Here is a 102,600-nt window from a genome sequence, read left to right on the forward strand (position 1 = left end):
GACGGATTATCAGACAGCTGATCGGCTGCGAGAGCTGGTTGAGGACGGATTTCCTATTCTGAAGGTCGGGCCAGGGCTTACCTTCGCGTTGCGCGAAGCGCTCTACGGGCTCGATGCCATCGCCCTGGCGCTCGATTCGAGTTGGCGTGAACACACGCTAGCCGCCGCGATGGAGCACATCATGACCGCTGATCCAGGCTATTGGCGGGATTATTATCAAGGCGACGCCGCGACACAGCGTTGGCTTAGACATTACAGCTACAGCGATCGTATCCGGTATTACTGGACGAGCGAGGCAGCCGGAAAGGCCGTGGGAAGACTGTTGGCGCAACTGGGTGAGCAACGGCTGCCGGAGGTGCTGATCAGCCAGTATCTGGGCCGACTTTATCGGCCGGTCGTCACGGGTGAGGTGGCGCCCACGGCCGCGAGCCTCGTGCGGGCCGCGGTCGACGCGGTGCTTGAGGACTACGCGGCGGCGACACGGGGTTGAGCTGCCACAGATCGAGTTTCGTCGGCGCGCCGTCGCGCCCTAAGGACAGGACAAGGATATGAGACTGGAAGGTAAGGTCGCCATCGTTACGGGCGGGGCGGTTGGCATTGGCCGTGCGATCTGCGAGCGCTATGCCAAGGAGGGTGCGAAGGTGGTGGTGGCCGACATCCGCGAGGATCTGGCCAGGGAGGTGGCGGCCGCGATCGGCGGTTCGGCCATCGGCGTCGGTGCCGATGTCACCAAGCAGGCCTCGATCGACGGTCTCGTCGCGGCGACGATCGAGAAGTTCGGCCGGATCGACATCCTGGTCAACAATGCCGGCATCTTTACCGCGGCACCGCTCGAGGAGATCACGCACGAGCAATATGCTCGCGTCTTTGCCGTCAATGTCGAGGGCGTGCTCTTCACGGCCCAGGCGGTGGCCAAGCACATGATGGCCCGCAAGGGTGGTGGCAAGATCATCAACCTTGCTTCGCAGGCGGGCCGGCGCGGCGAGGCGTTGGTGGCCGTCTACTGTGCCTCGAAGGCGGCCGTGATCAGTCTGACCCAGAGCATCGCGCTTTATCTGGCGCCGCACGGGATCAACGTAAACGCCATCGCGCCAGGCGTCGTGGACACGCCCCAATGGGACGAGGTGGACGCGCATTTCGCCAAGTTTGAGGGACGTGCGATCGGCGAGAAGAAGGCCATGGTCGGCAAGGCCGTGCCGATCGGCAGGATGGGGGTGCCAGAGGACATGACCGGCATGGCGCTCTTCCTGGCCTCCTCTGACAGCGATTATGTCACCGCCCAGACCTATAATGTCGACGGTGGTAACTGGATGAACTGAACCGCTTGATCCGGCTGTCTGCCAAATGACGGCCGGAATCTGGTCTTTGAGTCAAAGCCGGCGCATAAGGTCGCAGTTTCGCTGGCTCCAGGATGACACGATTTGCGCCCGCTCAACCAAACGACGCTCTCCGGTTTAGGCGACCTTACGGCAGTGCCGACCTATGATCGAGACAATATCAGGGCCGGTATCGCGCATTTAAGCGTGGGTAATTTCCACCGCGCGCATCAGGCGGTCTTCATCGACCGCTGCCTGGCCCTGCCGGGCCAGGAGGGCTGGGGTATCCTCGGCATCGGCGTCCAGGAAACGCCGGCCGAGCGCGTCAAGGCCGACGGGCTGCGTCGCCAGGACGGCCTCTATACGCTTACCCTTTTTCCGCCCCGAGGCGCGCCTTCGACGGCGGTCATCGGCTCCATTGTTGGCTATCTCGTGGCACCGGACGATCCAGGCGCCGTGCTGGACAGGCTGACCGAGGCGGAAATCCGGATCGTTTCGCTGACGATCACGGAGGGTGGCTACAATATCGATGAGCGGACGGGCGATTTTCGCCTTGATGCGCCCGCCATCGTCCATGATCTCGCCCATCCCGAGACGCCGCGGACGGTCTTTGGCCTGATCACCGAGGCTCTCCGGCGCCGTAGGCGGGCGGGCACCCCGGCCTTCACCGTCCTTTCTTGCGACAATCTTCGCCATAATGGCGATGTCCTCCGCAAAGGCATCCTGGCCTTCGCTGGCGCTATTGACCCGACACTGGCGGCATGGATCGGCGCGGAAGCAAGCTTTCCCAACAGCATGGTCGACCGGATCACACCCGCCGTGACAGCCGCGGACCGCGAGCGGCTGAATGCGCAGACGGGTATCGACGACGCTGTGCCGATCTTTGCCGAGGACTTCATCCAATGGGTCATCGAGGACCGGTTCCCGACCGGTCGGCCCGCGCTCGAAAAAGCAGGCGTGATCTTTACGAGCGACGTTGCGGCTTACGAGCAGGTCAAGCTTCGGATGCTGAACGCCACCCACAGCATGCTGTCCTACCCGGGACTTCTCCTTGGCCATCGGCTCGTGCATGAGGCCATGGCCGATCCCCGCATTCTTAACTATCTGCGCTGCTTCCTCGACCACGACGTCATTCCGCTGCTCGAGGCGCCGCCCGGCATGTCGCTCGAAGCCTACCGCGACAGCGTGCTCGACCGGTTCGCCAATCCGGCGATCGCCGATCAGCTGGAACGCATAACCTCCGATGGTGCCGCCAAGATCCCGGTCTTTCTGGGTGATACGCTGGCGGCCATTCTCAAGCAGGACGGTGATTGCCGCCGGCTGGCGTTCCTCCTCGCGGCCTACGTCACTTATCTGGGCGGCCAGGACGAAAAAGGTCGACCTTTCCGGGCCGACGAGCCGCATTTAACGGCGGGAGACCGGGACCTCATTGCCGCGAGCGATCCCTGCCAGGCCCTACGTATCGATCCATTCAAGGGGCTGTACGTGACGCCGGTCCTAGAGGCCGCATTCAGGCTCTATCGCCAGCGTTTGCAAGAGGGCGCCGCCGATCGCTGTCTTCGCGAATTACTTCAACCAGCCTAGTTTCCATCAGCGCTGCGCCTCGAACCATCTGGTCTGATCCTGGTCTCGTAGACGACAAGAGTTGCCTAAATGCGCCGCATCCTGCCGTTTTCGCGCTGATGCGGCGCCCAGGGAGTTCAGCCTAGCGATTTCGCGATGTCGATAGCGCCGCGCACCAAGGCCTGCGTCGCTTCGGGCGTGCGGAAGGCCGCATGCGGCGACAGCGTGGCGTTCTCGAGGCTGGCCAGGGGATGGCCCGCTGGCAATGGCTCGGTCTCATAGACATCGAGGGCGGCGTGGAAAAGATGTCCGCTTTTGAGCGCCTCGACCATCGCCGCTTCGTCGATCACCGCACCGCGCGCCGTGTTCACCAGCAGGCAGCCTGGCTTGAGCTTGGCCAGCATGGCGGCGTCGACGAAGTGTCGGGTTTCGTCCGTCAGCAGTAGATGGACGGATAGGACGTCGCTCTCGGCTACGAGGGTTTCAAGTTCGACGAAGGTCACGTTCGGCACATCACGCTTGGTCCGGTTCCAGGCAATGACCTTCATGCCGACGCCAGCGCAGAGGCGCGCCATCTCAGTGCCGACGCCACCGACGCCTAGGAGACCCACGGTCTTGCCCGTGAGCTGAGGTCCCTCGACGCTGAGCCAGCCGCCTTTGCGCATGCCGCGGTCCATGGCGGCGATGCCGCGCGCGCCTGCCCACATCAGCGCGAAAGCATGTTCGGCCACGGCCGTGTCGCCATAGCCCTTGATGGTGTGGACCTTGATGCCGGCTGCTTCCAACTCATCGACATGCATGTAGCTGCGGGCACCCGTCCCTAGGAAGACGACGTTCTTGATCGTCTCGGCGGCAACCAATGCCGAGGTTGGTAGGAAGGTGTGATCGTCGATGATGTAGTCATAGCCCCGGCAGATCTTCGTGATTTCCCCGGCGGGCACATCGCTGATCTCGCGTAGGACGACTTCTGGATCGCCGTCCCGGCCGACCGAACGGTAGATGTCGGCGAGACCATCGCTCGCATCCAGAAACAAGCCTTTCATGAGATCCTACTCCTTTAGTTGATGAATAGTGCTACCGCCCCGGGTGCCCGGCGAGGCGCTGGATTAAGTGGCAAGCTTTTTGCTCTGATCGTGAAGACCGAGAGAACTCTCGGAAGTCATCTCGACTGCTGTGTTTTTCCATGTAACAGAGCAGGAATATAAAGTATAGAGAAACGAAAAGGCAGGGCTGGACTAGGTGGGACTTTAGGTAACCCTGACCAGAATCTGTATATTCGTCGTATTCGACTGGTATTCTCCCGATATCGATTTACCAAGGACTTAGGGATGCGACCGAAAAAACTGAGAAGCTGGGGTTACTCTACCGCCGCTGGCATTGTAGCGGGCGTCTTCTGCATGACGCTGGCACAACCCTTCGCGCATGCCGCCTCGCCGGTGGAAGATCCGATGGGAGTCATCCGAATTCCCAAAGGCGCGCCAGTGCAGATCGGCGCCTATTGGGTGATTTCCGGGCCTGACACGGCTCTGGGCGAGGATTCGGTGCGTGGCGCCAAGATCGCCATCGCGGACTTGGGCGACAAGGTTCTGGGCCACCCGGTCAAGCTGAACGTCGAGGACGACCAATGCACGCCCGAGGGCGGACAGACGGCCGCCACCAAGCTGGCCGCAAACCCGAACACGGTGATCGTTCTGGGCCCGGCCTGCTCCAGTGCCGCCACGGCCGGCGCGCCTATTCTCTGGAATGCCGGAATCAGCAGTATCGGCACCGCCTCGACGGCACCCTCGCTTACGGCCGCCGATCGCAAGCCCGAACTGGCGGGCTTCCTGCGAACCATCTACAGCGACGCCCAATCCGGCGCCAATGACGGCAAATGGCTCTATAAGGAGGCCGGCGCCAAGACGATCGTGACGATCAACGATGGCAGTCCCTACAGCTCTGAACTTGCCCGCGTTACCGGTGAGAGCTTCATCAAGGAAGGAGGTAAGGTTCTTTCCGCTGAGGCCATTCAGCCTACCGACGTCGATCTGAAGCCGCTGCTGACACACATCGCGACCCTCAAGCCCGACAAAATCTACGCGCCGCTTTTCGTGGCCGCGACGGCACAACTCTTGCGCCAGGTCAAAGAAACTCCCGGCCTTGAGAATGTCGAGGTCATCGGCGAAGGCGCTCAGGCGGCCGGCGCCTTGATCGAGGCCACCGGTCAGGCGATCGTCGGCTTCAAGCTCGCCTATCCGGATGTCTCGCCCGATGCCATGGGCAAGGGCTATCCGGGGTTCCTTGAGAAGTACAAGAAGATGTTCGGCGAGGCACCGATCAGCGGCTATCACGCCAACGCCTATGATGCGGCCGTGCTCGCGGTCAAGGCCATCGAGCAAGTGGCCAAGCAGGGTGACGACGGTGCGCTCTATATCGGCAAGAAGGCGCTCCATGACGCCCTCTTCACCATCAGCTTCGAGGGCATGGGCGGCACCGTGAAGTGCAATCAGTATGGTCAGTGCGCCCAGCTCAAGTCGGCGATCTACCAATATGTCTCGGCCGATCCCGCGACGTTCTCGATCGGTACCAATCCTAAAAAGATCTGGCCCTAAGCGATTTCCTCCTCGGGCGCTACCGACCACGGTCGCGCCCGGTTTTTCAGACATGCGGAGCGCGTAGCGGATGGCAGTCCAGATACCTGAAGACCGGCTCAAGATCGCGCGCTTGTCGCGGATCAGCATCGTCGATGTTCTGCTTTGGGCGCTCAGGATCGGCGTGCTCGGGGTCGTGATTGCCGGCACGATCGGTACGTTGATCAATGGCCGCTACGGCTGGACTCAATGGGTCGACTTCGTCGTCTTCGGCCTGACGCTGGGCAGCATCTACGCCCAGATCGCCCTGGGCTACACGATGGTCTATGGCGTTTTGCGTCTCATCAACTTCGCCCACGGCGATTTCATGATGAGCGGCGCCTTTTCCGCCTTCTTTGTCGCCAACGCGTTCTACCGCTCCGGCTTCCTCGAGAGCCATCCGGTGCCGGCCCTCCTTTGCATTCTCATAACGTCGATGATCGTCTCGACCGCGGTAGCCCTGCTGGCCGAGCGCTTTGCCTATCGTCCGTTCAGGCGGGTCGTGGGGCTGGCGCCGCTGATCTGCGCCATCGGCGTCTCCTTCTTCCTGCAGCAGACCTTCCGGGGCATGTTCGGCTCTTCCATCCGCGCCTATCCCGATCCTTCCTGGCAGCGTGCCACGATCTCGTTTCTGGGCATCGAAGTACAGGCGGTCGAATTATTGGTGATCGGTCTTGCCGTCCTCTTCATGATCGGCCTCTACCTGATCGTGCAATACACCAAGATGGGCAAGGCGATGCGCGCCGTGGCCGAGGATGGCGATGCCGCCGCCCTCATGGGTATCGACGTCGACAAGGTCGTGGTCTTCACCTTCATGTTGGGCGGTGCCATGGCCGGCATCGCCGGCGTCTTTTACTGCTTTGTCTACAAGCAGGTCTATTTCTACATGGGCTTCACGCCCGGCATCAAAGCGTTCGGTGCTGCTGTCCTGGGCGGCATTGGCAGCATCCCCGGCGCCGTGCTCGGCGGTTTCTTCCTGGGACTCGTCGAATCGGTCGGCCCCGCCCTGTTTCTGGACGGCCTGGGCATTCCCGGCCCCTACCAGTTGCGCGACGTGATCGCGTTCACCCTGCTCATCATGGTGCTCATTTTCCGTCCGAACGGGATCCTGGGTGAGCGCCTTGGAAAGAAGCGCGCATGAGCATTGCCATTCTCAAGGCCCCATCCGTATCGGTCGCCAGCGTCGACGTCGCCCGCACGCTGCGGATGGGTCTGTTGCTGGGCGGCGTTGGCGTCTACCTGGCCGCTGTGGGCATCCTCGCGATGTTCAATGAGCGCTGGATCATCGTCGGCCTGCTGACGCTGGGCTATGGCGTTCTCGGCCTCGTGTATCTCGTGGCCGGCATGATCAGTGCCAGACGTGGTGCCGGCCTGATGACGGCCCTGGCCTCGGGTATCCTGAGCGGCGCTATTGCCGGTCTGACGGTGTCCGTCCTTGGACTCGTCATTGGTCCCTTCAGCCTACAGAGCGTCTTCACCCAGCTCAACGGCAAGCTCGCCGACAGCCTGGCACTGGGTCTAGCACCGCTTTCGGGTCTGCTGGTCATGCTGGGGATCGGCGCTGTCTGCGGTGCTATCGGAGCGATCCTGCGCTTTACGCCCCTGACCGTACGCCGGCCGCTCGTCATCGCCGCCCTGGTGACCGTCACCGCCGGCCTCTTCCAGGAACTTATTCAGATCATGCTGCAGGACGGACCGCTAACCCCGGTGCAGGACCTGATCTACGAATGGGAGGGGCTGACGGCGCAGGGAGCGGCCATCGTCTTCGTCGTTGCCTTCATCCTAGCCTTGATTGGCGTGCAAATCAGCCGGCGCCGGGCGCGTGCTGCTGCCGCGAAGGCCAATGCCGACAGCGGTCAGTCGCTCACCAAGATGGGAATGATCTTCCTCGTGCTCGTTCTGCTGCCGCTAATGGGTGGCAATTATATCGGTCAGGTGCTCCTCCTGGTCGGCCTCTATATTCTCATGGGCATGGGGCTCAATCTGGAGGTGGGGCTGGCGGGCCTGCTTGACCTGGGCTTCGTCGGCTTCTTCGCTGTCGGCGCCTATGTCACGGCTCTCCTGACCGCCAATCACCCGATGGCGATCCTGCATCTCAATTTCTGGGTGGCAATGCCGATCGCGGTCTTGGCGTCGGTCGTCGTTGGCGTGCTCTTTGGTATTCCCGTGCTCGGCGTGCGCGGCGATTATCTTGCAGTGGCTACCATGGGCCTCGGCGAGATCGTCCGTGTGCTCGTCGTCTCCGATGCAGCAAAGCCCCTGCTGGGCGGTCCTCTCGGCATCACGCAGGTGCCAAAGCCGGCGATCTTCGGCTATGGCCTGACCACACCGATCCAGCTTTATTATCTGACTCTGGTAGCGTCCCTCGTCGCCGGCCTGATCGCTTGGCGTCTGGAAGGCTCGCGCCTTGGCCGTGCCTGGATGGCGCTGCGCGATGACGAGGACGTGGCAGCCGCTCTCGGCATTGATCGGATCGAATGCAAGCTGCTGGCCTATGGTCTGGGTGCCGCTTTCGCCGGCCTCGCCGGCTCGATTTTCGCGGTCATGCTGGCCTCCGTCTATCCAAGCAGCTTCCAGCTAGTCGTCTCGATCAACGTTCTGGCGCTCATCATCGTGGGCGGCATGGGCAGCCTGCCGGGCGTGGCGATCGGTTCTTTGGTCCTGATTGGTCTTCCCGAGTTGCTGCGCGAGTTCGGCGAGTATCGCTACCTCTTCTACGGCGTGGCATTGATCTTCATGATGCAATTCAGGCCGGAAGGGCTCATGCCATCGAAGGTCCGCAAGCGTGAACTTCATGCCGCCATGGGCGAGACGTCCGAGCCGGCGGTACCCACCGCGCGCGCGGCCTAAGGAGAAGCTCGATGGCGCACGATACCATTCTTCTCACCAACAAGGTCTGCTGCAATTTCGGCGGGTTGAAGGCGTTGAGTGATCTCGATCTCGAGATCATCGAAAACAGCATCCACAGCCTGATCGGCCCCAACGGGGCGGGCAAGACCACCGCCTTCAATGTCATCAGCCAGAACATCAAGCCAACGTCGGGCGAAATCTGGTTCAGAGGTGCCAGGATCGACGGGGTCAAGCCGCATCAGGTGGCCGAGATCGGCATGAGCCGGACCTATCAGAACATTCGCCTCTTTGCCAATGTCACCGCGATCGAGAACATCCTGGTAGGCATGCATCTTCATCTGCGCTCGACCTGGTGGGGCTCGATCTTCAACACGCCAGCGACGCGGGCAGACGAAAAGCGGGCGCATGACGAGGCGCTGCGTCTGCTGGAATTCGTCGACCTCAAGGGCCGTGGCGATATCATCGCCCGCAATCTGCCCTACGGCGATCAGCGTCGCCTCGAGATCGCCCGGGCACTTGCCGCGCAGCCCAAGCTCCTATTGCTGGACGAGCCGACCGCCGGCATGAACCCGCACGAGATCTCCGACATGATGGACTTCATCCGGAAGGTGCGGGACGAAGTCGGCGTGACCATCCTTCTGATCGAACATCAGATGCGCATCGTCATGGCGCTCTCCGACAAGGTGACAGTGCTCGATCACGGCCAGAAGATCGCCGAGGGACTGCCCAAGGAGGTGCAGGGCAATCCTGCGGTCATCGAGGCCTATCTCGGCAGCGGCAAGCTCGTGCCGAAGAAGGCGCGTGATGCGGCCCGTGCCACCCTGAACGCCTGAGAGCCGCCATGCCTTATCTCGAAGTCGATGATCTGCACGTGGGCTATGGGCAGATCGCGGCGCTCAAAGGTGTCTCCTTGAGCGTCGAGAAGGGCCAGCTCGTGACCCTCGTGGGTGCCAACGGCGCTGGCAAGACGACACTTCTTCGCACCATCAGCGGCCTGCTTCGACCCTCGAGGGGCAGCGTCAACTTCGATGGCCAGCGGATCGACGCGATGGAGGCGCATAAGATCGCGGGCACCGGCCTGGTCCAGGTGCCGGAGGGGCGGCGCATCTTTGGTCGGCTGACGGTGAGCGAGAATCTCGAGCTTGGCGCCTTCACGCGCAACGACAAGGCCGAGATCATGGCCGACAAGGAGCGCATGATGACGGTTTTTCCGCGTCTGAAGGAGCGCTTTCGCCAACTTGCGGGCACCCTCTCGGGCGGCGAGCAGCAGATGGTGGCAACGGCCCGGGCACTCATGGCAAGGCCCAAGGCGCTCCTCATGGACGAGCCAACCATGGGCCTCTCGCCCATCATGGTTGAGCAGGTCTTCGACACGATCCAGACCATCCATGCACAAGGCGTGACCATACTTTTGGTCGAGCAGAACGCGTTAATGGCGCTCTCCGTAGCCGATTACGGCTACGTCCTGGAGAGCGGTCACATTGTTCTCGAAGGGCAGGGGGATGCCCTGGTCGATGATGAACGCGTCCGGCATGCTTATCTGGGCTGAAGCCCCCATTCGTCTTTCTTGTGGCCATCCATTCATCGGATAAGGAATTGTCGACGCCATGAGCCGGCACATGCATCTCGTCGCTTATCTGTTTAGCGGTCCGACATCCCACCATCATGGCATGTGGCGGCATCCGTTCAGCACCAACAAGTTCCTCGAGCCCGAGTTCTACGAGCATTTGGCGCGTACGCTCGAGGAGGGCTTCTTCGATGCGTTGTTCTTCGCCGACGTGCAGGGCATCTACGACTATGTGAACGACAGCTACGACGCCATTCTTGGCAAGGGCGGCCAGATCGGGCTGCTCGATCCGATCCCCTTGATCTCCCAGATGGCGCGGGTCACGAGCCGCATCGGGCTTGGACTCACGCTCTCGACCACTTTCGTTCGCCCCTACATGCTGGCCCGGCTCCTGGGCACGCTCGATATCCTCTCCAAGGGGCGCATGGCCTGGAACGTGGTCACCTCGGCCGGTGCCATGGAATCCCGCAATTTCGACATCGAACTTCCCCCACGGGACGAGCGTTATGACCGGGCCGACGAGGTCGTCGAGGCCTGCATGAAGCTCTGGCATAGCTGGGAGGACGATGCGTTCATCATCGACAAGGATTCAGGTGAGTTCGTCGATACTAGCAAGGTTCATCGGGCCAATTACGAAGGCAAGTGGATCAAGACGCGCGGACCCTTGACGACACCGCGCAGCGAGCAGGGGTATCCGGTGATCATGCAGGCCGGCTCGTCGGAGCGTGGTCGCGAATTCGGTGCACGCTGGGGCGAACTTATCTTCACGCTCCAGCACGCCAAGGAGGACATGATCGCTTTCTACAACGACTTCAAAGGCCGCATGGAGAAGTATGGTCGCAGTCCGCGTGATTGTGCCATCCTGACCTCGGCCGATCCGATCGTCGGCGAGACGGAGAGTATTGCCAGGGAAAAGCAGGCCTTCATCAACGAGCGCATCGACCCGACGTTGGCGATTGCGCTGGTCTCTTCGCATACCGGCATCGATTTCACCAAGTTTCCACAGGACAGGCCGATCGAGGATATCCGGATCGAGGAAGGTTCGAGAGGATCCTTCGACGTCATCCTTCAGGGCTCTAAGGCCAAGGGCCTGACGCTGGCCGACGCTGCCAAGCAATTCGCCACGAGCGAGCTATGTCCGCAACTCGTCGGCACGCCCGAAAGCGTGGCCGATCAGATGCAGGACCTTTTCGAGAGTGGCGCCGTCGACGGTTTCGTTCTCACGCCTACGGAACTGCCGGGCACGTTCGAGACCTTCTCGCGCAGTGTCGTGCCGGTCCTGCAGAAGCGTGGCATCTTCCGGAAGTCCTATGCGGGCTCGACCTTGCGTCAGCATCTCCACGATTGAGATATTGCCGAGCGTGATTCCGTAATTGCCGGAATCACTCTATGCGGATCTCGTCGCTGCTTTGAGTGAGCCCGCCCATGCCTTCCGTCCGTCCCGTCATCGAGGCTATCCTGTTTGACAAGGACGGCACGCTGATCGACTTCCGTCAGAGTTGGATGCCGGCCTACAAGGCGGTGGCCCTGGAACTGGGGCGGCTTGCTGGCGGCGGATCGGCGCTGGCTGACCTTCTTCTTCGTCGACAGGGTTACGAACCCACCACCGATACCTTCACGGACCAGAGCCCGCTGCTCTGGGATACGAACGAGGCGATCGCGGCGCGTTGGGCGGCAATGCCGGAATTGGCGGCGGTGCCCGATGTCTCGGCCCGCACCCTGGCACATCTGGCCGACGAGGTGATCTATCCACCGGTTCCGGTGGGCGACGTCGCGGCGCTTTTCTCCCGGTTGCGCGAGCGTGGCCTCAAGCTGGGCATTGCCACGATGGACGATGAGGCCAAGGCCCGCCATCTGGCGGCATGCCACGATCTGGCACCTCATCTCGAACTTATTATCGGCTGTGACAGCGGTCACGGTATCAAGCCGGAACCCGGAATGGTCGAGGCGTTCTGCCGCGTTGTCGGGGTTCCGCCCGCCCGGACCCTCATGGTGGGCGATACGCATGCCGATCTTCAGATGGGGCGGCGCGCCGGCTGCGGCATGGTGGTGGGCGTGAGAACCGGTGGTACGCCGCTTGCCGTTCTGGAGGCCGGCGCCGATATCGTACTCTCGAGCGTCATGGAGATCGAGAGCATCCTTTGAATTCGATCCCTGGGCTCGCGGGGCACCAAGGGAGACGAAATGCGCAAGCCATCGGCAGGAAGCGTCAGGGTTGGCATCGGCGGCTGGATCTTCGAACCCTGGCGTGGCGTCTTCTACCCGGACGGCCTGCCGCAGAAGCGGGAGCTCGAATTCGCCAGTCGGAAGCTCAGCACGATCGAGATCAACGGTACTTATTACGGCTCGCAAAAGGCCGAGGCCTTTGCGCGTTGGCACGACGAGACACCTTCTAACTTCGTTTTCTCGTTGAAGGGGCCGCGGTTCGCTACAAATCGGCGCGTGCTGGCCGAGGCGGCTCCTTCCATCGAGCGCTTCATCGGCAGCGGTATTCTGGAGCTCAAGGACAAGCTCGGACCGATCAACTGGCAGTTCATGCCGACAAAGACATTCGACCCAGATGATTTTGCGGCCTTCCTTCGACTCCTGCCGGCAACGCACGAGGGCCGGAGCCTGCGCCACGCCGTCGAGGTACGGCATGAGAGCTTCAAGGAGCGGTCCTTTGTCGAACTTGCCCGCCAGCATAAGGTGGCGATCGTGCTAGCGGGTGATTCGCATTTCCCGCTGATCGCCGATCAGACGGCCGACTTCGTCTATGCACGAATCATGGGCACGAGCGCCGAGGAATTGCTCGGGTATGCGAGAAACTCGATTGAGCAGTGGGCTGGACGCGCAAACGTATGGCGCCAGGGCGGCTATCCCGACGATTTGGCGCTTCTCAGCGCGAAGAGACCGGTCGCTGGTCGCGATGTCTTCCTCAATGTCATCAGCGGCTTCAAGGAGCGCAACCCCGCGGCGGCCATGGCCATCATCGATCGACTAAGGCAGGCATGAGCGTGGCGCGACGCGCCAGCAATCGTATCCTCATATGTCTTTTGGTCTCGATTCCTGATGACGATTTAGCCAAAAAGGCTCTATGTTGCGGGATCAACTCAATCATAGATATAAGGCGAGGTGCGGATACTCGACGGTGGAGAGATGAACGGTCGTAGCTGCCTGATGAGCACTGCCATCTGACCGGGACCAGTCTTATCCCTCTCTTCGTCTCGGAAATGCACGATCGGCCGTTGTTGGAGGTCGGCTGTCATGGCGGAGTTTTGTCGTGGTCGATCGGCAGGCGGGTCTGCGCCGGGCTTACGAAGCCTGTGACCTCATTCGAGGCATCTGCTCAGCCGACTCCGATTCGCTCTACGCTAAGTCGGCAGAGTTGCTTCATGGGATAGCCATCACCGGTGGTGGAAATTTATCGCTGCTTATGCAGCCGGCAATGACGGTCTTCGCTACCATGGAGATGAAAATTGTGTGCGTATCTGAATATGCAAGCCTTTGTTTGTCGCGATCACTTTCCACTGGCGGGTTGAATTTCCGTCGACTCGTTATTGGCTTATAAGTCAAATGCGCCGGTCGTTTCCGGCTAATTCTTTGAACATGAACGGGCCCATTAGATGAGCAGTTTGTCAAATCAAGTCCGTGAGATTCTTGCCCAGGGGCAGTGGCTCAAGCGCGATCTCGAAACCTTGCGCGATGATGCCGATCTCTATGACGCGGGTCTTTCCTCGCACGACTCGGTCAACCTGATGCTGGCATTGGAAGAGGCGTTTGACGTCGAATTTCCCGATGCACTCCTTAAGCGTCGAACATTCGAATCGATTCAGGCAATCTCCAGTGCACTATCCCAGCTCAAGATTGATGCCCCTGTCCCATGAGCAATTTCGTCGAGCGCGCGCATCGAGTCGGCCGGGAAGTCGCTAGCAGACACGTGGATTCTGTCGATCGAGACGCCCGGTTCCCGCGCGAATCGTTCGATGCGCTGCGCGACGAGCGGCTGCTGGGGATGCTCATGCCGCGCGAACTCGGTGGCGAGAGCGCGACGATTGGCGATGCCGTGGCCGTGGCGCACGCGCTCGGCCAATATTGTTCCGCCACCGGCATGATCTTCGCGATGCATCAGATCCAGGCTGCGTGCCTGATGCGACATGGGCTGTCGAGCGAAGGTCTTCGGTCAGTGGCTTCGCGGGTGGCGCGAGATCAGCTCCTCCTGGCCTCGGCTACGACCGAGACCGGCGTTGGCGGCAATGTGCGCGAGAGCATCTGCGCCGTTCAGGCGAAGGATCATCGCTTCACCATTGAAAAACAGGCTTCCGTCATCTCCTATGGCAGCCATGCCGACGGTATTCTGGCGACGGCTCGCCGCTCGCCGGATGCTGCGGCGAGCGATCAGGCCTTAGCCGTGCTGCTGGCCGAAGACTATACGCTGGAGCAGACGAGCGGCTGGGATACGCTGGGTATGCGCGGCACTTGTAGCAATGGCTATGTGCTGCGGGCGGAAGCTCCGCTCGACCGACTTTTGCCGTTGCCCTACGCTGATATCTCGGCGCGAACCATGTTGCCTATCACCCATCTGACATGGGCCGGCACATGGGTGGGCATCGTCACGGACGCCGTGGCGCGTGCTCGGGCCTATGTTCGGGCCGAAGCGCGAAAGCGAGGCAGTGCGCCACCCGCTGCTATTCGGCTGGCCGCGCTCGTGGCGGGCCTGGAAGCAATGCAAGGTCATCTCGAAGCCGCTCTTGCTCGATTCGAGCGGGCGAGCGATTCCCCGGACAAGTTAACCGCGATGTCGTTTGCGGTTGCCATGAATGCCTTGAAGACCAGCACGTCAACGCGTGCGGTCGAGCTGATCAACGAGGCGATGTTAATCTGTGGTATCAATGGATATCGGAACACAGGGCCTTATAGTCTTTCGCGGCATCTGCGTGACGCCTATTCGGCGGCCATCATGGTTAATAATGATCGGATCATGGGCAATACCTCTAATTACCTTCTCGTCCTTAAGGACATACCGGAACTGAACGCGTGAACATGCAAGCAACAGAAACAATGGCCGGCCCTGAACATTATCTGTCTGAGTTGGTTCGTGCGGGACTGCTGATACCGGTTGGGGTCGACGGTCTTTATGGGCGTAGCGGTGACTTTGAGGACGTGATCGAGGCTTTCAACAATGTCATCACCCGTCTCGGGCGGGACGATGGCGCGGAGGTTATGCGTTTTCCCCCGGGTCTGAACCGTCTGCATTTCGAGCAGAGCGAGTACCTCAAGAGCTTTCCGCAACTTGCGGGCACCGTGCACAGTTTCATGGGCGGCGAGTGCGAGCATCACGAGTTGCTACGTCAGCTGGCCGAGGGCGAGGACTGGACGGGTGAACAGAAGCCCACCGATATTGTCATCACGCCGGCTGCCTGCTATCCGATCTACCCGGTCCTGGCGGCGCGCGGCGCTCTGCCGAGCGGCGGTAAGCTCGTCGACGTTTATTCCTATTGCTTCCGACACGAGCCGTCGAAGGATCCGGCCCGGATGCAGCTCTTCCGTATGCGCGAGCATGTGCGGATCGGCTCGCCCGAGGAAGTCGTTGCGTTTCGCGAGACATGGCTGGAACGGGGGCGCATGCTCGCAACCGAACTCGGCGTACCCTTCGAGGTCGATGTCGCCAACGATCCCTTCTTTGGCCGAGCGGGCCGGATGCTGGCCGCCAATCAGCGGGATCAGAATCTCAAGTTTGAGCTCCTCATCCCGATCACGAGCAAGGAGCGGCCGACCGCCTGCATGAGTTTCAATTATCACCAGGATCATTTTGGCGAGATCTGGCACATGCAGACTGCGGCGGGCACAGTGGCGCACACGGCCTGTGTCGGTTTCGGCATGGAGCGCGTGGCTCTGGCCCTCTTTCGGCATCATGGCTTCGATCTGAAGGCCTGGCCGGAAAGCGTGCGCAAACTGCTCTGGGGCTGAGGCGATGCACACTCCCTCGTTCCTGCCGAAGCCGGGCTTTATGCCGCACGCGCTTCATGGCTCCGAGCGGATCTGGCTAGAGACGAACTGCTACACTGATCTCTGGATTGAGGTCGTCCATGCCATGGACGCTCAGCCCGTAGCAATGCTGCCATTCGCCATTGACCAGGAATTCGAGGGCGATCAGTTCACCTTCTTCAAGCCGCCGCTCGAAGACCTTCGAACCCTGTTTGGCGTGAAAGTCCAAGAGCTGGCGATTTTCGACGACATTGTCGGTCATGTGATCGAGCAGGTGGAGCGGGATCGTCTGGTCATCGTCGAGCTCGACGCGTTTTATCTGCCCGACACGCAAGGCGCGTCCTATCACCAGGAGCATGTCAAGACGACGGTCGGCATCGCCGAGATCGATCCGGGCGAGCGACGTCTCGGCTATTTCCACAATGCTGGTTATTTTCATCTGGAAGGCGAGGATTTCACCCGGATCTTCCGGTTGGCTCCCGACCAACGGGACCAGCCTGAACTTCTCTTCCCTTATGTGGAGATGGTGAAGCGGGAGGTGCATCCATTGCGGGGCGCGGCATTGCGCGTGGCCTCGCTGTCCTTGCTTCGCCGTTATCTTCACAATCGTTCGAGAGCGAACCCCTTCGTTGCCTTTCGCGAGCGGTTCCTGGCCAATGAACCGGAGCTGCTCGAGCGGCCAATGCCTCGTTTTCATGCCTATGCGTTCAATAATCTTCGCCAGGCCGGTGCCAATGCGGAGCTTTTAGGCAGCTATCTCGAGTGGCTGGCGGGGCAGGGGGAATCGCGCCTGGAGCAGCCACGGGCGGATGCGTTGCGCATTGCCGAGATCATGAAGGTCATGCAGTTCCAGCTGGCGCGTGCCGTGCACCGGCGGCGGCCCATGGATGCGCGGCCTTTGCTGGCGGAGCTCGAAACGACGCACGATCGGCTGATCGGCGGCCTGATGGATTGCTATGGCTGAGGAAGTCTGGCGTCGTCTGCCGGCCCCCGCCGGCGGAAGGATGCCACTCGCTCAATGGTTGCTTGCCCTGGTCGCCCCAGGAGCCGCTGCCCGCCCGAGCGAGTTACCCGAAGGCACTGCCTGGCAAGCAGCAGGAGCGCCGGGCACGGCAGCCTCCGCCCTACGCGACGCCGGCCTCCTGACCCTGGATCGTCCAAGTCCGCTGCATACGCAGGATGTTTGGTATCGCTGCGATCTCGAGGGTGAAGGATCGGCCCTTCTGCGTTTCGAGGGACTGGCGACCGAGACCGAGGTTTGGCTGGACGATGAACGCGTCCTGCATACCGACTCCATGTTCAAGGCGCACGAAGTCGAGGTCGAGCTTCGCCCGCAAACCAGACTCTGGCTCTGTTTTCGGGCTCTGGAGGGGACACTCGGGCGGCAGCGCGGCAGGGCCAAATGGCGTCCTTCCATGATCGACGACCGTCGGTTGCGCGGCGTGCGTACGACGCTTCTTGGCCACATGCCTGGCTGGTGCCCGTCGGTCGATCTCGTCGGTCCATGGCGGCCGGTCGAGATCCTGCGGCCGGCATTAGCCTGCCCGCCTGCGGGCTTTCCATTCGATCTGCGAAGTTCACTGGTTGGCAAGACAGGTATCGTCGAGCTTTCCGTCGTCAGTGAGACTGGGGGCGACTGGGGCCTGGAGGTCGAGGGGCGTCGGGCGCCGTTGCGTCCCGGAGCTCCAGGCATGCTGGTAACCAGGCTCGAGATCGACGAGGTTGAGCTTTGGTGGCCGCACACCCACGGTACCCCGCGTCTCTACGCGGCAAAGCTCATCGGTCCGGATTTCTGTCTGGAACTCGGTCAGATCGGCTTTCGGCGTCTGGATCTCGATCGAGGCACCGATGGCGAGCGCTTTGAGCTGACCATCAACGATCAGCCTATATTTTGTCGCGGTGCCGTCTGGTCTTCTGCCGACCTCGTCGCCATGCCGGCCGATCGCGCGGCCTTCGAACCCTGGCTTCGGCGCGCGCGCGATGCCGGCATGAACATGATCCGCCTCAGCGGTGTGGCCGTCTATGAGGCAGATGCCTTCTACGCCTGCTGTGACGAACTGGGCCTCCTGGTCTGGCAGGACTTCATGTTCGCTAATTTTGATTATCCGACCGATCTGGACTTCCGACATAAGGTCGAGGCGGAGGCTCGCTGGTTCCTGCGCCGGACGGGGGCAAATGTCTCGCTGGCCATTCTTTGCGGTGGCAGTGAAGTATTCCAGCAGTCAGCCATGCTGGGCCTCCCGGCGCAGTCACTGGATTTCAGCCTCTTCGATACGCTGCTTCGGGAGATCGTCACTGACCGACGTCCTGATGTAGCCTATGTCCCGAACTCGCCGTCGGGCGGCACGCTGCCGTTCCAGGTAGACCAGGGGGTCGCCCATTATTACGGCGTCGGCGCCTATCTTCGGCCGCTCGAGGACGCGCGGCGCTCTGGCGTCCGGTTTGCATCGGAATGCCTGGCATTCGCGAACATGCCCGACACAGCGATGACCGAGAGGTTTCTCGACCACGGCATTGCGCCGGGACATCACCCGCAATGGAAGATGACGGTGCCACGTGATCTCGGCGCCAACTGGGATTTCGAGGACGTCCGCGATCATTATCTGGAGAGCCTTTTTTCCGTAGACGCGCGCCGTCTGCGCACGGAAGACCTGCAGCGCTATCTGACATTATCGCGGGCAACGACAGCAGAGCTCGTCGTCGAAGTCTTCAATGAGTGGCGTCGTCCCGCCAGTTCTTGCAGCGGCGCTCTCGTCTGGATGCTGCAAGACCTCCGGCCCGGCGCCGGCTGGGGCGTCCTGGACGCGGACGGCATGCCCAAATCAATCTGGCACGGGCTAAAGCGGGTGCTGACGCCTTTGCATGTCGGCATGACCGACGAAGGCTTGAACGGCCTGGCACTGCACGTGGTCAATGAAACCGCAACCGCCTGCGAGACGGAACTGCAATTGCAGGCGATGGGAGAGAATGGCGCCGTGCTGGCTGAGGGGCGCCGGCAACTAGTCGTCGGTCCGCGCGAATCCTTCAGTATCGGGGCGTGGGAACTGACCGGCAAGTTCTTCGACTTCACATATGCTTATCACTTCGGCGCGGCCAGCCACGTCGTGAACATCGCTGTGCTTACCACCCACGATGGGAACACCGTCCTCGCCGATGCTTGTCATTTTCCCCAGGGGCGAGCATTACGCCGGGAGGATGTCGGGCTGGATGCAAAACCGAGCCTGGAAAACGGGGTCTGGTATCTGGACGTTACGACGTGCCTTTTCGCACAGAATATTCACATCGAAGATGAGAACTATGTAGCCGATCTCGAATGGTGTCATGTCTGGCCCGGAAGGGCTCGCCGACTACGGCTCGAGCCGCGCGCCAAAAACGTCAAGGCGGCGCCTAATGGCTATCTCGTCGCGGTGAACGCCCGCGATCGCGTCCGCTACCGCGGCGAGGCCGGCTAGAATCAACTTAGCGTACGCGCGGGCGCCCGATGAGCGGCCACCAGCGCATCGGGCTGTTGCCGAAGAGCAAGGCCTTCTGCTTGTGCAGCCCGACGGGCTTTGTCGACAGCACGCTACCTAACGCACGCATCTGCGTTTCGTCCCAGTCCTGGGCCGCCTGAGAGGCGCGCGCGCTCGAAGCACGCCATAGGTCATCGTCCGTCATCAATGCCAGGAGGACGCGACTGAATCCCGCTGCGTCCCCGTCTGGCACGGTCAGAACCGCGCCATTCCCACTCTCCTCGAGGCCGCGCGCCCCGAATTCAGTGCTGACGACTGGGACCCCGCAGGCGAGAGCGTCCAGAAGCTTGATATTGATACCTGTGCCGAGGACGATCGGGTTGATAAGAATTCCCCCTTTCTCCATCGCATCGGCGACATGCGGCACCCGTCCCATCTTGACGATCGTCGGCCGATCCTCGACGGCATCACACACCGATCCCGCCAAGTAGAGTTTGAAATCGGGCCGCACGGCCAGAACCAGAGGCATCACAGTGTCGATGAAATAGCGCAGTGACACGACATTGGCCTCGAATGCCGAGCCAATAAAGCAAGCCGACCGGCGGGAAGGCGGGTCGACCTTGCGGCTTCGGTCCAGCGTGTGGCTGAGCGTCACAACGCGTGTCGGCGTACCATTGGTCAGCTCGCGAAAATCCATGGCTTCCCGTTCCTGGATCGCCATGACGACATGAGCCCGTCCAAGGCCGCGTGCTTCGTCAGTGCTGCGAAGGGAATAACCGGCATGGGCGCGGCCCGCCGCTTCGAAGAGCTTGTGGCGATCGGTGAAAGCGTCATGGGTGTCTACGACCTTGAGGACGCTGTCGGGGAATGCGTCAAGAGCCTTTGAGTTAAAAACATAGATGACTATGGCAGCATCAAAGTCACGCTCGGCATGTAAAGCCTGGAGCTGCGGAAGAAAGCCCGTGTAGAATATTTCATCAAGATTATAGTAATGTGAACGTTCCGAGCCGAGGGCCCGATAAACCTTTCGGGTCATTCTGCCCGCGACGCGCTTGGCCATATAAAGGCTGTCGACGAGACCTTCGCGCTCCAGGCGATGAACGCCCTGACTGCCGAAATAGTCGTCGTGTGCCTGCCAATCCGCCTCGCCAGCCCGACGAGACGGAAGAAATACAAATTCCACTTCATGCCCGAGACTGCGCATGGACTGAGAAAGATTGAACAGTCTGGCCCTGTTCCCCCCTGTGCAGGGAAATATAGGAACAGTAGAGATCAAAGCAATTCTCATGTCGCGGTCCCTGAAAAACGACAAAACCCGAAAAGCGCGCCAAGTAATACCTTCCAATAGGGAGATTAGGTCTACAGGTTCTTCTGCGTATGTAGATCTTGGCTCGCCATCTGGTGCGCGAGCTGATCTTAGATATTCCTGGGCTCTTGGCTAGCCTCCCGGTCACCCTATATGCCTTATAGTATGTTGCCCTGGATTTTATAGATCAGATTGGACGCCGACGCTGGCGTTATAGTATCGTGCGGCCAATAAGACGGCGCGTAAGGGCTCGTTGCGATTGCTTGCTCTGAGGTCGGCGGTGACGTGGGCCGATCACGCGCGACAAAGCAGAGGTGTTCATGCCGAAACTGTTCGGTATTTTTCGGATGTTGCGATCCGATATCGTGGTGAATGTGACGGCGCGAACCTGCAGCCAGGTCATAAGCTTGCTAGCGGTTCTGGTGGCGGGCCGCTTCCTCACGCTCGAGCAGTTCGGCGCGTTCTCGATCGGCTCTACGAGCTATGTCATAGGGGTCACCTTCGTCTATACCGGCTTTTACGAGTACCTGCTCACCAAGAAGAACGAGGAGGAGACGCGTGATACGGTCTTCTTCCTCATGTTGGCGGTAGCGGTACTGGTCGCCCTTGCGCTTATTGTCGCCGGACTTGCGATTGGCCCTCAGCGTTCGATCATCGCCAAGGTCTTGATCACCTTTTCCGTTTTGCCACTGCTGGCGGCGCCAGCTGCCTGGAGCGAGGCGCTGCTTTTGCGGCGTAAATCCATTCGCCGATTGAGCTTTGGCAATTTCGTCCCTGAGTTCTGTGCGCTCTTCGTTCTGATCGCCTTCCTCGAACTTGGCTGGGGAATCGAGGCGCTGATTGCTTGGCGCGTCGCAGCCGGTGTTCTTTCCACGGCATCTTTGTGCATCTGCGCCCTTACGCGTCCAAGGTTCACCTTCAATCGTACGGTGGCCCGCGAGGCGGTCCGTACCGCGTTTCCTCTCTATGGCAGTACGGCGACCCAGCTTTTTTCCGGCTATGGCGCCGACATGCTCCTCGCACTGATGCTCTCGCCGGCCGCTGTGGGCGCTTATCGCGCCGGCTCGCGGTTTGTGTCGGCGATGGCTGACGTCATCTTCCGACCTGTCAAGACCTTGAGCTGGTCGCGTATAGGTCGCGCCGCCCGCGAGGAAGACAAGACGGCGATGGCGGAAGCATGGATCAAGCATGTGGGCTTTCTGGCCATGGTCTCATGGCCCGTTTTCATTGCCGTCATGCTCCTGGGTCCGAGACTCGTCACCACCTTCATCAATCCGGGTTGGAGCAATGTCGGGCCGGTCATCTCGATTCTGGCGGCGGCGGCACTCTTTCAGGTCTTTGATCTGTTTCTCGAGCCGATGATGATTGGCCATGGCGACCGACGCGTCTTCCCGATGATAAGGATCATCTCGCTTGCGACGATGCTGCTGCTTCTTATCGCCTTGGCTCGGTTCGGGGCCGAGTATGCGGCAATCGCGGTCGCCCTATCGCGTGCCCTGGTCGGGATCATGGCGGTGGTCGTTCTCGCGCGACGCGCAAAACTGGGCTGGCGTCCTTTGACGGCAGCGTTGATTATGCCGGCCGCGCTGGCGGGGTTTTGCGCCATCTTCGTAACCATGGCCGATCACAGCGGCCTGCTGCCGTCGCGGGCCGCCGAGCATCTCATGCTGGTTGGCGGTGGTGCGGGCTTGATATGGATCGTGATTGCCGGCCTTCTCCTGTTTAGCCGCCGTGTCCACCTCCCTACCGGATGAGGCGCTAACGGCGCACAAGGCAGCCAATTTGGATGGTGCTGGTCAATCACTGCCATCGACGTAAAAGGCTGAACCCGTCCAACTTCTCTGACGCATCGCCGGCTTGCCTCAAGTCGACCGGCGGCTAGCCAACAATGTTGGTAGGGCGGCGGGCCGGCCGCTTTTCCAAACATTGAAGTGAGACTGCCTTATCGCCGGGCCAAGATGGCAGAGCCGATATGGGTTACCTCAGGATGTCCACCGGCGACGAGCTAACCGGGCGCGGACATGCGCCTTGTGCCGACTGATGACTGCGCTCGGATGCAGCGCACCGCGCAATGAAGTTAGGGTAATGGTGACCGCAGGACGCGTGTCGTCAAGATGGTTGGTGTCCGCCAGGACGTTGATCTTATTAGTTGAGCCGATCGCATCTAACTCGCGCTTCAAGAGAAGCGCCTTACTGATCTAGTCAACCCGCAATAAACTCCAGTTGACTGCAAACTTCCTTCATCGCAATCAGCCATATTGCAATATCGTGCCTGTAAAAACAAGCGGTCTTAATGAAAAATCAATCCATGAGCGAGTGCGCCGTCTATCCGACCATGGCGCCCTTCGGTGCGCCAGATCGCCCATTCGTCGCGCGTGAACTTTAGCCAACTCTAATGTCGGCGATCAATTCGTCAAATTTCGCCCGATTTGGTAGGACTATGCTCATCGTTCGAACTTTAGGGGCGAACGAAGCTGCGGCAACGTACGCACCAGCATACGCATATGCCAACAATTCGAGACGAATCGAGCATTCGTCTTTGCAATCAACCGGGCCGGGAGCCAATTTGGGGCAGGTGGTGGTTAAGGGGAAACGGCAGTTCGTCTCCGCTTTTTAGTAGTGGCGATTTTGGGAACTGCATCGCTTGGCTCGGAGATGGTGCTCACCACACCTTGCTGCCGATCAGCGCGACTCCTTCTAGTTATGATGCCTTCGAATAGAGTGCGGCATCAATTTAGATTAGTTCAAATATCTTCAGATGGCAAAGAGCGAATACCATGCTGCAAGCTGAGTCTCTAACGAGATCGACAAATGTGAGCGCCCCGAAGCATGCGGATTTCGCCGTCGAGACGGCCGCCGCGAAAAAGGAGCTTGAGGAGCGCGGCTATGCTCATGTTCAAGGCGCATGCACGGCCGCCGACGTGAAGACGATCAACGGCATACTGGAGAAACTGTGGCGCAAGCGTGCCGGCTTTAACGAAGGTAACTTTTACGACCTCGTCAGTGACGATGACGAGGGCGATAAGCCGATGAAGTTCCCGCAGATCATCAATCCGAATGAATCGGCCCCGGAGCTGCGCAAGACCGCGTATTTCAAGCGCATCGAAGCGATGGCCAAGGAGTTGCTCGGTCCAGAGGCGCGATTCTCCTTCGACCATGCGCTGCGCAAGGCGCCTCTGGATGGCCCGATGACGCCCTGGCACCAGGATGTGGCCTTCCGCGATCCGTCGATCGAATATCGGGAACTCAGCTTTTGGATGGCGCTGCAGCCGACCACAATGGAAAATGGCTGCATGCGGTTTATTCCGGGCTCGCACAAGGTAGGGCTACTTGAGCACCGGCCGTTCCAGAACAATCCAAAAATCCACGTGCTCGAGTGCTGCGGCCAGTTCGATGAAGACAGCGCTGAATATGTGCCGCTCAAGTCGGGCGATCTGACGATTCACACCGGTTTGACCTTGCACGGCGCAGGCCCCAACGTCTCGAAAGGCTATCGAGCCGGTTACGTCATCGTCTTCGAGCTCCCGCCGCGACCGCTTGCAACCGGCGCCGTCTCGCCCTGGCTCGCCCATCGCGAGACGACGAGGCAGATGCGGGCTCGTCGTTGGCGCTCGAACCGCTTGAACGTTGCCGTGCGAGCGTGGCGCTATGTGCGGCGCAATGAGCTGACCTCGTTGTCCACTTGGCATAACCTTGCGTCGCGTGTGCTCGAACGGAGCGGCATGATCAAGCGCCGTGCCGGCTGAGCCAAGCCGGAAGCCATTCCCAAATATCTGTTTTCGAGTGGCTGTACTTCCTGGGCTCGTTATTTTCATCGGCCGCGCGATTTATTAGGCAATGAAATCGTATGACCAGAAGGTCTAAGTTATTTTGGTATTCTTCCTAATGCCAGCTTGTCATTATTGTTGCAGTCTTAAAGGGGCGGTCTGACCGCCCCTTTTTGTTTTCAAAGCCAGATGCGGTGTACCACACGCCCGGCACCGATCTGCCTCGGCACGAAGCGTGGCTCGGATCCGGCGCCCGAACCTCGAGCCTATATCGGCGAAGAAATGACGGCCCGTTTTGGGGCCGCTGTCTGCTCGTTGCCAACGGTCGAGGGAGTTCCGAGCTGCCTCGATGCCGACATTGCAGACGGTCCAATCCGCTCGAAGGCGGCCAAAGATGACGGGGCCGTCGCCCGTCCGAAGCATTAGGCCTCGGGCGCTGAACCGCGCCTCCGTTAGCGTCAGATCATCATGGTGCAGGGCTTCTCACAATGCGGCCTTCCGGGCCGGCGCATGTTCTCCAGGCAAATCTGTGAAGATCTGCCTGACGGCGACATTTTGACAAGATCTCGATCGCTACTCATGCGGCGAGATCGGGTCAGGACCGTGGCGAGGCCGACGAAGCCGATCGGCTGCTCTTTTTAGGGCAGTCAGGATGGGTATTCGAGCCACACATCGGGCCATATCAAATGCGGCATTCCCATTAAGTCCTCTTCAAGCGTATCGCCGACCGAAGCTTTGGCGGTTGCTCGACATTGGCGTCGGCAGCCCCGTCGAAGGCATGCGGGCCGAGTTGGCCCCTAGGGCGCGATAACGGAGGACAGGTCGATGGCTGATGCACATGGGGACGGAGGCCGGAACGTTGACGCCGGAGGGTCGAGTATAGCCCACGAATGGATCGGTCAATTGACGGGAGCTCAATTCGGCGCTGGCGCAACTACGGCGGGAGACAATCTCGGCGAAGATGGGGAGGACGCTGCTGCGGGTGGGGACGTTCCGATCACAACGTTGCCGCCCGAAGCGGAAGTGACTGTGGCGGAAGACGATCGCGGTAAAGGTCGGGAGGAGGATCCCGCGCCATTGGCCGATTCGATCACACCGTTGCCGTCCGGAACGGAGGTGGCCGCAGCGGGAGGCGCTCGCGGTAAAGGCCGAGAGGAGGATCCCGCGCCTTTGGCCGCTGCGATCGCAACGCTGCCGTCCGGAGCGGAGATGACTGCGGCGGTCGCCGAGTTGCTCGGCAAAGATCTCGCGCTTGCCCGCAAGGTGGATGCCATATTCAAGGATGTCGACTTCGTCGCGTACATGGACACTCGAATTGCAGCGGGCGATCCACCACGCCCCGCTCCGGACTTTGATGAGATCCAGGCGGCCGTCCGGCAAATCATCAACGAGATTGGCGCAAGGCCTTCCGACAAAAATGCCGCCAAACGCTGGGCGCTGAATTTCTGGCAGGTTGCCAAGACGACGGGCCTGATCAGTGTTCTGGGATTCGGTTTCCGTCCCATTTTCCAATCCCTGGCCGCCCAGTCGATGAAGCTCGGCCAGCCTGACGAAAAAACCGGGATTGCCGAAAGCGTCTACTACACGGGTCAGGCCGCAAGTTCGATCATCATGCTGGCCTCGGCGTTCGCGAACGCCAAGGACAAGAACTGGGACGCGACCATCGGCGACCTTGTCTATGCTGTGAGCATGCTTGGCGCCATCGGGATGGCAAAAAGCTACGATGTCGCTGCCAGATTGGCGACGACCACGATAGGCGCCGCTTTCTATGCAACGGTTACTGAAATCGCGAAAACGTTCCAGACGATGGAGGTGCCGCAGCTTGCCGGCGTCGAGCCCGACGGTTGGCGAAAGATTGGAGCCTACGCGGCCGGTGCTGTCACGTTCACCTTGAGTTTCATCCCCGCTACGGCTTGGTCATATTCAAATGATTACGCCGGACCTGCTAAATTTGCCGATCAGGATCGCAAGCAACAAGCCCGATATGCGGCCATTTCTGGCTTGTTGTGGGGCGGAGCGCTGATTGGTTACAACTACTTTACGCCGCCTCTTATAAAACTGGCGGTGGGCAATCAATTCGGGACCATCGGCACACTCAGATATCAGAGCAAGTGGAAATCGAATAAGGAAGTTCTCGGTAGCCCGAAGAAATGGTTGAAATCTGCGCTTGAAGTCGCAAACGATAGCAACAAATTCTTTGCATTCGTCCTAGTGTTTAATACGTATCTGGCACTCAATGGAAGTGCCCGGCTGGGTCAGTCCGGGGCGGACGCGATTCCGAATGAAGCGGCGCGCATTGCTGTAAATACGGTGGTTTCAAGCCTCCTTTGCCTGGGACTTTGCTTTATTTACGAAATGCAATACGGTTCGAAGAAAAAAAAGCCAAGCGAAACCTTGACTGAAGGCAGCGAAGGACACGAGCGGGTCGAAGCTGCTCTGGCAGCGTTTTCCGACGCTATTGGCGCAGCGGCAGAGCCGATCGCGATTGCGGATCTGTCCGATCTTATCGGGCAGCACGCCGCCACGCTGCAGTCAGACGCCGAGAGCGCCCTATTCACCATACTTCTCTACACCCAGACCGTGCCTCGGGCGATCGAAGCGGGTGAGGTTTCGAGTGTCCCGCCCGCGCCGGGGTCCTCGGCGCCAGCACGGGCGGATCGAGGGAATTCGCCGCACCGAGACGATGTGCCGGCGGAGGATCTGGGAGCGCGCCCTGGCGAAGAATCCCTGGCCATGACGCGAATGGCGCCGACGTCGTCCGGCGGAGGTGATGGTTCGTCTTCTTCAAACCCGTCATCCAGCGCGCCTCACCGACCTTGAGGTCGCCACAACTCTTTCGCCACGGATAACAGGTCTGATCCGCGGCACCACAAGGACGGCCGGCCCAGCCCGGCCTTTTTCGACCTACCAGACATCTTATTAACATGTCATAATCATTATTATAAGCTAATTAACGTCGACAGTCGGACTGCTCTTCCTCAGGTGCTCCCCTTCAGCATCGCAGCGGCTAAGTATCGTTTGGTGTGCGACCTTTCTTAGTTGCCTGAGGCAAAGGATCGCCATTCATCGTAAAGCCGGCGCACCGGTCACCATGGTCAGCGCGTTGGCGTTGCCGGTTATTAATATCGGGGACGGAAGGCCTGTCGAGGACGCGCGGCCCTCGATGAATCTCCAGGCCATGTTGCAGCCTAACGGGATGTGTATAAATTTGCCCAAGAGAACCGCGCTGGACGCAGTTCGAAAAATAGTTCGATCAGGAGGTAGTCACGTGATCATCACACGACGTTCATTCGTCGCAACCACCGCCGGCGCGCTTGTCGTGCCAGGGTTCGCGGGCCGAGCCCTGGCTCAGGGCCTGCCTGTGCTCAAGAAAAAAGACAAGTATAAGATCGGCTTTGCTCAGACAGAGAGCAATAATCCCTGGCGGCTCGCCCAGACGCAAAGCATGAGGGACGAAGCCGCCAAACGCGGATGGCAACTCGTCTATACCGATGCAGCCGGCTCCGCTGCCAAGCAAGTTGCCGACGTGCGCTCGATGATTGCCCAACGAGTCGACGTCATCCTTTTAGCACCGCGCGAGGAAAAGCCGCTGGTGCCCGCGGTCATGGAAGCCAAGAAGGCAGGCATCCCGCTCTTCTGCATCGATCGTAGTGTCGATCGCGAGGCCGCCAAGCCGGGACGCGACTACATAGCGTTCATCGGTTCTGACTTTGTCCAGGAAGGCCATATGGCGGCCGAGGCATTCGCAAAGGCCGTTAACGGCAAGGCCAAGATCATCGAATTGCAAGGCTCGGTGGGTGCCTCGCCAGCCAACGATCGCATGAAGGGGTTCAAGGAGGGCATCGCCAAATTTCCCGAGATGCAGATCGTCGCCTCGCAGTCGGGCGATTTTGCCCGCGACAAGGGACGCCAAGTGTTCGAGACTCTCTATCAGGCCCACCCTGACGCCACCGCGCTCTACGGTCACAATGACGAGATGACCATGGGAGCCATCGCGGCCATGGAGGCCGCGGGCAAGACGCCCGGGAAGGACATCATGATCGTCTCGATCGACGGTACCAAGGACGGGGCGCAAGCCGTGGCCGACGGCAAGATCGCGGTGCTGGTCGAGTGCAATCCACATTTTGGACCGAAGGCCTTCGATGCGGTCGTCGCCTACGCCAATGGCGAGAAGATCCCCGAATGGGTCGTCAATACGGACCGCCTGTTCACCAAGGACAATATCGCGAGCTACCTGCCGGAAGCCTTCTAAGGTCGAAGCAGCCAGTTCGCGCACTCTCTCAAGGTTACCGGTTCATGGCGTCACATCCGCTTCTCAGCATGCAGGCCATCGACAAGCGATTTGGCGTCGTGCCCGCTCTCCGGGCTTCGTTTCTCGAGGTCGAAGAGGGCGAGGTCATGGCGCTGATCGGCGAGAACGGGGCCGGTAAGTCGACGATGATCAAGGTCCTGAACGGCTTTTGCCAGAAGGATGCAGGCGAGATCACCTTCGACGGCCGACCCTGGCAGGCTGCCTCGCCGCAGGAGGCGCAGCGCAATGGGATCAGCACGATCTTTCAGGAGATCAACCTGATCCCTTTTCGCACCATTACCGAGAACATCTATCTGGGCCGAGAGCTCAAGCACCGGGGCGGTTTCCTCGCTTGGCGACGCATGCACGAGGGTGCCAGGCGGCTTCTCGAGGCATTCGGCGTCGATATCGATGTTGGTGCACCTCTCGGCCAGTTCAGCACAGCCATCCAGCAGATGGTAGCGATTGCCCGGGCCATTTCCTTCGAGGCCAAGCTTGTCATCATGGACGAATCGACGTCCTCGCTCGACGAGCAGGAGGTGCAAGTCCTGTTCCAGACGATCCGTCGGCTCAAGGCCCAGGGCGTGGCGGTCGTTTTCGTCAGCCACAAGCTCGATGAACTCTACGCCGTCTGCGACCGGGTCACGGTCATGCGTGACGGCAAGACTGTCGCGGTCGCCTCTATGGCCGAAATGGACAAATTGCGCCTCGTTGCAACCATGCTGGGACGCGATTTGGCGGAAGTTCGTCGGCAGGGGGCGACGGCCTTTTCCGAGGCGGCCCGCCCCCCTGGCGCGGAATTGCTGTCGGTCGACTCGATTGCAGTGTCGCCTAAGGTCAAGGAAGCATCTGTGAGCGTGCGCGCAGGCGAGATCGTTGGTCTAGCCGGCCTGCTGGGCTCCGGGCGCACCGAGACCGCGCGGGCTATCTTCGGCGCCGAACCGCACCAGGCGGGACGGATCAGCTTTGAGGGCAAGCCGCAACATTTTGCCGACCCCCGTCAGGCCATTGCCGCAGGGCTGGGTTTTTGTTCGGAGGATCGCAAGCATGAGGGCATCATTCCGCGCATGTCCGTTCGGGAGAACATGACGCTGGCCCTCCTGCCGGCCCTGGCCCGCTCGGGTATTGTCAATGAGCGCGAGCAGCGTCGCATCGTTCTCCGTTTCATCAAGGATATTGGCATCAAATGCGCCAGCGCCGAACAACCCATCCGAGAACTCTCGGGTGGCAATCAGCAAAAGGTTCTGTTGGCCCGCTGGCTTTGCATGAATCCGAAGCTTCTTATTCTGGACGAGCCGACGCGGGGCATCGATGTGGGGGCCACGTCCGAGATCCAAAAGCTTGTGCGCCGGCTGGCGAATGATGGACTAGGCGTCTTGATGATTTCCTCAGAGATCGAGGAGATCCTCGAAGGCGCCGACCGGATCTTCATCCTGCGCGACGGGCGTACCGTCGGCCAGATGAGCCGGGCCGACGCAAGCGAAGCCACACTCATGGCTGCCATGGCGCATGGCAGTGGGGACGCCGCTCCTCATGGAGGCGAGCATTGAGCGTCGATCTCAAGGAGATGCTAATCAAGCCGGCGTCCTCCGAGGAGACGGAGGGCCGGCAACCACGCCCGTCGGCGGCCGCCTGGCTCAGCCGCTATGGCGCTTATCTGGCGCTGGCCCTCCTCGTCCTTTTCAATCTTGCATTTACACCGCATTTCGCGACGATGCAGACCTTCTCGGTCAACCTCGCCCAGATCTGTACCATCGTCATCGTTGGTGTGGGCATGACCCTGGTGATCGCTACCGGCGGCATCGATTTATCAGTGGGGTCGCTGATGGCGATCGCCGGCGCGATCGCTCCGGGCTTCTTCACCGGCTATTATTTTCCTAGCGCCCCGCCCTATCTCAATATCGCCTTGAGCATCGCCGTGCCGATCGCCGTGGCTGGGCTTTTCGGCCTCTTCAATGGCTGGCTGGTGGCGGGCTTCCGCATCCAGCCCATCATCGCGACGCTCGTCCTCTTCATCGCCGGTCGCGGCATCGCCCAGGTCTGGACGAACGGCGACCTCCAAGTCTTCAAGATGCCGGCATTCCAGGCGATCGCCCTTGGCCATGTGCTAGGTGTACCCTTACAAATCTGGATCATGCTGGCGGTCGTCATCCTGGCAGCCTGGGTGCTACGGCGCACTGTCTTTGGTCGCCAGGTTCTGGCGGTGGGCGGCAATGAGGCCGCCGCTCGTCTGAGTGGCGTGCCCGTCGGCCGGGTGAAATGTCTGGTCTATGTCGCCTCCGGCCTTTGCAGCGGCGTGGCCGGCCTCATCGTCATAGCCATGAATTCGGCAGCCGATGCCAACCTGATCGGCATGGGCACGGAGCTGGATGCGATCGCGGCGGTTGCCGTGGGGGGAACCCTCTTATCGGGCGGCCGGGCAACGACGACCGGCACGTTGGTGGGTGCGTTGATCATCCAACTGGTCCGCTACACGCTTCTTGCCAACGGCGTGCCCGATTCTGCCGCCCTCATCGCCAAGGCGGCCTTGATCGTCATTGCCGTGTGGCTGCAGCGACAGGAGCGGGCATGAAACGCGCACATGTTTCCGGGGCAGGGATTGGCGTCACGCTTGCCCTCCTCTTCCTGATCATCGTCGGTGGCTGGCGTTATGACGGCTTCCTCAGCAGCTACAATATCCTGACCGTGCTGCGCTACAATTCCATGTTCGCGCTGGTTTCACTTGGCATGTGCTTCGTCATCATGACCGGCGGCATCGATCTTTCAGTGGGCTCGGTCGCCGCCATGACGAGTGTCGTTTCCGCCTATCTCAGCCCCTATGGTCTTCTGCCCGGGCTACTGGGAGGCGTGGCGGCGGGGCTCTGTGCTGGCGCTCTTTCTGGTTTCATTATCGTCAAGCTTCGCATACTGCCCTTCATTGCGACTTTGGCCGTGATGCTAGCCGCGAGCGGCGTGGGATTGCTCCTAGCTGACAACCAGTCCGTTGCCGTGTCTTATGATTCGAGCTTTACGAGTCTTGGCCAGGGCAGCTTGCTGGAGTCCTTCCAGCCTGATTGGGTCGGCGGCGACAATGCCAATTGGCTGGGAACTGCGCTAAGCTTATTTTTCAATTTTCCCACGCCTGCCTGGCTGGCGCTCGTCGCCTATGTGGTGGCGACCGTCCTGTTGAACTGGCGACCCTTCGGACGGCATGTCCTGGCTGTAGGGGGTGGCGAAGAGGCCTCGCGGTTGATGGGCCTGCCGACCGACCGGACCGTTTTTCTCGTCTATTTGATGTCGGGTGGCCTGGCTGGCCTGGCAGGCGTCATTCTGGCTTCGCAGTTCGGCGCCGGTCAGCCGATCGAGGGCGTGGGCTGGGAATTGTTCGCGATTGCCTCGGTCGTCGTCGGGGGTACGCTTCTCTCAGGCGGAAGGGGCTCGGTCCTTGCCACACTGGCCGGCGTCATGTTGCTCGGCCTTATCTTCACCATCCTCAATTTTGAGAACGGCATGGGCTGGATTAGTCTGTCCGCCTACTGGCAGTCGGTCATCAGAGGTGCGTTCTTGCTGGTCGTGGTCATGCTGCAGAGCAAGCTGGCGCGGCCCATAACCGCATGATTGCGCTGCGGCGTCCTGCCACAGCAGCAAAACTGCTGCGGCCGCATGCGCCAGATGCAACCTAAATCTACCAACTTACTCTGGAAACTGGACCCCAGAGGCTGTACCTACTGCGTTGCAGCGGGACAGCCTCTGGGGTCCTGCTGTTGGCCAGCTGAGCTTGCTTAGCTAGCCGTCCGTCGGACGCAATGTCCGATGCAGATCGGAGGGTTTATCCCTCGGATCACCCAGACGTTAGCCTCCCTGATCTACTTGGCCGGGTTTCGACCCGGCTTTTTTTTCACCATGATATACTCAGGCGACCTGCGCCTTCTTCCCGCCGGCATGACGGGAAGTCAATAGGTCGTTGAAGTTCGGCAAGATATTTACGAAATCTTGCATAAAGCATGGGCAATTAGAGGCGACGCCTGAAAAATAGGCATGGCCTCTTAATGTCGTTTAGGCCTTTGTTCTCAATGCAGCCGTGGACTCAACGTCGATCTCAAGCGACTTCCCGTCTTGACGCAGCGCCACGCCATAGACCGATTGCGCACGCGCTTCGCTGATCCACCCCTCGCGGATATCGTTCAAGACCATGTCCGGCGCCCGCGTGCGTGGATCGCCATAGCCACCACCGCCGGCCGATCGCGAGATGACGAATTCGCCCGGCTCAAGTGCCACGCCATAACAGGCGGGGAGGTCGACGACACTGCCATCGAGCAAGCGCTTTTGTGCCTTGGACGTGGCACCTGGAAGTCCTCCTCGGGCGCCGGCCGCCGGGTTAATCGTGCCATCGGCGGTATAGAGGACTTCGAGTTTGCAGCCCTCGACCGGCCCGAATTCGGCATAGGCGGAAGGGGCGCCCCGGTACCGGCCAGCCCCCTCCGTGTCGGCGACGAGGCGGCGCTCTTTGACGAAGAGGGGATATTGCAGCTCGTCCACCTCGATGCTGTCTTGGCGACAGAGCCCGGCATTACCAACGTGAATGATCGAGAGATAACCGTCTGTCACGGCTGTGCCGGCGCCTCCCGTCGTGCCTAGGAAGATCTGGTTGACGAAGGGCGCCCCCTCGTTTCGTGGATCCCGGCCTGAGATGACGCCCATGGCAGGCGGCATGATGGGGCCGGTCTCCGCCATGCCGAAGCCCGGCGCGATCTCGGCGATCGCGCGCTGAACCGGGTTGCTGACCCGGTCGGCCAGATTGGTGGTGGCGACCGAGCAGGAATGCGGATGGCGCGGGATGCCCACAACGCAATTCTCCCGCAGCTTGACGTCGATGCGGCGAAAGCTGCCGGCATTGGCTGGCACGGTATGGTCGAGAATGCCATTATAGATGCCGACCATGGCAGCAGTGCGCGCGCAACCTTCGGAAAGATTGAGACCGCATGGCTGGCAATCGATGTTATCGGTGAGGTCGACGCTGATCCTACCGGCCGCAGCATCGATCGCCACGTGGATATTGACGGGAATGCCGTCCGGCACGCCAGGGAAAGGGTCATGCGCCGAGTGGACGGTGACCATGCCGCTCGGCAGGCGGCGAATGGCATCCTCCATTTTCTTCTCGGAATAGTCGAACCAGGCGTCGGCATAGTTATCGAGAACGTCCCAGCCCACCTCCTCGCCCAACTGCACGAGCTCACGTTCGCCGATCCGCACCGCACCCAGCGTCGCCAGATAATCACCCCACCACTGTTCGGGCACGCGGATACGCGCCTTGCACATGCGGATGATGTCCTGGTTGTCCTGATAGTCTGACTGGATCTTCACCGCGGAGAAGATGAGCGCGCCTTCCTCATAGACGTCTGCGGCATGGCCCATATAGGTGGTTGGCCGCGAGTTGCCGCAATCGGCTTGATGCGCCTTGGCCAGCACGAAGAAGCGCACCGTACCGCCCGCGTCGACGACCGGCACGATCAGGCAATGGTCGGCCGGATGCGAGTCGCCCTCATAAGGGCTGTTATGCAGGTAGCAGTCGCCGGCCTTCATCTGTGGATGATAACCGCGCACTGCCTCGCACATGAGATCGGGGCCGACCAGCGTGTGGATAGGCAGGCTCTCCGCGCTGGCCAGCAGCTGGCAGTCGGCCGTCACGATGACGCAGGAAAAATCGTGCGCAGTATTCAGCACGCCGGAGCGCGCCGTGCGAAAGAGCGTGTTTTGCATCTTGCGGGCGATGCCTTCCATACGGCTCGCCAGGATCGCCGTCCGCACGCCGCCCGAAAGGGTCTCATTGGTCATACAAGATTCCACTTTGCCAAGGCGAGTTGTCTAAAGGGCGACATAGAGACCGCCGCCGGAGGTCCGTTCGGCGACAGTGCCGGGATCGATGACCACAGTCGTGAACGAGGACTCGACGATGGCCGGGCCCGTCACCTTCAGGCCTGGCGGCATCGCCTCGAAGCGGGCGACCGGAACGTCGCTCCAGCCCGTGCTACTAAAATAGACCGTCCTCTTGCCGATGGAGGCATCGCTGTCGCACGCGGTCAGCCGGCCCGCGCCCGGCTCCTTGAGCCGGCATCGCACTTTTGCCCGCCATGTGACGAACTCGGCACCAGAGTGGGGATCGTTAATCTCGAATATCTTCTTATGCATGGCGTGGAAGTCAGCGACCAGGTCGTCGAGGGCAGCCTGGTCGGCCAGCCGCCGGCCCCGGACCGGGACTTCGATCTCCCAGATCTGGTGCGGGTAGCGTGCCTCCACGGCGAAGTCGATCGCCACCTCGATGGCCCCGGCCCCCGGGCCATCGGCGAAGGCCTGACACTGCTCCTCCATCGTTGCCATCAGCGCGTTGACGCCTTTAAAATCGAACTTGGCGCTGGTGGTGAAGAGCAATCTTGCGTGCTCGGTCGTCAATTCGGACATCAAAGCGCCTGCGGCACTCAAGGTCGCCCCGGTTTCCGGAATGAGCACGGCGGCACAGCCTAGCCGCTTGCCCACGGCCACGGCGTTCAGCCCGGCGGCCCCGCCGCCGCCGATCATGACGGCCGCCCCGGGGTCGATGCCCTGGTTTACCGTGATATCGTCGATGGCACCCACCATCTTCTCGGTCGCCAGGGCGAGGACGGCCGCCGCCGCCTCCTCGAGCGAAATGCTCAACCTGTCGGCGACCTGGGTCTTGAGCGCGGCCCGGGCGGCGTCGAGATCAAGCGGCATGGCGCCACCCAGGAAGAATGCAGGATCAATATAGCCAAGGATAAGGGCGCAGTCGGTGACCGTGGGCTCGGTGCCTCCCTTGCCGTAGGCGACCGGTCCTGGCGTCGAGCCGGCACTGCGCGGCCCCACCTGCAACAACCCGCCGGCATCGACCGAGGCGATCGAGCCGCCGCCGGCACCGATACTCTTCACGTCGACCGAGGGAAAGCCCGTCATGTGGCCGCGAAAACGCTGGCCAAGCCAAGTCTCGCGCGTCCAGGGAATGCGGCCGTCGCGCACCAGGCTGACATCGTAGCTGGTGCCGCCTGTATCGGCGATGATCACCGGTGCGGCGCCGAAATCCCGCTCGGCATAGAATCGTCCTGCCACCGGCGCCATGGCCGGTCCGGAATTGATCGAATGGATGGGGGCCCGTGCCACTGCCTCGGCATCCATCACGCCGCCTTGTGACGTCACCATCAGCGTGCGGCCGCTGAAGCCCGCCTCGCGCAGCCGGTTGGTGAGCTTGCTCAGATAGTCGAACATCAGCGGCTTGAGTGAGGCATCGATGACCGTGGCGGAGGCGCGACGGTATTCGCGCAGCGTCGGGTTGAGGCGATGCGACAGGGTTACCGATACATTCGGCAGGTGCTCGGCCAGGATGGCGCCCACACGCTCTTCGTGCACCGGATTGGCGACCGACCAGAGCAGGCATACGCCCACCGCCTCGACGCCAAGTTCGGCCAGCCGGCCGGCGATGGTTGCAACGGCAGCTTCGTCGAGCGCTTGCTTGATCGAGCCGTCCGCCATGACGCGCTCGGGCACTTCGAAGGTGAGATGCCTTGGTACATAGGCCTCGGGATAGTTGACCTTGAAATTGAAGGGCTCGATGCGCCCGCCTTCGCGCAGGACGAGAATATCAGGATGCCCAGCCGTCGTCAGGAAGGCGGTCTTGGCGGTATTGCCGGTCAGAATGGCGTTGATAGCCCGCGTCGTGCCATGCACGAACATGTCGACGCCGGCGAGAAAACGCCCGCGCGGCATGCCATAATGATCAGCCGCCAGCCCGATCGCATCCAGCACCCCGCGCACCGGGTCGTCGGGCGTCGTCGATGCCTTGAAGAGCCTCGTTACAGCGCCGTCCTCGACGACGAGATCGGTAAAGGTGCCCCCCGTATCGCAGGCCAGTCTCATCGGCGCGTCCGCCTTCCTCTTGCTCAACATGTGTGATCACAATTGAGCAAGTTGTTAAGCAAGGGGCGTGCCGCTCGTTCTGGCAAGCGGTTTGCTACGGGTCGAGGCCCGGTATCGGGAATATCTGCGTCGCCGCCAGTCAGGAGCCATTCCTTGTCGTCCTCGACCCTGCATTTCGGCTCTGACGCCCATCGTGCCCTCGCGCGCGGCTATCGGCGCGCGGCGACTCTGGTAGCCGGGACCATGGGGCCCTTCGGCCGTGCGGTACTCGTCGAGCGGCCGCATCATGCTCCGCGTCTGATTCGCGACGGCTATCGCCTGATGCAAGAGCTGGAGATCGAGCCCGGTCCGCCGCAGATGGCCGTTCAGACACTGCGTGAACTTGCATGGCGAACGGTCGATGCAGTGGGCGATGGCAGTTCGAGCGCCATCGTCGCCACCGCCGCCATGCTGGACGTCGCCTTGCCAGCGATCACGGCTGGTCATGTCGGATCGGCGCTCCAGGCCGAACTCGACAGGCTGGCTCCCATCTTGATGGCGGGCATTGCACGTCGCACGCGCCCATTGGCCGACCGCGACGAGTTGACCCGTGTTGCCGTCATGGCGGCCGGGGACGACGCCGATATCGGGCATTTGGTGGCGCGCGCGCTGACGGCCGTCGGACCGGGCGGCCATGTCCAGGTCGATACTTCGCCGGCGCGCGAGGATTCGCTGGATCACGAGGCGGGTCTCTGTTTCGACCAGGGCTGGCTTTCCTCGGGCTTCGCGCAGGACGAACCCGAGGGTGCAATTCTCCTGGATGATCCCCTGATCGTCCTGCACCGTCATCCGATCACCGACCTTGCCCCGCTTATCCGTGTCCTCGAGATGGTGGCAGAAGCCAACCGCTCGCTGCTGATCATCGCCGAGAACGTAACGGGACAGGCTTTGACCACACTTCTTCTCAACCAGCGCCAGGTTGGCCTCAAGGTTGCTGCCGTCAAAGCACCGGGCCATGGTGTGTGGCGCGACGTCATGCTCGAGGACCTGGCGATCGCCACGGGCGGCACCGTCATCGCTCCGGAACGCGGCACCACGCTGGGCGAACTCCGCCCCGCTATGCTGGGACGCGCGGATCGGGCGCGCGTCACGCGACAAGGCACCAGCATCGTCGGCGGCCGCGGCGCGCCCCAATCTCTAGCCGAACGGCGGGCGGCAATCGGGCGGCAAATCAAGGCTGAACAGCATCTGGACTTCGATCGTGAGCAGCATCGAAAGCGGCTGGCCCGCCTGAGTGGCGGCATCGCGACCCTGCGGATCGCGGGCCGCATCGCGGTTGAGGCCGAGGAACGCTGCCAGCGCGCCAAGCGAGCTTTAGCTGCCGCACGGGCCGCGGAGCAGGACGGCGTTACCACGATCGGTGCGGCACTTGCCGTCCTGGCGGAACTCAAAGCGAACCCGGAGGGCGGCCTGCCTGCCGCTCTGGCACTTCGCATGCTGGAGGCGGGCGTCTCGGCGCCGATACAGGCCGTGGCCGCCAATCGGGGCCTTGACGGCGCGGCCGTCGCTCGCCGTCTGCTGGCGAGCCCGGAAAGTGCGTACGACGTGATCACAGATGCCGTGATCAACGCCAGATCCACCACCCTGCCCGAATCAGCCGCCGTCCTGCGTACCGCCATCGGCGGGGCGATCTCGGCTGCCAGCGCACTCATGCGCGTCGACCTGACCATCTCGCAGGCAGAGCGTGTCAGTGAGATGACAATGTGATCACAATCGGCGCATGGCATGCTGGTTGCTTGCCGAGCGTCTGGCAGATCGGCTCAGCCGGGTTCGTATTATTCGAGATGGGTCGGTTGGGCATCGCCGAGCGGAGAGGAGAAGATCGCTGATCACGACAACCTCTGAGCGCAGCTCTCGGGCGACGCCGGATCTAAAACTGGGTGAGAAGACCAAGCTGAACGCGCCGCCTATTCTCGAGATCGTCCATGCGACGCATCGCTATGGTGATACCGTCGCCCTCGATGACGTCTCGGTGGCAGCTCGCCAGGGTGAGTTCCTGACCATCCTGGGCGAAAGCGGCTCTGGCAAGACGACCCTCCTTCGCATGATCTCAGGCCTCGAGCGGCCGAGCGAGGTGCAGGCCCTCAGGCTCAATGGCGAAGACGTCGTCGACCTGCCGGCCTATGAGCGCAACTGCACGACGGTCTTTCAGAGCTATGCGCTCTTCCCGCATCTCACCGTCGGCAAAAATGTCGAATATGGTCTGCGTGTTCGCGGGGTGCCGGCCGGCGAGCGCGAGGAGCGCGCCCGTGCGGCACTCGGCATGGTCCGGCTCGAGGACACGTTCGAGCGCCGAATCCACCAGCTCTCCGGCGGCCAGCGTCAGCGCGTGGCCCTGGCGCGGGCGATCGTCACGCGCCCGGCCATGCTGCTGCTCGATGAGCCCTTGGGCGCCCTCGACGAAAAGCTGCGGCAGGACATGCAGGTCGAGCTCATGGAGATCCACAAGCGGCTCTCCATGACCTTCGTCTATATCACCCATAGCCAGGAAGAGGCGTTGACGATGAGCGATCGCATCATCCTCATGCGCCGCGGCAAGATCGCCCAGGAGGGCACGCCGCAGGAGCTCTTCGACCAACCGGCAAGTCGTTTCACCGCCGCCTTCATGGGCGTCGAGAATCTGATGGAGGGCAAGTTGGTAGCGCTGCAGGGCGACCGTGCCAGGGTCGAGGTGGCGGGGCAGGTCATCGTCGGTCGCTGGCCGGGCGGGGTAATCAACCCGGGCGAGGACGTGGTGGCGGGCGTCCGCGCCGAGCGTCTGCATCTCGGCCCGCCGCCTGCGCAGGCGGAGGCCAACTGGCTGCCCTGCAGCCTGCAAGGCTCGATCTACAAAGGTAAGTATCTGGACCAGACGGCAACGACGCCGGTTGGCGAAATCAAGATCCGCCTTTGGGAACAGAGCGCGGCGCAAGGGGAGCCGGGCGGCATCTGGTGGAAGCAGTCAGATTGCATGGTGATGCGACCCTAGGACCGCGTCATCGGACACGCGCTTGCAGAGAATTCTTTCAATATCAGGAGCAGCGGGATGCAGGGCAAAGACGACGATGATCAGCTGAGGCTGGCAAGGCGCGACCTGTTGCGCGGCGCGGCCGGCTTGGGCGCGACGGCGCTTCTGGCCACGGTGCCAGGAGCTGCGGCAATGGCCGCGGAGGAGCGGGTCAAGGCCTATGGCACGACAACGGCGCAGCTCAAGAATTGGGACCTGATGACGAAGTCGATCGGTGTCACCGTCGACTACACGCCGACCAATTCGGATATTGGCGTCTTCATGCGTGACGTCATGGCCAATGACATTGGCGACAATGTCGATGTCTTCTTCTTCGACGGCGGCACGCAGAACGTGCTCGGACCCCAGGGAGCCTATGCTGAGATCGACGAGAAGAATCCCGAGCTCACCCTTTGGGATCGAACGCCCGATGCCTGGAAGCGCTCAGACCTCGTCCGCTTCGACGGCAAGCAATATGGCATCCCCGTCATCGGCAACGGCGACTGCTTTGGCTATTTTCCGGAAAAGATAGGCGCCAATCCGAATGGGCAGGACGACGTCTCCTGGTCCGTATTCTTCGAGGATGACAGAACCAAGGGCCGTGTCGCCATCGACCGCAGCTGGCTGCAGTCTCTCTCCGAGACGGCCAACTATCTGAACGAAACCGGCAAGCAGAAGATCGAGGACGTGGCCGACATGCCGGGCCCCGTCGCCGCCAAGGTGGTCGATTATCTGGTCGAGCGAAAGAAAGCCGGCCAGTTCCGTACGATCTTCACAGCGTTCGAGGAGCAGGTCCAGCTGCTCGGCAACAAGGAAATCGATCTCATCAATTGCTGGGAGCCGGCCACCAAGGAGGCTAACCTCAAGCTGGGCCCGAATGCGACGATCTACGCCTTCACCGTCGAGGGCTATTACAAATGGTTGATCGAGGCGACGATCCCTGTCCAGGCGGCTAAGCGCGCCAATATCGACACCGTCTACAAGTTTCTGAACTACATGCTGGGCGGCGAGTATCGCGCCTATCAGGCCAAGGAACGCGGCTATGCCGGCCCGAACATGGATCTGGGCGTGAAATACGCGCAGGATCATAACTGGCCGAAGGAAGACGTGGAGCTTCTTCAATACACGCAGACGAAAGTCGATCGTAAGTACAAGAAGCCCTTCTTCTGCAAGACCACGCCGGTGCACGCATCCGAGATGGAAGAAGAGTGGCAGCGTTTCCTCAACGCCTGAAGCAGCCAAGGAGATCCTAGGATGGCGATCAGCACGGCAGCGGCACCGAGGCGCTACCGCTCCCTCCAACTGGGACGGCTGGGCCGGCTGCCAATTGTCATCCCGGGCTTCCTCGTCGTCTGGTCGCTGATGGTCGTCCTCCCGCTTCTCGTGGTGGTGGCCTTCAGTTTTTTCCAGGTGAAATACTACAAGGTTGTCTACCAGCCCTCGCTGGACGCCTGGATCTCGCTCTTCACCTCGGGCCGCTGGCTGGTGGCGGTAAGAACGCTGCGCATCGCGCTCACCATGACGGCGATCGAGCTGTTCTTGGCCTTTCCCTTCGGGCTCTGGCTGGCCAAGGGCTGCCGTTCGGTCCCGCTCAAGGCATTCATCATCACCCTGCTCACGATCCCCTTCTTTCTCGATCCCTCCTCGCGCACCATCGTCTGGCGGGCGATCCTGGGATCGGGCGGCTTGATCAATAGCGGGCTCATGCATCTGGGCGTCATCAATGCGCCTATTGAATGGCTGCTCTATTCCGAGTTCGCCGTCCATTTCGGCATGATCGGCAGCTATTTCCCAACGATGGTCTTCCCGATCTTCATGATCATGAGCCTGATCGACGACGAATATCTCCAGGCCAGCGCGGATCTCGGCGCCAGTCCCGGACAGACGCTTGTCCATGTGATCATGCCGCTGGCGATTCCCGGGGTAATGGCTGGCATTATCTTCACGCTCGTGCCGCTCATGGCGGCTTTCGTCGAACCGCAGATGCTAGGCGGCGGCTTTGTCAATCTCTTGGGGGATTCCGTCGATTCGGCTTTGCGCGAATTGAAATATCCTACAGCTGCCGCCCTTTCGACGGTCGTTGTAGCGATCCTGGCCTTCTGTCTGCTCGTCCTCATTCTCATGACGCGCAAGCGCTTCGATTTTGCCAACATGTTCACGGCCACGCATCGCTGAGCCACCTTAGCCAAGGGGAAGACAATGTCCGTAATCGAACCGGGTCCGGCTACCCGCCGCTACGAGTGGCAGCGATTCCCGAACGCCTGAAGTGAGGAGTTGGTATGATCGGCAATCCGCGCCTCCAGCGCCTAGCCCGCGTCGACACGCATCAGCTCGATCAGCGAGGTCGTTACTGGCGACGGCTCTCCGGTTGGAGTGGCTGGGGGCGGGTCGGCATGTGCCTGGGCTTCTTTGCCATCGCCATGATCTATGTACCGATAGCCCTTTTGGCTCTCATGTCGATCAGCCAGAGCCCCCTTTCCGGCATCCCCTATCCGCTGACGCTCCAGCATTACGGCACGCTCCTCAGTGACGGCCGTTGGCTCCTGCCCCTGCAAAAGAGCGTGATCATGGGGGTGGTTGTGGCGTTTACCTGCATGCTGGTGGCAACTTTGGTCGGACGCGCCATCACCCGCATGAAAAGACCAGGCGGGGTTCTTATCGTCAGCCTCATTCCCCTCTTCGTGCCCGGTCTGACCATGGGGGCCGCGCTCTTTATCTTTCTGCGCACGATGCTGGATCTGAAGCTCGGCCTCTGGTCCATCTTCGTTGCCCACATGGTCTGGGCACTCCCCTTCGCCCTTCTTCTGGTGCTGGTTGTCGCCAGTCGCTTCGATCTGCGTCTCTTGGAGGCGGCGTCCGATCTCGGCGCCAATAACTGGCAGCGCTTCTGGCAGATCGAGTTTCCGATTCTGCGTCCCGGCATCATGGGGGCAGGGATTTTCGGTTTTCTGCTTTCTTTCAACGAGTTGCTGCGTTCGATCTTCGTGCGCGGCCAGGAAACCACGATGCCGATCTATAACTGGGCAATGGCGGCATCCCAGCAATCGCAGGTGCCCATCATCTTCGCGCTGGCGACAATTATCCTTCTGGTCACGCTGCCCGTCATGTCGATCTTCTTCTGGCTTCTCTTTCGAAAGGCCGGCTGATGCCGGATCTGATACCGGCCCGTCTCGATCGTCTCCTCTTCGAGCTGATGCGGGACTATCCGGGGCCCGGGGGCGCCGTTGCCGTTCTTCGCGAAGGTCGGGTCGTGCTGAGGCACGCTTGGGGTTTTGCCAATGCCGAGCGTCGCATCCCCTTTACGCCCGGCACTCTCTTTCGTTTCTGCTCGATCACCAAGCAGTTCACCTGTGGCCTTGTCCTCGATGCGTTCAAGGACCCGACGAGCCGCGATGGCGCGGTGTCGTCTCGTCTGCCGAACCTCGCTGAACCGGCACCCGGTATCCTTCATCTCTGCCACAACCAGTCCGGCCTGCGCGATTATTGGGCATTGGCCATGCTGCAAGGAGCGGCCGTCGAATCGGCCTTCGGTGATCCCGAGGCCTCGGCTCTCGTCCGCCAGGCTAGAAGTCTGCATTTCAAGCCCGGCACCCGCTATTCCTACGTCAACCAGAATTTCCGGCTGCTCTCCGACATCTTGGAGGCTGAGACCGGACGCGGCTTTGCCGAATTGCTACGTACGCGCATTTTCGCGCCGGCCGGTATGGAGACAGCTTTTCTCGCCGCCGACACCCGCGCCATGCCGGACGGCACGGAGGGCTATGAAGGCACGCCCGAGCGTGGCTTCAGGGCGGCCGTCAACAACATCATCTGGACCGGCGATGCGGGCCTTGGCGCCTCGCTCGACGACATGATCGCCTGGGAGCGTCATATCGATGCTACGCGCGATGATCCGGACGCTCTGCCGACGCGGTTGTCGGTCCCCGTCATGTTCAAGGATGGCAGTCCGGCTGCCTACGGCTTCGGGCTCAGGCGCAGCATCGAATTTGGCCGGGTTGCCATCGGCCATGGCGGCGCGCTCCGCGGCTGGCGCAGCCAGCGGCTCTATGTGCCCGGCGAGCGCCTCTCGATCGTCGTCATGTTCAATCATCTCTCGGATGCACACAGCGCCGCAATCGATCTTCTGGGTGGTATCCTAGGTGAGACATCCAGGACACCCGCGCTGCAGACAGCGCCCAACTGGCTCGGCGCGTATGTTGAGCCCGAGACCGGCCTCTCGGTCCGGATCGAAGCTGCCGACGAGGGTCAGGTCCGGCTCCGCTACGGCCACTCGGCCGAGATCCTGGCCTTGGATCCGGACGGTGCCGCCTCCGACGATGCTGCCATCCAATTACGCGCGCTGTCTGACGGGCTGTGGATGGTCCGGCGGGACGAGAATCAACGCTCACGCCTTCAGCGGATCGATGGTGAAGCCAGTCTCGACGTTACGGGCCGTTATCGATGCGAAGAGATCGACGCCGACCTGGTCGTCGTGAATGCTGGAGGGCTCCTGCACGGCGCCTTCACCGGTCCGCTCGGCCAAGGCCGGATGGAGCGTCTTTCGCCGATCGGACCCGACGTCTGGCTCCTGCCCTGTCCGCGCGCACTCGACCACACGCCCCCCGGCGACTGGACGCTTGCCTTCCATCGCGATGCCAGTGGCGACGTGGCCGGCCTCAAGCTCGGCTGCTGGCTGGCGCGTGGCCTTGCCTACCGTCGGCTCGGTTAGCCACCGACCGACAGGCTCGCAACTAACGCCTGTCCCGGTGTCTAACCTCACGCGGGAGGCTGCCTTGGCAACTCTCATCGGGAAGCAGAGCTCGGTTTGACGGCAATCGCCAACGCTTGGCGTTTTATGGAGAGTCCGCTGCCGGATATCCACGAAGGCCTAGATCATCTCAGTCGCGCCGCGGTTTCGTGCGTCAAGCGCGTTTAGACGGGCTGAGCCTGGATGAAGGTCGCCCAGGGCATGACCTCGGCATATTTCTGTTGCATGTCAAAGAGGTTGGCGCGGTGCGGCTCCAGAGCGCGGTCGCCGACGCAATCCTCCAGCACGATCGGTCGGAAACCCGACGACATCGCATCCACGACGCTGGCTCGCACGCAGCCGCTGGTCACGCAGCCTGCGATCAACAAAGTCTGCACGGCCCTTTGCGCGTACCAGGCGGCGAGCGGCGTGCCGAAAAAGGCGGAAGGATTGGTCTTGCGAACGACGAACTCGCCAGCTCTCGGCGTCAGTTCGGGAACGATGGCGCTTTCTGGCGAATCCTCTTTGAGCTTCAACATCGAGGGCACCTTGAGGCAGAAAACGTTGGCGTCGCTGTCATCGTCGGCAAAGACGATCCGGGTGTGTGCTACCGGCCAGCCCCGCTCACGCGCCTTTGCCAGGACCGGCATGGTCGATTCAATGGCGGCGCGGATATTTCCGCCGCCCAGCGTGCCGGGATCGGCAAAGCCATTGACGAAGTCGACGATCAAAAGGCCTACACGGCCTTCGACACCGAGGCGCTCGCCGAAGCCCTGGCGCTGGTAGACGGCTGTCTCGTCGCTCACGCCACGACCTCGTTCACGACCTTGCCCTGGTGCACGACTTCCTGGCCATCCAGCATGACCGTGCAGTTCCTGAGTGGAATGTCGATGTGGCAGGCCGTATTGCGATTGCCGCCCGCTTCCGTGTTGGGGCCGAGCGAGAAGAGGAAGTTACCGGCAAAGGCGCGGGCATCCATCCCGATCGTGGCCTCGCGATCATAGAGTCCCAGGACCGACCAGCGTGCCCGGTCCTGCAGGCCCCAGCCGATATGCGAGATCGCATAAGCCTCGGGATCCTCGTAGGTCTCGATGAAATCGCGAAGGAGCTCGGTGTCGATGCCGCCCTCCATCTTCTTAACGAACCCATCCTCAACATGGAGAATGATGGGCTCGTTCACATAATTCTTCTGCGGCAAAAGAATGTCGCCCTTGTCGATGACGATGGTACCGTTCGACTGGCCTTCGACCGGCCAGGTCGCAAGGAAGCCCGAGGGCCAGTGATCCCAGCGCCCGGGCTTGTCGACGAAGCCATACTCTTCCAGCATCGGATACTGACCGAGCTTGAAGCGCACATTCGTGCCGCCTTTGGAGACGACGTGCATTTCCTTGGCTTTCTGCAGCTTTGCCGAGGCTGCAAGAACGCGTGAGCGGTCGGCCTCGGTCGGCACCATGCGGGCCAGGACCTCTGGCGGCTCGACGGCCAGGAGCATGCGCGTGCCCGATTCCAGGATTTCACCCTGCTCCGGCGAGAAGAGCAGCAACATCAGGTCGAGGACGAGATCGCTCTCCTTCAAGAGCGCCATCGCCGCCTTGTTGCCGGTGAGCGGCGTCGTGCCGACATAGGCCAGCGCATCCCGCGAGAGCGACTTCTCGCCATTCATGGGCGGAAGGTCCAGCCGGTTGACAATGGCACCCATGTCGCGGGCTGCGATCGTGGCCGTCTGCAAAGTCTGCGGGTTGGTCAAAACGTTGGTCAGGATGGTGACCGTCTCGCCAGACTTGAGATTGGAGAGGCTCAGCACCTGACGCCAAGCCTGGATCATCTCATAGTCGCTGATCGCCATGCCGGTTGCTCCTTCTGCCAGATTGGCGCCAAAGTATTATTCGTATACAAACGTGTCCAGCGCCTTTCATGTGTTCATCACCCGCAATTCCAGGAGCGACGATGGCCAGCACGTTCGTCGAAGGTGGCAATGTCCATGCCAACGGCATCCGCCAACATTATCTCCGCTATGGCGGCAAGGGTCAGCCTTTAATTCTGGTTCCAGGCATTACCAGCCCGGCCATCACGTGGGGTTTTGTCGGCGACCGGTTGGGGCAGCGCTTCGACACCTACGTCCTGGATGTGCGTGGCCGTGGACTCTCACAAGCCGGTGATCTCGATTATGGCATCGACGCCTGTGCCGACGACATCGCAGCCTTCACTTCGGCTCTGGGATTGGAGCAGCCGGTCGTCATGGGGCATTCCATGGGCGCCCGCTTTGCGATCCGTGCGGCCAGGCGTCATCCGGGCGCCTTTGCCAAACTCGTACTTGTCGACCCACCGGTGAGCGGCCCCGGCCGGCGCGCCTACCCGGCCAAGCTCGACTGGTATGTCGATTCGATCCGTCTGGCCATGCGGGGCTGTGATGCCGAAGACATGCGGCCCTTCCTGCCCAAATGGACGAAAGAGGAGCTGCAGCTTCGCGCTGAGTGGCTGCATACCTGCGACGAGACCGCCGTGGTTACCGCCTTTGAGGGTTTCCAGACCGACGACATCCATGTCGACCTGCCGCATCTGGCGATGCCCGTTCTTCTCGTCATCGCCGGCGGCGCGACGGTGATTCTTCCCGAGGACGCCGCCGAGATCAAGAACTTGCTGCCGGACGTGCGGATAGCGACGGTCGAGGGTGCCGGCCACATGATCCCTTGGGATTCGTTCGACGGGTTCTTCGCGGCCATTGATCCGTTCCTCACGTAATTTGTTTGTTTACAAACAATATTGGCAACGATAAGGCTCTTGGCGGTCAATCTACGGGACGAGACAACATGCCTGTAACCATCAAGACGCCCGCTCGTGACGAAAAGATCGCCGTCGTCGGCGCTGGCCTGGGCGGTGCGGTCATGGCCATTCTCCTTCAACAGGCCGGATTCGACGTCGACGTCTACGAGCAGGCGCCAGGGTTCTCTCGACTGGGAGCCGGTATTCATGTCGGTCCTAACGTGATGAAGATCCTGCGCCGGATCGGCATCGAGGAGCCGCTCGAGGCGATCGGCAGCCATCCGGATTTCTGGTTCAGCCGCGACTGGGCGACCGGTGACTACATGTCCCGCATTCCGCTCGGTGCTTTCGCGCGGCGGAACTACGGTGCCGCCTATCTCACCGTGCATCGCGGCGACTTTCATGCGTTATTGGAGCGTGCGATCGCGCCGGGTACGCTGCATTTCGGCAAGGAGCTCCGGGACGTTAAGGACAGTGGCAGCGACGTCCACTTGAGCTTTGCCGATGGCTCGCACGCAACCGCCAGCATCGTCATCGGCGCCGACGGCGTCGATTCGAAGATCCGCGAGGTGCTTCTCGGAGTCGAGGCGCCGACTTACTCCGGCTGGGTCGGTCATCGGGCTGTCTTTCCCAGCGCCGGGCTCAAGTTTCGCGAGCAGTACGAGCCTTGCGTCAAGTGGTGGTCCGAGGATCGACACATGATGGTCTATTACGTCACCAGGGCGCAGGACGAGATCTACTATGTGACGGGCGTGCCCGAACCCTGGGAGCACGGCATCTCGAGCGTGCCCTCCAGCAAGGAGGAGATGCGCGAGGCCTTCGCCGGCTATCATCCGCTGGTTCAGGGCCTGATCGATGCCACGGTCGAGGTGTCGAAATGGCCGCTTCTCGAGCGCAATCCCCTGCCGCTCTGGAGTCGTGGCCGGCTCGTGCTCTTGGGCGATGCCTGTCACCCGATGAAGCCGCACATGGCGCAGGGTGCCGCCATGGCGATCGAGGATGCGGCCATCCTGGCTCGTTGCATCGAAGCCTGTGGTGTCGGTGCCTATGATACGGCCTTCGACCTCTACAAGGCCAACCGGTTCGAGCGGGCATCGAAGGTGCAGAAGGTCTCGCACGACAATACATGGCTGCGTTATGACGAGGATCCGGCATGGTGCTTTGGCTATGACGCCTATGATGCGCCGTTGCAGGACGCGCCGACGGAGGTCGTGTAACGCTGCCAGCCAATCGGGGCCCCGCTCGTCGGGCGCACGGCGCGTAGGCCGGCGCTTCCGCCGGCCTGTTAGGTCGCTCCGTTCGTTTCCGCCTCGTGATCAGGCGCGCAGATTTTCCCGCAGGGTCGAGCCCGCGTAGCTGGTGCGCATCAGGCCACGCTTTTGCAGGATCGGTACCACCATCCGGCAGAATTCTTCGTGCATGCCCGGGTGATAGGTCGGAATGACGACGAAGCCGTCGCAGGCCTCGGCCTTGAAGGCTTCTTCCATGCGATCGGCGATCATTTCGGGCGTGCCGATCCACATCCTGTCGCGCCAGGTCTTGGATGCCGCTTCCTGCAGCTTGAGGTTCTCAGCCTTCATGGTCTGCTGGACCAGATCGAACGAGCCCTTCATGCCTTGGTTGCGCTGCAGCTCGGCCAGCGACGCCTCGTCCTTCAGCTTGGTAAGGTCGGCGCCGAGATTGGAACTGGCAAAGGCCAGCGTGAGCTCGGGATCGACGAGGCTGCTCAGATATTCCGCCCGCTCCCTGGCGATCGATTCGGTCTCGCCCAGGGACACGCTCAGCATCGGCAGGATGGCGCAATGCTCCGGCGGCCGGCCAGCTTCGATCACTCGCGTCTTCATGTCGGCGTAGAATGTCTGCATGTCCGAGATCCCACGCTGAACCGTAAAGATCATTTCGGCCCAGCGGGCGGCGAAGACGCGGCCCCTTTCTGAGGAACCGGCCTGCATGATCACCGGATGGCCCTGCGGGCTGCGCGGGATCGACAAAGGCCCGCGGGTCTTGAGGAACCGGCCCTCATAGTTTGCGTAATGCACTTTCGCGGGATCGGCGAAATATCCCCGCTCCTTGTCCAGGATGAAGGCGTCGGGCTCCCAGCCATACCAAAGTTTCATACAGGCCTCGAGCACCTCATCGGCACGATCATAGCGGATATCCCGTGCCGGCAATTCGTCGATGCCGAAATTCCTGGCCTCCAGGTCGGTTGCCGATGTCACGACGTTCCAGGCGACCCGACCCTTGGTCAGATGATCAAGTGAGGCCAGCATGCGGGCTAGGTTGTAGGGGTTGTGGAAGGTCGTCGAGAGCGTGGCGCCCAGCCCCAGACGCCTGGTGACCCGGCCCATCAGGGGAAGGACCATCATGGGATCGAGGAAGCTGATTTGTCCGCCCCGGCGGACATAGGCATCGACGCTACCGCCATGCACATCGTAAAGCCCGAAAAGATCGGCGAAGAAACAGCCATCGAAACAGGCATCTTCCAGGACGCGTGCAATATGCTCGTAGCGCTCCGGCTCCAGGATGTCGTCCAGCCGTGACGAGGGGTGCCGCCATCCACCCGGCTGGTCCGCCGTCGGCCCCGTTTTCAGATAGGCCAAGAGATGCATCATACGCGTGCTCATCGGCGTTGGGCTCCGGTCTAGGACGCCAGGCGACGTCGATCGATAAAATCATAAGTATACATACAAAATCCGCGAAGGATGCCGCTTGTCAATCGCAGAGTTCTGTCGTCCCTGCCATCGGATGGTTGGTGCCGCTTCCTTTCCTTCTTTCGCATTGACAAGGCCGCGGAGGGCATCGCATCTTCGTTTGTATGCAAACTAAATAGCGGGGATCATTCATGACTGTCCGTCTGTCCCGTCGCCATGTCGCTGGCCTTCTCAGTGCAAGTACCGCACTTGGCATGATTGGCCTGCCGCTGCGGCGGGCCTGGGCGGCCGAGACCATCACGGTCCTCAACTGGCAGGGCTACGGCACGGATGAAAAATGGGCCCTGCAGGCCTTCACCAAGGCAACCGGCATCGCCGTCCAGCACGATTATTACAGCTCCGAGCCGGAAATGATCACGAAGCTGCGCACCAACCCGGGGGCCTATGACGTGGCTGTCGTCAATAGTGCCCGGACACAGCAGCTGCAGGCCGAAGACCTGCTGATGCCGCTCGATCTCAGCAGGATCCCGAACGCAGTCGGGCTGACCCCGGCGCTCCGGGACAACCCCAATATCCATATCGACGGCAAGGCCTATGGCTGTGCCTGGGTCTGGGGCTACAATGCGATTGCCTATCGCCAGCCCGGCATTCAAACGCCCGACAGCTACAAGATCTTCCAGGACCCGGCCTATGAGGGGCGTCTAGCTCTTTTGGACGACGCCACGAATTCGGTGGCGATCGGCGCTCTCTTGACCGCCCAGGATATGAACGATCCCAAGGACCTGACGGCGGTGAGCGAGCAGCTCAAGGCCATGAAAAAGAACCTCAAGCTGCTCTGGTCCAGCGAGGATCAGTGGAACAAGGGCTTCGAGGCCAAGGCCTTCGATCTGGCGGTGTACTGGTCGGGTGCCTCTGTCCGCTCGCGCCGTACCTATAAGCTGCCCTTGGGCTTCACCGCGCCCAAGGAAGGGGCGATCGGCTGGTTCGACACGCTGGGCGTGCCTTCCTCGAGCACCAAGGCGGAGGCTGCTCTCGCTTTCGTCAACTACATGATCGATCCCGCTTTCTACGTCGAATGGGCGACCAAGGTGGGAGCGCCGGCCTCGGCCAACGGATCGGCCATGGAAAAGCTGCCGGCGGATGACCTGAATCGGACGACTCACGATCCGGCCCTCTTCAAGTCCATGCAGTTCATGGGCCCGTTGCCCGACGAGCGCCGCCAGGCCTTCGCCGACCTTTGGGAAGAGACGAAGGCTTTTTATGCAAGGTGAGCTCGCAGGTGGCGGTTTGCGGCAGGCCAGATCCGGGCGCTCGCTCAAGCGGGCGATGCCGGTGTGGGTCGGCACGCTGGCGCTCCTGTTGCCTACGTATCTCTGGTTGACGCTGGCGATCTTCCTGCCGCTTTTGGGCATGCTCGTTTTCAGCTTCCTGACAAAAGCGCCTTTCGGCAACGCCAAGCCGGCCTTCACCTTCGATCAATATCTTGCCTTCGTCCGCCAGCCCTACCTGATCGACGTCGCCTGGACCTCGCTCCGACTAGCGCTTGTCACGACCGGACTTTGCATGATCCTGGGTCTGGCCGCGGCGATGGCTCTTAAACAGGCAGCGAGCGGCCGCGCGCGCACGATCCTGTTCATGCTGATCATCCTGCCTTTCTGGACCAACGGGCTGATCCGCATTTTTTCCTGGACCATGGTGCTGCGCGAGGGCGGCTTCATCGACATGGTGATCCGGGCCTTCTGGCCAGGCGCACCCAGCATCGGTCTGCTCTACAGCGAGCCCGCCATCATCATCGGCCTCGTGCACGGCTATCTGCCTTACATGATCTTGACCTGCTTCATCTCGCTGCTCGCGATCGACGACGATCTCATCGATGCGGCGCGCAGTCTCGGCGCGCGGAACTACGTCATTTTCGGCAAGATCATCCTTCCTCTTGCCTTGCCGGGGCTCATCTCGGGGGCCGTCTTGACCTTCGTTCCGGTCATTGGCTGCTTCATGGAGCCCCGCATCCTGGGTGGTCGCGTCGGCGTGACGATGGGCACGGTCATCGAAGACCAGTTCACCTCGGCCTTCAACTGGCCGCGCGGGGCGGCGTTCTCTTTCTCGATGCTGGCGCTGGTGCTCGTCGTCTTCGCCCTCTTCTCGAGCGTGCTCCGGCAAGGTGGTATTGCCAGGGAGGACGGATGACGCACGTGGCGCGCGCCTTCCTCCTTGGCGTCCTCCTTTTCCTCTACGCGCCGATCATCGTCATGGTGGCGATGGCTTTCAACGCCTCGCCGCTCTATGCGATGCCGTTCGAATTCTCGACCCGCTGGTTCGGCGCGCTCGCGGGCGACGCCGTCCTTATCGATTCGACCCGCAACAGCCTGGTGATCGCCGTCCTGACAGCCGTGATCGCCACCATCCTAGGCACGGCCGCTTCGCTTGCGCTCGAGCGCAAGCGCTTCATGGGCCGCGCGATCCTACGCATCCTTCTTCTGCCGCCCATCGCCATTCCCTGGATCATCAGCGGCACGGCCATGCTGCTGTTCTTCTTCTGGACAGGGATCGGGCGCGGTTTCCATGCCATGCTGATCGGCCATGTCGCACTTGCCATCCCCTATGTGGTCCTCGTCGTCGGCACGGGCCTGAAGAACGTCCGCGTCGATCTCGAGGAGGCCGCGCAGAGCCTGGGTTCAACTCCATTGCACGCCTTCTTCGCCGTGACGCTGCCGTTATTGGCGCCCAGCATCGCTGCCGCCGCCCTCTTCGCCTTCGCCGTCTCCCTGGACCAGTTCGTGATCTCATATTTCCTGGCGACACCCGGCTACTCCACTCTGCCGGTCCAAATCTACACCGCCATCCGCAAGGGCTTCACGCCTGAGATTAACGCCATTTCGGCGCTGCTCCTGGGTTTCTCCATGCTGGCCATCCTGGCCTTTGTTTGCCTCTCGAAGGCCGGAGGTACGCTTGAGCGCCGTTGACGTCGCCGCCGTTGTAAAAAATTACGGCGCGCAGAAGGTGCTGGATGATATCGCCATCCATTTCCAGGAAGGCGCCTTCACCAGCCTGCTCGGCCCGTCGGGCTCGGGAAAGACCACGCTCCTACGGATTGTCGCCGGCTTCGTCACCCCCGATCAGGGTGTGGTGCGTATCGGCGCGGATGACGTCACGCGAGTTCCGGTCCATGCGCGCAACATCGGCATGGTCTTCCAGTCCTACGCCCTCTTCCCGCATATGACGGTCATGGAAAACATCGCCTTTGGCCTCCACCGCCGTGGCGTGCGGGGGGCCGAGGCCACGCGACGAGCCCGCCAGGCGCTCGATCTGGTGCAGCTCAGCCATCTGGGGGAACGTCGACCGAAGCAACTCTCGGGCGGCCAACAGCAGCGCGTTGCCCTGGCCCGCGCCATCGTCTTTAGCCCTTCCGTCCTCCTCCTGGACGAGCCGCTCTCGGCCCTGGACCGACGCTTGCGCCAGGACATGCAGGTGGAGTTGCGCCGCATTCAGCAGGAAAGCGGGCTCACGACGATCTTCGTCACGCACGATCAGGAAGAGGCTTTGACCCTCTCCGATCACATCGCCATATTGGATGGTGGGCGCATCGTTCAGGAAGGTGCGCCGGCCCAGATCTACGAGCATCCGCGTACCCGCTTTGCCGCCTCATTCCTGGGCGATGCGAATTTCCTTTCCGGTCCGACCATGCCGGGTGGCATCGAGATCGATGGCCGCCCGATCAAGGTGGCCATGCCGTTCGAGACACGAGGCCGAGCCACTGTGGCGGTGCGTCCGGAGAAGATGTCGATCGACGGGCCAGGCGAGAACAGGATCCCGGCCGTCATCCGTCAGATCGTCTATGCCGGCGCCACGACCACCTATCTGCTGGACGGCCCGGAGGGCCTGCCCTTTCGCGTCTTTACGCAGAATCACGAGGCAAACCTCCACCCGGTAGGCAGCGCGGTGTGGCTAACATGGTCGCCCGCCCACACGATTCTGCTCGCCGAATGACGCCCCCCTGGGTCCCACCGGATTCGGTGCATCTTTGCGTCGACATGCAGCGGCTCTTCGCGGCCCCTCTCGGCTGGCGTGTCGCGACGATCGAGCAACTGCTGCCTCCCATCGTCACGCTCGGCCGGCTGCTGCCTGGCCGCTCCATCGCGCTCCGCTTTGCCGTGCCACCGACAGCGGAGACAACGCGCGGCGGCTGGCGGCACTACTATGCAAGCTGGCCGCAATTTCTCGGTCAGAATCTCGATCCAGCACTCCTCGACCTCCTGCCGGGACTCGAATTCTTGACGGATATCATGATCGACAAGATGTCCTTCGGCGGCTTTGAGGGAACGGATCTGGTGCCGAGGCTCAAGCGGCTGCGGGCGACGACACTGATCATCTCGGGCGTCGAGACCGACATATGCGTGCTCTCGACGGTCATGAGCGCCATCGACAAAGGCTATCGCGTTGTCATCCCGACGGATGCCGTCGCCAGTGGCGACGAGGCGGGCCACGCGGCAGCGCTCAAGATCTTCAGTCGCCTGCCTGAGCTGGTTCAACTCACGACCACGGCACGCATCGCCGCTGACCTCGCCTCATGATCAAGCACACGACGATTCCCATCGAGCGAGCCTGGAACACCTGGTCATCGCGACCGGCGGAGATGGTCTTCCTGCCACTGGGCGTCCGGCTGGCACCCGTCGCCTATGCCGCAAGCACCGGCAAGGCCACGGTGTTTCCGCCGGGTGCCGGCCTTACTTTCGGTCGTCACGGCTTGGACGGTTCCCTTGTGGAGCTCGAACTCACCCATGCCGGCACGAGGCTCGCATGGTCCTACACCAAGAGCGACCCCTTTATCGTGACGGGCGGTTGGCGGGCCCTGGCGCTGGGCGAATGGGGCCTGCGATTCTGGCTCAACCTTGCCTTCTTCGCCGAAGACGGGACGCCGGCGAGCCTCGAACCTGAATCGGGTGCCGTTCTGCTCAAGATAGGGCATCGCTGGGTAGCGCTTGTCACCTCGGAGAAGCCCGTCCAGGTGACCGGGCACGAGGATATCGAAGGGCTTTGCGCCGACTTCGTGGCGAAAGGGTATTTCCATCTGGGCAGCCGGAGTACCACGGCACGGCTTCTCGCCTGCCGCTTCAATCTCGAGATGATGCGCGAGGGGCATTTTGCCCTGGCCGTCGCCGATGCCGCCGGCCTCGCGATCGAGCGGGCTAAGGCGGCGCTGGTCTCGCCACCGGTTCCCGATCTTCCTATCCAGGAGGGGATGGAGCCTGGGGCTTTGGATGCCATCCGGGACGTGATGGCCTGGAACAGCGTCTATGATCCGATCAATCACCGGCCCTACACGGCGATCAGCCGCAACTGGGATCTGGGCAAGTTCGGCGGCTTTGGCGTCTGGCTGACCGATCAGCTCTATAATGCCCTCCTGACCGGCTTCTTCGACCAGGAAATGGCGCGGGAGAATTTGGCAGCGGCCTTGGCCAGCCGCACGCCGGAGGGTAATTTCGCCTGTCTTTTGACCGCCAACGATGCCTGGGTGGATCGCACCCAGTTGCCGCTCGCAAGCTTCCTGATCTGGCTGCTCCATCTGCGCACCGGCAATCGCGCCATTCTGGAGCAGGCCTACGCGACGCTGGCTGCGAACCATCTTTGGTGGTGGGCGAACCGTGATCCAGACGGGCGAGGCCTCGTCTCCTATGGAACGTCGGACGTGGGAGAAGGGCTCTATAAGGGTACCCATTTCGGCGCCCGAAATGAATCCAGCATGGACAATTCGCCGGTCCACGACGAGGCGCGCTTCGATCCGCGGACCGGCACGCTCTCTACCCTCGATGTCGGCATCAACAGCATTCTCGCACTGGATGCCGAAATGCTGGCGAAAATCGCCCGTGCCTTGGGGAAGGATGACGAGGCTGAGCGGTTCGACGCGCTGAATGCACGCACGCGCCATGCGATCGAGACCCAGCTATGGGATGAGGCGCGCGGCCTCTTTGCCAACCGGCAGCGTGACGATGGCAGCTTCGTGCGCAGCCTCTCGCCCATCAGCTTCTATCCTTTGGCCTGTGGCGCGGTTGCGCCGGACAAGGTGGAGCGTCTCCTTCGAGCCCTGGATGACCCCGAACTGTTTGCCGGGCCCTATGCCATTCCAGGCACGGCCCGGTCGGATCCGGCCGCCAGGGACAACAGCTATTGGCGAGGCCGTATCTGGGCACCCATGAACTGGCTGATCTGGCATGGCCTGCGCCGTTATGGTCAGGATGGCCGTGCCCGTGACCTCTCGAAGGCCAGCATGCGGCTGTTTCGGCAATCCTGGGACGAAAGGCGGCTTTGTCCCGAGAACTTCAACGCCGAGACCGGCGAAGCTTTGGACCAGCCCGATACCGAAGGCTTCTATGCCTGGGGAGCCCTCCTCCCGGCCTTGGGCGTGGCGGCGATCATGGACGTCAATCCCTGGGGCGGCTTCGAGATCACACGCAGCGGCCAAAAGCTCCGTCTCGGCCCATTACAGAGTCCGCTCGGTCTGATCCTCATTGAGGACGATGGCCGGACCCTCCGTCTCTGGCAGGGCGGGCGGCTCCGCTTTTGGACTACCCTTCTGGGACGCCATGCGCATTTGCGATTCGAGCCCGCCTTCCTCAATGTGGAATTGCCGCATGGTGCCGGCCGGGTCGGCTTCGGCATCGACGCATGCGCGACGCTGGTCTCTGCCAGCCTGGAGGGAAACGTCATCGCCGCCGAGGGCGGGGATTGCAGCTTTACGATCACGGCCTGTGCGTCGCGGCGCACGCTGGTCGTGCATCTGATACCCGGCGATTGAGGTAATCCGCCGCCGTGTTCGCACTGCTTTGCATACATCCGCCATTGCCCATCGATTTCGTTTGTATGATAACAATTCTGACAGACGATGGCGGAATATGGTGACGAAAGCGATTGGCGTGACGGTCAATGGCAAGGGTCATGAGTTGGCTCTGCCACCCAAGACACCCCTCCTCAACGTGTTGCGCAATGATCTTGAGCTGAACGGGCCGAAATTCGGCTGCGGTCTTGGCGAATGCGGTGCCTGTACGGTCCTGATCGACGGGGTCGCCGCCCGTGCCTGCACCATCCCGCTGGCAGGGGTTGAGGGACGGCACGTCACGACGCTCGAAGGACTTGGTAGCGAGGGGGCTCCCGATATCGTCCAGCGCGCCTTCATCGAGGCCCAGGGCGCCCAGTGCGGCTATTGCCTGAACGGCATGATCATGATGGTCAAGGCACTTTTGCTGCGCCGTCCCGATGCGGGGGTCGAGGAAATCAAGCGCGAGCTTCGCTACAATCTTTGCCGCTGTGGCACGCATCTCGAGATCCTCGAGAGCGCCCTTTTGGCCGCGACGCGTCTGCGCCAGCATGGATGAAGCAAGGCTGACAAGGGCTTCACTGCTCGCCGAGAGCAGCCTTCTGGCCGTGGTCGGTGCCGATTGCAGCGATCCGCCCAACCTTGCCGATCAGGCAACGAGCCTCTTTCTCACGGTTCATGGCGATGGCAGCGTCCAGGCCTTCAACGGCCATGTCGATCTCGGCACGGGCATCAGGACCGCCCTGGCCCAGATCGTCGCCGAGGAATTGGACGTTGCTTTCGAGCGGGTCTCGATGATCCTGGGCCATGGCGGGCTTGGCCCCGATCAAGGGGCGACGATCGCCAGCGAGACCATTCAGATCACCGCCTTGCCGCTCCGGCGGGCGGCGGCCCAGGCGCGCCGCTATCTGCTCGAACTCGCGGCCGTCGAATTGAAGGTTGCCCCGGAGAACCTGCACGTCAACGACGGCACGGTCTCTTGCGACGATGGCAGCAACCGCTTCGTGGGCTACGGCGAACTTCTGGGCAATCGGCACCATCTGCTCCGGCTCACGGACGACGTAGCGTTAAAGCCGGTTGAGCAACATCGCGTCATCGGCCGTTCGCAGCCGCGCGTCGACATCCCGGCCAAGGCCACCGGTAGCTTTACCTATGTCCACGACATGCGTCTGCCAGGCATGTTGCACGGCCGCGTCGTCCGTCCGCCTTATGCCGGGATCGACGCTGGCGATTTCGTCGGCAGAAGCCTCATCGCCATCGACGAGGGATCGATCGCCCACGTGCCGGGTATCGTCAAGCTGGTCCGAATTGGTGATTTCATCGGCATCGTCGCCGAGCGGGAGGAGCAGGCGGCCGAGGCAGCCGCGGCACTGCAGGTGACATGGAAGCCCGTCCCCTCGCTGCCCGACATGGACGATCTGGCGGGGACACTCCGCGCCAATCCAAGTACCCCCCGCCTGCTCGAGGACAAAGGCGATACGCCCAAGGCGCTCGCTGAAGCGGCAAGACGCCACCGTCGAACCTATCTTTGGCCCTATCATCTGCATGGCTCGATCGGCCCCTCATGTTCGCTCGCCGACTGGCAGCCGGGCGGGCTGCGCGTCTGGTCGGGCACGCAGAACCCGCAGGTGCTGCGACGCGATCTGGCAACGCTCATGGGCCTGCATGAGGGACAGGTCGAGATTCTCCGCCTCGAGGCCGCCGGCTGCTTCGGGCGCAATTGCGCTGATGATGTGGGCGCCGACGCAGCCCTTCTTTCCCGCGCCGTCGGCCGACCGGTGCGGGTCCAGCTTACCCGCGAGCAGGAACATGCCTGGGAGCCCAAGGGTGCTGCCCAGCTCATGGAGGTCGAGGGCGGGCAGGACGCCGAGGGAGGCGTCACTGCCTATGATTTCTCGGTCTATTATCCCTCGAACGGCGCGCCGCTCCTGGCCGCCATCCTGACAGGCGCTGTATCCTCGACGCCGACCGTATTGCAGATGGGCGACCGGACGGCGATCCCGCCTTACGACTATGCCAACCGGCATATCGTCTGCCACGATATGCCGCCCATTGTCAGGGCCGCCTGGCTGCGCGGCGTCTCATCGCTGCCCAACAGCTTTGCGCACGAGTCCTTCATCGACGAGATGGCGTTCGAGGCTGGGGTCGACCCCATCGAATACCGGCTCCGCTATCTCCACGACCCGCGCGCCATTGATCTGGTGAAGGCTACGGCCGAGCGAGCCGGCTGGACGCCCAGGACGAGTTGGGGAAGTGCCGGCAGCGAGGGCGACATCCTGCGCGGTCGCGGCTTTGCCTATGCGCTCTATGTCCACAGCAAATTTCCAGGCTATGGGGCAGCCTGGTCGGCCTGGGTGGCCGATGTCGAGGTCAACAGGAAGACTGGCGAGGTGGCCGTCACCAAGGTGACGGTCGGCCAGGATTCCGGCCAGATGATCAATCCGGCCGGGGTCAAGCAGCAGATCCACGGCAATGTCGTGCAGTCGATCGGCCGCGTGATGAAAGAGGAGGTGAGCTTCACCGAGAAGGCTGTGGCCACTAAGGATTGGGGCGACTACCCGATCATCACCTTCCCCGAATTGCCGCTCGTCAACGTTCTGATGGTCGATCGCCAGAGCGAGCCACCGCTTGGCGTGGGCGAATCGGCCGCCGTGCCAAGTGCTGCCGCGATTGCCAACGCCATTTATGATGCGACTGGCGTGCGATTTCGCGAGGTTCCCTTTACGCCCGAGCGCATCCGCAAGGGCCTCGGCATACCGGAGCCGTTACCGGCCCCCTCGGCGGAGCCGGCCAGGGGACGGCGCTCGCGCGGGCGCCTTTTGGGCTACGCCGTCGCGGCCGCCGCAGCCGGCATCGGACTTCTGAGCAACTTCACGCCATGGCGCAGCGCCATCGAGCCCGTCGCGCGACCACTACCCGGTGTCTATAGTGACGCAACGATCGAGCGAGGTCGCCAGCTGGCGGCGATCGGCGACTGTGCTGTCTGTCATACCGCCGATGGCGGTCTGCCACTGGCGGGCGGCAGGAGGCTGGAAACACCCTTTGGCACCATCGTGACGACCAACATCACGCCCGATCCCGACCACGGCATCGGCAACTGGTCCTATCCAGCCTTCGTCCGGGCGATGCGCGAGGGCATCCATCGCGATGGCAGGCATCTCTACCCGGCATTTCCCTATGGCGCCTACGCCAAAACGAGCGATGCCGATCTTTCGGCCCTCTATGCCTTTCTGATGGCGCAGGAACCCGTAGCGGCGTCGCCGCCCGAGACCCGCCTGGCCTTCCCCTTCAGCCTGCGCCCGCTCCTGGCGGGCTGGAACGCGCTGTTCCACGATGCCGCCACCTTCAAGTCCAATCCGGAGAAATCCGCTCTTTGGAATCGGGGAGCGTATCTGGTGGAAGGGCTCGGACATTGCAGTGCCTGCCATAGTCCTCGCAACAGGTTGGGCGCCGAGGTCAAGGGGCCGGATCACCTGTCGGGAGGGACCGTCGAGGGTTGGGATGCGCCAGCCCTGACAGCGCTATCGTTAGCCCCGGTCCCCTGGACGGAGGCCGAGCTCTTCACCTATCTGCGCACCGGTTTTTCGCCGTTGCACGGACCGGCTGCCGGTCCCATGGCGCCCGTCATCGCCTCGTTGCGCGACGTATCCGACGACGATCTGCGAGCCATGGCGCATTATCTGGCCGACCTTCGAGCAACCAGGACGAGCGAGGCGGAGGCAGCCGAACAAGCAGCCTCGCTCGAGGCTCGCGCTTCCACATCGATGCCGCCCAGCCTCAGCCAGGGGGCAAGGATCTATGAAGGGGCTTGCGCCGTCTGCCATGCCGCTGATGGACCCACTCTGTGGGGGTCGCGGCCATCCTTGGCCCTCAACAGCAATCTCCAAGCCGCACGGCCAGACAATCTTCTGCGCGTGATCCTGGGCGGGATCGACACCCCGGCCTATGCCGAGCTGGGCTACATGCCGAGCTTTGCCGCGGCATTCGACGACGAGCAGGTGGCCCAGCTCCTGTCGTATCTGCGCAGTCGGTTCGCACCTGATCAGCCGGCATGGACCGATCTTGCCAGGCGTGCCGGCGAGGTACGCGAGATACTCCGCCACGAAAGGCTGACACGCGCCGATGGCGGTTCCTGACGAGATGGCGGTGCCTATAGTAAGAATCCGGACCTCACGAACTCCTCGGACGCGTCATGCCCAGCATCGCTCTCACTCAAGATCTTCGCCCGGGCTTCAGATTGGAGGCCAGTCTGGGCTACGCGCTGCGTCAGGCAGGGCAGCATCATGCCCAGCTGGTGCAGAGCCTGTTGCCACCGGGACTTACCGCGCCGCAATTCACCGTTCTGGTCAAGCTTTACGAACTCGGCAGCTGCTCGCAGAATCAGCTTGGCCGGCATGTCCTCATGGACGCCGCGACGATCAAGGGCGTCGTCGACCGGCTGCGCCGGCGCGACCTGATAGAGGCCATAGCCGATCCGCTGGATCGCCGGCGGATCATGCTGTCCTTGAGCGAGGAGGGCTTCTGCCTTGCGGGCGAGCTCGCCCATGCGATCGAGAGCGCGGAGGATGGCATGCTCGGCCATCTCGATGCTGGCGAGCAGGCGCAGCTTACGGCCCTGCTCGCCAAGATGTGCCAATAGGAAAAAAGAGGCGCCCTCTTCCTTTACGCTTGCTCCCGCGCTTTCCTCGGCTGAATCAGACCTTTTGATGCGGATCATGGGAGATGGCGTGACAACGACCCGAAGGGAACCGAGCAAGGCAGGTGCCTATGTGCTTGACGAACAGGTGGGCTTTCTTCTTCGCCAGGTCAGCCAGCGTCACTCGACCATCTTCGCGGCCCTGATTGGTGAGGAGTTGACCGCGACGCAGTGGGCCGTGCTCTCAAAGCTCTTCGAGGTGGGCGCCACCTCGCAGAATCTCCTTGGCCGATTGACCGCCATGGACGCGGCGACGGTCAAGGGTGTGGTTGATCGACTGATGCGGCGCGATCTCGTCGCCACCCGGCCGGACCTCCAGGATGGTCGGCGTCTCGTCGTCGAGTTGACCCAGGTCGGCACCGAGCTCGTCGGCCGCCTCCTGCCTCGGGCGCGCGCCATCACCGAGGAAACGCTGGCGCCGCTCAACGCGGCCGAGCGCAGCCAGCTCGAAGCGCTGCTGAAGCGTCTACGCTAGCGTGGTGTCGAATTAAGGCGCCGATATTCGGCCCGCCGAAGGACGCGCGTTGGAAGGTGGCTTTTTGCTAGATGGCAACCCTTAGGGGGCGTCAACGGTTCAGAAGCGGCAACAAGACGGAAGCGGAAGTGATGCCAGCCAGATCCAGGGCTCAGCACGAAGCGGCGGGCGGCGCGACGAAGACCAGTCGCCTTAAAGGGGCATCTAAGTCGATGGTACGTTCGACGAACGAGAAAGCGCTCGCGAATAGGGCTTCCGCGATGCGTGCGGCGCGGTCCGAGTACGCGGTTAGAAAAGATTGAGCGGCGGGATTCGCGCGGGGCAGCGGCCATGATGCCGAGGGCCAACTGGAAGGGCCAATTGCAGTTGAACGAGTTGTCCTGCGAGGTGGCACTCTACACCGCCATCTCAAATGCCGACCGCCTGGCCTTCCATATTCTGAACCGCAAGACCGGCCATCGCGTGCACCGGGTCTTCGTCGATGGGGAAACAGGACAGGTCGTTCCGAGCGATCATCAGGTTAAAGGCTACGAGACGGCGGATGAACGCTACGTTATGTTGGAGCCCGAGGAAGTCGCGGCCGCGGTGCCTGAGAGCGACAAGACGATGCGAATCAAGACCTTCGTCGCTGAGGACGCGGTCGACGATGTTTATCAGGATAGACCCTATTATTTGGCGCCGGCGACCGCTGATGCGGCTGAAGCCTATGCCGTTATCCGCCAGGGCATGGCGGCAAAGAAGGTCGTCGCCCTAGCGCAGGCGGTGTTGTTCCGGCGCCTGCGTACGCTCTTGATCCGTCCGGAAGCCGGTGGCCTGGTCGCGACGACCCTCAATTTTGACTACGAGGTGCGACCGGCCAGCATGGCCTTCAAGGGGATCAAGAAAGTCACCGTGAAAGGCGAGATGCTCGATCTGGCCAAACATATCATCGAGACGAAGCTCGGCCGTTTCGACCCTGCCGAATTTGAAGACCGCTACGAAGCGGCCCTGGCCGAGCTCGTGAAGGCCAAGCAGGCTGGCAGGCCCCTGCCAAAGGGTGCTCCCGAGGCTCCGTCCAAGGTCGTCGACCTCATGGCGGCCTTGCGTGAGAGCGCCGGGACCAAGACCAGCCCCAATGGCAAGAAGACCGCCAGGGCCGCGCGGCGCAAGGCTGGCTGACAACCTGGGCCAGCCCGACCAACGGCTAGCCCTTCTTGTCGGCGCCTTCGATGCTGCGATGTAAAGCCTCCATGATCGAGACGACGTTGCCGCCATTGCCTTCTTCGGCCGGCGTTTCGCGTGAGGACGAGACGGGTTTGCGCGATTTCCGCTTCCGCTTGGCGGCGATGAGCTTGAGCAGTTCCTCCTGGACGGGGTCCTTGAGCATATCCGGCTGCCAGGGTTGACTTTGCTTTTGAATAAGCCGCTCGACCAGCTTGAGCGCCTTGGGATCCGTCTTCGTCTTGGCGATGCCGTCAAAAACGGCCGCCGGGTCGCGCCGCTCGTCGCCATAATGCAGCGTCCAAAGGACAATACCTGGATCGCGCGGTGCCAGGAGAACCGCATGCTCGCGTCTATAAAGCACGAGCCGCGCGATGCCGACCGTCCGGGTAGCTGTCATCGCCGCCCGAATCACCGCAAAAGCCTCCGCGGCCACGGAATCGTCCGGGAACAGGTAATGAGCGCGATCATACCAGGTCCGCTCGATAGAAGAGGCAGGCACGAAGCTCTCGATGTCGATCGTGCGCGTACTCTCCAGAGCCACCGCCTCGATCTCGTCGTCCTCCAGCACGATATATTGGCCGTCGGCGACCTCGTAGCCTTTGACCTCATCCCCTTCGCGCACGGGCTTGCCGCTCTCGACGTCCTGGTAGCGGCTTTCGACTCGATTACCGGTTGCCCGGTTGAGCGTGTGGAAGCGCACTTTCTGGCTCTCAGTCGTGACCGGCATCATCGCGACCGGGCAGGTCACAAGCGACAATTTCAGGTAGCCCTTCCAGAATGCCCGCTGCGCCATGGTTCCTCTCCTGTCCTAGCTCAAAACAGCGTGCGGCTGCCCAGTCGGTTCCGTGTCGGCTGATAAGCCCGCCGCATTGACCTGACATCCTATTGGGAAGAATATGACGGTCGACGCTGAACGAATTAGAAAGAGGCCAAAAAGATGGATCCAGCCCTAGTTCTCGATCGGGTGAGCAAGCCCGTGACCGAGTTCCTGAACGGCCCGCTGGGCCTCTTGATCGATGGCGAATGGTCGAATGCCCAGTCTGGCAAGACCTTCGACGTCTTCGATCCGGCGACCGGACAGGTCATCGCCAAGGTGGCGGAAGGTGCGGCGGCTGATGTCGATCGCGCGGCCGTCGCGGCAAGACGTGCCTTTGAGAGTGGTCCCTGGGCCAAGATGAAGCCGGCCGACCGCACCCAGTTGCTACTCAAGCTGGCCGATCTCATGGAGCAGCATGCTGACGAGCTCTCCGAGATCGAATCGCTCGACAACGGCAAGCCTGTCAGCGTCGCCTCGGTGGCCGACATTCCAGGCTCGATCGCCATGTTCCGCTACATGGCCGGCTGGGCCACGAAGCTGAATGGAACCCATATCAATCTTTCGGCTCCGGGCGACTATCACAGCTACACGACGCGCGAGCCCGTTGGGGTCGTCGGCCAGATCATTCCCTGGAATTTCCCCCTCCTGATGGCCGCCTGGAAACTGGCACCGGCTCTCACCGCGGGGTGTACGATCATCCTCAAGACGGCCGAGCAGACGCCGCTTTCGGCCATTCGTCTGGGCCAGCTGATCCAGGAAGCCGGATTCCCCAAAGGTGTCGTCAATATCATTTCCGGCTTCGGCGAGACGGCCGGCGCCGCCCTGGCAGCCCATCCCGACGTCGACAAGATCGCCTTTACGGGCTCAACCGAGGTAGGCCGGCTCATCGTCAAGGCCGCCACCGGCAACCTGAAGAAGGTCACGCTCGAGCTTGGCGGCAAATCGCCGGTTATCGTCTTTGATGATGCCGACCTCGATGTCACCGTACCGGGCGTGGCCTCCGGCATCTTCTTCAATCAGGGTCAGACTTGCTGTGCTGGCTCGCGCCTATATGTGCATGAGAAGATGTTCGATCGCGTGGTCGAAGGCATCGCTGGCGAGGCTGAAAAGATCAAGATTGGCCATGGCCTCGACCCCGCCACGCAGATGGGGCCGCTCGTCTCGGAAGAGCAGTTTCATCGGGTGACCGGTTACATCGCGGCCGGACGCGAGGAAGGTGCGCGTGTCGCCACCGGTGGCGAGCGGTACGGTGACCGCGGTTATTTCGTTCAACCCACGGTGCTGGCCGACACCAATGCCAGCATGAAGGTCGTCCAAGAGGAGATCTTTGGCCCGGTCCTTTGCGCCGAGCGCTTCAATGACGACGATCTCGACCGGATCGCCAAGATCGCCAACCAGTCCGAATATGGTCTGGCGGCCAGTGTCTGGACCAGGAATGTCAGCCTTGCGCACAAGATGGCGGCGCGCATCAAGGCCGGCACGGTCTGGGTGAACTGCCACAATATCTTCGATGCAGCGCTTCCTTTCGGTGGCTACAAGCAATCGGGATGGGGTCGCGAGATGGGCGAGTTCGTCTTCCAGAGCTATTTGGAGACCAAGGCGGTCACCATCAAGCTCTGATCCACATCGTCCGGCATGCGCTGACGCGCATGCTCAAGATGGCTGAGAGGCGGGGTAAAGCCCGCCTCTTTTGTTTTGGTAGCGCCGGCCGGCCCCTGTCTGAGAAAAAACAAATGCCGTCGTTGCCAGCTTTGGTCTTCCGACAAGCCGCCATGCGCTGGAGTGCTTTTGCGTGCTGGCTTGTGCTTAGCCATGCGGCTTAGATGCACTGCGCATGTGCCATCCTTCGTCACGTACTTGCGTGGATGCGAAACTGCGCTCGTTGATTAGCCGTCCACCCAATAGACCCGAAAAATTGAGGAGTGCTTCGGAAGAGGAAAGGGACTTGAATCCCCGATCGCAACGCCGATCAGCGTCACGTCCACCAAGCGGGCTTGCCAAGCTTCGCTAGAAAGGCTTTCGATGAGAAGGCCTAGCTTGCTGGATGGAAATTAAGATGACACTTCGTCGGCTCGCCGCTTTCGGCGCTCTTTGCAGCCTCATGATGCCTTACGCGGATGCAGCCCGCGCGGCGGGCGCCGCCGAGGGTCAGCTCGATATCGTCGCCTGGCCCGGCTATATCGAGCGGGGCGAAAGCGACAAAGCCTATGACTGGGTATCGGATTTCGAGCAGCAGACCGGCTGCAAGGTCTCGGTCAAGACGGCCAGCACCTCCGACGAGATGGTCTCCTTGATGAACCAAGGCGGCTTCGACCTCGTCACGGCCTCGGGCGATGCCAGCCTCAGGCTGATCGCCGGCAAGCGCGTGCAGCCGATCGACGTGGGCAAGATCCTGAACTGGCAGTTCGTCGATCCCAGGCTGAAGGATGCGCCCTGGTTTACCGTGGGCGGCAAGCATTACGGCGTTCCTTATCAATGGGGGCCCAATGTCCTCATGTATAATACGGATGTATTCAAGAAGGCGCCATCCAGTTGGGATGTCGTCTTCGAAGAGCAGACGCTGCCCGACGGCAAGTCGAACAAGGGCAGGGTCCAGGCCTATGACGGTGCCATCTACATTGCCGATGCCGCTCTCTATTTGAAAAGCAAGCAGCCCGAGCTCAAGATCAAGGATCCCTATGAGCTGACGGAGCAGCAATATCAGGCGGCGCTGGACCTCCTGCGCAAGCAGCATGAACTGGTCCAGCGCTATTGGCACGACGCCAATCTGCAGGTCGACGATTTTACCAACGAGGGTGTCGTTGCCTCCAGTTCCTGGCCCTTCCAGGTCAATCTTCTAAAGAGCCAGAATAAGCCCATCGCCAGCGTCGTGCCCAAGGAAGGCTCGACCGGCTGGGCCGACACGACGATGATGCATGTCGACGCCAAGCACCCCAATTGCGCCTATCTTTGGCTGAACCACTCGCTGCAACCCAAGGTCCAGGGCGACGTTGCCGCATGGTTCGGCTCGGTGCCGGTCGTGCCGAGTGCCTGCAAGGGCAACGCCCTCTTAACCGACACGGGTTGTGCTACCAACGGCTACGACAATTTCGCCAAGATTGCCTTCTGGCGCACGCCTGTTGCCAAATGCGCCAGCCAGGCTGAAGGCTGCGTTCCCTATTCGCGCTGGGCCAGTGACTATATCGCCATCCTGGGCGGCCGCTGACCGGCATTATTCATGACTATTTCAGGTATCGTGAGGCTGGAGCAGGTCTCACGCCATTTCGGCGCCACGCGCGCAGTCGACGCGGTCGATCTCACCATCACCGAGGGTGAGTTCTTTGCCATGCTTGGTCCCTCGGGCTCGGGCAAGACGACCTGCCTGCGATTGATCGGCGGTTTCGAGCAGCCAGATAGCGGCCATATCGTCATTGACGGTCAGCGGGCGGAGGGGCTTCCCCCTTATCGCCGTCCCGTCAACACGGTCTTCCAGGATTATGCCCTCTTCCCCCATATGAGCGTTGGTCAGAACGTCGCCTATGGGCTCAAGGTGCGCGGTCAGGGCCGGGCTGAGCGCGACCGGGAGGCGCTGGATGCCTTGCGCCTGGTACGCCTCGATGGCCTGGCCGATCGCCGCCCGTCCCAACTCTCAGGAGGCCAGCGGCAGCGCGTGGCCCTGGCGCGCGCTCTTGTCCTCCATCCCAAAGTTCTTCTCCTCGACGAGCCTTTGGGTGCCCTCGACCTCAAGCTGCGCGAGGAGATGCAGGTCGAGCTCAAGAGTCTGCAGCGACGGCTCGGTCTTACCTTTGTCTTCGTCACCCATGATCAGGGCGAGGCACTCTCGATGGCGGACAGGGTGGCCGTCTTCGACCGCGGCAAGGTCGCCCAGCTTGGCACGCCCGAAGATGTCCATGACCGGCCACGCACGCGCTTTGTCGCCGGCTTCGTCGGCGCGGCCAACGTGCTGGAGCCCGCGGTCTCGGCAGCATTGGGTGGCCCCGAGGCCCTCGTCAGCCTCCGGCCCGAGAAGATCGGGCTTCTGGCACCGGATACCAGGCCGCGCGACGATGCCCTGGAGGCTCGGATCGTCGACATCTCCTATCAGGGCGCCTTTCGCCGCCTGCAGGTCGAATTGCGGACGGGCATGCGCCTGAGCGTCCAGGTCGCCGCGTCGATCTCGGCTTCTTTCAGCCAGGGCATGGTGGTCTGGCTGAACGTGCCGTCTGCCGCCTTCAATCTGCTCGAGGCGGACTGAAGGCCATGAGCACCGGCATCCCGCATGTCGCGCGATCGACGAGGCTCAGCGATCTCCTGGTGCTGCGACCCCGCCTGCTGATCCTTCTGCTTCTGCTGCCGCCTTTGCTCTGGCTGGGCATCATCTATTTGGGCTCGTTACTGCTGCTGCTGGCTCAAGCCTTCTTCGCACTGGACGATTTTTCGGGCGTGGTCGTCTACGACCCAACGCTCGCGACCCTGGCCCAGCTGTTTCAGCCGGCCAATCTCGATATCCTCTGGCGAACCGTCCTGATCGCTTTGGTCGTGACCTGCCTTTCGGTAACCCTGGCCTTCCCGCTTGCCTATTACGCCGCCCGGCATGCGAGAGGCTGGAAGCGGCCCTGCCTTTATCTGGCCGTGATGATGCCGCTCTGGTCCAGCTATTTGGTCAAGGTCTACGCATGGAAACTCCTTTTATCCCGCGAAGGGGCCATTGGCTGGATGGCGGAAGCACTGCACGCAACGCCGTTGCTCTCAGCCTGGCTGGCCCTGCCGGTCCTGGGCGGCCCCTCGCTCTCAACGAGCTATACCGGCATGGTGCTCGTCTTCACCTATCTCTGGCTCCCCTTCATGATCCTGCCCTTGCAGACCGTCCTGGAGCGGCTGCCGCAAAGCCTGCTCCAGGCGGCAAGCGATCTGGGTGCTACGCCTTGGCGACGCTTTGTCGATATTGTCCTGCCGCTCAGCTTACCGGGCGTGGTAGCAGGAGCGATCTTCACCTTCTCGCTGACGCTGGGCGACTATATCGTGCCACAGATTGTCGGGACGTCGGCCCTGGTACTGGGTCAGGCCGTCTACACGCTGCAGGGAACAGCCGGGAATCTACCTTTGGCAGCCGCGTTCGCGATCGTCCCGATCCTCATCATGATCGTCTTTCTGGCCGTGGCCAAGCGGACGGGAGCGTTCGATGCGCTCTGAACGCCAGGGCCGCGGCCTGCTCCGCGTAGGTGCGTTCATCACCCTTTTGTTCCTGTACCTGCCCTTGGCGCTCGTTGTCCTCTACGCCTTCACGACGGAGGAGCGGAGCTACCAGTTTCCGCCGCCCGGGCTGACCCTTCGCTGGTTCGCGGTGGCCTGGAGCCGAACCGATATCTGGTCAGCGCTCTCGCTCTCACTGCAGGTGGCAGCCGTGGCCACCCTTCTGGCGCTGTTCCTGGGCACGCTGGCGGCAGGCGGCCTTGCTCGCACGCGATTCTTCGGCAAGGACCAGATCGCCCTTTTGCTGATCCTGCCGATAGCGCTGCCCGGCATCGTCACGGGCCTGGCGATGCGCTCCAGCTTCGATCTCCTCGAGATCCCCTTCTCCTTTCTGACGATCGTGCTCGGCCACGCCACCTTTTGCATCGTCATCGTCTACAACAATGCCGTGGCGAGGCTTCGACGCCTCTCGCCTTCCTTGATCGAAGCGTCGATGGATTTGGGAGCCTCGGCCTTTCAGACGTTCCGATGGATCATCCTGCCCAATATAGCCAAGGCCCTCCTGGCCGGCGGCATGCTGGCCTTCGCCTTGTCCTTCGATGAGGTCATCGTCACCACCTTCACCGCGGGCCAGCAGCAGACCCTGCCCATCTGGATGCTTGGCGAACTGATTCGGCCACGTCAGCGACCCGTGACCAATGTCGTGGCTGTCCTGGTCATCTTGATCACCGCTCTTCCTCTTGTCCTGGCCTATTATCTGGCCCGGGACGGCGGCGAGGAGCACCCCTGATGAGATCCGGCGCCCCACTACCAGCTTTGATGCTCGGCGGCCGCGAGCTTGGCCTGGGCGCGCTCGAGCTCCTGGCCTACCTCGTCAAACAGGGCGGCCAAACGATGGTCCCCGTCCCGGCGATTGCGATCCGCCAAGTCCTTAAGCTCGGCCTCGGCCGCGTCCAGGGCGCGGCGCGCGGTCTCGAGATCCAACAACATATCCATCTATCATCCCCTTCGCTTTGGCCACGGCCTGGACGCGGATATCGGCGTCCTGTCTCTGCAAGCGGATATGCCTGCCTACGCCCTCCGCGCGCAATCGCGAGAACTGGCCTCATTTTCGCTTTGGTCTCCCAAGCTTTCCTTGGCCCACCACTCCTGGAGAATGCCTGTTGACCCATTCCCTGCGACGACACCCGCCACGGATCGTCTGATCATGAGCGCCTCGGCCCTGACGACGCCCCCGAATCTGCCCAAAAATAGGGCAAGCGGCGTCAATACGCCTCTGGTGGAGGTGCATGAGCTGGTTAAGCGCTTCGAAAGCTTTACGGCGCTCAACAATGTGTCGCTGCGTATCGGCCGCTCGGAGTTCTTCACGCTGCTGGGTCCGTCGGGCTGCGGCAAGACGACACTGCTTCGCATCATCGCCGGCTTCGAGCACCCCTCGGCAGGCGCCCTGCGCCTCGATGGCGAAGACCTCATCGCCCTGGGGCCGAATCAGCGGCCGATCAACACGGTCTTCCAGAGCTACGCCCTCTTTCCGCACATGAACGTGCGCGACAATGTGGCCTTTGGGCTCTCCATGCTGCGCGCCAAGCCTGCGGTGATCGCCGAACGAGTCGAGGAGATGTTGGCCCTCGTCAAGCTCGGCCACTTGGCCGACCGGCGGCCGGCCCAGCTCTCCGGTGGCCAGCAGCAACGCGTGGCCCTGGCCCGCGCCCTGGCGCCCAGGCCGCGCCTTCTCCTGCTGGACGAGCCGCTCTCGGCACTCGATTTCAAGCTCAGGAAGGAGATGCAGTTCGAGCTCAAGCGGCTGCAGCGCGAGACTAACGTCACCTTTGTCCTGGTGACCCATGACCAGGAGGAAGCGCTCACGATGTCGGACCGCATCGCCGTCATGAGCGAGGGCCTGCTCCAGCAGGTAGGCACACCCGAGGAGATCTACGAGACACCCGCCAACCGCTTCGTCGCCGACTTCATCGGTGAAGCCAATCTCCTGGCCGGCCGCAGTCTGGGGCGTGCCAGAGACGATCTCGTCATGGTGCGGCCCGAACGCGTCAGCCTGAAGCGGCCGGGACCGGGTGTGAACGGCAAGGCAATGGGCATCGTCACCCTCGTCACCTATGTAGGCGCTGATACGATCTACGAGACCGAATTGCCTGATAGCGTCGTGGTCAAGGCGCGCATGCGTGACCGCGAGGATCGCTTCGCGCCCGGCGACCAAGTGGCGATCGACTGGCCGGACCGGGCGGAGCGCATGCTGGGCGCTGCCCCGGAGACCGGAGTGGCGGCATGACGCCCAGACGAGCACTCCTCCTGCTCCTGCCATCAATCCTCATGATCGGCATCTTCATGGCCGTGCCGATGATCGTCGGCCTCGTCTATTCCTTCATGACGGCCGATTCCACGGGCGGCGTCGAAATGCCCTTTACGTTCGATGCCTATATTTCGCTACTCTACGAACGCGACTTCGACGATACGCTGCTCTTCACCTCCGACTATCTGATCATCATTCTGCGATCGGTCGGTGTGGCCGCCATCGTCACGCTGCTCTGCCTGGTCATGGCATTGCCGCTTGCCTGGTACATCACCTGCCAGCCGGAACGGCGCCGGCCAGGCCTCCTCTTCATCGTCAGCCTGCCTTTTTGGATCAACATGCTGATCCGGACTTATTGCTGGGTCCTCATCCTGCGCGACCAGGGGCTGATCAACATCCTCCTCATGAAGTTGGGCCTGATCTCCAGCCCCCTGCCGCTGCTCTATAATAACGGCGCCGTCTTCCTGGGCCTCGTCTATACCTTCCTGCCCTTCATGGTGCTGCCGATCTACGCCACGCTTGAGCGCCAGGATCCCAAGCTGATCGAGGCTGCCTTCGATCTTTATGCCACGCGCTGGGCTGTGGCCCGACGGGTCGTCTGGCCCTTGGCCAAGCCCGGCGTTATCGCTGGCACGCTCTTGGTCTTCGCCCCGGCGCTAGGGTCCTACCTGGCCCCGGACCTTTTGGGTGGCGGCAAGCAGCTCTATATCGGCAACCTTATCCAGATGCAGTTCTCGACCTCGCGCAATTGGCCCTTCGGCGCCGCCCTGGCAACGCTCATCACCGTGGTCATTCTGGGCGCGATGATCTGGCAGCAAAAACGCGTGCGCCGCGTGGGGCTGCCGCTATGAGGGCCCGCCCATTCGACTGGCGCAAAACGCCCGGCATCGCGCCGTTCGCCGCCTTCGCCATCATTTTCCTCTATGCGCCGCTCGTCGTGCTCGTCATTTACGCTTTCAACGCCAACAATGTCGTGACGATCTGGACGAGCTTCAGCCTCAAATGGTTTGGCGTCGCCATACAAGATCAGGCGATTCGCGATGCGACGTTCAACAGCATCGTCGTCGCCGTCGCCTCGACGATCCTAGCAACGATCATCGCTACCCTGGGTGCGCTCGGCCTCGAACGCGGGCCGAACTTTCGTGGGCGTGGCACGGCCATCGGTCTGGTGGGCCTGCCGCTCGTGGTGCCCGAGATCGTCACGGCGGTAACGACCCTGGTCTTTTTCTCCGGCATCGGACTCAATCTGGGTCTCTTCAATCTCATCATCGCCCATACCGTCTTTTGTATCCCCTTCGCCATGCTGCCGATTCAGGCGCGGCTGAAGGAAATGCCGGCGGGTGTGGAGGAGGCAGCGCGCGATCTCTATGCCGACGAGCGCCGCCTCTTCATGAAGGTCACCCTGCCGCTTCTGGCACCGGGCATCATGTCGGGTGCCATGCTGGCCTTCGTCACGTCGCTCGATGACTTCATCATCAGCCTGATGCTGGCAGGCGCCGGGACGACCACCCTGCCCGTCTACATCTACAGCATGCTTCGGGTGGGCGTGACCCCGGAGATCAACGCGATCTCGACACTCCTCCTTCTCCTCTCACTCATCTTCGTCGTGGCGGCCCTGCTTTTGACGCGCAAGCGAAGCTGAACGCCAGGTCGTGCCGACGATGACGACCGCTTCTTTTTTTGGCTTCCCTAGAAAACCAAGGAACCGTCTATGGCGCGGAAGATGAAATCGCTGATTGCCGCATTGATGCTCGTGGGTGGGGCCGGCGCGGCGGGCACGCCGGCAATGGCGCAAAGCGGCGGCGAGCTGCATATCTATAACTGGACCGATTACACCTCGAGCGAGATGATCAAGAAGTTCGAGGCGGAAACCGGGATCAAGGTCACGGTCGACACCTACGATTCGAACGAGACGCTGCTGGCCAAGCTGAAGGCCGGAGGCGGCGGCTATGACATCGTCGTCGCCTCGAACGACTTCGTGCCGATCCTCATCAAGTCGAAGCTGATTCAGGAAGTCGATCCCTACAAGATGGACACCTACGACAATCTTACCGACGTGGGTAAGAATCGCAGTTGGGATCCCGGCAGCAAATACACGATCCCCTATCAGTGGGGCACGACCTCCTACGTCGCGGACACGGCCATCTACAAAGGGCCGATGAACAGCTTGAAGGAACTCTTCGAGCCGGCCCCGGAACTCAAGGGCAAGATCGGCATGTTCGGCTCGCCAAGCGAGGTCATGGCTCTCGTGCTCGTCTACATGGGCAAGCCGCAATGCAACACGAATCCGGCCGATCTGAAGCAGGCCCAGGCGATCCTGGAAGCGCAAAAGCCCTTCGTGAAGCTCTATAACTCCGATGGCATCCACGATCGCATGATTGCCGGCGAGACCGTCATGCACCAGTCCTGGTCCGGCGGGAGTGCTCGCGCGCGCTTCGGTCGCCCGACAGTCGCCTATGCCTTTCCCAAGGAAGGCGTCGTCGGCTGGATGGACAATGTGGCCGTGCCCACAAGTGCGACCAATGTCGAGAACGCCAAGAAGTTCATGGCCTTCCTGATGAAGCCCGAGAATATCGCGATGACCAGCAACGAGGTCGTCTACCAGAGCGCGGTCAAGGGCGTTGAGAAATACTTGAAGCCCGAGCTCGCCGATGCGCCGGAATTCAAGGTGCCCGAAGGCGAGAAGATCGTCTTCTCCGAGCCTTGCTCGGAAGATGCGATCCGCTTCTACGACCGCATTTGGACCAAGCTGCGCAAGTAGGCCCAGGCCGGCCACTTCCCTCTTCCTCCCGGCTGCGCCACCTTGGTCAGCGAGGTGCGTTGCCGGGAGGCTCGGATGAGCAAGCTTTCGATCAATCGCGACACCAAGCTCTGCATGTCGCTCTCAGGACGGCCGGGGAATTTCGGCACGCGATTCCAAAATTATCTCTACGACGAATTGAACCTCGATTTCGTCTATAAGGCCTTCACGACCACGGATCTCCCTGCCGCCATCGGAGGGATTCGCGCCTTGAACATTCGCGGCTGTGCGGTCTCGATGCCCTTCAAAGAGGCCTGCATCCCTCTGGTCGACGAACTGGATCCCTCGGCCGCCGCCATCGGCTCGGTCAATACGATCGTCAATGATGACGGCCACCTGCACGCCTATAATACCGACTATATCGCCATCGAACGGCTGATCGAGCGCCACGCGATCGACGAGGGAACGCGCTTTGTGCTTCTGGGCAGTGGTGGCATGGCCAAGGCCGTGGCGTCTGCCATGCGCGACAAAGGCCTCGCGAACGGGACGATCGTCGCCCGCAACGCAGAGGCGGGTCAGGCCCTGGCCACTTCTTGCGGCTATGACTGGCGCCCGAAACTCGATTTCGAGCCTGCCATGCTGGTCAACGTCACACCGATCGGCATGGCCGGTGGCCCCGAGGCCGATAGCCTGGCCTTCTCCGCCCGGACGGTGGCGGCGGCCAGCATCGTCATCGACGTCGTAGCGCTGCCGCCCGAGACCCCCTTGATCCGACTGGCACGCGAGCTCGGCAAGACGGTGATCACCGGCGCCGAGGTCATCGTTCTCCAGGGGCTCGAGCAGTTCGTCCTCTATACCGGCGTTCGGCCAGACGACGCCCTCCTGGCGCGCGCCGCGGCCTTCGCCCTGGGCTAGGACCCGGAAGGCAGCCCGGTTCGGGTCCGCTCAGGCGGCGGCCGGCATAGGCTGGTGCATGCTGCTCAAGGTCTGCAGACAGGCATCTGCCACCTCGCGGCCCTTCACCTTGAAGTGCTCCACGAAAAAAGCCCGATGGGCGTCGTGTTCGTGGAATTGATGCGGCGTCAGCACGGCCGAGAAGATCGGCACCTGGGTTTCGAGCTGGACGTTCATCAGGCCCGAGATCACAGCCTGGGCGACGAAATCATGGCGGTAGATACCACCATCAACGACCAGAGCGGCGCCTACCACCGCAGCGTGCTGCCCGGCTTTTGACAATAGCTTGGCGCGCAGCGGGATCTCGAAGGCACCCGGCACGGAGACGATGTCGATGGCACTGGCAGGTACGCCCAGTTCCCGCATGCGTTCCAGGAACGATTCCCGGCATTGAGCGACGATGTCGCTGTGCCAGCCCGCCTGGATGAAGGCGATACGGCCGTTGAGGCGGTTGATCAACGCATGACTGGTGGTGACAAGTTCGGACTGATTCATCTCGGCTGTTCCTGTTAGCCAGAAATAAAATCAGGGCATGATGAACGTCACGCGATGACGGACCTTGCGGCGGCCGCCATCGGTTAGGCTCAATCTCTTCCGTCCGGACTATGACCGTCGGCTTCGGAATTGCACCGAATCTGCTGACACCGCCGATGGCGATGATCGCTCGCGGGCTCTGCCGTCGCGCTTGCGCGCGAATGCTTACCGCCGGTGAGGAATTTCACCTCGCCCCGAGATCGTGCGCTTATCTAAACGCTGGTTCAACGCTCGTTCAAGAACTTTGCACCGGCGCTTGCCGGCGCGCATCGCCGCATGTGTGCTTCTCAAGGGTCGCCCGGCACGCCGTAGCTTGGCGCTTCACTCGGATCGAGGGCGCGGTCGATATAGGCCTGCATCTGCGGTGCATAGATTTCCCAGGCGAGCGCGAGCGCCTTGATAGGATCTTCCTCGTGCCAATCGACCCGAAGGTCGACGAGCGGCCAGGACGTCCTGTCGACAACCAGAAGACCAGCCGAATGCACCGGGCCGGCCTCGCCACCCGCTGCCTGGCCCGCAACCAGTGCGGCAAGCAGGCGGAAGCCCAGATGGCCCTCGGTCTGGGCAAAGGCACTCACCATGCGGGCAGGCACCTCCGGGTTGGCCAAAAGATTGCCGGCCGCCACGACGTTCTGGCTCCTGGCGGCCCCATGCGTGCCCAGAGTCTTGGCACCGATATGCACGCCGACACCGCCTTGGCTGTCGACGGCCGTCAGCTGGCGATAGGCGCCGAAAGGGGTGCTGCGAGCCGCGATCTTGACGGCTTCTTCGGCCGAGGCGCCATGGGCCATGAGATCGAGCATTTGCTGGCCTAGCGCCGGATCGGTGACGTTCTGCGAAGCGGCCGCGCCCACCTTGGCCCGCGCATGGGCGCAACGGGCGGCTACGGCAGGCGACGACGACGAGACGACCATGCCGAACATGCCGGTACGGGCACAGCGGGCGGCGAGCGAGAAGGTCATGCGAAGCCCAATTCAGGACAGCCGGTTCAAGACGGTCAGTTCACGACGGTATGACGGCGGTGACGTCGACCTCGACGACCCATTCGGGTCGTGCCAGGGCCTGGACAACGAGGCCAGTGAACACCGGATGGACACCCTTAAACCATTGGCCGAGCTCGCGGTAGACGGCCTCGCGGTAGCGGATGTCCGTAAGGTAGACGACGACCTTGCAGACATGCGCCAGTTCGGAGCCGCTTTCCTCCAGCAGCAGCTTGACGTTCTCCATGGCTTTCCGCGCCTGGCCACCTGGGTCGCCCACGGCGACATTCTCGCGCGTGTCCAGATCCTGCGCCACCTGGCCGCGCAGATAGACGGTATTGCCGGCAATGACGGCCTGCGCCAGATCGTTGTCGAGCCGCTGCTCGGGGTAGGTATCCTTGGTGTTGAATGGCCGGATGCGCTTGTGGATCAAGGAACTTACTCCCGAAAAATGACGATGAGGTTAAAAGATCAGGCGGCGCGCTGGAGGCGATGATAGGCGCGGTCGCTGTAGAGGAGAGGGCTGGCGCTGGTCTGGGTCGCAACGGCAATGATACGGCCGGCGACGATCCGGTGCGTGCCAAAGGCGTAGCTCTCGACCAGCGCGCAGTCGAATCCGCAAAGGGCGCCCTCCAGCAAGGGGACGCTGCTAGCCAGGCTGTACCATGAACCGGCGCCGAACCGGTCCTCCTTGAAGGCTGGCAGGAAGCCCGCGAAGGCCTCGGCGACCTGATGCTGTCCGTGGGCCAGAACGCTGGCACCGAAGACCCCATTGGCCAAAATCGAGGGCAAGGTGCTGCTGGCCTCGTGAACGCAAAAGAGCACCGAAGGTGGCTCCAGCGAGAGCGAGGAAAAGCTGGACACGGTGAGGCCCGCCCGGCCGGCCGCACCCTCCGTCGTAATGACCGTGACGCCCGAGGCCATGAGGCGCATGGCATTCTTGACGACGGCCGGATCAAGGGCGGCCTCAGCCAAGAATGTTCTCCGAAAGGCCGGCCGATTTGCGCACGAAATCCAGCGGGCCCTTGAAGTCGAAGCTGTGATAGACGGCGTTCAGGTGGTTGAAATGCGGCGCCTGCGCGAATTGTACAAACGTCAGGCGATGTCCCGCATAATCGGAATTCAGGAGATCGCGGGCGAAAGCCAGCAGCTTGCGTCGATCCTCGGCCGACCACTGGTCGTTGAGCGTATAGAATTTCTTCAACCAGGCGCCGGATTCCTCGGCGGCAAAGGAAGCGGCGTTGGGCGTGACGCAGATCTGACCGCCGCAGAGCTCGCGCGCGATATGCATCATCTGCGGCAGGTTGGAGCAAGCGAAGACGCGGCCGGCATAGAGCATCGACTGATGCGGCATGAGCAGGCCGCCGGGGCTCTCTTGCGCCGCGGCGATCGAGGCCGTCAGATGGGCGTTGATGCCCTCGCGGTAGCAGACGAGGTCGGCGAGCTTCGCCTTGACGGCGTCCAGCTTGTCGAGGCCGGTCTGCCTTGCATTCCACATGGCGGCACCGATCAGCATGTCGGCCACGTAGAGAAGCCGGTGCACATAGGGGAAGGCGCTGTAGCGGTGCAGGGTCGAACGGATGAACTGGGCCGCCTTGGTATGGCGGTAGAAGAAGACGTCCTCCCACGGGATAAGGACGTCATCGAAGATCACGAGGGCTTCGACCTCGTCGAACTTGTTGGCGAGCGGGTAATCCTCCGCGCTGCCGCGCCCGGCAAAGCCCGATCGGCAGATATGCTTCACGCCGGGAGCACCCATCTTGACGATACAGCCAAGCGCATAGTCGGAGAGCTTGTCATTCACCCAGGCACCAAAGGTGGGCTTGAGAAAGGCCTGGTCGGCATAGGCAGCGGCCGTCTCGTATTTGGCGCCGCGGATGACGATGCCGGCATCGGTCTCCCGCACAACCCGAACCATCATGTCGGGATCCTGGTCTTGCGGCGGACGGGATCGGTCCCCTTTGGGGTCGGTGTTGGCCGAGACGTGGAAAATGTCGTTGTCGAAGACGGCTTTAATGTGACGATCGATATTGGCATCGAAACGGGAATCGATCTCGCTCAAAACGTCGCGGCCATCCATGAGCGACCACATCTCGCCCACGGTTTCGTCGCCCACGCGGGTGACGACCCCGCCAATGTCGTTCATCACCAGATCGACAGCTCGGACCTTGTCTTGCCAGTCCTGCTGCTGGCGGGGCGGACGGTAAAAGATTGAATTGCGCTCCTGCCCGTCCTGATAGGTCAAAGCCGAGGCATAGCGTTCCTCGTGCGCCATGTCGTACATGCGCGCCCGGATATCGACGATCGGCTTAAAGGCTGGATGCGTCGTCACGTCCTTGACGCGTTCGCCATCGATCCAGATTTCGCGCCCGTCGCGCAAACCTTCGCGATATGTCTGGCCGGTCCGCAGCATCGCCGCTCCAATCTCTTCCTGTCGAACGCATGGTGCGTCGCGGGGACCGCCGGGTAAAATAGTAATTTCTGGGCATTGGAATAGCGCGAACCGATCGAAACATTCTGTCTGCTGCCGGGCAATACTTCGAGAGGCTGTTGTCCGCGCCGGTTCGGATTATGCATTACTCATTATGCCTAAATCCGCGCCAGATAATTATCTTTGCTCCAAGATAGTTTTTTTATCCTTTTCTCAGTCGGTCCATGTGAAATGATCGCTCATAGATGGAGTGGGATCCAACCGCCCAGAGAAGGAATGCCATGGCAGAGCCCGCCTTCGCCCCCCGCATGGACATGAACGAGCGCCAGCTTCGCATCGACCTCGCCGCGGCCTTCCGCCTGGTCGTCCGCGAGGGCTGGCACGAAGCCGTGGCCAATCATTTCAGCGTGGCGCTCTCGGCCGATGGGCACCGCTTCCTCCTCAACCCGCAATGGGTGCATTTCGCCACCTTGCGCGCGAGCGATCTCGTGCTCCTCGATGCCGGCATGTTGGACGAGGGCGGCCTGCCCGCCAACATCGATGCCACGGCCTGGACTATCCACGGGACGATGCATGCGAAGCTGCCGCAGGCGCGCTGCATCCTGCATCTGCACCCGCCCTATGCCACGGCCCTCTCCTGCCTGGCCGATCCCGACATCAAGCCGATCGACCAGACGACGGCGCGCTTCTTTCGCCGCCTGGCGATCGATCTCGACTATGGCGGCATGGCGGACGAGATGGCCGAGGGCCTGCGCCTGGTGCAGGCCATGGGCGACAAGCGCACGATGATGATGGGCAATCACGGCGTGCTGGCGACCGGGGAGACCGTGGCCGAGGCCTTCGACAGCCTCTATCATCTGGAACGAGCCTGTCGCACCTTGATGCTGGCCTATGCCAGTGGCAAGCCCTTGAACGTGTTGGGCGACGAAGTCGCCGAGAAGACGGCGCGGAGCTGGGACCACATGCCGGGCTGGGCCGAGGCGCATTTCGCGCAGATGAAGCGGCTTCTCGATCGTGACGAGCCGGATTATGCCGACTAGCCCTGTGCCTCGCCACCTTTTCCTTTCATTCAAGAGCCCAGCCGGAAAGTCTACTTATGATCGCGCCGCGCCAGATCAAGCTTGCCCTCATGATGCAAGAAACGGGAGGTGTTCATCCGGCCTCCTGGCTCCACCCCAAGGCTAAGCTCGGTGCCGCCAACGACATCGACTATTATCGGACGATGGCGCAGACGGCGGAAAAGGCGCTTTTTGATCTCTTCTTCATCGCCGACACGCCGGCCGCCCGGATCGACGATCTACATGCATGGAGCCGGTATCCGCTCTTCATGAACGTTTTCGAGCCAACGACGCTCCTGGCGGCGGTCGCTGGCAGCACGTCCAGGATCGGGCTCGGGGCCACTTCGACGACGACCTATAACGAGCCCTACAATGTCGCTCGTCAGTTCGCCTCGCTCGACCATATCAGCCATGGCCGCGCCGGCTGGAACGTCGTGACGTCGGCCAACAAATACGTGGCCCCCAATTTCGGCGAGCCCGATCTGCCGCCGCATGCCGAGCGCTATGCGCGAGCGCGCGATTTCGTCCACCTCGTCCAGAAGCTCTGGGACAGCTGGGAGGACGATGCCTTCATCCGCGACCGGGCCAGCGGGCGCTATTTCGATCCGAGCAAGCTCCATCCCATCCACCACCAGGGCACGCATTTCAAGCTGGACGGCGCCCTCAACATCGCCCGTACGCCGCAGGGCCAGCCGGTCATCATCCAGGCGGGAGCATCGGAAGTAGGCCGAGAGCTGGCGGCCGAGACCGCCGAGCTCGTCTTCGGCACCGCGACCACGCTCGACGACGCCAAGGCCTTTTATGGCGACTTGAAGAAACGCATGGCGAAGTTCGGCCGGTCGCCGGATGCCATGCGTATCCTGACCGGCTGCGGCGTGATGCTAGGTGAGAGTGCTGAGGAAGCCGAGGCCAAGTATCTGGAGTTGCAAAACCTCGTCCATCCCGATGTCGGCCGCTTCTTCCTCTCCAATGATCTTGAAACCGACCTCAGCGACCTGCCGCTGGACGAGCCCATCCCCAAGGAGCGCCTGCCGACGACGGCAAAGTATCACCGTGCCTATTTCGAGCAGATCATCGCCACGATCGAGAGGGACAATCCCACACTGCGCCAGCTTTATCTGAGCTATGAGCGCGGGCGGAAGACCTTCAAGGGCACGTCGGCCCAGGTGGCCGACCTCATGCAGGAATGGTTCGAGGGTGAGGGTGCCGACGGATTCATGATGATCTTTCCACTGCTGCCCTCCTGTCTTGAAGAGTTCACGGCCGGTGTCGTTCCCGAACTGCAGCGCCGCGGCCTCTTTCGCACTGCTTATGAGGGCATGACGCTGCGGGAGAATCTAGGCCTGCCTCGGCCGGCCAATCGCTTCGCGGCCAAGCCGGCCGAGCTGGCGGCGGAATAACGACCTGAAATCAGATATAAAGATATCCTTATATTTCTTGACGACTGCACCCACCTCAGCCTAACCTGCCGGCGTCGTGGTTCTCGGCTGGTGTCCGTATCGGTCGAGCTAAGAGGGAATCCGGTGCGCCTTCGGGTCAGGCCGGAACTGCCCCCGCAACTGTGAGCGGCGAGCGGTCATCCAAGAAGTGCCACTGGGCGTTTCCCGGGAAGGCTGGATGATCGCGTCGACCCGCAAGTCAGGAGACCTGCCACGTCGACATACGTTCCCTGGGCGGGGTGTCCCGGTGGGCTGCTGGCAGAGGGGACTTTACAGCTCCTGCTCGCGGCCGCTTGGCCTTTGCCCCAAGCACGCGATTGGGGTTTCCATGAACGATTCAACCTCCTTGCCGACAGCCACGCTGGGCGTGCCACGGATGGGTCCGCGCCGTGAGTTGAAGCAGGCGCTCGAGCGTCACTGGACCGGCGCATCGTCCGACGCTGAGCTGCTGGACGCGGCAGCGGCACTCAGGGCCGCGCACTGGGCGCGCCAGCATGCCCAGGGAATAACCAGAATTCCGGTGGGCGATTTCTCGCTCTACGACCACGTCCTCGATCTTAGCATGATGGTGGGGGTCCTGCCGACGGCGCATGCGGCAGCCGAGCTCCCGCCGCTCGAGACTTACTTCGCCCTCGCCCGGGGACGCCAGGGCCGGCCGGGGCTGCCAGCCCTCGAGATGACCAAGTGGTTCGATACGAACTATCATTATCTCGTGCCGGAGTTCGCGCCGGGCCAAAGCTTTAAGCCCGGCCCCAACAAGGTCCTGGCCGAATTCCTCGAGGCCAGGGCGCTTGGCTATCGAACGCGGCCGGTCCTCCTTGGCCCCGTCACCTATCTAAAGCTCGGCAAGGGCGAGAGCGACCCGCTCCGCCTCCTGGATGGCCTCCTTCCGGTCTATGTGCATCTGCTCCGTCAACTGGCCGAGGCCGGGGCCGACGAGGTGCAGATCGACGAACCTTGGCTTGTCATGGACGCGGATGAGGCCACGCAGCAGGCCTATGTCAGCGCCTATGGCCGGCTGGCCCGCGAACTGCCGGGCCTCGAACTCATGCTGACGACGTATTTTGGCGAGCTCGGTGACAATCTCGAGACGGCCCTGGCCCTGCCCGTCAGCGGCCTGCATCTCGATCTTTCGCGAGCCCCCCATCAGCTCGACCAGGTGCTCCGCCACGCCCGGCCGGACCACAAGCTCTCGTTGGGCGTGATCGACGGGCGCAATGTCTGGCGCGCCGATCTCTCGGGCCTTCTGGACCGGCTCGAGCCCGTTCGCGATCGGCTCGGACCCGAGCGGCTCGTCATCGCCAGCTCGTGCTCGTTGCTGCACGTGCCGACCGACCTCGACCTCGAGACCGATCTCGATCCTGATCTCAAGGGCTGGCTCGCCTTCGCGGTGCAGAAAATGGGCGAGCTCGCCATCCTCGGACGCGGCCTCGCACTTGGCCGGGAGGCCGTACGGGCGGAGCTGGCAGAGACCGACAAAGCCCTGGCGGGAAGGCAAAGCTCGGCCAAGGTCAACGATCCCTCGGTGGCCAGCCGTGTAAGCGGACTTGATGCCACCATGGCCGAGCGCCGGAGCCCCTATGCCGCGAGGCGCCAGCTGCAGCGGGCAGCGTTGCGGCTGCCGCCCTTCCCGACGACGACGATCGGCTCTTTTCCACAAACGGCCGAATTGCGCCAGGCGCGAGCACGGCACGCCAAGGGCGCCATGACTGATGCCGACTATGCGGACTTCCTTGAGGCCATGACGGTCGAGGCGGTCCGCTGGCAGGAGGAAATCGGCATCGACGTGCTGGTCCATGGCGAGTTCGAACGCAACGACATGGTGCAGTATTTCGGCGAGCGACTGCAGGGCTATGCCTTCACAGCTCATGGATGGGTGCAGAGCTACGGGTCGCGCTATGTCCGGCCGCCGGTGATCTTCGGCGACGTTGGCCGCCCCGAGCCGATGACGGTGCGCTGGTCGAGCTTCGCGCAGTCGCTGACGACGAAGCCTGTGAAGGGCATGCTGACCGGTCCGGTCACCATGCTGCAATGGTCCTTCGTGCGTGACGACCTACCACGCCAGGCGGTCTGCCGCCAGATCGCCTTGGCTCTTCGCGACGAAGTCTTGGACCTTGAGGCCGCCGGCATTGGCTGCATCCAGATCGACGAGCCTGCCTTTCGCGAAGGTCTGCCCTTGCGCCGGAAGGACTGGGCCGACTATCTCGCCTGGGCAGTCCAATGCTTCAAGATCGCGGCGGGCGGCGTCGCCGACAAGACGCAGATCCACACGCATATGTGCTACGCGGAGTTCAACGATATCATCGATTCCATCGCCGCCATGGATGCCGACGTGATCTCGATCGAGACCTCCCGCTCGCGCATGGAACTCCTAGACGCCTTTGTCGGCTATCGCTATCCGAACGAAATTGGCCCCGGCGTCTACGACATCCATTCCCCGCGCGTGCCGGATGCCGACGAGATACGAACGCTCCTCGACAAGGCCCTTTCTAACCTCGCCCCTGAGCAGCTCTGGGTGAATCCCGATTGCGGGCTGAAGACGCGCGGCTGGGCGGAGGTTCGGCCAGCCCTTCTCAACATGGTGGCGGCCGCCAAGGCGCTGCGATTGGCGAGCGTACCGAACCGGGCCTGACAGGAAGGGAGCTACCATGAGCGATGCCGCCATCCGGCTGATCGACATCGTCTTCCCGGGCGATACCAACCATCACGGCACGCTTTTCGGCGGCAGCGCGTTGGCCGCCATGGATAAGCTGGCGTTCATCGCCGCCGTCCGTCACGCCCGCGTCGACTTCGTGACTGCCTCCTGCGACCGGCTCGATTTCGTGGCGCCGGCCAGGCTAGGCGACATCGTCGAATTCGCCGGCCGCGTCACGCGGGTGGGCAGACGCTCGCTTTCCGTCGAGCTCGAGATGACGGCCGAGGCAGCCCTGTCCGACGCCCGGCGGCGCTGTTGCCGCGGCACCTTCACGATGGTGGCCGTGGGCGAGCGGCCAGGTGCTGCGGGTTATCAACTCCCGCCTCTCGTGCCGGCGGCAGCCTTATCCGCCAAACTACGCATGGTCGAGCTCGTCATGCCCGACCAGACCAGCCATTACGGCACGCTCTATGGCGGCCAGGCGCTGGCGGCCATGGGCAAGGCCGCCTTTGTCGCCGCCACACGCCACTGCCGCCACAACGTCGTCATGGCGGCCTCCGACCATGTCGACTTCAAGAGCGGCGTCAGGCAGGGCGAGATCATGGAACTCACCGCCGAGCTCCTCAGGGTCGGCCGGAGCTCGATGACCGTCCAGGTGAGGCTGGAGGCCGAGAATTTGTTCAGCGGCGAACGCCGCCTCTGCTGCCAGGGACAATTCGTCATGGTGGCGCAAGGTCCCGACGAGCGCCCGACTACCGTGCCGCCCTTGGCCCTCCCGTGAGCCGGGGGCCTCGGGTCCAGGCGGTTGCCTACCGCCAAGCCTGAGGGGAACCTGCGGCCGGCCAGGGTCGACGCCCCTACCCTGCACGGCGAGCCCGATCCCTGCGCCTTTCGACGACAGCAATTTCCAGGCGCCATTGCCGAGAAAAGCCGGTCCCAACGCTTGCCCGCCGATTGGCTGCCCCCGAAGACCGCGGGTGTACGGAGCTGACCGTGCCGCCGGCGGGTCTAGTCGGAGTTAGTCTTGGAACGGCCAGATGGAAAATCGGCCAGCGCCAGACGCTGGCGCGCGATCTTGCGACGAAGCCTGTCGATCTCACCTGCACGCTCGGCCTCCAGCTTGGCGGCGGAGCGCGTGAAGATCGCCTCGTCTACGGCATTCCACCCAGGACCGCCCCGCGACTTGGGCGAACCCGCCACCTCGATGGCGAAAGCCTCAGCGCGACCTTCGATCGCCCGGCGGATGGTAGCCAGGCAGTTTTCGTTGATCGTAAGCGCGCGGACCATGCGGGAAATCTGATCGCTCATTTTAAATCCGTCAGGCAGGAACTCGGTTCGCCGCGCGGATAGACCCTCAAAACGGCAGCTTGATGACGCTTTGCCCCGAATCCGGCAACGATGACCTGAAATGCTGCGTGCTGCCAATGGGTAAACACACCCGATCACACCTGTACATACCCACGGACCGCGTCGGTCGTCAGCAGATCGCCTCGGCGTCGATCTCGACCCGATAGGGGCCGACCAACCGCGCGACCTCGAGCAGGGTGTTGGCTGGACGGACATCGCCCAGATAACGGCCATGCACGCGCGAGACCGGCTCCCATTCGTCGACGTCCTGCAGATAGACGCGCGTGCGGACGACGTCGCCGAGGCTGCCGCCCAGGGCGGCGAGGCTGGCGGCGATCTTGTCCATGATGAAGACCGTCTGCCCGGCGGGATCGTCCGGGCAGACCACGTTGCCATGCGCATCGGTGGCCGTGGTGCCGCTGACGAGAATGCGATCCTTGACCCTGATGGCCCGACTATAGCCGCAAATGCCCTCCCAGACGCTGCCGCTATCGACCCGCAGTCTGTCCGGCCGGCCGGACATGGGCACGGCCTCATAGGCCTTGGGCAGGCTTTCCAGATGATGGCTGAGATCGCCCGAGGCGGTGAGAAAGGGGGGCTTGCGATACTCCTGGCCGCAATCGCCGGGGATCGGACGCGTGACCGCGAAGGCGGCCCCCAGCCTTGCCAGATCCTCGGCGTCGAGCCTGAGCTCGAAGAGCCGCTGATTGTCCGCCTTGTGATCGCGCTCGCCGAGTCTGGCGCCGACGATCACGGCCGCGGTGGCGGGCTGGTCCAGCACCCAGCGCGTGGCGACGTTGGCGATCGAGGCGCCATGGCGCTGGCCGATCTCGGCCAAGGTAAAGAGCATCGTCTGATACGCGCCCCAGCCGCCGATCGCGTCGATGAAGCGCTTATACTTCATCTTGCTCCAATCCTGGAGCTCCAAGGGCTCGGGCTGGTTCAGCCAGCGCTCGGCGAGTAGGCCGCCGGCCAGCGTGCCGTAGGCCAGGAGCCTGATGCCGTGGTCTTTGCAGAAATCGCTCATAGCGCCAGCGGCGCGCCGGTCGAGGACCGAGAACGAGACCTGGTTGGTCAGGATCGGAATGCCTTGGCCAACGACGACGCGCAGATGATCGGTGTCGAAATTAGTCAGCCCGATGGCGCCGATCAGGCCCTCCTCTTTGAGACGGGCAAGCTCGAAGAGCGCGTCCAGATAAGCCGGATGCTCGAAGCTCCACCAGTGGAACTGGAGGAGATCGATCCTCTCCACGCCCAGCCTCTCCCGGCGCTGCTGGACTCCGGCACGGACGATCTCCGGTGACATCACTCCCGGCGCCGGGCACCATTTGGTGAATGCCAGCGAGCGCTGCCTGCCGGCGGCGCGCTCATCGGCGAGGAGATGGCCGGCGATGATCTCGGCACTGCCATAGTGATCTGCCATGTCGAACGTGTCGAAGCCGGCATCGCGATAGGCGGCCAGGGCCAAAGCCCCGGCCTTCGGATCGAGCAGGGTGCCCGTCTTCTCCATGTCCGCCACCTGCCAGAGGCCGGTGATGACGCGGCTGATCGAGAGATCGTCGCTCAGGCGCAGGCGTTCGGGTTGCGCGCTCATCTCAGCCGCCAATCTTGGCCTTGAGGGCGGCCACCTGCTGGGTTGTCATCTGGCCGACCGTCTGGACCTCGCCGCCTTCGATCTTCCAGAGACGGAACGGGCCGGTAATGTCGCCATACTGATCGAAGCTGACGGGGCCGATGACCCCCTCATAATGAATGGGTTGCCCGTCCTTGAGGAGGGCTAGCGCCTCCTTGAAGCTTTCCGGTCCGGCATGGATGGGCGTGCCTTCGCTGCCGGTAACCTTGAAGATCGCATCGCGGATCGCGATCGGAGTCTCGTCCTTGGCGGCCGCCATGGCGAGGCCGACGATTGCGCCCGCGTCATAGGCGCGGTCGGCGGCCGGATTGCTGGCGGCGATACCGCCTGAGAATTTCGGGTATTCGGCGTTGAAATACTGGCTGGAGGGGCTCTGCGTCGTGCCCGAGGAGGTGCCGTAGGCTTCGTTCAGGTATTTCGCCCCCACGCTCTTGATGAAGTCGGGGCTGTTCATCCCGTCATTCAAAAGAAAGCGGGCTGGGCCGCCGCCCGAGATCCAGGCCCTGGCGATCACCGCCCCGTCGACGGGGGTCGAGACCAGATAGAGCCCATCGGGATCACCCTCCATGGCCTTGGTGGCCTCCGACTGGTAGCTGGCCTGATTCGCGTTATAGGCGACCTCGGCCGCGATCGTGCCGCCCAGTGCGATATAGGCCTTCTTGAACTCGGCTACCATGTTGGCGCCAAAATCGTCGTTCACATGAATGATGGCGATCTTCTTGAAGCCCCGATCCAGGGCATAGCTGGCAGCGGCCGTGCCTTGGAGCGCATCCGAAGTGATGGTGCGAAAGAAGATGCCGTTCGTCTTGCCCTCGCGGCCAAGCGTCGTCAGCGTCGGCGAGGAGGAGGCGGGGGAGACCTGCACCACCTTGGAGGGCGCCGTCACCGCGGTGAGGATCGGGATCGTCACCGAGGAGATGATGCCGCCGATCAGGACCGGCACCTTGCCGACCTGGACCAGTTGGTTGGCAGCATCGACCGCCACGCTGCCGCTGCTTTGCGAATCGCGCGTACTGGCCTTGAGTATGCAGCCTTTGACGCCGCCGGCCTCATTCAGGTCGCGAAACGCCATCTCGACCGACTTTGCACCGGCCTGGCCATACTCGCCAGCAGGCCCCGTGAGCTCCATGACGACGCCTACCGTCAGGTCGCAATCGGCCGCCCTTGCGCCGGCCGCTACCGGCAGGGCCAGGACGGAGCCCAGGAGGATCGCGCGAAGCCGCATCGTCGTTTCCCTCATGGCCGCTTTTGCGCGGCGCTCGTGTTGAGATTATATTTCATGATGCGCCCGTGCGGCCCCTCTCGGTCGCGCTCGAGCGCGTAGGTGTCGCCAACCGGTCCCTTGCGCCTAGCCAGGACGGCGGCGATCTCGGCCTGATCGGCTGCACTCAGCTTCAACTCGCCCAGGGCGACGTTCGCCTGGAGATGCGCCCGGTTGCGCGCGCCAACGATGACGCCCGCCACGCCCGGCCGGTCCAGGATATAGCGGCTGGCCACGGTGGCGATGTCGACGCCGTGACGCTGGCCGATGCGCTGGAGGGTCGAAAGGAGGAGCTGGAACAGCTCCCATCCACCGAAATCGTCGATGATCAGCTTGTACTTGGTCAGCGAGCGGTTCTCGAGCGGTTCCTTGGGCTCGGCCCGGCCCAGCCAGCTTTCAGCCAGGAAGCCGCCAGCCACGGTGCCATAGCAAAAGAGATGCACGCCTTCTTTTGCCGCCAGGGCGACGAGGCCGTTCTCGGGACGGGCGTCGAGGACGGAATATTGCGTCTGCATCGAGAAGAGGGGGATGCCGGCCTTCAGCATGCGATAGGTGTGGGCGGTGCCGAAATTGGTCGCTCCCAGCCGGTCGATGAGACCCTCGCGGCGGAGCTGCTCCAGCCAGCCCATGACCTCCATGTCGCGCGCCACGCCATAGTCCCACCAGTGGAACTGGACGAGATCGAGGCGCTGCATCCCGAGGCGCTTCAAAGACTGGCCGATCAGCAGGCGAACATCGTCCTCGGTGATCCGCTCGAGCAGGGCCAGGTCGGGCACCATCTTGGTGTGGATCTTCAACCGCGCCAGCGCCGCCGTGCCGCGTTCCTTGGCCAGACGCTGGCGAAACCGGCCATAGAGCTCCTCGACGCCGGTATAGATGTCGGCGCAGTCGAAGGTCGTGATGCCGGCATCGAAGGCCGCCATCAGATCGCCGAGCACGGCGTCGGCATCGATCGCGCCATGGCCGCCCGCCAGTTGCCAGCCGCCACGGATGACGCGCGAGATCGTGTAGCCCGGCGCCAGGGTCAGGCGCTCGACGCTCAATTCCGCCTCTCCCGGGCCGGTAGCGGCACGGCCGTCGTCAGGGCATGGCTGAAAGGCCTCTTGCCCAGCCGGAGGATCCGCAGCTTCGAGGTGCAGTTGGGGTCGGGGCAGGCGATCAGCGTGTCGGTCGTCATCCAGTCGTTCGGATGCGTCGGCCGCTGCTTGGCGGCCAGGAGAGGGAGAACTGCTGCCAGTGAATAGATGGAAAAGCCCTGACCCGGCGGCAGATGCAGCATCTCGCCGCGCAACTCGAAATGATCGCCTGGCCTGGCACCACAATAGACAGGGCCGTCGCCTGTGATCACGGCTTCGACCCGGAGGTCGAACAGCTCGAATCGATCATCCCCGGATGCTGCGCTCAAGGCAGGCGTCCCTCTTTGTTTCGCCCCTGGCTCTGGGATAAGGCAGCGCGGAGATTGCGGCGGCTGCGGGACCCTCTTAGGGTGCCGCCCCATATTTGACCATAGCGCCAGTAACTTTGCGCTCCCTTAAGATCCATAATCCGATGTCCGATCCCTCAAGCCTGCCGCCGATGCCGCTTCTCACGGTCGAGGGGCTCGTCAAGCGCTTTGGCGGGGTCGCCGCGGTGGACGGGATCTCCTTCACACTCGAAGCCGGGCAGATCATGGGCGTGATCGGCCCGAATGGCGCCGGCAAGACGACGCTCTTTGACTGCCTGGCCGGCAGCCAGCTACCGGATGCGGGGCAGATCCGCCTTGCCGGCCAGCGGATCGAGCGCCTGCCCGCCTGGCGCCGGACGGGTATCGGGCTAGGCCGTACCTTTCAGATCCCCAGGCCCTTTCCCGCCATGAGCGTGCTCGAGAATGTCATGCTGGGGGCAAAGGACCAGGCGGGCGAGCGCATCCTGCCCAACTGGGTGGCACCCGGCCGCGTGCGCCGGCAGGAGGCGGCCTGCCGCGAGCGCGCGCACGAGCTCTTGACCTTCGTCACCCTGGCGTCGCTCAGCCATGCCCCGGCGGGCTCGCTCTCGGGCGGCCAGCGCAAGCTTTTGGAGCTGGCCCGCGCGCTGATGGCAAAGCCCAGCCTCATTCTCCTGGACGAGCCGGCGGCGGGGGTCAATCCGGCACTTCTCGAGATCATCATCGAGCGGCTGCTGGCGATGAACCGGGCGGGCACGACGCTTTTGCTCATCGAGCACAACATAGACATGGTGGCCCGGCTCTGCCGCCACGTGCTGGTCATGGCCAATGGCCGTCCGCTGGCGGCGGGGACACCGGAGAACGTTACGAGCGATCCGCGTGTCGCGGAGGCCTATCTGGGCGGTGCCGTCGCGTGAATGGCAAGCCGGTCCTTCGTGTCGATCGTCTGGTGGCCGGCTATGAGCCCGGCCTGCCGATCGTCAACGGCGCCTCGCTCACCCTCAGGGCCGGCGAGATCGTGGCGATCCTGGGACCGAACGGTGCCGGCAAGTCCACCTTGATCAAGGCGATCGCCGGGCTGGTGGCGACGCCATCCGGTCAGATATGGCTGAACGGCACTGACCTTCGTCCTTTGCCGGCGCACAAGCGGACAGCGCTGGGGCTGGGCTTCGTGCCGCAGACCGAGAACGTATTCACGAGGCTCTCGATCCTGGACAATCTGAAGCTGGCGGCCGGTATCCTGCCGGCTGCCGGACGGGCGGCCGCGATCGACGACGTGCTCAGCCTGTTTCCCGATCTGGCGGCCCGGCCGGCACTCCTGGCCGGTCGGCTCTCGGGCGGCCAGCGTCAGATGCTGGCCGTGGCCCGCGCTCTGGTCGTCAAGCCCCGCATCTTGATGCTGGACGAACCCTCGGCCGGACTGTCGCCCCGGCTCGTCTTGGAAGTATTCGCCCAGTTGGGTCGCATCCGCGCGCAGGGAATCACCATCTTGTTGGTCGAGCAGAACGTCAAGGCCGCCCTTGCCCTGGCGGATCGTGGCATCGTGCTGGTGGGCGGCCGCGAACGGCACGAGGGTAGATCAGCGGATCTGCTCGGCGATCCGGGGCTGGGCGCGCTCTTCCTTGGCGGTGACGCTGTCAGGGAGACCGGGAGTTGAGCCTGCAATTCCTGGCTGACGGCCTCCTGGCAGGCCTCCTGATCGGCCTCGGCGCCATCGGCGTCACGCTTACCTACGCGATGCTGCGCTTTGCGAACTTCGCGCATGGCGAGATGATGAGCTTTGGCGCCTATGTGGCCTGGAGCGCCAGCTTCCTCCTGAGCGCGCTCGCGGGGACTGCCTGGCCCGCGATGGGGCCATTCTCGATCACGGCCGCCGTCCTGCTTGGCGGCCTCGCCGCCATGATCCTGACGGCGGGCCTGGCGTTGCTTCTCGATCGCTTGCTGTTCCGGCACCTGGCTGGCCGTGGCGAGGCCATCACGCTCGTCATTGCCAGCTTCGGCGCCTCGATGGCCCTACGCAGCCTGATCGAGTTCGCCTTCTCCTCAAGCCCGCTTTATTTCAGCAGCGACCTGCAGATCGCCGTGCGGCTGGGCATGGGCATCCGCGTCACGCCTGACCAGTTGGCCTTGATCGGGCTGACCCTTTGCCTCCTGCTTGCCATCCACCTCCTGGTCACCAGGACGCAGGCAGGCCGGGCCATGCGCGCCGTGGCCGAAAACCCCACGCTCGCGGCCGTCGTCGGGCTGGACGTAAGACGGGTCGTCGGCCTCACCTGGGTCATGGGAGGCGCCCTTGCCGCTGCCGCCGGGACGATGGCGGGCATCCTCGTGCAGATCCGACCGAACATGGGTTTCGATTTCCTTCTCCCTCTCTTCTCGGCTGCTATCCTGGGCGGCATCGGCTCCATTCCCGGTGCTATCCTAGGCGGCATCGTCATCGGTCTGGCGGAGGCCGCCTGCGTGCAGTTCGTTGGGGCGGAATGGCGAGCGGCCGTGGCCTTCCTCATCCTCGTCCTGCTCCTTCTCCTCCGTCCGCGCGGCTTTTTCGGCGAGGCCGCATGAGCGAGGCAATCTTGAGCTATGGCAGCTTTTTTCTCACCACCGCGCTCGCCTATGCGATCCTTTGCCTGGGCCTCAACCTGCAATGGGGCAAAACCGGCCTCTTCAATGTCGGCGTCGCCGGCTTCGTCGGGGTCGGCGCCTATGTCTCGGCCATCCTGACGACGCCTTGGAGCAGTGCGCATCTGGGTGGCTTCGGCCTGTTCTGGCCGCTCGGCTGGCTGGCGGGGGCGGCGGCGACGGCCCTGATGTCCCTGCTTGTCGGCGCCCTCACCTTGAGGCTGCGCCAGGATTATCTGGCGATCACCACGTTCGGCTTCGCGGTCGCCATCCAGCTCGTCCTCCTCAACCTTCAGCCCTTGACCGGCGGCCCCTTCGGCATCGGCTTCATCCCCCGGCCGTTCGAGTCCCTGGCCGACCGGCCGCTGCTCTTCGGCTTGGGCAATCTGGCCATAGTCGCCACCTTGGTGCTCGTCCTCTACCTCGCCCTGCAAAACCTGAGCCGCAGCCCCTGGGGCCGCGTGCTGCGCGCCATACGCGAGGACGAGACGGCGGCACTGGCTCTAGGCAAGAATGCCGCCCGCTACCGGCTGCAAGCCTTCGCGCTCGGCGGCGGTCTCATGGGGCTGGGCGGGGCGATCCAGGCGCATTTCACCGGCTTCATCGCGCCGAACAATTATCTGCCGAACCTGACCTTCCAGGTCTGGACGATGCTGATCATCGGCGGGTCCGGCAGCAATCGCGGCGCGATCTTGGGGGCTCTCTTCGTTTGGGCGCTCTGGGCGGCCACCGGCGGTGCAATCACGGCCTTCGTGCCGGCGGAGCTTCAAGCTCGGGCCAGCGCCCTCCAGATCGCCGCCATCGGCCTCGGACTCTGCCTCGTCTTACTGTTACGCCCGGGCGGGCTCTTCGGCCTGAGGCGTCATGCGGCACGCGGCTGACGTCAGGGTTGCATTCATACGGGTAGCCCGTATATAATGTTCCGAGGAACGAAGCCGCCGGCCGTCGATTGGGACGACGTCAAGGAGCGTTGGACGATCATGCATCGCGGGCTCACCTTCGGCTTTGCCGCGCAGGTGCTGCTGGATCCCGACCGCATCGATGTCGTCGACGATCGTCGAGACTATGGCGAAGAACGAAGGTTGTGCTGGGGCAGGATCGGCGGTGTCGTCTATTCGATCTGCTATACACGGCGCGGACAGGTATATTGGCTCATCTCCGCCCGACGCGCCTCGCGCAAGGAAAGGCAGGCCTATGACGAGAAAGATTGAGACGGCGTTGCCAGCCGAGCTGGCAGCGCGTCAAGCCGGCATGAACGAGGCCGAGATCGAACGTCAGGCCGCCCTGGACGAGACGCATCTCGAGGCGTCCGATGCCATGCTGGAACGCGGGCGGGCCGCCCGCCTTGCCCGCCAGACGCGGGAAGCCACAGGGCTTTCGCAACGCGCCTTCGCCAGACGCTTCAAGATCAACCTTCGCCGACTACAGGATCTGGAGGTCGGCCGCTACAAGCCGGATTCAGCCCTCTTGGCCTATCTTCGCGTCATCAACGCTATGCCGGAGGCGGTGGGCCAGGTGCTTGACGACTCGCCAACGGGCGGTCGCGCGCTCGTCTCGGCTTGAGGCGGTCTTGATCAACATCTCGCTTCGGGCGATCCGCTACATGGTGGCCACGGCCGAGGCGGGCAACATCACCGAGGCGGCACGTCAGCTCAACATCTCCCAGCCCTCGATCTCGGCGGCCATTGCCCAGGTCGAGACGGAACTAGGCGTTCAGCTCTTCGTGCGCCATCATGCCCGCGGCGTGACCCTCACGCATGCCGGACATCGTGTCGTCGCGGAGGCGCGCCTCCTTCTGGCCCATGCCGAGGATTTCGCCCAGACAGCCCAGACACTCGGCCACGCCATTCGCGGCGAGATCAGCGTCGGCTGCTTTCCCACGCTGGCTGCGCGCTTCATGCCGGGCCTGCTTGCGGCGTTCGCGGCAAAGCAACCCGCAATCTCGATCCGCCTCTTCGAGGGTGATCAGGCACAGATCATGGAAGCCTTGATCACCGGACGGACCGAAATCGCGCTCTCCTACGATTATGCGGTTCCCGACGAGGTCGAATCGACGCCGCTGGCTGAACTGCCGCCATGGGTGTTCCTGGCTGCCGATCATCCCTTGACCGCCCAGCCGGCGATCACGCTCGAGGAGCTGGCACCGCTTCCTTTCATCCTCCTTGACCTCCCACATTCTCGGGATTATTTTCTTAACCTGTTCCGCGCCGCGGGACTGGAGCCTCAAATTGTCTTTCGCGCCGGCTCGCCGGAGCTCGTGCGCGGCCTCGTCGGTCGAGGCTGGGGCTATACCCTCCACAATACCGTTCCACGGACCGAACGCTCTTACGACGGGATGCCGGTAGCAGTCCGACCGCTCATCGGCCCGCATGCGCCGGTTGTGATCACGAGCCTGCGACTGAAGCGCCAGACGATGCGGCCGGCCGTGCGTGCCCTGGCGGATTTCCTTTGCGACACGGGTGACGTTTTCGCGGCAGAGCGAGGTTAGCAGCGACTGTGATCGCAGCAGTCTGCCCGGAGAATCGGCACCTAGCACGAATTTAGTCCAGTTTTACTGGCAGGAACGGCCTGGCACAGTGTTTGCGAAACATAGTGTCACCAGGGCTGGAGACGTATTTTGAACGCAGGCGCGATGCATCTGGTTGGCTATATCAGCGCCGGCCCTTGCTGGCACCATAACGGGAGTTGGCGCCATCCGGAGAGCGATGCAGTCGACTGCATGCGACCCGAGCGCTACGAGACGATCGCCCGGATCCTGGAAGAGGGCCTGTTCGACGGTGTCTTCATGGTCGACGTCCAGACCATGTTCGATTCGTATGGCGGCACCCACGAGGCCAATACGCGCCAGCCCGGACAGTTCTGGTTCATGGAGCCGATGCAGACCCTAGCGGCGATGGCGCGTGTAACGAGCCGGCTGGGCCTGGCCGCCACGATGTCAACGACGCTCTACCCACCCTATCACATCGCCCGCGCGTTCTCGACGCTCGACCATATCAGCAACGGTCGCGCCGGCTGGAATATCGTCACCTCGACCAATGACGGTGAGGCCAGGAATTTCGGCCTCGACACCTTTCCGGACAAATCGCTTCGCTACGATCTGGCGGAAGAGGTCGTCGAGGCCTGCAACAAGCTCTGGGAAAGCTGGGAGCCTGACGCGATCATCTATGACCGCGAGGAGGGCATCTGGGCGGACCCCGCGAAGATCCGCCGGGTCGATTTCGAGGGCCGTTTCGTGAAGACGCGAGGGCCGCTCGCGGCACCGCGCTCGCCGCAGACCCGGCCGGTCTTCATGCAGGCGGGCTCCTCGGAGCGAGGGCGCGAGTTCGCCGGCCGCCACGCCGAGGTGATCTTCACGCTTCAGCATGACCGCTCGCATATGCAGGCCTTCTACCAGGACATCAAGTCCAGGGTCGTGGCGCATGGGCGGCCGGCCCATCATTGCGCCGTGCTTCCGGCCATCGATGTCATTGTCGGCGAAACCGAGAGCATCGCCAAGGAAAAGCAGGCCTATATCAACTCACTCGTCAGTCCCGAGCTCGGAGTGGCCGAGATCTCGAATGGAATCGGCATCGACCTGTCAAACTTTCCACTCGACCAGCCGATCCAGGACATGGAGATCACGCAGGGTGCCCGCGGCGTCTTTGACGTCATCCTGCAAGGCTCGAAGACGCGGAACCTGACATTGCGGGATGCGGGACGTGCCTATGGCGAGAGCCAGATGACGCCGCAGATCGCCGGCACGGCCAGGCAGATCGCCGACCACATGCAATCGCTCTTCGAGGATGGCTGCTGCGACGGATTTATTGTCATTCCCTCGCTTTCGCCCTCAGGTTATCAACAATTCGTCAAGCATGTCGTGCCCGAGTTGCAGAAGCGCGGCATCTTCAGGGACGCCTATCGCGGCACCACCTTCCGTGAGCATCTCCAGGGCTAAAGACCCGCCATCCGCCAATCCAGGGACCGACCCATGTCGAACATTCTCAAGCACCCTTCCTATACCGACGAAGATGCAGCGGTCCGGCAGATGCGGATCGACCTCGCGGCCGCCTTCCGGCTGATCGCCCGGGCCGGCTGGCACGAGGCCGTGGCCAACCATCTGAGCCTTGCCGTGTCCGATGACGGCCAGACCTTCCTGATCAACCCGCGCTGGAGGCATTTCTCCCGCATCAAGGCCTCCGACCTGCTCCTCCTCGACGCGCGCGACAGCGAGGCGATGAAGCGGCCCGACGCGCCCGACATCACCGCCTGGAATATCCACGGAGCGGTCCATCGGCAGGTGCCGGGTGCCCGCTGCATCCTGCACGTGCACAGCCCCTACGCCACCGCCCTGGCCTCATTGGCCGACCCGACGATCAAGCCGGTCGACCAGAACACCTGCCGCTTCTTCAACCGCGTCGCCTACGACATGCACTATGGCGGCATCGCCGACAGTAGCGAGGAAGGCAACCGCATCGCCTCGATGCTGGGCAACCGGCAGACCATGATGATGGCCAATCACGGCGTCCTCATCACCGCCAGCACCGTGGCCGAGGCCTTCGACCTTCTCTACTACATGGAAAAGTCCTGTCAGAACCTGATGCTGGCCTACAGCTCGGGCCAGCCTTTGCACATCCTCTCCGACGAGGTGGCCGAGTTGACCGCGCGCGGTTGGGAAGGCAAGGGCGCGGTCGCGCAGGCAATCGTGCATTTTGAGGAAATGAAGCGCATCCTCGACGAAGAGGATCCCTCTTATGCCCACTGACCCGGCCATGGCGGCGACCATGGAGCGGGTTGATTTTCGCCAGATGAAGGACGGCACGGCCAAGGAATATCTCTTCCTTCGCGAGCTGGAAAAGCCGCATCTGGCGATGACACCTAAGCGTGTGATGCGCGAACTGCGCATGCAGGACGAGGAGACGATCCCGGGCTATCGCATTTCGCGCCTGGGTCACGGCCTGCAATCCGCCACTCGCGCCCATCGCGAGGGGGCGGATATCGACTGGGTGGTGGCAGCCCTCCTGCACGATATCGGCGACGGCCTGGCCCCGCAGAACCACGACCGGTTTGCCGCCGAACTGATCCGTCCCTTCGTGCGCGAGGAGGTCACCTGGACGGTCGAGCACCACGGCGCCTTCCAGATGTATTACTACGCGCATTTCTACGGCTGGAATCAGCTCGAGCGCGAAAAGTATCGCGACAATATGTACTACCAGTCCTGCGTCGATTTCTGCGAGCGCTGGGACCAGGCCTCGTTCGACGACCAATATGCGCACGAGGACCTGGCCTTCTTCGAGCCGATGGTCAACGAGGTCTTCGCCCGCAAGGCCTACGATGACACCGTCATCATGACGGGCGTCGCCAAGGGCCTGCCGCCGCTTCCCTGATACGGCATGAGGTTTGCTTGGCCGCCGATGGAGTGATCCACCGGCGTATTTTTTCATTCGGGGAAGACATGTCCATGCTCATGACGCCGACCTCCTCCTCGGGGCCGGCGCAAGGATTGCGCGAATCGCGGCGCATCATTGAAACCGACCCCTCAAGCGTCCTGGTCTCGTTCTACGGCGTCACCAGGAGCTATGACGGCAAGACCAAAGTGGTCGACGATCTCGACCTCGAGATCAGGAAGGGCGAGTTCCTCACCCTCCTTGGCCCCTCCGGCTCCGGCAAGACCACCTCGCTCATGATGCTGGCGGGCTTCGAGCAGCCCGACCAGGGGCATATCTACCTGAATGGCAAACCTATCGACGGCCTCCCCCCCGAGGCGCGCGACATCGGCGTCGTCTTCCAGAACTACGCCCTCTTCCCGCATATGACGGTTGCCCAAAATGTAGGCTTCCCGCTCCGCGTCCGCGGCCTCGCCAAGGCCGAGATCGATCGCCGCGTGCGAGATGCCCTCAAGATCGTCCGCCTCGAGGACTTCGCCGATCGTCGGCCGACCGAACTCTCGGGCGGCCAGCAACAGCGCGTCGCCCTCACCCGCGCACTCGTCTTCGAGCCCCAACTTGTCCTCATGGACGAGCCCCTGGGAGCGCTCGACAAACAGTTGCGGGAACAACTCCAGCTCGAGATCAAGCACATCCAAAAACGCCTGGGCCTGACGATCCTCTACGTCACCCACGACCAGTCCGAAGCGCTCACCATGTCGGACCGCATCGCCGTCTTCGGCGCCGGCCGGATCCAGCAACTAGGCCACCCGCGCGACATCTACGACCATCCGGCCAACGCTTTCGTGGCCACCTTCATCGGCGATAACAACCTCATGCCGGCCACCGTGCACGAGGTCCGAGGCGAGCGTGCCGCCGTGCGCCTCGGCAATGGCGCCCTCATCGAGACATCCCGCAGCTCGCATGCGCATGCCGGCGCCCCGGTCACCGTCGCTATCCGCCCCGAGCGGTTCGTCATCGATCCCTCGGGCCCCGTGGCCGGCACGCTCGCGGCCAAGGTCAGCGAAATCATCTATGTGGGCGACCAGACCCGCGTCGTCGCCCGTCTCGAGGATGGGCACGAGGTCGAGGTGCGTCTCGCCAATGGCCGCCGCGCCGCCGACCCCCTGGAGGGGGCCACCGTCACCCTCGGCTGGCACGAGGGCGACGCCATCCTTCTCGACCGCGCCGCCTGATCCCTCTCGTCCCTCACCGCCTCCGCGAGAACAATTATGCTCAGACTTCGTCTTCGCCACGCCGCGACCGCCCTGGCCCTGGCCCTTCCACTGCTGGCGCACGCCGCCAGTGCGGAGGAATTCACCGTTACCTCCTGGGGCGGCGCCTACCAGGACGCCCAGCGCAAGGCCTTTTTCGAGCCCTATACGAAGGCCACCGGCGTCAAGCTCAACGAGGACCAGTGGAGCGGCGAGCTCGCCAAGGTCCGCGGCATGGTGCAAAGCGGCTCCACGAGCTGGGACCTCGTCAGCACCGACCCCAAAACAGCCGAGCTCGGCTGCAATGACGGCCTCTTCGAACGCCTCGATTATTCGCGCATCGGCGACACCGCCGATTTCGCCAAGGGCGCCGAGCTCGAATGCGCCTTCGGCACCGACGTCTACGCCACCATCCTCGGATATGATCCGACCAAGCTGAAAGGCGAGGCGCCCAAGAGCGTCGCCGACATCTTCGATACCAAGAAATTCCCCGGCAAGCGCGGCCTGCAGAAGGTCCCGGCCGATAATCTGGAGCTGGCCCTCGTCGCCGACGGCGTCCCCTATGACAAGGTCTACGACGTTCTCAAGACCAAGGAAGGCCAGGACCGCGCCTTCAAGAAACTGGACACGATCAAGAAGGACGTCGTCTGGTGGACTGCCGGGGCCCAGCCGCCCCAGATGCTGGCAGCCGGCGAAGTCGTCATGACCACGGCCTGGAATGGCCGCATCGCCGATGCCAACAAGAACGGCCAGCATTTTACCATGGTCTGGCCAAACCAGGTTCAGGGCTTCGACATGTGGGTCATTCCGACCGGCAGCAAGAAGATCGACGCCGTCTACGACTTCCTCAAATATTATTACCAACCCAAGAACTTGGCACGGATCACCGACTACATCGCCTATGCGCCGACCACGAACGCCGCCCTCAAGATGGTCTCGCCCGACATCCTCCCGGACCTGCCGACGGCACCTCAGAACATGAAGGGCGCCATCGTTCAGGACCCGGAATTCTGGGGCGATTACGGCACGGAGCTCGAAGCACGCTTCAATAGCTGGCTCGCCAACTGACCGCAGCCCGGCCGGCACCCGCCCGGCCCTCTGACCTCGCCGGTCCGGCGCCACGGCGTCGGGCCGGCCGCTCTCCTGGATGACTGGGCCATGAACACAGCCGCCATCGCGCGACCAGCCCCGATCGGTCACAAAAGACGCCGCATCCGGCTCGGCGCCTTCAGCCTCGGCCTCCCGCTTCTGGCCTTCCTCCTCGTCTTCTTCGTGGCCCCCATCCTCTATCTCTTCCAGTCGGCCGCCTACGATCCCGCCATCAAGGACTCTCTTCCGCGCACGCTCATGACCCTCCAGGACTGGCAGGGCGGCAGCCTGCCGGGCGAGTCCACCTTCGATGGCCTGGCCACCGACCTCCGCGAGCTTGACCGCGCCCGTAACGTCATCGCCCTTGCCCAGCGCGTCGGCATGGAAGCCACCGGCGGCCGGCAGCTCATCATGAAGACGACCCGCGCCGTGGCCCGCGCCAAGGGCCCTGTCACCAGCCAGACTTTCGCGAGCATCGATCCCCTCTGGGCCGATCCAGGCTTCTGGCAGGTGCTCAAATCGGGCGGCAACGGCGTCACACCCCTCTATCTTACCATCGGCATGGGCCTGCACACGCCCTATGGGAGTGCCGAGAGTGGCGATGACAACAATTACGGCTTCCCGACGATCTTCCTGCGCACCGTCGTCATCTCCATCGTCGTTACCCTGATCACGATCGTCCTGGCCTACCCCACCGCCTACGCGATCGTGCAAAACGACAACCGACTGGGCAAATGGCTCCTGGCCGCTGTCCTCATCCCCTTCTGGGTCTCCCTCCTCGTCCGTTCCATGTCCTGGGTCGTTCTCCTTCAGGGCAACGGCCTCGCCGCCGAACTCCTGCGCGCGCTGGGTCTCATCGGACCCGATGCCCAGCTGCTCTACACACGCGGCGCCACCCTGGTCGCCATGGCCCAGATCCAGCTGCCCTTCACCCTTTTGCCCATGCTGGGCGTCATGCGCGGCATCTCGCCCTCGCACATGCGCGCCGCCCGCTCTCTCGGTGCCAAGCCAACCTACGCCCACCTCAAGGTCTATCTGCCCCAGGCAGCCCCAGGCATCGTCGCCGGCGGCATGATCACCTTCATCCTCAGCCTCGGCTACTACATCACCCCGGCCCTCGTCGGCGGCCCCGCCGACCAGATGATCAGCTACTATGTCGCCCGCTTCACCAACGAGGAGCTGAACTGGAATCTGGCCGCATCGTTAAGCGTGCTGCTGCTACTCCTCACCATCCTCTGCCTCGTCGCCATGCGCCGCTTCCTGCGCCTCGACCGGCTGCTCAAATAGAGGCCACGCCCATGATCAGCCTGAAAAGCCCCAGAAACAGCGCGCAAAGCAATGTCAGCCCGCCCGTCAAGCTGCTGGGATCGGCCCTCATCGCGCTGACCGTGTTCATGCTGCTGGCCCCACTCGTCGCCGTCATTCCCCTCTCCTTCAGCAGCGAGAAATGGTTCACCTACCCCATGCCGGGTTTCTCGCTCCGCTGGTACGAAAGCCTGTTCGCCTCCGACCAATGGCGCGGCGCCATCGCCAACAGCTTTATCGTCGGCACCGCCGTCACCATCATCGCCACCCCGCTCGGCACCATGGCAGCCCTGGCCATCAGCCGCCCGGAAACCAAAGGCCGCAATCTCCTCCTTCTCCTCTTCCTCTCGCCCATGGTGGTCCCCGTCGTCGTCACGGCCCTGGGCTTCTATTTGTTCTTCGCCCGCTTCGGCCTCGCCAATTCCTATACGGGCCTCATCATCGCCCACACCGTCATCGCCGCCCCCTTCGTCGTCATCACCATGTTGGCCGCCTTCAGCCGCTTCGACTTCCGCCTCATGCGCGCCGCTGCCAGCCTCGGCGCCTCGAAGATGACCGCCTTCCGGATCGTCATGATGCCCTTGATCCTGCCCTCGCTCATGGCATCGGCCATCCTCGCCTTCATCACCTCCTTCGATGAAGTCGTCATCGCCATCTTCATCGCGGGCCCCGACCAGCGGACCATCCCCCGCCAGATGTTCACCGGCATGCGCGAGGAAATCAGCCCCACCATCATCGCCGCTTCCGTCGTCGTCATCGCCGTCGTCTTCGCCCTCATGGCCACAGCCGAGCTCCTCCGCCGCCGCGCGGCGGCTGGGCTGAAGGGGTAGGAGGAGGGCGGGAAGCGGCCTCCGGCGGCCAGGGGGCACCGCCCCTGGCCCCGGGGTGGGGCGGGATTGTCGGTGCGGGTGAGGTCCGGGTTTCAGGCGGCCACCATCACGAGGGCGGGCCGGTCCCATAGCGGCCGATCTTCCTCGCACCCTGCAAGCGTATCGCCGCCTGCATGCTCTCGGCCGGCCGCTCGTGCCAGTACCGCGCCACACCCCGCGCCACCGCCTCCAGGCGAAGCGAGGGCAGCGCGTTCTGACCAAGGCCCGTACCCATCCGCTCGGCCTCGGACGCCAGCTTGTCCGCCAGCCGGTTCAGCTCAGCCCGATTGTCCCGCGCCACCCGGCGCAGATCGGCCAGGGCCAGCGCTTCCGCTTCCTCCTGGTGCTCGGGTATCGCCGCGCAATGGCTCCAGTCGCCCGGCGGCTGGCGCGGCTCGGCCGGCGGTGCGGCCTCGCGACGCTCGGGCCT

91 protein-coding genes and 2 riboswitches (1 of these 93 cut by a window edge) are annotated in these 102,600 nt (G+C 62.6%); of the genes, 71 read left to right on the forward strand and 20 right to left on the reverse strand.

The features are described 5' to 3' along the window. The 3 genes from CFB17_RS12980 to CFB17_RS12990 all read left to right on the forward strand — a co-directional run. Positions 1–490, forward strand: partial view of a D-tagatose-bisphosphate aldolase, class II, non-catalytic subunit gene (locus CFB17_RS12980; RefSeq protein ID WP_088561988.1) — the final stretch only. The gene continues 788 nt to the left of window position 1, outside the view; 490 of the gene's 1,278 nt are visible here — the last part of the coding sequence; its start codon lies beyond the left edge, outside the window; the stop codon is at positions 488–490. A gap of 58 nt (positions 491–548) precedes the next feature. Further along, complete coding sequence (locus tag CFB17_RS12985) at positions 549–1,319, forward strand: L-iditol 2-dehydrogenase (protein WP_088561989.1); 771 nt, start codon at positions 549–551, stop codon at positions 1,317–1,319. A 102-nt stretch (positions 1,320–1,421) separates the two neighbouring features. Beyond that, positions 1,422–2,900: a mannitol dehydrogenase family protein gene (locus CFB17_RS12990; protein ID WP_088561990.1), complete on the forward strand. Its 1,479-nt coding sequence runs from the start codon at positions 1,422–1,424 to the stop codon at positions 2,898–2,900. A 116-nt stretch (positions 2,901–3,016) separates the two neighbouring features. On the opposite strand, the gene CFB17_RS12995 is transcribed toward CFB17_RS12990, so the two are convergent. Then, positions 3,017–3,922: a 2-hydroxyacid dehydrogenase gene (locus tag CFB17_RS12995; RefSeq protein WP_088561991.1), complete on the reverse strand. Its 906-nt coding sequence runs from the start codon at positions 3,920–3,922 to the stop codon at positions 3,017–3,019. A gap of 354 nt (positions 3,923–4,276) precedes the next feature. On the opposite strand from CFB17_RS12995, the gene CFB17_RS13000 reads away from it, so the two are divergent. The 13 genes from CFB17_RS13000 to CFB17_RS13060 all read left to right on the forward strand — a co-directional run bounded on the left by CFB17_RS13000 (position 4,277) and on the right by CFB17_RS13060 (position 19,324). Then, the gene (locus CFB17_RS13000) at positions 4,277–5,470 is read left to right on the forward strand and encodes a branched-chain amino acid ABC transporter substrate-binding protein (RefSeq protein ID WP_165769604.1); all 1,194 of its coding nucleotides are present in this window, start codon (positions 4,277–4,279) and stop codon (positions 5,468–5,470) included. 70 nt (positions 5,471–5,540) lie between these two features. Then, positions 5,541–6,629, forward strand: coding sequence for a branched-chain amino acid ABC transporter permease (locus tag CFB17_RS13005; RefSeq protein ID WP_088561993.1), 1,089 nt, complete (start codon positions 5,541–5,543; stop codon positions 6,627–6,629). Further along, on the forward strand, positions 6,626–8,338 hold the full coding sequence (locus CFB17_RS13010; RefSeq protein ID WP_088561994.1) for a branched-chain amino acid ABC transporter permease: 1,713 nt from the start codon (positions 6,626–6,628) through the stop codon (positions 8,336–8,338). The genes CFB17_RS13005 and CFB17_RS13010 overlap by 4 nt, the downstream gene beginning before the upstream one ends. A gap of 11 nt (positions 8,339–8,349) precedes the next feature. Further along, a complete protein-coding gene (locus CFB17_RS13015) occupies positions 8,350–9,171 on the forward strand; it encodes an ABC transporter ATP-binding protein (protein ID WP_088561995.1) in 822 nt (273 codons plus the stop codon). Positions 9,172–9,179: 8 nt separating this feature from the next. Next, positions 9,180–9,887 carry an ABC transporter ATP-binding protein gene (locus CFB17_RS13020; RefSeq protein WP_088561996.1) on the forward strand — a complete coding sequence of 236 codons (708 nt, stop codon included), beginning with the start codon at positions 9,180–9,182 and terminating at the stop codon, positions 9,885–9,887. Positions 9,888–9,945: 58 nt separating this feature from the next. Continuing rightward, the gene (locus tag CFB17_RS13025; RefSeq protein WP_088561997.1) at positions 9,946–11,253 is read left to right on the forward strand and encodes an LLM class flavin-dependent oxidoreductase; all 1,308 of its coding nucleotides are present in this window, start codon (positions 9,946–9,948) and stop codon (positions 11,251–11,253) included. A 77-nt stretch (positions 11,254–11,330) separates the two neighbouring features. After that, on the forward strand, positions 11,331–12,050 hold the full coding sequence (locus tag CFB17_RS13030) for an HAD family hydrolase (RefSeq protein ID WP_088561998.1): 720 nt from the start codon (positions 11,331–11,333) through the stop codon (positions 12,048–12,050). A gap of 39 nt (positions 12,051–12,089) precedes the next feature. Then, positions 12,090–12,899, forward strand: a complete 810-nt coding sequence (locus CFB17_RS13035; RefSeq protein ID WP_088561999.1) for a DUF72 domain-containing protein — start codon at positions 12,090–12,092, stop codon at positions 12,897–12,899. A gap of 611 nt (positions 12,900–13,510) precedes the next feature. Next, positions 13,511–13,771, forward strand: a complete 261-nt coding sequence (locus CFB17_RS13040) for an acyl carrier protein (RefSeq protein WP_088562000.1) — start codon at positions 13,511–13,513, stop codon at positions 13,769–13,771. Next, positions 13,768–14,925 (forward strand): acyl-CoA dehydrogenase family protein, encoded by a 1,158-nt coding sequence (locus CFB17_RS13045; protein ID WP_088562001.1) that lies wholly within the window; start codon positions 13,768–13,770, stop codon positions 14,923–14,925. Before CFB17_RS13040 ends, CFB17_RS13045 begins: the two co-directional genes overlap by 4 nt. A gap of 20 nt (positions 14,926–14,945) precedes the next feature. Then, the gene (locus CFB17_RS13050) at positions 14,946–15,854 is read left to right on the forward strand and encodes an amino acid--[acyl-carrier-protein] ligase (RefSeq protein WP_407642420.1); all 909 of its coding nucleotides are present in this window, start codon (positions 14,946–14,948) and stop codon (positions 15,852–15,854) included. 4 nt (positions 15,855–15,858) lie between these two features. Next, entirely contained in the window at positions 15,859–16,836 is a 978-nt protein-coding gene (locus tag CFB17_RS13055; protein ID WP_088562003.1) for a DUF1839 family protein, read from the forward strand. A gap of 40 nt (positions 16,837–16,876) precedes the next feature. After that, positions 16,877–19,324, forward strand: coding sequence for a glycosyl hydrolase 2 galactose-binding domain-containing protein (locus CFB17_RS13060; protein WP_133063905.1), 2,448 nt, complete (start codon positions 16,877–16,879; stop codon positions 19,322–19,324). A gap of 7 nt (positions 19,325–19,331) precedes the next feature. Here CFB17_RS13060 and CFB17_RS13065 read toward each other — a convergent pair whose 3' ends face one another. Beyond that, complete coding sequence (locus tag CFB17_RS13065) at positions 19,332–20,636, reverse strand: glycosyltransferase (protein ID WP_133063906.1); 1,305 nt, start codon at positions 20,634–20,636, stop codon at positions 19,332–19,334. A gap of 314 nt (positions 20,637–20,950) precedes the next feature. Between CFB17_RS13065 and CFB17_RS13070 the strand changes: the two genes are divergently transcribed. The 7 genes from CFB17_RS13070 (at position 20,951) to CFB17_RS13105 (ending at position 32,285) form a co-directional block, all read left to right on the forward strand. Continuing rightward, complete coding sequence (locus CFB17_RS13070) at positions 20,951–22,384, forward strand: oligosaccharide flippase family protein (RefSeq protein WP_088562006.1); 1,434 nt, start codon at positions 20,951–20,953, stop codon at positions 22,382–22,384. Positions 22,385–23,407: 1,023 nt separating this feature from the next. After that, entirely contained in the window at positions 23,408–24,376 is a 969-nt protein-coding gene (locus CFB17_RS13075; protein WP_088562007.1) for a phytanoyl-CoA dioxygenase family protein, read from the forward strand. 924 nt (positions 24,377–25,300) lie between these two features. Further along, positions 25,301–27,217 (forward strand): hypothetical protein, encoded by a 1,917-nt coding sequence (locus CFB17_RS13085; protein WP_133063907.1) that lies wholly within the window; start codon positions 25,301–25,303, stop codon positions 27,215–27,217. A gap of 448 nt (positions 27,218–27,665) precedes the next feature. Continuing rightward, positions 27,666–28,649 carry an ABC transporter substrate-binding protein gene (locus tag CFB17_RS13090; protein WP_207762074.1) on the forward strand — a complete coding sequence of 328 codons (984 nt, stop codon included), beginning with the start codon at positions 27,666–27,668 and terminating at the stop codon, positions 28,647–28,649. 44 nt (positions 28,650–28,693) lie between these two features. Then, positions 28,694–30,238 (forward strand): sugar ABC transporter ATP-binding protein, encoded by a 1,545-nt coding sequence (locus CFB17_RS13095; RefSeq protein ID WP_207762075.1) that lies wholly within the window; start codon positions 28,694–28,696, stop codon positions 30,236–30,238. A gap of 23 nt (positions 30,239–30,261) precedes the next feature. Then, a complete protein-coding gene (locus CFB17_RS13100; protein WP_407642421.1) occupies positions 30,262–31,260 on the forward strand; it encodes an ABC transporter permease in 999 nt (332 codons plus the stop codon). Then, the gene (locus tag CFB17_RS13105; protein WP_088562011.1) at positions 31,257–32,285 is read left to right on the forward strand and encodes an ABC transporter permease; all 1,029 of its coding nucleotides are present in this window, start codon (positions 31,257–31,259) and stop codon (positions 32,283–32,285) included. The genes CFB17_RS13100 and CFB17_RS13105 overlap by 4 nt, the downstream gene beginning before the upstream one ends. 438 nt (positions 32,286–32,723) lie before the next feature. Here the strand turns inward: CFB17_RS13105 and CFB17_RS13110 are convergent, their stop codons facing one another. Further along, positions 32,724–34,502: a hydantoinase B/oxoprolinase family protein gene (locus CFB17_RS13110; RefSeq protein ID WP_088562012.1), complete on the reverse strand. Its 1,779-nt coding sequence runs from the start codon at positions 34,500–34,502 to the stop codon at positions 32,724–32,726. Positions 34,503–34,532: 30 nt separating this feature from the next. After that, positions 34,533–36,590, reverse strand: coding sequence for a hydantoinase/oxoprolinase family protein (locus tag CFB17_RS13115; RefSeq protein WP_088562076.1), 2,058 nt, complete (start codon positions 36,588–36,590; stop codon positions 34,533–34,535). A gap of 153 nt (positions 36,591–36,743) precedes the next feature. Here CFB17_RS13115 and groEL point away from each other — a divergent pair, with 153 nt between their 5' ends. The 6 genes from groEL to CFB17_RS13145 all read left to right on the forward strand — a co-directional run bounded on the left by groEL (position 36,744) and on the right by CFB17_RS13145 (position 44,323). Continuing rightward, positions 36,744–38,336: a chaperonin GroEL gene (groEL, locus tag CFB17_RS13120; protein ID WP_165769606.1), complete on the forward strand. Its 1,593-nt coding sequence runs from the start codon at positions 36,744–36,746 to the stop codon at positions 38,334–38,336. 13 nt (positions 38,337–38,349) lie between these two features. After that, positions 38,350–39,597 (forward strand): ABC transporter ATP-binding protein, encoded by a 1,248-nt coding sequence (locus CFB17_RS13125; RefSeq protein WP_088562014.1) that lies wholly within the window; start codon positions 38,350–38,352, stop codon positions 39,595–39,597. A gap of 57 nt (positions 39,598–39,654) precedes the next feature. Continuing rightward, positions 39,655–40,848 (forward strand): extracellular solute-binding protein, encoded by a 1,194-nt coding sequence (locus tag CFB17_RS13130; protein ID WP_088562015.1) that lies wholly within the window; start codon positions 39,655–39,657, stop codon positions 40,846–40,848. A 21-nt stretch (positions 40,849–40,869) separates the two neighbouring features. Next, on the forward strand, positions 40,870–41,790 hold the full coding sequence (locus CFB17_RS13135) for an ABC transporter permease (protein WP_088562016.1): 921 nt from the start codon (positions 40,870–40,872) through the stop codon (positions 41,788–41,790). A 104-nt stretch (positions 41,791–41,894) separates the two neighbouring features. Further along, positions 41,895–42,761, forward strand: coding sequence for an ABC transporter permease (locus CFB17_RS13140; RefSeq protein WP_088562017.1), 867 nt, complete (start codon positions 41,895–41,897; stop codon positions 42,759–42,761). Continuing rightward, on the forward strand, positions 42,761–44,323 hold the full coding sequence (locus CFB17_RS13145; protein WP_088562018.1) for a D-aminopeptidase: 1,563 nt from the start codon (positions 42,761–42,763) through the stop codon (positions 44,321–44,323). The genes CFB17_RS13140 and CFB17_RS13145 overlap by 1 nt, the downstream gene beginning before the upstream one ends. A 203-nt stretch (positions 44,324–44,526) precedes the next feature. On the opposite strand, the gene CFB17_RS13150 is transcribed toward CFB17_RS13145, so the two are convergent. Both CFB17_RS13150 and CFB17_RS13155 read right to left on the reverse strand, forming a co-directional pair. Further along, complete coding sequence (locus CFB17_RS13150) at positions 44,527–45,147, reverse strand: isochorismatase family protein (RefSeq protein WP_088562019.1); 621 nt, start codon at positions 45,145–45,147, stop codon at positions 44,527–44,529. Further along, complete coding sequence (locus CFB17_RS13155) at positions 45,144–46,187, reverse strand: M29 family metallopeptidase (protein WP_088562020.1); 1,044 nt, start codon at positions 46,185–46,187, stop codon at positions 45,144–45,146. Before CFB17_RS13155 ends, CFB17_RS13150 begins: the two co-directional genes overlap by 4 nt. A 101-nt stretch (positions 46,188–46,288) precedes the next feature. Here CFB17_RS13155 and CFB17_RS13160 point away from each other — a divergent pair, with 101 nt between their 5' ends. Then, entirely contained in the window at positions 46,289–47,083 is a 795-nt protein-coding gene (locus CFB17_RS13160) for an alpha/beta fold hydrolase (protein WP_088562021.1), read from the forward strand. 68 nt (positions 47,084–47,151) lie between these two features. Beyond that, the gene (locus tag CFB17_RS13165) at positions 47,152–48,321 is read left to right on the forward strand and encodes an FAD-dependent monooxygenase (RefSeq protein WP_088562022.1); all 1,170 of its coding nucleotides are present in this window, start codon (positions 47,152–47,154) and stop codon (positions 48,319–48,321) included. Positions 48,322–48,420: 99 nt separating this feature from the next. On the opposite strand, the gene CFB17_RS13170 is transcribed toward CFB17_RS13165, so the two are convergent. Then, positions 48,421–49,728 carry an LLM class flavin-dependent oxidoreductase gene (locus CFB17_RS13170; RefSeq protein WP_088562023.1) on the reverse strand — a complete coding sequence of 436 codons (1,308 nt, stop codon included), beginning with the start codon at positions 49,726–49,728 and terminating at the stop codon, positions 48,421–48,423. Between the two features lie 218 nt (positions 49,729–49,946). Here CFB17_RS13170 and CFB17_RS13175 point away from each other — a divergent pair, with 218 nt between their 5' ends. The 12 genes from CFB17_RS13175 (at position 49,947) to ku (CFB17_RS13230) (ending at position 62,895) form a co-directional block, all read left to right on the forward strand. Next, positions 49,947–51,026, forward strand: coding sequence for an ABC transporter substrate-binding protein (locus tag CFB17_RS13175; RefSeq protein ID WP_088562024.1), 1,080 nt, complete (start codon positions 49,947–49,949; stop codon positions 51,024–51,026). Next, a complete protein-coding gene (locus CFB17_RS13180) occupies positions 51,016–51,942 on the forward strand; it encodes an ABC transporter permease (protein WP_088562025.1) in 927 nt (308 codons plus the stop codon). Before CFB17_RS13175 ends, CFB17_RS13180 begins: the two co-directional genes overlap by 11 nt. Next, positions 51,939–52,718 (forward strand): ABC transporter permease, encoded by a 780-nt coding sequence (locus CFB17_RS13185; RefSeq protein ID WP_088562026.1) that lies wholly within the window; start codon positions 51,939–51,941, stop codon positions 52,716–52,718. Before CFB17_RS13180 ends, CFB17_RS13185 begins: the two co-directional genes overlap by 4 nt. After that, positions 52,705–53,742, forward strand: coding sequence for an ABC transporter ATP-binding protein (locus CFB17_RS13190; protein WP_088562027.1), 1,038 nt, complete (start codon positions 52,705–52,707; stop codon positions 53,740–53,742). Before CFB17_RS13185 ends, CFB17_RS13190 begins: the two co-directional genes overlap by 14 nt. Then, positions 53,739–54,326 carry a cysteine hydrolase family protein gene (locus CFB17_RS13195; RefSeq protein ID WP_165769607.1) on the forward strand — a complete coding sequence of 196 codons (588 nt, stop codon included), beginning with the start codon at positions 53,739–53,741 and terminating at the stop codon, positions 54,324–54,326. The genes CFB17_RS13190 and CFB17_RS13195 overlap by 4 nt, the downstream gene beginning before the upstream one ends. After that, the gene (locus CFB17_RS13200) at positions 54,323–56,548 is read left to right on the forward strand and encodes an MGH1-like glycoside hydrolase domain-containing protein (RefSeq protein WP_088562029.1); all 2,226 of its coding nucleotides are present in this window, start codon (positions 54,323–54,325) and stop codon (positions 56,546–56,548) included. The genes CFB17_RS13195 and CFB17_RS13200 overlap by 4 nt, the downstream gene beginning before the upstream one ends. 97 nt (positions 56,549–56,645) lie before the next feature. Continuing rightward, on the forward strand, positions 56,646–57,125 hold the full coding sequence (locus tag CFB17_RS13205) for a (2Fe-2S)-binding protein (protein WP_088562030.1): 480 nt from the start codon (positions 56,646–56,648) through the stop codon (positions 57,123–57,125). Next, entirely contained in the window at positions 57,118–60,702 is a 3,585-nt protein-coding gene (locus CFB17_RS13210; protein WP_088562031.1) for a molybdopterin cofactor-binding domain-containing protein, read from the forward strand. Before CFB17_RS13205 ends, CFB17_RS13210 begins: the two co-directional genes overlap by 8 nt. A 56-nt stretch (positions 60,703–60,758) precedes the next feature. Next, complete coding sequence (locus CFB17_RS13215) at positions 60,759–61,205, forward strand: MarR family winged helix-turn-helix transcriptional regulator (RefSeq protein ID WP_088562032.1); 447 nt, start codon at positions 60,759–60,761, stop codon at positions 61,203–61,205. Between the two features lie 67 nt (positions 61,206–61,272). Next, on the forward strand, positions 61,273–61,737 hold the full coding sequence (locus CFB17_RS13220; RefSeq protein ID WP_407642419.1) for a MarR family winged helix-turn-helix transcriptional regulator: 465 nt from the start codon (positions 61,273–61,275) through the stop codon (positions 61,735–61,737). Between the two features lie 131 nt (positions 61,738–61,868). After that, a complete protein-coding gene (locus CFB17_RS19960; protein ID WP_106408573.1) occupies positions 61,869–62,039 on the forward strand; it encodes a DUF3008 family protein in 171 nt (56 codons plus the stop codon). Positions 62,040–62,067: 28 nt separating this feature from the next. Next, positions 62,068–62,895, forward strand: coding sequence for a non-homologous end joining protein Ku (gene ku, locus CFB17_RS13230; protein ID WP_088562034.1), 828 nt, complete (start codon positions 62,068–62,070; stop codon positions 62,893–62,895). A 25-nt stretch (positions 62,896–62,920) separates the two neighbouring features. Here ku (CFB17_RS13230) and ku (CFB17_RS13235) read toward each other — a convergent pair whose 3' ends face one another. Beyond that, positions 62,921–63,733 carry a non-homologous end joining protein Ku gene (ku, locus tag CFB17_RS13235; protein WP_088562035.1) on the reverse strand — a complete coding sequence of 271 codons (813 nt, stop codon included), beginning with the start codon at positions 63,731–63,733 and terminating at the stop codon, positions 62,921–62,923. Positions 63,734–63,877: 144 nt separating this feature from the next. Between ku (CFB17_RS13235) and CFB17_RS13240 the strand changes: the two genes are divergently transcribed. The 5 genes from CFB17_RS13240 (at position 63,878) to CFB17_RS13260 (ending at position 69,719) form a co-directional block, all read left to right on the forward strand. Beyond that, positions 63,878–65,377, forward strand: a complete 1,500-nt coding sequence (locus CFB17_RS13240; protein ID WP_088562036.1) for an aldehyde dehydrogenase family protein — start codon at positions 63,878–63,880, stop codon at positions 65,375–65,377. A gap of 481 nt (positions 65,378–65,858) precedes the next feature. Then, on the forward strand, positions 65,859–66,962 hold the full coding sequence (locus CFB17_RS13245) for an ABC transporter substrate-binding protein (RefSeq protein ID WP_407642422.1): 1,104 nt from the start codon (positions 65,859–65,861) through the stop codon (positions 66,960–66,962). A gap of 18 nt (positions 66,963–66,980) precedes the next feature. Continuing rightward, positions 66,981–67,991 (forward strand): ABC transporter ATP-binding protein, encoded by a 1,011-nt coding sequence (locus CFB17_RS13250; protein WP_088562078.1) that lies wholly within the window; start codon positions 66,981–66,983, stop codon positions 67,989–67,991. Positions 67,992–67,996: 5 nt separating this feature from the next. Next, the gene (locus CFB17_RS13255) at positions 67,997–68,929 is read left to right on the forward strand and encodes an ABC transporter permease (protein ID WP_088562038.1); all 933 of its coding nucleotides are present in this window, start codon (positions 67,997–67,999) and stop codon (positions 68,927–68,929) included. Next, the gene (locus tag CFB17_RS13260; protein WP_088562039.1) at positions 68,919–69,719 is read left to right on the forward strand and encodes an ABC transporter permease; all 801 of its coding nucleotides are present in this window, start codon (positions 68,919–68,921) and stop codon (positions 69,717–69,719) included. Before CFB17_RS13255 ends, CFB17_RS13260 begins: the two co-directional genes overlap by 11 nt. 17 nt (positions 69,720–69,736) lie before the next feature. Here the strand turns inward: CFB17_RS13260 and CFB17_RS13265 are convergent, their stop codons facing one another. Beyond that, entirely contained in the window at positions 69,737–69,925 is a 189-nt protein-coding gene (locus CFB17_RS13265) for a hypothetical protein (RefSeq protein WP_088562040.1), read from the reverse strand. A 211-nt stretch (positions 69,926–70,136) separates the two neighbouring features. Here CFB17_RS13265 and CFB17_RS13270 point away from each other — a divergent pair, with 211 nt between their 5' ends. The 5 genes from CFB17_RS13270 to CFB17_RS13290 all read left to right on the forward strand — a co-directional run bounded on the left by CFB17_RS13270 (position 70,137) and on the right by CFB17_RS13290 (position 74,892). After that, on the forward strand, positions 70,137–71,216 hold the full coding sequence (locus CFB17_RS13270; protein WP_088562041.1) for an ABC transporter ATP-binding protein: 1,080 nt from the start codon (positions 70,137–70,139) through the stop codon (positions 71,214–71,216). Further along, a complete protein-coding gene (locus CFB17_RS13275; RefSeq protein ID WP_088562042.1) occupies positions 71,213–72,088 on the forward strand; it encodes an ABC transporter permease in 876 nt (291 codons plus the stop codon). The genes CFB17_RS13270 and CFB17_RS13275 overlap by 4 nt, the downstream gene beginning before the upstream one ends. Beyond that, a complete protein-coding gene (locus CFB17_RS13280; protein WP_088562043.1) occupies positions 72,085–72,879 on the forward strand; it encodes an ABC transporter permease in 795 nt (264 codons plus the stop codon). The genes CFB17_RS13275 and CFB17_RS13280 overlap by 4 nt, the downstream gene beginning before the upstream one ends. 69 nt (positions 72,880–72,948) lie before the next feature. After that, positions 72,949–73,998, forward strand: a complete 1,050-nt coding sequence (locus CFB17_RS13285) for an extracellular solute-binding protein (RefSeq protein ID WP_243389882.1) — start codon at positions 72,949–72,951, stop codon at positions 73,996–73,998. Between the two features lie 75 nt (positions 73,999–74,073). Next, the gene (locus CFB17_RS13290) at positions 74,074–74,892 is read left to right on the forward strand and encodes a shikimate 5-dehydrogenase (RefSeq protein WP_088562044.1); all 819 of its coding nucleotides are present in this window, start codon (positions 74,074–74,076) and stop codon (positions 74,890–74,892) included. Between the two features lie 30 nt (positions 74,893–74,922). Here the strand turns inward: CFB17_RS13290 and CFB17_RS13295 are convergent, their stop codons facing one another. The 5 genes from CFB17_RS13295 to CFB17_RS13315 form a co-directional block, all read right to left on the reverse strand. Next, positions 74,923–75,426, reverse strand: a complete 504-nt coding sequence (locus CFB17_RS13295) for a 6,7-dimethyl-8-ribityllumazine synthase (protein WP_088562045.1) — start codon at positions 75,424–75,426, stop codon at positions 74,923–74,925. 87 nt (positions 75,427–75,513) lie between these two features. Beyond that, positions 75,514–75,671, reverse strand: a riboswitch (FMN riboswitch). Positions 75,672–75,752: 81 nt separating this feature from the next. Next, the gene (locus CFB17_RS13300; protein WP_088562046.1) at positions 75,753–76,427 is read right to left on the reverse strand and encodes a DUF1028 domain-containing protein; all 675 of its coding nucleotides are present in this window, start codon (positions 76,425–76,427) and stop codon (positions 75,753–75,755) included. A 40-nt stretch (positions 76,428–76,467) separates the two neighbouring features. Further along, positions 76,468–76,878 carry a RidA family protein gene (locus tag CFB17_RS13305; protein WP_088562047.1) on the reverse strand — a complete coding sequence of 137 codons (411 nt, stop codon included), beginning with the start codon at positions 76,876–76,878 and terminating at the stop codon, positions 76,468–76,470. A gap of 38 nt (positions 76,879–76,916) precedes the next feature. Beyond that, positions 76,917–77,420 (reverse strand): flavin reductase family protein, encoded by a 504-nt coding sequence (locus CFB17_RS13310; RefSeq protein WP_207762079.1) that lies wholly within the window; start codon positions 77,418–77,420, stop codon positions 76,917–76,919. Then, entirely contained in the window at positions 77,413–78,858 is a 1,446-nt protein-coding gene (locus CFB17_RS13315; RefSeq protein WP_088562048.1) for a 4-hydroxyphenylacetate 3-hydroxylase family protein, read from the reverse strand. Before CFB17_RS13315 ends, CFB17_RS13310 begins: the two co-directional genes overlap by 8 nt. A gap of 299 nt (positions 78,859–79,157) precedes the next feature. Here CFB17_RS13315 and CFB17_RS13320 point away from each other — a divergent pair, with 299 nt between their 5' ends. From CFB17_RS13320 to CFB17_RS13335, 4 genes are all read left to right on the forward strand, one after another. Next, on the forward strand, positions 79,158–79,916 hold the full coding sequence (locus CFB17_RS13320; protein WP_243389883.1) for a class II aldolase/adducin family protein: 759 nt from the start codon (positions 79,158–79,160) through the stop codon (positions 79,914–79,916). 56 nt (positions 79,917–79,972) lie between these two features. Beyond that, entirely contained in the window at positions 79,973–81,334 is a 1,362-nt protein-coding gene (locus tag CFB17_RS13325; protein WP_088562049.1) for an LLM class flavin-dependent oxidoreductase, read from the forward strand. A 60-nt stretch (positions 81,335–81,394) separates the two neighbouring features. Next, positions 81,395–81,603, forward strand: a riboswitch (cobalamin riboswitch). Between the two features lie 98 nt (positions 81,604–81,701). Further along, on the forward strand, positions 81,702–84,005 hold the full coding sequence (gene metE / locus CFB17_RS13330; RefSeq protein WP_088562050.1) for a 5-methyltetrahydropteroyltriglutamate--homocysteine S-methyltransferase: 2,304 nt from the start codon (positions 81,702–81,704) through the stop codon (positions 84,003–84,005). A 16-nt stretch (positions 84,006–84,021) separates the two neighbouring features. Continuing rightward, the gene (locus CFB17_RS13335; protein ID WP_088562051.1) at positions 84,022–84,789 is read left to right on the forward strand and encodes an acyl-CoA thioesterase; all 768 of its coding nucleotides are present in this window, start codon (positions 84,022–84,024) and stop codon (positions 84,787–84,789) included. Between the two features lie 227 nt (positions 84,790–85,016). Here CFB17_RS13335 and CFB17_RS13340 read toward each other — a convergent pair whose 3' ends face one another. From CFB17_RS13340 to CFB17_RS13360, 5 genes are all read right to left on the reverse strand, one after another. After that, positions 85,017–85,316, reverse strand: coding sequence for a hypothetical protein (locus CFB17_RS13340; protein WP_088562052.1), 300 nt, complete (start codon positions 85,314–85,316; stop codon positions 85,017–85,019). Between the two features lie 169 nt (positions 85,317–85,485). Further along, positions 85,486–86,949 (reverse strand): aldo/keto reductase, encoded by a 1,464-nt coding sequence (locus CFB17_RS13345; protein WP_088562082.1) that lies wholly within the window; start codon positions 86,947–86,949, stop codon positions 85,486–85,488. 1 nt (position 86,950) lies between these two features. After that, complete coding sequence (locus CFB17_RS13350; protein WP_207762080.1) at positions 86,951–88,213, reverse strand: ABC transporter substrate-binding protein; 1,263 nt, start codon at positions 88,211–88,213, stop codon at positions 86,951–86,953. Positions 88,214–88,224: 11 nt separating this feature from the next. Continuing rightward, positions 88,225–89,292, reverse strand: coding sequence for an aldo/keto reductase (locus CFB17_RS13355; RefSeq protein ID WP_088562054.1), 1,068 nt, complete (start codon positions 89,290–89,292; stop codon positions 88,225–88,227). After that, positions 89,289–89,654, reverse strand: a complete 366-nt coding sequence (locus tag CFB17_RS13360) for a TIGR04076 family protein (protein WP_243389884.1) — start codon at positions 89,652–89,654, stop codon at positions 89,289–89,291. Before CFB17_RS13360 ends, CFB17_RS13355 begins: the two co-directional genes overlap by 4 nt. Positions 89,655–89,797: 143 nt before the next feature. On the opposite strand from CFB17_RS13360, the gene CFB17_RS13365 reads away from it, so the two are divergent. The 14 genes from CFB17_RS13365 (at position 89,798) to CFB17_RS13430 (ending at position 102,131) form a co-directional block, all read left to right on the forward strand. Continuing rightward, entirely contained in the window at positions 89,798–90,589 is a 792-nt protein-coding gene (locus CFB17_RS13365; protein WP_088562056.1) for an ABC transporter ATP-binding protein, read from the forward strand. After that, the gene (locus CFB17_RS13370) at positions 90,586–91,329 is read left to right on the forward strand and encodes an ABC transporter ATP-binding protein (RefSeq protein ID WP_088562057.1); all 744 of its coding nucleotides are present in this window, start codon (positions 90,586–90,588) and stop codon (positions 91,327–91,329) included. Before CFB17_RS13365 ends, CFB17_RS13370 begins: the two co-directional genes overlap by 4 nt. Continuing rightward, positions 91,326–92,234: a branched-chain amino acid ABC transporter permease gene (locus CFB17_RS13375; RefSeq protein WP_088562058.1), complete on the forward strand. Its 909-nt coding sequence runs from the start codon at positions 91,326–91,328 to the stop codon at positions 92,232–92,234. Before CFB17_RS13370 ends, CFB17_RS13375 begins: the two co-directional genes overlap by 4 nt. After that, complete coding sequence (locus CFB17_RS13380) at positions 92,231–93,172, forward strand: branched-chain amino acid ABC transporter permease (RefSeq protein WP_088562059.1); 942 nt, start codon at positions 92,231–92,233, stop codon at positions 93,170–93,172. Before CFB17_RS13375 ends, CFB17_RS13380 begins: the two co-directional genes overlap by 4 nt. A gap of 36 nt (positions 93,173–93,208) precedes the next feature. Next, entirely contained in the window at positions 93,209–93,502 is a 294-nt protein-coding gene (locus tag CFB17_RS13385) for a BrnT family toxin (protein ID WP_088562060.1), read from the forward strand. Next, positions 93,486–93,854: a helix-turn-helix domain-containing protein gene (locus CFB17_RS13390; RefSeq protein WP_243389885.1), complete on the forward strand. Its 369-nt coding sequence runs from the start codon at positions 93,486–93,488 to the stop codon at positions 93,852–93,854. Before CFB17_RS13385 ends, CFB17_RS13390 begins: the two co-directional genes overlap by 17 nt. A 7-nt stretch (positions 93,855–93,861) precedes the next feature. Next, complete coding sequence (locus CFB17_RS13395; RefSeq protein ID WP_207762082.1) at positions 93,862–94,779, forward strand: LysR family transcriptional regulator; 918 nt, start codon at positions 93,862–93,864, stop codon at positions 94,777–94,779. A gap of 129 nt (positions 94,780–94,908) precedes the next feature. After that, a complete protein-coding gene (locus CFB17_RS13400) occupies positions 94,909–96,225 on the forward strand; it encodes an LLM class flavin-dependent oxidoreductase (RefSeq protein WP_207762083.1) in 1,317 nt (438 codons plus the stop codon). A gap of 33 nt (positions 96,226–96,258) precedes the next feature. Further along, entirely contained in the window at positions 96,259–97,032 is a 774-nt protein-coding gene (locus tag CFB17_RS13405) for a class II aldolase and adducin N-terminal domain-containing protein (RefSeq protein ID WP_088562062.1), read from the forward strand. Then, the gene (locus CFB17_RS13410; RefSeq protein ID WP_207762084.1) at positions 97,022–97,654 is read left to right on the forward strand and encodes an HD domain-containing protein; all 633 of its coding nucleotides are present in this window, start codon (positions 97,022–97,024) and stop codon (positions 97,652–97,654) included. The genes CFB17_RS13405 and CFB17_RS13410 overlap by 11 nt, the downstream gene beginning before the upstream one ends. Positions 97,655–97,788: 134 nt before the next feature. Beyond that, complete coding sequence (locus CFB17_RS13415; RefSeq protein ID WP_322112141.1) at positions 97,789–98,889, forward strand: ABC transporter ATP-binding protein; 1,101 nt, start codon at positions 97,789–97,791, stop codon at positions 98,887–98,889. Between the two features lie 36 nt (positions 98,890–98,925). Continuing rightward, positions 98,926–99,975, forward strand: a complete 1,050-nt coding sequence (locus CFB17_RS13420; RefSeq protein WP_088562063.1) for an ABC transporter substrate-binding protein — start codon at positions 98,926–98,928, stop codon at positions 99,973–99,975. Between the two features lie 90 nt (positions 99,976–100,065). Continuing rightward, positions 100,066–101,283: an ABC transporter permease gene (locus CFB17_RS13425; RefSeq protein ID WP_088562064.1), complete on the forward strand. Its 1,218-nt coding sequence runs from the start codon at positions 100,066–100,068 to the stop codon at positions 101,281–101,283. A gap of 11 nt (positions 101,284–101,294) precedes the next feature. Then, positions 101,295–102,131, forward strand: a complete 837-nt coding sequence (locus CFB17_RS13430; RefSeq protein WP_088562065.1) for an ABC transporter permease — start codon at positions 101,295–101,297, stop codon at positions 102,129–102,131. Between the two features lie 106 nt (positions 102,132–102,237). Here CFB17_RS13430 and CFB17_RS19245 read toward each other — a convergent pair. After that, the coding region (locus CFB17_RS19245) for a hypothetical protein (RefSeq protein WP_165769389.1) at positions 102,238–102,600 on the reverse strand (363 nt) is incomplete at its 5' end.

Source organism: Arboricoccus pini, assembly GCF_900187945.1.
GTDB classification, from domain to species: domain Bacteria; phylum Pseudomonadota; class Alphaproteobacteria; order Geminicoccales; family Geminicoccaceae; genus Arboricoccus; species Arboricoccus pini.

Excerpts from the sequence above, each read along its gene's own strand:
- CFB17_RS12985 (WP_088561989.1), top strand. The coding sequence starts at position 549 with ATGAGACTGGAAGGTAAGGTCGCCATCGTTACGGGCGGGGCGGTTGGC.
- CFB17_RS12995 (WP_088561991.1), bottom strand. The coding sequence starts at position 3,922 with ATGAAAGGCTTGTTTCTGGATGCGAGCGATGGTCTCGCCGACATCTAC.
- CFB17_RS13000 (WP_165769604.1), top strand. The coding sequence starts at position 4,277 with ATGACGCTGGCACAACCCTTCGCGCATGCCGCCTCGCCGGTGGAAGAT.
- CFB17_RS13005 (WP_088561993.1), top strand. The coding sequence starts at position 5,541 with ATGGCAGTCCAGATACCTGAAGACCGGCTCAAGATCGCGCGCTTGTCG.
- CFB17_RS13010 (WP_088561994.1), top strand. The coding sequence starts at position 6,626 with ATGAGCATTGCCATTCTCAAGGCCCCATCCGTATCGGTCGCCAGCGTC.
- CFB17_RS13015 (WP_088561995.1), top strand. The coding sequence starts at position 8,350 with ATGGCGCACGATACCATTCTTCTCACCAACAAGGTCTGCTGCAATTTC.
- CFB17_RS13020 (WP_088561996.1), top strand. The coding sequence starts at position 9,180 with ATGCCTTATCTCGAAGTCGATGATCTGCACGTGGGCTATGGGCAGATC.
- CFB17_RS13025 (WP_088561997.1), top strand. The coding sequence starts at position 9,946 with ATGAGCCGGCACATGCATCTCGTCGCTTATCTGTTTAGCGGTCCGACA.
- CFB17_RS13030 (WP_088561998.1), top strand. The coding sequence starts at position 11,331 with ATGCCTTCCGTCCGTCCCGTCATCGAGGCTATCCTGTTTGACAAGGAC.
- CFB17_RS13035 (WP_088561999.1), top strand. The coding sequence starts at position 12,090 with ATGCGCAAGCCATCGGCAGGAAGCGTCAGGGTTGGCATCGGCGGCTGG.
- CFB17_RS13040 (WP_088562000.1), top strand. The coding sequence starts at position 13,511 with ATGAGCAGTTTGTCAAATCAAGTCCGTGAGATTCTTGCCCAGGGGCAG.
- CFB17_RS13045 (WP_088562001.1), top strand. The coding sequence starts at position 13,768 with ATGAGCAATTTCGTCGAGCGCGCGCATCGAGTCGGCCGGGAAGTCGCT.
- CFB17_RS13050 (WP_407642420.1), top strand. The coding sequence starts at position 14,946 with ATGGCCGGCCCTGAACATTATCTGTCTGAGTTGGTTCGTGCGGGACTG.
- CFB17_RS13055 (WP_088562003.1), top strand. The coding sequence starts at position 15,859 with ATGCACACTCCCTCGTTCCTGCCGAAGCCGGGCTTTATGCCGCACGCG.
- CFB17_RS13060 (WP_133063905.1), top strand. The coding sequence starts at position 16,877 with ATGCCACTCGCTCAATGGTTGCTTGCCCTGGTCGCCCCAGGAGCCGCT.
- CFB17_RS13070 (WP_088562006.1), top strand. The coding sequence starts at position 20,951 with ATGCCGAAACTGTTCGGTATTTTTCGGATGTTGCGATCCGATATCGTG.
- CFB17_RS13075 (WP_088562007.1), top strand. The coding sequence starts at position 23,408 with ATGCTGCAAGCTGAGTCTCTAACGAGATCGACAAATGTGAGCGCCCCG.
- CFB17_RS13095 (WP_207762075.1), top strand. The coding sequence starts at position 28,694 with ATGGCGTCACATCCGCTTCTCAGCATGCAGGCCATCGACAAGCGATTT.
- CFB17_RS13105 (WP_088562011.1), top strand. The coding sequence starts at position 31,257 with ATGAAACGCGCACATGTTTCCGGGGCAGGGATTGGCGTCACGCTTGCC.
- CFB17_RS13110 (WP_088562012.1), bottom strand. The coding sequence starts at position 34,502 with ATGACCAATGAGACCCTTTCGGGCGGCGTGCGGACGGCGATCCTGGCG.
- CFB17_RS13115 (WP_088562076.1), bottom strand. The coding sequence starts at position 36,590 with ATGAGACTGGCCTGCGATACGGGGGGCACCTTTACCGATCTCGTCGTC.
- CFB17_RS13125 (WP_088562014.1), top strand. The coding sequence starts at position 38,350 with ATGGCATGCTGGTTGCTTGCCGAGCGTCTGGCAGATCGGCTCAGCCGG.
- CFB17_RS13130 (WP_088562015.1), top strand. The coding sequence starts at position 39,655 with ATGCAGGGCAAAGACGACGATGATCAGCTGAGGCTGGCAAGGCGCGAC.
- CFB17_RS13135 (WP_088562016.1), top strand. The coding sequence starts at position 40,870 with ATGGCGATCAGCACGGCAGCGGCACCGAGGCGCTACCGCTCCCTCCAA.
- CFB17_RS13140 (WP_088562017.1), top strand. The coding sequence starts at position 41,895 with ATGATCGGCAATCCGCGCCTCCAGCGCCTAGCCCGCGTCGACACGCAT.
- CFB17_RS13145 (WP_088562018.1), top strand. The coding sequence starts at position 42,761 with ATGCCGGATCTGATACCGGCCCGTCTCGATCGTCTCCTCTTCGAGCTG.
- CFB17_RS13155 (WP_088562020.1), bottom strand. The coding sequence starts at position 46,187 with ATGGCGATCAGCGACTATGAGATGATCCAGGCTTGGCGTCAGGTGCTG.
- CFB17_RS13160 (WP_088562021.1), top strand. The coding sequence starts at position 46,289 with ATGGCCAGCACGTTCGTCGAAGGTGGCAATGTCCATGCCAACGGCATC.
- CFB17_RS13165 (WP_088562022.1), top strand. The coding sequence starts at position 47,152 with ATGCCTGTAACCATCAAGACGCCCGCTCGTGACGAAAAGATCGCCGTC.
- CFB17_RS13170 (WP_088562023.1), bottom strand. The coding sequence starts at position 49,728 with ATGAGCACGCGTATGATGCATCTCTTGGCCTATCTGAAAACGGGGCCG.
- CFB17_RS13175 (WP_088562024.1), top strand. The coding sequence starts at position 49,947 with ATGACTGTCCGTCTGTCCCGTCGCCATGTCGCTGGCCTTCTCAGTGCA.
- CFB17_RS13180 (WP_088562025.1), top strand. The coding sequence starts at position 51,016 with ATGCAAGGTGAGCTCGCAGGTGGCGGTTTGCGGCAGGCCAGATCCGGG.
- CFB17_RS13185 (WP_088562026.1), top strand. The coding sequence starts at position 51,939 with ATGACGCACGTGGCGCGCGCCTTCCTCCTTGGCGTCCTCCTTTTCCTC.
- CFB17_RS13195 (WP_165769607.1), top strand. The coding sequence starts at position 53,739 with ATGACGCCCCCCTGGGTCCCACCGGATTCGGTGCATCTTTGCGTCGAC.
- CFB17_RS13200 (WP_088562029.1), top strand. The coding sequence starts at position 54,323 with ATGATCAAGCACACGACGATTCCCATCGAGCGAGCCTGGAACACCTGG.
- CFB17_RS13205 (WP_088562030.1), top strand. The coding sequence starts at position 56,646 with ATGGTGACGAAAGCGATTGGCGTGACGGTCAATGGCAAGGGTCATGAG.
- CFB17_RS13210 (WP_088562031.1), top strand. The coding sequence starts at position 57,118 with ATGGATGAAGCAAGGCTGACAAGGGCTTCACTGCTCGCCGAGAGCAGC.
- CFB17_RS13215 (WP_088562032.1), top strand. The coding sequence starts at position 60,759 with ATGCCCAGCATCGCTCTCACTCAAGATCTTCGCCCGGGCTTCAGATTG.
- CFB17_RS13220 (WP_407642419.1), top strand. The coding sequence starts at position 61,273 with ATGCGGATCATGGGAGATGGCGTGACAACGACCCGAAGGGAACCGAGC.
- CFB17_RS19960 (WP_106408573.1), top strand. The coding sequence starts at position 61,869 with ATGCCAGCCAGATCCAGGGCTCAGCACGAAGCGGCGGGCGGCGCGACG.
- ku (WP_088562034.1), top strand. The coding sequence starts at position 62,068 with ATGATGCCGAGGGCCAACTGGAAGGGCCAATTGCAGTTGAACGAGTTG.
- ku (WP_088562035.1), bottom strand. The coding sequence starts at position 63,733 with ATGGCGCAGCGGGCATTCTGGAAGGGCTACCTGAAATTGTCGCTTGTG.
- CFB17_RS13240 (WP_088562036.1), top strand. The coding sequence starts at position 63,878 with ATGGATCCAGCCCTAGTTCTCGATCGGGTGAGCAAGCCCGTGACCGAG.
- CFB17_RS13245 (WP_407642422.1), top strand. The coding sequence starts at position 65,859 with ATGATGCCTTACGCGGATGCAGCCCGCGCGGCGGGCGCCGCCGAGGGT.
- CFB17_RS13255 (WP_088562038.1), top strand. The coding sequence starts at position 67,997 with ATGAGCACCGGCATCCCGCATGTCGCGCGATCGACGAGGCTCAGCGAT.
- CFB17_RS13260 (WP_088562039.1), top strand. The coding sequence starts at position 68,919 with ATGCGCTCTGAACGCCAGGGCCGCGGCCTGCTCCGCGTAGGTGCGTTC.
- CFB17_RS13265 (WP_088562040.1), bottom strand. The coding sequence starts at position 69,925 with ATGGATATGTTGTTGGATCTCGAGACCGCGCGCCGCGCCCTGGACGCG.
- CFB17_RS13270 (WP_088562041.1), top strand. The coding sequence starts at position 70,137 with ATGAGCGCCTCGGCCCTGACGACGCCCCCGAATCTGCCCAAAAATAGG.
- CFB17_RS13275 (WP_088562042.1), top strand. The coding sequence starts at position 71,213 with ATGACGCCCAGACGAGCACTCCTCCTGCTCCTGCCATCAATCCTCATG.
- CFB17_RS13280 (WP_088562043.1), top strand. The coding sequence starts at position 72,085 with ATGAGGGCCCGCCCATTCGACTGGCGCAAAACGCCCGGCATCGCGCCG.
- CFB17_RS13285 (WP_243389882.1), top strand. The coding sequence starts at position 72,949 with ATGGCGCGGAAGATGAAATCGCTGATTGCCGCATTGATGCTCGTGGGT.
- CFB17_RS13290 (WP_088562044.1), top strand. The coding sequence starts at position 74,074 with ATGAGCAAGCTTTCGATCAATCGCGACACCAAGCTCTGCATGTCGCTC.
- CFB17_RS13295 (WP_088562045.1), bottom strand. The coding sequence starts at position 75,426 with ATGAATCAGTCCGAACTTGTCACCACCAGTCATGCGTTGATCAACCGC.
- CFB17_RS13300 (WP_088562046.1), bottom strand. The coding sequence starts at position 76,427 with ATGACCTTCTCGCTCGCCGCCCGCTGTGCCCGTACCGGCATGTTCGGC.
- CFB17_RS13315 (WP_088562048.1), bottom strand. The coding sequence starts at position 78,858 with ATGCTGCGGACCGGCCAGACATATCGCGAAGGTTTGCGCGACGGGCGC.
- CFB17_RS13320 (WP_243389883.1), top strand. The coding sequence starts at position 79,158 with ATGGCAGAGCCCGCCTTCGCCCCCCGCATGGACATGAACGAGCGCCAG.
- CFB17_RS13325 (WP_088562049.1), top strand. The coding sequence starts at position 79,973 with ATGATCGCGCCGCGCCAGATCAAGCTTGCCCTCATGATGCAAGAAACG.
- metE (WP_088562050.1), top strand. The coding sequence starts at position 81,702 with ATGAACGATTCAACCTCCTTGCCGACAGCCACGCTGGGCGTGCCACGG.
- CFB17_RS13335 (WP_088562051.1), top strand. The coding sequence starts at position 84,022 with ATGAGCGATGCCGCCATCCGGCTGATCGACATCGTCTTCCCGGGCGAT.
- CFB17_RS13340 (WP_088562052.1), bottom strand. The coding sequence starts at position 85,316 with ATGAGCGATCAGATTTCCCGCATGGTCCGCGCGCTTACGATCAACGAA.
- CFB17_RS13345 (WP_088562082.1), bottom strand. The coding sequence starts at position 86,949 with ATGAGCGCGCAACCCGAACGCCTGCGCCTGAGCGACGATCTCTCGATC.
- CFB17_RS13350 (WP_207762080.1), bottom strand. The coding sequence starts at position 88,213 with ATGCGGCTTCGCGCGATCCTCCTGGGCTCCGTCCTGGCCCTGCCGGTA.
- CFB17_RS13365 (WP_088562056.1), top strand. The coding sequence starts at position 89,798 with ATGTCCGATCCCTCAAGCCTGCCGCCGATGCCGCTTCTCACGGTCGAG.
- CFB17_RS13380 (WP_088562059.1), top strand. The coding sequence starts at position 92,231 with ATGAGCGAGGCAATCTTGAGCTATGGCAGCTTTTTTCTCACCACCGCG.
- CFB17_RS13385 (WP_088562060.1), top strand. The coding sequence starts at position 93,209 with ATGTTCCGAGGAACGAAGCCGCCGGCCGTCGATTGGGACGACGTCAAG.
- CFB17_RS13390 (WP_243389885.1), top strand. The coding sequence starts at position 93,486 with ATGACGAGAAAGATTGAGACGGCGTTGCCAGCCGAGCTGGCAGCGCGT.
- CFB17_RS13405 (WP_088562062.1), top strand. The coding sequence starts at position 96,259 with ATGTCGAACATTCTCAAGCACCCTTCCTATACCGACGAAGATGCAGCG.
- CFB17_RS13410 (WP_207762084.1), top strand. The coding sequence starts at position 97,022 with ATGCCCACTGACCCGGCCATGGCGGCGACCATGGAGCGGGTTGATTTT.
- CFB17_RS13420 (WP_088562063.1), top strand. The coding sequence starts at position 98,926 with ATGCTCAGACTTCGTCTTCGCCACGCCGCGACCGCCCTGGCCCTGGCC.
- CFB17_RS13425 (WP_088562064.1), top strand. The coding sequence starts at position 100,066 with ATGAACACAGCCGCCATCGCGCGACCAGCCCCGATCGGTCACAAAAGA.
- CFB17_RS13430 (WP_088562065.1), top strand. The coding sequence starts at position 101,295 with ATGATCAGCCTGAAAAGCCCCAGAAACAGCGCGCAAAGCAATGTCAGC.